The sequence below is a fragment of the Rahnella sp. 1L-D-7-B-C2 genome (assembly GCF_057290995.1).
In genome coordinates this window covers 1-115,343 of record NZ_JBXAVQ010000008.1, presented here as the reverse complement: position 1 = coordinate 115,343, position 115,343 = coordinate 1, and the positions used below count along the sequence as shown (strand labels likewise).

General features: G+C 52.7%; 103 protein-coding genes, 1 tRNA gene and 1 other RNA gene (1 of these 105 running past the window's edge). 58 read left to right on the top strand and 47 right to left on the bottom strand.

The window, feature by feature from the left end; all coding sequences use genetic code 11:
* Nucleotides 1-600: the 5' portion of a transporter substrate-binding domain-containing protein gene (locus tag AC0Z7K_RS14860; RefSeq protein WP_485615024.1), read on the bottom strand. Its footprint begins 219 nt before the window's first position; the window shows 600 of its 819 coding nt (coding positions 1-600); it begins with the start codon at nt 598-600; its stop codon lies off the left edge, out of view.
* Nucleotides 601-753: 153 nt separating this feature from the next.
* Nucleotides 754-1,413 carry a DUF1345 domain-containing protein gene (locus AC0Z7K_RS14855; RefSeq protein ID WP_413527912.1) on the bottom strand — a complete coding sequence of 220 codons (660 nt, stop codon included), beginning with the start codon at nt 1,411-1,413 and terminating at the stop codon, nt 754-756.
* Between the two features lie 159 nt (nt 1,414-1,572).
* Between AC0Z7K_RS14855 and AC0Z7K_RS14850 the strand changes: the two genes are divergently transcribed.
* On the top strand, nt 1,573-2,865 hold the full coding sequence (locus AC0Z7K_RS14850) for a hypothetical protein (RefSeq protein WP_485615023.1): 1,293 nt from the start codon (nt 1,573-1,575) through the stop codon (nt 2,863-2,865).
* Complete coding sequence (locus AC0Z7K_RS14845; RefSeq protein ID WP_413527914.1) at nt 2,862-3,500, top strand: LysE family transporter; 639 nt, start codon at nt 2,862-2,864, stop codon at nt 3,498-3,500. The genes AC0Z7K_RS14850 and AC0Z7K_RS14845 overlap by 4 nt, the downstream gene beginning before the upstream one ends.
* 15 nt (nt 3,501-3,515) lie before the next feature.
* Here AC0Z7K_RS14845 and AC0Z7K_RS14840 read toward each other — a convergent pair whose 3' ends face one another.
* Entirely contained in the window at nt 3,516-4,316 is an 801-nt protein-coding gene (locus AC0Z7K_RS14840; RefSeq protein WP_413527915.1) for a helix-turn-helix transcriptional regulator, read from the bottom strand.
* 618 nt (nt 4,317-4,934) lie between these two features.
* Between AC0Z7K_RS14840 and AC0Z7K_RS14835 the strand changes: the two genes are divergently transcribed.
* Nucleotides 4,935-6,296 carry an APC family permease gene (locus tag AC0Z7K_RS14835; RefSeq protein ID WP_413527916.1) on the top strand — a complete coding sequence of 454 codons (1,362 nt, stop codon included), beginning with the start codon at nt 4,935-4,937 and terminating at the stop codon, nt 6,294-6,296.
* 77 nt (nt 6,297-6,373) lie between these two features.
* Here AC0Z7K_RS14835 and AC0Z7K_RS14830 read toward each other — a convergent pair whose 3' ends face one another.
* On the bottom strand, nt 6,374-6,697 hold the full coding sequence (locus AC0Z7K_RS14830; protein WP_413527917.1) for an AzlD domain-containing protein: 324 nt from the start codon (nt 6,695-6,697) through the stop codon (nt 6,374-6,376).
* On the bottom strand, nt 6,694-7,362 hold the full coding sequence (locus tag AC0Z7K_RS14825; protein WP_485615022.1) for an AzlC family ABC transporter permease: 669 nt from the start codon (nt 7,360-7,362) through the stop codon (nt 6,694-6,696). Before AC0Z7K_RS14825 ends, AC0Z7K_RS14830 begins: the two co-directional genes overlap by 4 nt.
* 98 nt (nt 7,363-7,460) lie before the next feature.
* Here AC0Z7K_RS14825 and AC0Z7K_RS14820 point away from each other — a divergent pair, with 98 nt between their 5' ends.
* Nucleotides 7,461-8,009, top strand: a complete 549-nt coding sequence (locus AC0Z7K_RS14820) for a helix-turn-helix domain-containing protein (RefSeq protein WP_413527919.1) — start codon at nt 7,461-7,463, stop codon at nt 8,007-8,009.
* Here the strand turns inward: AC0Z7K_RS14820 and AC0Z7K_RS14815 are convergent, their stop codons facing one another.
* The 3 genes from AC0Z7K_RS14815 to AC0Z7K_RS14805 are packed head-to-tail and all read right to left on the bottom strand — an operon-like array spanning nt 8,010 to nt 13,146.
* The gene (locus AC0Z7K_RS14815) at nt 8,010-8,984 is read right to left on the bottom strand and encodes an acyltransferase (RefSeq protein WP_485615021.1); all 975 of its coding nucleotides are present in this window, start codon (nt 8,982-8,984) and stop codon (nt 8,010-8,012) included.
* A complete protein-coding gene (locus AC0Z7K_RS14810) occupies nt 8,984-12,046 on the bottom strand; it encodes an efflux RND transporter permease subunit (RefSeq protein WP_485615020.1) in 3,063 nt (1,020 codons plus the stop codon). Before AC0Z7K_RS14810 ends, AC0Z7K_RS14815 begins: the two co-directional genes overlap by 1 nt.
* The gene (locus AC0Z7K_RS14805; RefSeq protein WP_485615019.1) at nt 12,046-13,146 is read right to left on the bottom strand and encodes an efflux RND transporter periplasmic adaptor subunit; all 1,101 of its coding nucleotides are present in this window, start codon (nt 13,144-13,146) and stop codon (nt 12,046-12,048) included. Before AC0Z7K_RS14805 ends, AC0Z7K_RS14810 begins: the two co-directional genes overlap by 1 nt.
* Before the next feature lie 268 nt (nt 13,147-13,414).
* Between AC0Z7K_RS14805 and AC0Z7K_RS14800 the strand changes: the two genes are divergently transcribed.
* Complete coding sequence (locus tag AC0Z7K_RS14800) at nt 13,415-16,129, top strand: cation-transporting P-type ATPase (protein ID WP_485615018.1); 2,715 nt, start codon at nt 13,415-13,417, stop codon at nt 16,127-16,129.
* A 226-nt stretch (nt 16,130-16,355) separates the two neighbouring features.
* Here the strand turns inward: AC0Z7K_RS14800 and AC0Z7K_RS14795 are convergent.
* Nucleotides 16,356-16,431, bottom strand: a tRNA-Phe gene (locus AC0Z7K_RS14795).
* Nucleotides 16,432-17,128: 697 nt separating this feature from the next.
* Between AC0Z7K_RS14795 and speF the strand changes: the two genes are divergently transcribed.
* The 4 genes from speF (at nt 17,129) to AC0Z7K_RS14775 (ending at nt 23,359) form a co-directional block, all read left to right on the top strand.
* Entirely contained in the window at nt 17,129-19,291 is a 2,163-nt protein-coding gene (gene speF / locus AC0Z7K_RS14790) for an ornithine decarboxylase SpeF (RefSeq protein WP_485615017.1), read from the top strand.
* 335 nt (nt 19,292-19,626) lie between these two features.
* Entirely contained in the window at nt 19,627-20,772 is a 1,146-nt protein-coding gene (locus AC0Z7K_RS14785) for a polysaccharide export protein (RefSeq protein ID WP_485615016.1), read from the top strand.
* Nucleotides 20,748-21,206: a low molecular weight protein-tyrosine-phosphatase gene (locus AC0Z7K_RS14780; protein WP_485615015.1), complete on the top strand. Its 459-nt coding sequence runs from the start codon at nt 20,748-20,750 to the stop codon at nt 21,204-21,206. Before AC0Z7K_RS14785 ends, AC0Z7K_RS14780 begins: the two co-directional genes overlap by 25 nt.
* Before the next feature lie 26 nt (nt 21,207-21,232).
* Complete coding sequence (locus AC0Z7K_RS14775; RefSeq protein ID WP_485615014.1) at nt 21,233-23,359, top strand: polysaccharide biosynthesis tyrosine autokinase; 2,127 nt, start codon at nt 21,233-21,235, stop codon at nt 23,357-23,359.
* A 53-nt stretch (nt 23,360-23,412) separates the two neighbouring features.
* On the opposite strand, the gene mltC is transcribed toward AC0Z7K_RS14775, so the two are convergent.
* The 3 genes from mltC to mutY form a co-directional block, all read right to left on the bottom strand.
* Nucleotides 23,413-24,492: a membrane-bound lytic murein transglycosylase MltC gene (gene mltC, locus AC0Z7K_RS14770; protein ID WP_413527928.1), complete on the bottom strand. Its 1,080-nt coding sequence runs from the start codon at nt 24,490-24,492 to the stop codon at nt 23,413-23,415.
* A gap of 78 nt (nt 24,493-24,570) precedes the next feature.
* On the bottom strand, nt 24,571-24,843 hold the full coding sequence (locus AC0Z7K_RS14765) for an oxidative damage protection protein (protein ID WP_056773291.1): 273 nt from the start codon (nt 24,841-24,843) through the stop codon (nt 24,571-24,573).
* A complete protein-coding gene (gene mutY, locus AC0Z7K_RS14760; RefSeq protein ID WP_413527929.1) occupies nt 24,840-25,916 on the bottom strand; it encodes an A/G-specific adenine glycosylase in 1,077 nt (358 codons plus the stop codon). The genes AC0Z7K_RS14765 and mutY overlap by 4 nt, the downstream gene beginning before the upstream one ends.
* 240 nt (nt 25,917-26,156) lie before the next feature.
* On the opposite strand from mutY, the gene trmB reads away from it, so the two are divergent.
* From trmB to AC0Z7K_RS14740, 4 genes are all read left to right on the top strand, one after another.
* Complete coding sequence (gene trmB / locus AC0Z7K_RS14755; protein WP_112164157.1) at nt 26,157-26,876, top strand: tRNA (guanosine(46)-N7)-methyltransferase TrmB; 720 nt, start codon at nt 26,157-26,159, stop codon at nt 26,874-26,876.
* Nucleotides 26,876-27,202, top strand: a complete 327-nt coding sequence (locus AC0Z7K_RS14750; RefSeq protein ID WP_112164158.1) for a YggL family protein — start codon at nt 26,876-26,878, stop codon at nt 27,200-27,202. Before trmB ends, AC0Z7K_RS14750 begins: the two co-directional genes overlap by 1 nt.
* A 75-nt stretch (nt 27,203-27,277) precedes the next feature.
* A complete protein-coding gene (gene glsB, locus AC0Z7K_RS14745; RefSeq protein WP_485615013.1) occupies nt 27,278-28,204 on the top strand; it encodes a glutaminase B in 927 nt (308 codons plus the stop codon).
* A gap of 22 nt (nt 28,205-28,226) precedes the next feature.
* Nucleotides 28,227-28,976: a YggN family protein gene (locus tag AC0Z7K_RS14740; protein ID WP_485615012.1), complete on the top strand. Its 750-nt coding sequence runs from the start codon at nt 28,227-28,229 to the stop codon at nt 28,974-28,976.
* 74 nt (nt 28,977-29,050) lie between these two features.
* On the opposite strand, the gene AC0Z7K_RS14735 is transcribed toward AC0Z7K_RS14740, so the two are convergent.
* The 8 genes from AC0Z7K_RS14735 to AC0Z7K_RS14700 form a co-directional block, all read right to left on the bottom strand.
* Nucleotides 29,051-29,962, bottom strand: coding sequence for a transporter (locus AC0Z7K_RS14735; RefSeq protein ID WP_485615011.1), 912 nt, complete (start codon nt 29,960-29,962; stop codon nt 29,051-29,053).
* 52 nt (nt 29,963-30,014) lie between these two features.
* Complete coding sequence (locus AC0Z7K_RS14730; RefSeq protein ID WP_485615010.1) at nt 30,015-31,970, bottom strand: alkyl/aryl-sulfatase; 1,956 nt, start codon at nt 31,968-31,970, stop codon at nt 30,015-30,017.
* A 491-nt stretch (nt 31,971-32,461) separates the two neighbouring features.
* Entirely contained in the window at nt 32,462-33,598 is a 1,137-nt protein-coding gene (gene hemW / locus AC0Z7K_RS14725; protein ID WP_413527935.1) for a radical SAM family heme chaperone HemW, read from the bottom strand.
* Complete coding sequence (locus AC0Z7K_RS14720; protein WP_485615009.1) at nt 33,591-34,199, bottom strand: XTP/dITP diphosphatase; 609 nt, start codon at nt 34,197-34,199, stop codon at nt 33,591-33,593. Before AC0Z7K_RS14720 ends, hemW begins: the two co-directional genes overlap by 8 nt.
* Nucleotides 34,200-34,221: 22 nt before the next feature.
* Entirely contained in the window at nt 34,222-34,527 is a 306-nt protein-coding gene (gene yggU, locus AC0Z7K_RS14715) for a DUF167 family protein YggU (protein WP_413527937.1), read from the bottom strand.
* Nucleotides 34,512-35,066 (bottom strand): YggT family protein, encoded by a 555-nt coding sequence (locus AC0Z7K_RS14710; protein ID WP_112164164.1) that lies wholly within the window; start codon nt 35,064-35,066, stop codon nt 34,512-34,514. Before AC0Z7K_RS14710 ends, yggU begins: the two co-directional genes overlap by 16 nt.
* Before the next feature lie 41 nt (nt 35,067-35,107).
* Complete coding sequence (gene proC, locus AC0Z7K_RS14705) at nt 35,108-35,929, bottom strand: pyrroline-5-carboxylate reductase (RefSeq protein ID WP_413527938.1); 822 nt, start codon at nt 35,927-35,929, stop codon at nt 35,108-35,110.
* A gap of 72 nt (nt 35,930-36,001) precedes the next feature.
* Nucleotides 36,002-36,721: a YggS family pyridoxal phosphate-dependent enzyme gene (locus AC0Z7K_RS14700; RefSeq protein WP_485615008.1), complete on the bottom strand. Its 720-nt coding sequence runs from the start codon at nt 36,719-36,721 to the stop codon at nt 36,002-36,004.
* A 22-nt stretch (nt 36,722-36,743) separates the two neighbouring features.
* Between AC0Z7K_RS14700 and AC0Z7K_RS14695 the strand changes: the two genes are divergently transcribed.
* Nucleotides 36,744-37,799 carry a type IV pilus twitching motility protein PilT gene (locus AC0Z7K_RS14695; protein ID WP_485615007.1) on the top strand — a complete coding sequence of 352 codons (1,056 nt, stop codon included), beginning with the start codon at nt 36,744-36,746 and terminating at the stop codon, nt 37,797-37,799.
* On the opposite strand, the gene ruvX is transcribed toward AC0Z7K_RS14695, so the two are convergent.
* The 8 genes from ruvX to metK all read right to left on the bottom strand — a co-directional run bounded on the left by ruvX (nt 37,762) and on the right by metK (nt 44,967).
* A complete protein-coding gene (gene ruvX / locus AC0Z7K_RS14690; RefSeq protein ID WP_485615006.1) occupies nt 37,762-38,184 on the bottom strand; it encodes a Holliday junction resolvase RuvX in 423 nt (140 codons plus the stop codon). The two genes, AC0Z7K_RS14695 and ruvX, sit on opposite strands and share 38 nt — an antisense overlap.
* Nucleotides 38,184-38,747 carry a YqgE/AlgH family protein gene (locus AC0Z7K_RS14685; RefSeq protein ID WP_413527942.1) on the bottom strand — a complete coding sequence of 188 codons (564 nt, stop codon included), beginning with the start codon at nt 38,745-38,747 and terminating at the stop codon, nt 38,184-38,186. The genes ruvX and AC0Z7K_RS14685 overlap by 1 nt, the downstream gene beginning before the upstream one ends.
* A gap of 71 nt (nt 38,748-38,818) precedes the next feature.
* The gene (gshB, locus tag AC0Z7K_RS14680) at nt 38,819-39,769 is read right to left on the bottom strand and encodes a glutathione synthase (protein ID WP_413527943.1); all 951 of its coding nucleotides are present in this window, start codon (nt 39,767-39,769) and stop codon (nt 38,819-38,821) included.
* Between the two features lie 11 nt (nt 39,770-39,780).
* Entirely contained in the window at nt 39,781-40,512 is a 732-nt protein-coding gene (gene rsmE, locus AC0Z7K_RS14675) for a 16S rRNA (uracil(1498)-N(3))-methyltransferase (protein WP_413527944.1), read from the bottom strand.
* A gap of 100 nt (nt 40,513-40,612) precedes the next feature.
* On the bottom strand, nt 40,613-41,326 hold the full coding sequence (endA, locus tag AC0Z7K_RS14670) for a deoxyribonuclease I (protein ID WP_485615005.1): 714 nt from the start codon (nt 41,324-41,326) through the stop codon (nt 40,613-40,615).
* A 93-nt stretch (nt 41,327-41,419) separates the two neighbouring features.
* A complete protein-coding gene (locus tag AC0Z7K_RS14665; protein ID WP_485615079.1) occupies nt 41,420-41,941 on the bottom strand; it encodes a SprT family zinc-dependent metalloprotease in 522 nt (173 codons plus the stop codon).
* A 75-nt stretch (nt 41,942-42,016) separates the two neighbouring features.
* Nucleotides 42,017-43,411: a sugar porter family MFS transporter gene (locus AC0Z7K_RS14660; protein ID WP_112164173.1), complete on the bottom strand. Its 1,395-nt coding sequence runs from the start codon at nt 43,409-43,411 to the stop codon at nt 42,017-42,019.
* Nucleotides 43,412-43,815: 404 nt separating this feature from the next.
* Entirely contained in the window at nt 43,816-44,967 is a 1,152-nt protein-coding gene (metK, locus tag AC0Z7K_RS14655; protein WP_485615004.1) for a methionine adenosyltransferase, read from the bottom strand.
* An 885-nt stretch (nt 44,968-45,852) separates the two neighbouring features.
* Here metK and speA point away from each other — a divergent pair.
* The 3 genes from speA to AC0Z7K_RS14640 all read left to right on the top strand — a co-directional run bounded on the left by speA (nt 45,853) and on the right by AC0Z7K_RS14640 (nt 50,694).
* Nucleotides 45,853-47,835, top strand: a complete 1,983-nt coding sequence (gene speA / locus AC0Z7K_RS14650; protein WP_413527948.1) for a biosynthetic arginine decarboxylase — start codon at nt 45,853-45,855, stop codon at nt 47,833-47,835.
* Between the two features lie 202 nt (nt 47,836-48,037).
* On the top strand, nt 48,038-48,961 hold the full coding sequence (speB, locus tag AC0Z7K_RS14645) for an agmatinase (protein WP_485615078.1): 924 nt from the start codon (nt 48,038-48,040) through the stop codon (nt 48,959-48,961).
* Nucleotides 48,962-49,221: 260 nt separating this feature from the next.
* On the top strand, nt 49,222-50,694 hold the full coding sequence (locus AC0Z7K_RS14640; RefSeq protein ID WP_485615077.1) for an efflux transporter outer membrane subunit: 1,473 nt from the start codon (nt 49,222-49,224) through the stop codon (nt 50,692-50,694).
* Between the two features lie 66 nt (nt 50,695-50,760).
* Here the strand turns inward: AC0Z7K_RS14640 and loiP (AC0Z7K_RS14635) are convergent, their stop codons facing one another.
* Nucleotides 50,761-51,516, bottom strand: coding sequence for a metalloprotease LoiP (gene loiP, locus AC0Z7K_RS14635; RefSeq protein ID WP_485615003.1), 756 nt, complete (start codon nt 51,514-51,516; stop codon nt 50,761-50,763).
* A 215-nt stretch (nt 51,517-51,731) separates the two neighbouring features.
* Nucleotides 51,732-52,484 carry a metalloprotease LoiP gene (loiP, locus tag AC0Z7K_RS14630; protein ID WP_413527950.1) on the bottom strand — a complete coding sequence of 251 codons (753 nt, stop codon included), beginning with the start codon at nt 52,482-52,484 and terminating at the stop codon, nt 51,732-51,734.
* Nucleotides 52,485-52,732: 248 nt separating this feature from the next.
* On the opposite strand from loiP (AC0Z7K_RS14630), the gene tkt reads away from it, so the two are divergent.
* The 10 genes from tkt (at nt 52,733) to AC0Z7K_RS14580 (ending at nt 67,165) form a co-directional block, all read left to right on the top strand.
* On the top strand, nt 52,733-54,727 hold the full coding sequence (gene tkt, locus AC0Z7K_RS14625) for a transketolase (protein WP_485615002.1): 1,995 nt from the start codon (nt 52,733-52,735) through the stop codon (nt 54,725-54,727).
* 499 nt (nt 54,728-55,226) lie between these two features.
* Nucleotides 55,227-56,243, top strand: coding sequence for an erythrose-4-phosphate dehydrogenase (epd, locus tag AC0Z7K_RS14620; RefSeq protein ID WP_413527952.1), 1,017 nt, complete (start codon nt 55,227-55,229; stop codon nt 56,241-56,243).
* 74 nt (nt 56,244-56,317) lie between these two features.
* On the top strand, nt 56,318-57,481 hold the full coding sequence (gene pgk / locus AC0Z7K_RS14615) for a phosphoglycerate kinase (RefSeq protein WP_056773202.1): 1,164 nt from the start codon (nt 56,318-56,320) through the stop codon (nt 57,479-57,481).
* A gap of 129 nt (nt 57,482-57,610) precedes the next feature.
* Nucleotides 57,611-58,690 (top strand): class II fructose-bisphosphate aldolase, encoded by a 1,080-nt coding sequence (gene fbaA, locus AC0Z7K_RS14610; protein ID WP_413527953.1) that lies wholly within the window; start codon nt 57,611-57,613, stop codon nt 58,688-58,690.
* 138 nt (nt 58,691-58,828) lie between these two features.
* Nucleotides 58,829-59,911 (top strand): LacI family DNA-binding transcriptional regulator, encoded by a 1,083-nt coding sequence (locus AC0Z7K_RS14605; RefSeq protein ID WP_485615001.1) that lies wholly within the window; start codon nt 58,829-58,831, stop codon nt 59,909-59,911.
* Between the two features lie 137 nt (nt 59,912-60,048).
* Nucleotides 60,049-63,147 carry a beta-galactosidase gene (locus tag AC0Z7K_RS14600; protein ID WP_485615000.1) on the top strand — a complete coding sequence of 1,033 codons (3,099 nt, stop codon included), beginning with the start codon at nt 60,049-60,051 and terminating at the stop codon, nt 63,145-63,147.
* A gap of 60 nt (nt 63,148-63,207) precedes the next feature.
* Entirely contained in the window at nt 63,208-64,476 is a 1,269-nt protein-coding gene (locus AC0Z7K_RS14595; protein ID WP_485614999.1) for an oligosaccharide MFS transporter, read from the top strand.
* A gap of 132 nt (nt 64,477-64,608) precedes the next feature.
* Nucleotides 64,609-65,514 (top strand): small-conductance mechanosensitive channel MscS, encoded by a 906-nt coding sequence (gene mscS / locus AC0Z7K_RS14590; protein WP_485614998.1) that lies wholly within the window; start codon nt 64,609-64,611, stop codon nt 65,512-65,514.
* A 176-nt stretch (nt 65,515-65,690) separates the two neighbouring features.
* Complete coding sequence (gene argO, locus AC0Z7K_RS14585) at nt 65,691-66,308, top strand: arginine exporter ArgO (protein WP_485614997.1); 618 nt, start codon at nt 65,691-65,693, stop codon at nt 66,306-66,308.
* A 116-nt stretch (nt 66,309-66,424) separates the two neighbouring features.
* Complete coding sequence (locus AC0Z7K_RS14580) at nt 66,425-67,165, top strand: oxidative stress defense protein (protein ID WP_485614996.1); 741 nt, start codon at nt 66,425-66,427, stop codon at nt 67,163-67,165.
* A gap of 65 nt (nt 67,166-67,230) precedes the next feature.
* Here the strand turns inward: AC0Z7K_RS14580 and AC0Z7K_RS14575 are convergent, their stop codons facing one another.
* On the bottom strand, nt 67,231-68,133 hold the full coding sequence (locus tag AC0Z7K_RS14575) for a LysR family transcriptional regulator ArgP (protein ID WP_056773177.1): 903 nt from the start codon (nt 68,131-68,133) through the stop codon (nt 67,231-67,233).
* Nucleotides 68,134-68,331: 198 nt separating this feature from the next.
* On the opposite strand from AC0Z7K_RS14575, the gene rpiA reads away from it, so the two are divergent.
* Nucleotides 68,332-68,994 (top strand): ribose-5-phosphate isomerase RpiA, encoded by a 663-nt coding sequence (gene rpiA / locus AC0Z7K_RS14570; RefSeq protein ID WP_413527973.1) that lies wholly within the window; start codon nt 68,332-68,334, stop codon nt 68,992-68,994.
* 338 nt (nt 68,995-69,332) lie between these two features.
* Nucleotides 69,333-70,571, top strand: coding sequence for a phosphoglycerate dehydrogenase (serA, locus tag AC0Z7K_RS14565; RefSeq protein ID WP_485614995.1), 1,239 nt, complete (start codon nt 69,333-69,335; stop codon nt 70,569-70,571).
* Between the two features lie 294 nt (nt 70,572-70,865).
* On the opposite strand, the gene asr is transcribed toward serA, so the two are convergent.
* The 4 genes from asr to zapA all read right to left on the bottom strand — a co-directional run bounded on the left by asr (nt 70,866) and on the right by zapA (nt 72,802).
* The gene (gene asr / locus AC0Z7K_RS14560) at nt 70,866-71,348 is read right to left on the bottom strand and encodes an acid resistance repetitive basic protein Asr (protein WP_485614994.1); all 483 of its coding nucleotides are present in this window, start codon (nt 71,346-71,348) and stop codon (nt 70,866-70,868) included.
* A gap of 245 nt (nt 71,349-71,593) precedes the next feature.
* Nucleotides 71,594-72,202 carry a 5-formyltetrahydrofolate cyclo-ligase gene (locus AC0Z7K_RS14555; protein ID WP_485614993.1) on the bottom strand — a complete coding sequence of 203 codons (609 nt, stop codon included), beginning with the start codon at nt 72,200-72,202 and terminating at the stop codon, nt 71,594-71,596.
* A 39-nt stretch (nt 72,203-72,241) separates the two neighbouring features.
* Nucleotides 72,242-72,425: non-coding RNA, 6S RNA (ssrS, locus tag AC0Z7K_RS14550), on the bottom strand.
* 47 nt (nt 72,426-72,472) lie between these two features.
* Nucleotides 72,473-72,802, bottom strand: coding sequence for a cell division protein ZapA (gene zapA, locus AC0Z7K_RS14545; RefSeq protein WP_013576788.1), 330 nt, complete (start codon nt 72,800-72,802; stop codon nt 72,473-72,475).
* A 252-nt stretch (nt 72,803-73,054) separates the two neighbouring features.
* On the opposite strand from zapA, the gene AC0Z7K_RS14540 reads away from it, so the two are divergent.
* The 21 genes from AC0Z7K_RS14540 to AC0Z7K_RS14440 all read left to right on the top strand — a co-directional run bounded on the left by AC0Z7K_RS14540 (nt 73,055) and on the right by AC0Z7K_RS14440 (nt 97,395).
* Complete coding sequence (locus AC0Z7K_RS14540) at nt 73,055-73,627, top strand: YecA/YgfB family protein (protein ID WP_413527977.1); 573 nt, start codon at nt 73,055-73,057, stop codon at nt 73,625-73,627.
* A 75-nt stretch (nt 73,628-73,702) separates the two neighbouring features.
* The gene (gene pepP, locus AC0Z7K_RS14535; protein ID WP_485614992.1) at nt 73,703-75,019 is read left to right on the top strand and encodes a Xaa-Pro aminopeptidase; all 1,317 of its coding nucleotides are present in this window, start codon (nt 73,703-73,705) and stop codon (nt 75,017-75,019) included.
* Between the two features lie 18 nt (nt 75,020-75,037).
* Nucleotides 75,038-76,216, top strand: a complete 1,179-nt coding sequence (gene ubiH / locus AC0Z7K_RS14530) for a 2-octaprenyl-6-methoxyphenyl hydroxylase (RefSeq protein WP_485614991.1) — start codon at nt 75,038-75,040, stop codon at nt 76,214-76,216.
* A 25-nt stretch (nt 76,217-76,241) separates the two neighbouring features.
* Entirely contained in the window at nt 76,242-77,468 is a 1,227-nt protein-coding gene (ubiI, locus tag AC0Z7K_RS14525) for an FAD-dependent 2-octaprenylphenol hydroxylase (RefSeq protein ID WP_485614990.1), read from the top strand.
* A gap of 323 nt (nt 77,469-77,791) precedes the next feature.
* Nucleotides 77,792-78,889, top strand: coding sequence for a glycine cleavage system aminomethyltransferase GcvT (gcvT, locus tag AC0Z7K_RS14520; protein WP_485614989.1), 1,098 nt, complete (start codon nt 77,792-77,794; stop codon nt 78,887-78,889).
* 54 nt (nt 78,890-78,943) lie between these two features.
* A complete protein-coding gene (gcvH, locus tag AC0Z7K_RS14515) occupies nt 78,944-79,330 on the top strand; it encodes a glycine cleavage system protein GcvH (RefSeq protein WP_112164197.1) in 387 nt (128 codons plus the stop codon).
* Nucleotides 79,331-79,438: 108 nt separating this feature from the next.
* Complete coding sequence (gcvP, locus tag AC0Z7K_RS14510; RefSeq protein ID WP_485614988.1) at nt 79,439-82,312, top strand: aminomethyl-transferring glycine dehydrogenase; 2,874 nt, start codon at nt 79,439-79,441, stop codon at nt 82,310-82,312.
* A gap of 629 nt (nt 82,313-82,941) precedes the next feature.
* The gene (locus tag AC0Z7K_RS14505; protein ID WP_485614987.1) at nt 82,942-83,688 is read left to right on the top strand and encodes an SDR family oxidoreductase; all 747 of its coding nucleotides are present in this window, start codon (nt 82,942-82,944) and stop codon (nt 83,686-83,688) included.
* A 332-nt stretch (nt 83,689-84,020) separates the two neighbouring features.
* The gene (locus tag AC0Z7K_RS14500; protein ID WP_213051292.1) at nt 84,021-84,878 is read left to right on the top strand and encodes a DeoR/GlpR family DNA-binding transcription regulator; all 858 of its coding nucleotides are present in this window, start codon (nt 84,021-84,023) and stop codon (nt 84,876-84,878) included.
* 19 nt (nt 84,879-84,897) lie between these two features.
* The gene (locus AC0Z7K_RS14495; RefSeq protein ID WP_482017817.1) at nt 84,898-85,884 is read left to right on the top strand and encodes a substrate-binding domain-containing protein; all 987 of its coding nucleotides are present in this window, start codon (nt 84,898-84,900) and stop codon (nt 85,882-85,884) included.
* Between the two features lie 2 nt (nt 85,885-85,886).
* Entirely contained in the window at nt 85,887-87,419 is a 1,533-nt protein-coding gene (locus tag AC0Z7K_RS14490) for a sugar ABC transporter ATP-binding protein (RefSeq protein WP_485614986.1), read from the top strand.
* Nucleotides 87,412-88,401: an ABC transporter permease gene (locus AC0Z7K_RS14485; protein WP_413527985.1), complete on the top strand. Its 990-nt coding sequence runs from the start codon at nt 87,412-87,414 to the stop codon at nt 88,399-88,401. The genes AC0Z7K_RS14490 and AC0Z7K_RS14485 overlap by 8 nt, the downstream gene beginning before the upstream one ends.
* 11 nt (nt 88,402-88,412) lie before the next feature.
* Nucleotides 88,413-89,498 carry an ABC transporter permease gene (locus AC0Z7K_RS14480; RefSeq protein ID WP_485614985.1) on the top strand — a complete coding sequence of 362 codons (1,086 nt, stop codon included), beginning with the start codon at nt 88,413-88,415 and terminating at the stop codon, nt 89,496-89,498.
* 41 nt (nt 89,499-89,539) lie between these two features.
* Nucleotides 89,540-90,220: a D-allulose 6-phosphate 3-epimerase gene (alsE, locus tag AC0Z7K_RS14475; protein WP_413527987.1), complete on the top strand. Its 681-nt coding sequence runs from the start codon at nt 89,540-89,542 to the stop codon at nt 90,218-90,220.
* 15 nt (nt 90,221-90,235) lie between these two features.
* On the top strand, nt 90,236-91,180 hold the full coding sequence (alsK, locus tag AC0Z7K_RS14470) for an allose kinase (RefSeq protein WP_485614984.1): 945 nt from the start codon (nt 90,236-90,238) through the stop codon (nt 91,178-91,180).
* A complete protein-coding gene (gene rbsK / locus AC0Z7K_RS14465) occupies nt 91,177-92,124 on the top strand; it encodes a ribokinase (protein ID WP_485614983.1) in 948 nt (315 codons plus the stop codon). The genes alsK and rbsK overlap by 4 nt, the downstream gene beginning before the upstream one ends.
* 246 nt (nt 92,125-92,370) lie before the next feature.
* Nucleotides 92,371-93,243, top strand: a complete 873-nt coding sequence (locus tag AC0Z7K_RS14460; protein ID WP_485614982.1) for a carbohydrate ABC transporter permease — start codon at nt 92,371-92,373, stop codon at nt 93,241-93,243.
* Nucleotides 93,233-94,132 carry a carbohydrate ABC transporter permease gene (locus tag AC0Z7K_RS14455; protein ID WP_485614981.1) on the top strand — a complete coding sequence of 300 codons (900 nt, stop codon included), beginning with the start codon at nt 93,233-93,235 and terminating at the stop codon, nt 94,130-94,132. Before AC0Z7K_RS14460 ends, AC0Z7K_RS14455 begins: the two co-directional genes overlap by 11 nt.
* An 11-nt stretch (nt 94,133-94,143) precedes the next feature.
* The gene (locus tag AC0Z7K_RS14450) at nt 94,144-94,971 is read left to right on the top strand and encodes a phosphodiesterase (RefSeq protein WP_485614980.1); all 828 of its coding nucleotides are present in this window, start codon (nt 94,144-94,146) and stop codon (nt 94,969-94,971) included.
* A complete protein-coding gene (locus AC0Z7K_RS14445; protein WP_485615076.1) occupies nt 94,971-96,095 on the top strand; it encodes an ABC transporter ATP-binding protein in 1,125 nt (374 codons plus the stop codon). The genes AC0Z7K_RS14450 and AC0Z7K_RS14445 overlap by 1 nt, the downstream gene beginning before the upstream one ends.
* Complete coding sequence (locus tag AC0Z7K_RS14440) at nt 96,076-97,395, top strand: ABC transporter substrate-binding protein (RefSeq protein WP_485614979.1); 1,320 nt, start codon at nt 96,076-96,078, stop codon at nt 97,393-97,395. Before AC0Z7K_RS14445 ends, AC0Z7K_RS14440 begins: the two co-directional genes overlap by 20 nt.
* 56 nt (nt 97,396-97,451) lie before the next feature.
* On the opposite strand, the gene AC0Z7K_RS14435 is transcribed toward AC0Z7K_RS14440, so the two are convergent.
* Nucleotides 97,452-98,060: an HD domain-containing protein gene (locus tag AC0Z7K_RS14435; protein ID WP_485614978.1), complete on the bottom strand. Its 609-nt coding sequence runs from the start codon at nt 98,058-98,060 to the stop codon at nt 97,452-97,454.
* A gap of 330 nt (nt 98,061-98,390) precedes the next feature.
* Here AC0Z7K_RS14435 and trhA point away from each other — a divergent pair, with 330 nt between their 5' ends.
* Nucleotides 98,391-99,041, top strand: a complete 651-nt coding sequence (gene trhA, locus AC0Z7K_RS14430; protein ID WP_413527992.1) for a PAQR family membrane homeostasis protein TrhA — start codon at nt 98,391-98,393, stop codon at nt 99,039-99,041.
* A gap of 52 nt (nt 99,042-99,093) precedes the next feature.
* On the opposite strand, the gene AC0Z7K_RS14425 is transcribed toward trhA, so the two are convergent.
* Nucleotides 99,094-100,374 carry a lysine N(6)-hydroxylase/L-ornithine N(5)-oxygenase family protein gene (locus AC0Z7K_RS14425; protein WP_413527993.1) on the bottom strand — a complete coding sequence of 427 codons (1,281 nt, stop codon included), beginning with the start codon at nt 100,372-100,374 and terminating at the stop codon, nt 99,094-99,096.
* A gap of 155 nt (nt 100,375-100,529) precedes the next feature.
* Here AC0Z7K_RS14425 and AC0Z7K_RS14420 point away from each other — a divergent pair, with 155 nt between their 5' ends.
* Nucleotides 100,530-101,411: a PhzF family phenazine biosynthesis protein gene (locus tag AC0Z7K_RS14420; protein ID WP_485614977.1), complete on the top strand. Its 882-nt coding sequence runs from the start codon at nt 100,530-100,532 to the stop codon at nt 101,409-101,411.
* A 26-nt stretch (nt 101,412-101,437) separates the two neighbouring features.
* Here AC0Z7K_RS14420 and AC0Z7K_RS14415 read toward each other — a convergent pair whose 3' ends face one another.
* On the bottom strand, nt 101,438-101,992 hold the full coding sequence (locus tag AC0Z7K_RS14415; RefSeq protein WP_413527995.1) for a helix-turn-helix domain-containing protein: 555 nt from the start codon (nt 101,990-101,992) through the stop codon (nt 101,438-101,440).
* Between the two features lie 86 nt (nt 101,993-102,078).
* Between AC0Z7K_RS14415 and AC0Z7K_RS14410 the strand changes: the two genes are divergently transcribed.
* From AC0Z7K_RS14410 to AC0Z7K_RS14400, 3 genes are all read left to right on the top strand, one after another.
* Nucleotides 102,079-102,600, top strand: coding sequence for a GNAT family N-acetyltransferase (locus tag AC0Z7K_RS14410; RefSeq protein WP_413527996.1), 522 nt, complete (start codon nt 102,079-102,081; stop codon nt 102,598-102,600).
* Nucleotides 102,601-102,697: 97 nt separating this feature from the next.
* Nucleotides 102,698-103,789, top strand: coding sequence for a bifunctional DNA-binding transcriptional regulator/O6-methylguanine-DNA methyltransferase Ada (gene ada, locus AC0Z7K_RS14405; RefSeq protein ID WP_485614976.1), 1,092 nt, complete (start codon nt 102,698-102,700; stop codon nt 103,787-103,789).
* 55 nt (nt 103,790-103,844) lie between these two features.
* Complete coding sequence (locus AC0Z7K_RS14400; RefSeq protein WP_485614975.1) at nt 103,845-104,378, top strand: GNAT family N-acetyltransferase; 534 nt, start codon at nt 103,845-103,847, stop codon at nt 104,376-104,378.
* A gap of 68 nt (nt 104,379-104,446) precedes the next feature.
* On the opposite strand, the gene AC0Z7K_RS14395 is transcribed toward AC0Z7K_RS14400, so the two are convergent.
* From AC0Z7K_RS14395 to gatZ, 7 genes are all read right to left on the bottom strand, one after another.
* A complete protein-coding gene (locus AC0Z7K_RS14395) occupies nt 104,447-105,154 on the bottom strand; it encodes a GNAT family N-acetyltransferase (protein WP_485614974.1) in 708 nt (235 codons plus the stop codon).
* Between the two features lie 137 nt (nt 105,155-105,291).
* Complete coding sequence (locus tag AC0Z7K_RS14390) at nt 105,292-106,146, bottom strand: tagatose bisphosphate family class II aldolase (protein ID WP_485614973.1); 855 nt, start codon at nt 106,144-106,146, stop codon at nt 105,292-105,294.
* A 3-nt stretch (nt 106,147-106,149) separates the two neighbouring features.
* Nucleotides 106,150-107,199, bottom strand: coding sequence for a galactitol-1-phosphate 5-dehydrogenase (gene gatD / locus AC0Z7K_RS14385; RefSeq protein WP_485614972.1), 1,050 nt, complete (start codon nt 107,197-107,199; stop codon nt 106,150-106,152).
* Nucleotides 107,200-107,245: 46 nt separating this feature from the next.
* Nucleotides 107,246-108,610 (bottom strand): galactitol-specific PTS transporter subunit IIC, encoded by a 1,365-nt coding sequence (locus AC0Z7K_RS14380; RefSeq protein WP_413528002.1) that lies wholly within the window; start codon nt 108,608-108,610, stop codon nt 107,246-107,248.
* A gap of 3 nt (nt 108,611-108,613) precedes the next feature.
* On the bottom strand, nt 108,614-108,898 hold the full coding sequence (gene gatB, locus AC0Z7K_RS14375; protein WP_413528003.1) for a PTS galactitol transporter subunit IIB: 285 nt from the start codon (nt 108,896-108,898) through the stop codon (nt 108,614-108,616).
* A 74-nt stretch (nt 108,899-108,972) separates the two neighbouring features.
* Nucleotides 108,973-109,455 (bottom strand): PTS galactitol transporter subunit IIA, encoded by a 483-nt coding sequence (gene gatA / locus AC0Z7K_RS14370; protein WP_413528004.1) that lies wholly within the window; start codon nt 109,453-109,455, stop codon nt 108,973-108,975.
* The gene (gene gatZ / locus AC0Z7K_RS14365) at nt 109,448-110,743 is read right to left on the bottom strand and encodes a tagatose-bisphosphate aldolase subunit GatZ (protein ID WP_485614971.1); all 1,296 of its coding nucleotides are present in this window, start codon (nt 110,741-110,743) and stop codon (nt 109,448-109,450) included. Before gatZ ends, gatA begins: the two co-directional genes overlap by 8 nt.
* A gap of 272 nt (nt 110,744-111,015) precedes the next feature.
* Between gatZ and AC0Z7K_RS14360 the strand changes: the two genes are divergently transcribed.
* The 3 genes from AC0Z7K_RS14360 (at nt 111,016) to AC0Z7K_RS14350 (ending at nt 112,917) form a co-directional block, all read left to right on the top strand.
* A complete protein-coding gene (locus AC0Z7K_RS14360; protein ID WP_485614970.1) occupies nt 111,016-111,798 on the top strand; it encodes a DeoR/GlpR family DNA-binding transcription regulator in 783 nt (260 codons plus the stop codon).
* A 531-nt stretch (nt 111,799-112,329) separates the two neighbouring features.
* Nucleotides 112,330-112,734 carry a hypothetical protein gene (locus AC0Z7K_RS14355; protein WP_485614969.1) on the top strand — a complete coding sequence of 135 codons (405 nt, stop codon included), beginning with the start codon at nt 112,330-112,332 and terminating at the stop codon, nt 112,732-112,734.
* A gap of 6 nt (nt 112,735-112,740) precedes the next feature.
* On the top strand, nt 112,741-112,917 hold the full coding sequence (locus AC0Z7K_RS14350) for an ogr/Delta-like zinc finger family protein (protein ID WP_485614968.1): 177 nt from the start codon (nt 112,741-112,743) through the stop codon (nt 112,915-112,917).
* 297 nt (nt 112,918-113,214) lie between these two features.
* Here the strand turns inward: AC0Z7K_RS14350 and AC0Z7K_RS14345 are convergent, their stop codons facing one another.
* Both AC0Z7K_RS14345 and AC0Z7K_RS14340 read right to left on the bottom strand, forming a co-directional pair.
* Nucleotides 113,215-114,012 carry a hypothetical protein gene (locus AC0Z7K_RS14345; RefSeq protein ID WP_485614967.1) on the bottom strand — a complete coding sequence of 266 codons (798 nt, stop codon included), beginning with the start codon at nt 114,010-114,012 and terminating at the stop codon, nt 113,215-113,217.
* A gap of 96 nt (nt 114,013-114,108) precedes the next feature.
* Nucleotides 114,109-115,185 (bottom strand): DUF3696 domain-containing protein, encoded by a 1,077-nt coding sequence (locus tag AC0Z7K_RS14340; protein ID WP_485614966.1) that lies wholly within the window; start codon nt 115,183-115,185, stop codon nt 114,109-114,111.
* Between the last annotated feature and the right edge of the window lie 158 nt (nt 115,186-115,343).

The following is a 115,343-nucleotide window of genomic DNA, read 5'->3' as shown; positions in this document are numbered from 1 at the left end:
GACTACGCCGTCAAGACGCACGCCCGGCCCGAGCGCCAGATTCTGGAACGCCACTTCTTCATCGCTTGGAATGACCTGCACGTTATCAAACGGGAAGACGATCGGTTTGCTGCCGGGGATCACCAGCATTTTTTGCAGATACGTTTCGTAAGTCGAACCGATACCGACGCCAATCTTTTTGTTGCTCAGGTCAGCGGCGGATTTGATGCGGTCATCTTTCTTATTCACCACCAGCACTGCCGGGGAATTGTAATACGGCGTCGGGAAATCCAGCACTTTGGCGCGTTCGGTGTTTGGCGTCATCGAGCAAATACAGCTATCCCAGCGGCCCTGCCATTTGCCGCCGACGATGGTTTCCCAGCCCGGTGCGATCAGTTCGAGCTTCACGCCCATGCGCTGTGCAACGGCTTTTGCCACGTCGACGTCAAAACCGGCCAGCTGGTTATTGTCATCGATAAAACCAAATGGCGGATAATCGTTGACGATGGCATTGCGCAGGACGCCGGTTTTGGTGACGCGATCCAGCGTGGTGCCTGCAAAGGTGGCGGCAGAAAACAGCGTAGTGGCAAGGAGTGTCAGGGCAACAAACGAAGTGCGCATAAGCAAATCTTTCCTTAAACGTAACCAAAATGGGGAAATATTGTAAAAACCTACACTAAGTTTTAGACGTATAGAAGTCTAAAATCGCTGTTTTATGGCTTATAGTATTCTGTGCGGAAAATTCCACGGATAACAGTGAATTGCTTTGTGCGCTTAGTTTAACAATCCCGCCCCCACGTTAATCGACAACCCCAAAATCGCCAGATTAAAGACGAACGAAATCACCGACTGCAACAGCGCGATCTGGCGCATATCGGTGGTGCCGGTTTCCACGTCGGCGGTCTGCGACGCCACAGCGATGGTGAAGGAAAAATACAGGAAATCCCAGTAGCCAGGTTGCTCTGGCTTTTCAGGGAAAATCATCGGCGTCACGTCTTTGCTGAGGCGCAGATAATAGTGATGGGCGTAATGCATGGCGAAAGACGTCGGCAGTAACGCCCATGAGGCGATAAGCGTCGTGGCGGTCAGCAGAATATGCAGCGCGCGCGGTGTACCGGTCAGATCTTTGAGCGAACCGAGCTCCATCAGGATCGCCAGAATGCTCACCAGACAGGTGATCGTCACCATGCTCAGCACCAGCGTGGCGCTTTCATCCTGCGTTTTGGCGATGTGCGGAATATTTTTTGCCTCGGTGCGCAGCATGCGAAACCACAGGAAAAACAGATACAGCCACGCCAGCACGTTCCAGCCGATCAGCAGGCGCTGTAACAGCCCGAGATGGGCGGGCAGAAGAAAAAAACAGCCCACCCCGGCCAGAACAGATATCAGCAACCGGGAGCGCACCTGCAGATAATGTTTGAGAGAAAAGCTCATGGTGTTAAGCGCTTAGCAAAGAGGAAACGGATGACTCAACTGTAGTCGCTGATCGCATGCTTGGCACTTCTTAGCGGGTGCGCAATTTCTTCCAATACCCGGTGTGGCGGGAGTGATGTAGTGAGTTTACCTCTCTACCCGCACTCAGGATTTGAAATCATGTTTACTACGTCATTCTGGCCGTCTGCGACGGCATACCAGGTTTCGATGATGGATCTGGATGTCCCGGAAAATATCAATCCTAAAGCGGTGCAAACCATTCACTATTGCCTGCGTCTGACCGAGGCCATCAATCAGCTGGAGGCCGCCTGCGAAAGCCGTTTGCTCGATGCGCTGCGCGAGGAAATGGCGATCCAGTGTTTCCGCTTAGCGCCGCTGTTTGACGATCCTGATACCCGTCGCGGCCTGTTCCTGCGCGCCGAAATGCTGGCGGATGATTCGTGCAGTAAAACCGTGCTGCCGCAAATTGCCGGTCTTGATGAGCAGCAGCTTGTGCTGGGCATCGGCAAGACTTCGACGTGGGTGGGAAAATCAAAACAAAGTTATTACTCGTCGTGGTTCGGCGAACCCGCGCCGATGTTGCAGGAAATCTCAGACGTGATGGACAGCCTGTTTCCGCAAAGCCTGTTGTTTCTGCAAAAAGAAATCGCTGCCGATCTGCTGGCGCTGCCGGGCTGTGCGTACAAGATAATCAACCTCTTCGGCATTGCCGGAGAAGCCAACACTTACCCGAAACACTTTGCCTATTTCTTCCCGGAGGACGAGGGGCTGAAGTATTCGCCGGTCAAACGCACCGTGGTATTTGCCAATACCTACCTGCAACTCTTCGAGATGTTTTCTCGTACCGAAGCCGCGAATCTCGGCTGGGCGGAAGACGTTTTACCGGAAAGCCGCGTTTGCCAGCGTTATCTGATCGCCTGGTTCCGCGGGCACGATCTCGGGCATTCGCTGGTGCGTAACGAAAATGTATTTCCGAAGCTCAGCAAGATTGATCGCTGGGGATCGATGATGGTGCAGGAAGCGCTGGCCGATCAGTTCGGATTGCTGATGTGCCTGACGCCGCAGGTCGCCGATGGATTGCAGCTCGACCGTAACGTGCTGGCGCGGATCTACTTCCTCGAGATCCTGCGCTATCTGCGCCGGGGGCCGTCGAGTTACCCCGACGCCGGAGCGGCCTGGATCCAGTTCAATTATTTGCGTGAACACGGCTGCATTGAGCTGTCGGCAGAGACCATCGGTTTTCACCCTGAGCTGTTCTTTACCCAGATGGCCAGCCTGACGCGGCTGATGAGCGAAGAACTGCTGGGTGGAGATACTGAACGTGCGAAAGCTTTTATGCAGCAGCATTGCCCGCACACCAACCCTGAAGACGTTGAGATCCTGATGGCGCGTTTGGGCACCACTAACGACATGATCGAGTACAACCAGCTGATCAAGCGAGTCCCGCTATGATGCCGTTTTCCAATGGATTTTTGCTCAGCCTGTCGTTGTGTCTGGACATCGGCATCGCCAATATTGCGATGATCACGCTGGCGATGCAGCGCGGCTATTTTCACGGTTTCTGGCTGGGGATCGGCACCTGTATCGGTGACCTGATTTACGCGGTGCTGGCGCTGGCAGGGATGACGATTTTGCTGCAATACCAGAGTGTACGCTGGGTGTTGTGGGTCGGCGGTTCCCTGATGCTGATGTGGTTTACCTACAAAATGATCCGGGCAGCGCTGGCACCGGCAGAGAATATGTCCGCCAGCGATAACGGCCAGCCGCGCTCAGTGATGCGTAATTTCGGGCGCGGCGTGGTGCTGGCGATGTCGTCACCGACGGCGATCTTGTGGTTTGCGGCGGTCGGCGGCGCGCTGATTTCCCGCATGGGGCAGGGCGGTACGGCGAATGCTTCATGGTTCCTGACCGGCTTTTTTATTGCTGGCGTATTCTGGACGGTGGTGTTGTGCTGCGTCGGCAGCTGGGGCGGGAAAATGCTGGGCACTAAAATGCTGAAATATTCCTACGTCGCCTCGGCGGCGATCTTCTCGTATTTCGCCATTTACGTGGTTATCTCCGGTTACCGCGAATTTATTTTGGTATAGGCGTCAATGGATCGCTTAACTGCGTACACCGCAGGCATGCAGCGACTGCGAATACAGATGGGGAGTGATCCCCATCATTTTGCGGAAGGTATTAATGAAGTGACTTTGATCGTAAAAACCGAGACTGATAGCCACGTCCAGCGCATTGTTGTTTTTACGCAGCTGATTGCGGGCTTCCAGCAACCGTAACTGCATGTGGTACTGCAAGGGCGGCATACCGATGTGCTGGCGGAACAGCCGCACAAAATGGAATTTACTCAGCCCGCTGACCTGCGCCAGCGTGTCGAGGTGGATCTTGCGGGTCAGGTGATCGCGCATGAAATCCAGCGCCAGCGTGACAGGCCGCAGCGACTGCTCCTGCTCTTTCGCCGGTTCTTCCAGCAACGCGCCCAGCAGCCACAATAAGTTTTGCTCCTGATCGTCGTCGTTCAGGGTGCGTTTGTAATGGCGCAGCGCGGAAAACAGCGCCGGATTACTGAGCACGCCTTCGGTCAGCACCGGCGCGCAGTGATCGGAACGCAGATTGTGATCAACCGAGACCTGTCGCAGCAACGACTGGGGAATATGTACGCTGAGGAATTCGACTTTCTCATCGCCAAACAGTGAGGATTGCACGGTCGAAGGATTATAAATTGTGATTTCCCCGGCGCGAACCAGTTCGGTTTTTCCGTGCAGCCAGATCTCTTCCGTACCGGTCAGATTGGCGCTAATCACATATTCGTCGTGAGTGTGACGCGGGAATGAGGAGTTACTCGCGGTCAGATGCGAGCACTCAATATCGTTAGCCATCGTCCATTCAGAAATTGAAAGAGACACGTAACACCCCAGAATTCATTGCGGCGAAAAAGCAGGCATTTCTTATTTTCGATTTTTTCGATCAAATCCTTTTCATTCTTGCTACATGTCCGGTTTTTGTAAACTCTGAACACGTAAAAGAGCGCACCAACCGGAATTTTAGGATTTTGCCCATACCTCTCCGGAGATGCGCCGGCCGGGTTTTGTGAGGCGTAAATGTTAACCAACAGGCTTAATCGTTATTTTTTAATAGCCATTGTCGCCGCTTTATAAAACGAATAACCCGCCAGCGCCTTTTGTTTTACATCCCAAAAACAATTTATAAACCCGCAGAAAAAGCAATGTGGCAATACGTGCCAGATTTCGCTGCGTATTTTATTTATTGCCTGCGTTTGGCCTTCAACGGCTTGTCATTTCGGCTATTAATAAGGCAAAATATGCGCCCCGCAAAACGGGGATAACCCGTTTTGACGTCATTTAAGAACACATTCTTCTTACAAGAAAACATTCAAAAACCAGAGGCCGGGCTTCGTACCGGATAGATATTTACTTTCAAATACCGACAGTCATGTCGCAAGGAAACATAAATGGTGCATCACTCTCTTTATGTGGCGTTCTCCGTCATGGGAATTAAAAATCATGTCAGATAACGTCATCTCAGGTAGCACTTCCCGCGTGGAGCTGCGTAAAACACTTACGCTGGTTCCGGTTGTGATGATAGGCCTGGCCTATATGCAACCTATGACCCTGTTCGATACGTTCGGTATTGTCTCTGGTTTGACCGACGGCCATGTGCCGACCGCTTACGCCTTCGCCCTGATTGCGGTCCTGTTTACTGCGCTGAGCTACGGCAAGCTGGTGCGCCGCTATCCTTCGGCGGGATCGGCCTACACCTACGCACAAAAATCTATTCATCCGGTGGTCGGATTTATGGTCGGCTGGTCGTCTTTGCTCGATTACTTATTCGCGCCGATGATCAATATTCTGCTGGCAAAAATCTATTTTGAAGCGCTGGTGCCTTCGGTGCCGTCGTGGATATTTGTCGTGGTGCTGGTCGGCTTTATGACCCTGTCGAATCTGCGCAGTATTAAAACCGTTGCCAACATTAATACGCTGGTCGTGGTGTTGCAGATTATCCTGATAACGGTGATCACTGGCATGGTGATTTACGGCGTTGATCACGGCACCGGTTATGGCACGCTGACCAGCACTAAACCGTTCTGGGGTGAGAATACGCATACTGTGCCGCTGATTACCGGCGCGACGATTTTGTGTTTCTCATTCACCGGTTTTGACGGTATCAGCAATCTTTCGGAAGAAACCAAAGATGCCGGGCGCGTTATTCCACGGGCGATTTTCCTGACGGCGCTCATTGGCGGCGCGATTTTCATCACGGCAACCTATTTCCTGCAACTCTATTTCCCGGACATCTCCAGCTTCAAAAACCCGGATGCGTCGCAGCCGGAAATTATGTTGCAGGTCGCGGGCAGGGCGTTCCAGTTCGGCGCGCTGATTTTCTCCAGTATCACCGTTCTGGCCTCCGGCATGGCGGCACACGCGGGCGTTTCCCGTCTGATGTACGTCATGGGCCGCGACGGCGTCTTCCCGAAACGCTTCTTCGGCTATATTCATCCGAAATGGCGCACGCCGTCCTTTAATGTGATTCTGGTCGGCGCGGTTGCGCTGATGGCGATTAACTTCGATCTGGTCACTGCAACGGCGCTGATTAACTTCGGTGCGCTGGTGGCCTTTACCTTCGTTAACCTTTCAGTGATTTCGCAGTTCTGGATCCGTGAGAAGCGCAACAAGACCTTTATGGATCACTTCCAGTATCTGTTCCTGCCGATGTGCGGCGCGCTGACGGTGGGCGCACTGTGGGTGAATCTGGAAGAAAGCTCGATGATCCTGGGGCTTATCTGGGGCGCGGTCGGTTTCGTCTATCTGGCCTGCGTGACCAAAAGCTTCCGCAATCCGGTGCCGCAGTATGAGGATGTAGCGTAAGGCTTTCGGCAGATACAGTGGCTAAAAATAAAGAGCGACTCATTTCACAATGCGTCGCTCTTTTTGTTTTTCCTCTGTCACGCTATTCCTGCCAGCCGGAGGAACGCCGTCACCACTGCCGCCGCGATAATAATCACGATCAGCGGCGCCTTTCGCCATGCTAGAAACAGCGCCACGCCGACGCCGGTCACGCGGGCGAATCCGGCAAACTGCGCGCCTTCAAACAGCGCAGTTGTGGCGGCAACCGCAAGCAATAGCGTCGTTGCTGAGTCTGATAGCATCGTCTGCGTTGCAGGGGATAAATTCAGGCGCGAGCCCAGACGGTAACCGGCTACGCGCATCAGGAAAGTTCCGGCGGCCAGCACGGCAATACCGGCAACCCAGAGCGTTTGCTGCGTCATTTTCTATTTCTCCAGGTCAGTAATCCGAGCAGCGAAAACAGCACCGGCATACCGGCGGGAACGAACGGCACCGCCGCTACCGAAATCAGCGCACCGGTCGACGCGGGGATGAGTGTCCGGCGATTTTTCAGTGCCGGGAATATCAGCGCCAGCAGAATGGCGGGGAAAACCGCATCCAGCCCGATAGCCTTAATATCTGGAATAAATTGCCCGATAAACGCGCCCGCGATAACACTGATCGGCCAGAACAGCGCGATACCTGCGCCGCACAGCCAGTACGCCGTTTTGCGCTTTTCATGCGTCGGCTGGGAAATCCCGAACACCACACTTTCGTCATTCATGATATGGCAGCCGAGCCAGCTAAGGTGCTTATGGCCGACCAGATCTTTGACCGCAATACCAAACGGCAAATGTCGCGCATTCACCAGCAATCCGGCCGCCGCGGCGGCGAACGGGCTGCCGCCTCCACCGACAATGGCGATAAACAAAAACTCCGAGGCACCGGCGAGTACCAGCAAAGAGAGCGTGAGAGGCACCCATAGCGGGAAGCCGCCGGCAACCGCCAGAGAACCATAAGAAATACCGACCAGACCGTCGGCCAGACAGACCAGAAAGATGGCTTTCACCACATCATTTCCGAGCGGAGAAAAGAGTCGCTGACGCATAATTTAATCCCATAACGAACGAATAATCATTATAATGAACGCATCTGAATCGTTCTTCAAGTCGAACGATCGTTCGTTATAGATAAAAAGGGACTGCAATGTCACAACCTATCAGCGTTATTTCAAAAGGTCTGGTGCGTGAACGTCAGCGGACCGGACTGTCACTGGCGGAAGTTGCCCGTCGGGCAGGGATAGCGAAATCCACGCTGTCGCAGCTGGAGGCGGGTAACGGCAACCCGAGTTTAGAAACGCTATGGGCCCTGTGCGTCGCACTGGATATTCCTTTCGCACGCCTGATGGAGCCTGAGCAAAATAAAATGCAGGTGATCCGCCGTGGCGAGGGCCCGACGGTGGTCGCAGAGCTGGCGGATTACAAAGCGGTGCTGCTCGCCACCTGCCCGCCGGGCGCACGTCGGGACATTTATCTGCTGACTACCCAGCCGGGCGCTGACCGCGTCTCCAGCCCTCATCCGCAGGGTTCGGTCGAGCACATCATTATCACGCAGGGCCGCGCGCTGGTCGGTCTGGTGGAATCGCCGGTTGAGCTAAACGCCGGTGACTATATTTCCTATCCGGCAGACGTGGAACATATCTTCCGCGCGCTGGAACCGGACACCATGGCGGTACTGGTGTCGGAGCAGAGCTGATCAAAACGCAATCAGTCTTCTGGTCACTTTGTTTTTTAGCAGCAGCGTGGAAGATGCCACAGAAAGCAAAAACGTTAGCAGGATGACAAAGAGTTTGGCGGTCAGGGAATGGATCGGGATCCACTCGATCAGCAGATTGAAAAAGCTGTAGTGGAGGATATAAACGCCGGTCATGGTTTTACCGAGCGCGCCAACCATTTCGCCAACCGGCCTTTTTATGGCGTCCGCTTTCACACCGTTGGCCGCGATAATGATCAGCACCACCAGCAGGTATACCTGCGAACCGGTCAGAATGAAGCTGTTTTGCTCGACCTTGAAGAGTGAAAAGAAAAAATGCTTTTCGTACATCCAGGTAAAAATATACACAAAGGGAATGGCAATCGCGGCAGCAACCGCCACGCGCGGGCGGCCATACAGCCGTGAAATCTTGTGGTCGAAGAGCAACTGGCCGGTGAGATAGTAAAGGATCCACGTCCAGATGCGGAACTGCGCAGGGATGGAGAAGACCTGATTTTGCGGATGATAGAGCGCCAGCAGGTCGTAGGCGAAGGAGAAAATCAGTAACGCGCCAGTCACGCAGGCCAGTATGCCGGTGCGCTTTGCCAGCCATTCCACCACCGGATGAAAGGTATAGATAACAACCAGCGAGAAGATAAACCACGGCTGGATCAGATACCCTTTCTGATAGGGTTCCCACAGGTAATAGACGGTGAACCAGAAAATAAAGAGGGTTAAAATTGCGCGAATTTTTCTCATCTGCCACTCGGAGGTGTTTTCCTCTGAGCAGGAACCTGCGTCCATATAACCGTTGACGACGAAAAACAGCGGCGTCGCAATGGTCGAGATGAAGGTCAGAAAAGCCAGAATCGTGTCGTAGTTATAGTTGTAATCGTCATACGTGTTGTACACGGTGAAAAAAGTCACGGCAGTCAGGCAGCCGAGGGTTTTAATAATATTGAGTCCCGTGGTGTTCATTATTTGCTGCGTTGTCCTTCACGATGAAAACAGTTGTAAATCACAGGCAGAACCAGAAGCGTCAGCACTGTGGCAAAGCCCAGTCCGAACATGATAACAACGGCCATGCTTTGGAAAAATACATCAAGTAACAACGGCGTGAGACCCAGCACGGTGGTAAAGGCGGTCAGCAGGATAGGGCGCAGACGCGATGTCGCCGCATACACGATGGCTTCTGCCTGACTTTTTACCTTTTTCTGCTGATTGATTTCTTCGACCAGCACGATCCCATTGCGGATCAGCATCCCGCTCAGGCTGAGCAGGCCAATCAGCGCCATAAATCCAAACGGAATACCGGTCAGCAGGAAACCCAGGGTGACGCCGATCAGTGCCAGAGGAACGGTCAGCCAGATGGCGATGGCATTTTTTACCGAGCTGAACATCAGCACGGTGATGATGAACATCATCAGGAAGCCGATCGGCAGCGTGGTGAATAATCCCTGTTGCGCCTCGGCGGAGTTCTCCGCATCACCTCCCCACTCAATGCTGTAGCCGTGCGGCAGTTGCAGTGCTTCCACTTTCGGTTTGATGCGCGCCAGCATATCGCCGGAGGTTTCACCGGTGGCCGCGTCCGGGTCGGTCTGTACGGTGAGCATACGCATACGGTCACGGCGCATGATGAGCGGATCTTCCCATTCGACGCGGAACTCGCTCACCACGTTGCTCAGCGGAATAAATTGCTGACGCGTCTGGCTCCAGACCATAATGTTCGCCATATGATCCACGTCCAGCCGTTCGTCAGCCGGCGGTCGTAAGACTACGGGCATCAGCGTCGAGCCGTCACGGTAAATCCCCACTGTGCTGCCGCTGAAATTCATCTGCAACGCACTGTCGACTTCTCCCCTGTCGACGCCCAGCTCGCGGCCAAGGTAGGGCGAGAACGTCGGACGGACCATTTTGCTGCGCTCCTGCCAGTCGTTGCGCACGCCGTCGGCAGCGCCGTCATCGAGGATAATCTGATCCACCTGACTGGCGATATGGCGCAAAGTATCCGGATCCGGCCCTTTGATCCGCACCTCGATCGCGCTGTCGCCTGAGGGACCAAACATAATGCGTTTGAGCCGCGCATTCACTTCGGGGAAGTTTTGGTGGATATTCTGCTCGGTGCGTTGGACAAGCCCGGCGATTTTGCGCTGATCGTCCATCCGCACCATGATTTGGGCATAGTTGGAATACTGGCGCTGGCCGTTGTAGGTCAGAATAAACCGCATCCCGCCCTGACCGATGGTGGTCACGGTATTTTCGACGCCTTCCTGTTCGTTGATATTTTTTTCGATTTCTCTGGCGACTTTTGCGGTGTAATTAATGTCAGTGCCGTAAGGCAGCCAGAGATCGACGAAGAAAATCGGTGTATTCGAAGAAGGGAAGAAGTTTTGCCGCACGAAGCTGAACCCCCAGACCGAGGCGACCAGCAGCGCTGCCAGCACGGTAAGGGTGAGCGTCTGACGGGTCAACAGCGCATTGAGCATGCAGCGGTAGACGCGAAATATCCAGCCGCCGTAAGGGTCAGCCTGCTCATCCGGTTTCCTCTCCGCCAGCGGCATATTGGCAAACGCCCATTTCACCAGCACCGGCGTCAGTGTCAGCGCCGTCACCCAGCTAAGCATCAGTGAAATCAACAGCACCTGGAACAGTGATTTACAGTATTCGCCGGTCGAATCCTGTGAGAGACCGATGGGCGCAAACGCCAGAATGGCGATGACCGTCGCGCCAAGCAGCGGCAGGGCAGAGCGTTTGATGATATGCGAAATGGCGTTCATCAGCGGATTGCCTTGCTGACGGGAAATCAGCACGCCTTCCACCACCACAATCGCATTATCCACCAGCATACTGAGCGCGATAATCAGTGCGCCCAGCGAAATACGCTGAAGCTCAATGCCGGACAAATACATGATAAGCAACGTACCGAGCACGTTCAGCGCGAGAGAAACCGCAATAATAATACCGCTGCGCAGCCCCATGAAGATAAGCAGAGTACCGACCACAATCGCCAGCGCCATCAGGAAGTTAATGATAAATCCGTCGACGGATTTTTTAACTTCGGCGGCCTGATCGTAGAATACTTTAAGCTCGATCCCGGCGGGTTTATCAGCCTGCAGATCCTGCATTTTGGCTTCGATGGCGTGACCGATATTCATCACATTGACGCCGGGAATATATGAAACGCCGAGGGTTAGCGCGTTACGGCCATTGGCGTGATAAATATTACCCGGATGATCGGTGACACCCTGAGAAATGACGGCAATATCGCGCAGATAAATACTGTGCGTCGAGCCCGCCGGGCTTATCAGCACATTATTCAGCTCATCAATGTTTTGAAATCCGCCGGTGGGATGCAGGCGGATCGACTCACTGCCGACGGTCATGCTGCCTGCATCAGAGACGATATTTTGCCGGTTGAGCACATCCGCCAGCCGCGCCAGCGTGACGCCGTACGCCGCCATTTGTGCGCGGGAAATTTCGATCGTCACCTGCTCAGGAATGATGCCGCCAATCGCGACTTTGCCGACGCCGGGTACCAGCACCAGTTCCCTGCGCAGTTGTTCAGCATATTTACGCAACTCAGGGTTAGTAAAACTGTCGCCATAAATCGAGAAAAAATAGCCGTACACGTCGCCGAAATCATCGTTAACAAACGGCGGGCTGACGCCGGGCGGAAACTGCAACGTGGCGTCGTTGACCCTGCGACGCAGCTCATCCCAGATCTGCGGCAGCTCAGAAGAGTGATAGCGGGAATCGATATTGACGGTGATTTGCGATAAGCCGACGGCGGAAATCGAGGTGATATTATCGACGTAAGGCAGGCGTTGCAGGGCGTTCTCCAGCGGCAGTGTGACTTCTTCTTCCACCTGCTGCGACGACGCGCCGGGATATTGCACCGAAACGACGGCGGTTTTGATAGTAAACGCCGGATCTTCCAGCCGCCCGATGTTGAATAACGCGATCAGCCCGCCCACGCCGAGCAGAAGGATCACCAGCCACACCCGCGTCGGGTTATTGATGAAACTGTCGTTGATCCCCATTACAGACCCCGTTCCCGCGTCCAGATGCGCACCGGCTGTTGTGCGTGTAACTCACCCACGCCGGCCGCCACCACCCGTTCTCCTTTCTCCAGTCCGCTGGTGATTTCAATCCCTCGCGACGTCAGTTCCCCCACAGCCACCTTTCTGTCCTCAACGTGCAGTTTGTCGCCATCTCCGGCGATCACCCAGACATGTGCTTCGTTGCGCTGCTGGCTGTCCGGGTTGAAGACCGCTTCCACCGGGATCACCAGCGTATTATCAGGCGTCGCGGTCGCGAGGTTAGCCGGATTGACCGTCACCGTGCCGCTGAGCCCCGCCACTGCCGGGAAATTTTCAGGACGCGGCATGGTCAGCGTAACCTGCCACGTTAAGGTATTGGCTTCGCTGCTGGCGGTATGTTCTTTATAGCTGGCGGTAAATTCACGTCCGGGCAGGGTATTGATACGAACCAGAGGGCGATACTGCGCGTTACGGATATCCAGACTGGTGAACAGGTTTTCCGGCACGCTGAAGATAACGTCCAGCACATCTGAACGGCTAAGCATGGCAACCGGCTGTCCGGCGGCGATGACCTGATGATTACGCACGTTCAGTCTGGCGACAACGCCGCTGAACGGCGCGATAAGATTCAAATCATTGAGCTCTTCCTGAGCAATTTTTAAGGCGGCGACGGCAGAATCGCGGCTGGCTTTATGCACTTCCAGCTCAGCCTGTGAGACCACGTGTCGCCGGGCAAGGGTTTGGTAACGCTCGAACTGGCGCTGCGCCAGCGTTGAAGCACTGCGGCGATCGTTAAGCCGCTGACGGGCGTCATTGTTGGAAAGTCGGGCGAGGACTTGCCCCTGTTTGACCGCCTGCCCTTCGCGCACGTCTAAGGCATCGAGCTGACCTGCGCGTTTAAAGGCAATTTCCGTATTATCACCCGCCAGGATCCGCGCCGGAAAAACCCGCGTACTGGCAAGGCTTACCGCGTCTGCCGTGGCAACTTTAACCTGACGCGGTAATACCGGCGCTTCAGGGGTTTTCTGGTCGCAGGCGCTTATCAGCAACGCAATGACCAGCGAGAGAGAAAAACGAATTTTCAATATACTTCCCCTCATTGAACAACCCGTGAAAATAATAAATACAAACAGAATGTGCAGGGTTTTTTCTGTCACCCGGCTGACTTATTTCATTCTGTCTGTGTTTCATTAAGGTGTGAGTGAGTTATTGTTTTTGTTTGCTTATTTGATTTTCCGTTCCGCTTATTAACACTATTTAACACGGTATATTATAGTTTATACAGCTTTACGCATCTTGCCAGAAACCTGCACGATAATTCGTTCGTTATTCTCTTTATTCGTGAACCATTTCAGGGGTCAAAGAATTATGGATAATACAACGCCACGTTCTGTGGAACCGACATCATCGGATAAACTTTGGTATCAACTAAGCGTAGAAGAAAGCCTCGCAGGGCTGCAGTCCGGTCTCTCCGGGCTCACCGCAGAGGAAGCCCGGAATAAACTCAGGCAACATGGCCCGAATGTTTTACCGCAAAAAGAAGGTAAGTCTTTATTTATTAAGTTTATCTCTCACTTTAAAGATATTCTCATTTATATATTACTGGCTGCCGCCGTTGTCACCGGGATTATGGGGCACTGGGTGGATACGCTGGTCATATTAGCCGTGGCAGTTATTAATGCACTGATAGGGTTTATTCAGGAAAATAATGCTGAGAAATCATTGAAGAGCATTCAGAATATGCTGTCCAGTGAGGCACTGGTATTACGTAACGGACAACAAGTTACCGTGGGGACGGATGAAATCGTACCGGGGGATATTGTTCTGTTGCGGCCAGGGGACAAAATCCCCGCCGATTTACGCCTGATCGACGTGCATAATCTTCGTGTTGAAGAAGCCATTCTGACCGGTGAATCCACCGTTGTCTCGAAAAAAACTGACCCGCTGGAAGGTGAGAAATCCATTGGCGATCGTAAGAACCTCGCCTACTCAGGCACTACCGTAAGTTCCGGGACGGCCAGCGGCGTGGTGTTCGCCACCGGCGGCCATACGGAACTCGGGCATATTAACGAGATGCTCTCATCGATTGAAGACAACAAAACGCCGCTGCTGGTGCAGATCGACAAACTGGGGAAATCTATCTTCGTCATTATTTTGTTCATGATGGCGGCGCTGCTGATCTTCGGTTATTTGCTGCGGGATATTCCATTCGGCGAGCTTCTGCTTTCGGTCATCAGCCTGGCGGTGGCGGCGGTGCCGGAAGGGTTACCGGCGATTATTTCGATCATTCTGTCGCTGGGTGTTCAGGCGATGGCGCGTTCTAAAGCCATCATCCGTAAGCTTCCGACCGTCGAAACGCTGGGCGCGATGTCGGTCATTTGCTCAGATAAAACCGGCACGCTGACCATGAACGAGATGACCGTCAAAGCGGTCATTCTGGCGGATAATGTCTGGACGGTGGAGGGCAGCAGCTACGAACCGACGGGGAGTTTCACCGTCGCGGGGCAGGTGAGCCCGCAACCGGCGGATTCTTCGCCGCTGCTGACGCAGTTCCTGCGCACGGTGGATATCTGTAATGACAGCACGCTGTCGCAGGATGCGCAGGGGCACTGGAAAATCACCGGCGGGCCGACTGAAGGCGCGCTCAAAGTGCTGGCCGCCAAGGCGCGTCTGCCTGAAGTTTCGCATCAGGTGAGCAGCAAAATCCCGTTTGATTCGCTCTATAAATACATGGCGATTGCCTGCGAGAAAAACGGTCAGTCGCAGGTCTTGCTGACCGGTGCGCCGGACGTGTTGCTTAAACTGTGTCAGTTCCAGCAAACGCCGGAAGGGGCGCAACCGCTGGATCTGGCTTACTGGGAATCGGCGATCACACAGTACGCCAGCGAAGGGCTGCGCATGGTTGCGGCGGCGTGGAAACCGGTCGATCAGCCGGTGGCCTCACTTGATCACCCGGAGTTGCATCAGGGCATGGTGCTGATAGGCATTGCGGGCATGATGGATCCGCCGCGGCCTGAAGCGATTGTCGCGATTGGTGAATGCCAGCAGGCGGGGATCCGCGTCAAGATGATCACCGGCGATCATCAGGAAACCGCGATGGCGATTGGTAAGATGTTGGGGATCGGCAACAGCGAAAACTCCATCACCGGCTACGAGCTCGAGCATATGGATGATGCACAGCTCAGAACGGCCGCCGTGCAGTTCGACATCTTTGCCCGCACCAGCCCTGAACATAAACTCCGGCTGGTCAAAGCATTGCAGGAGACCGGTGAAATTGTCGGCATGACCGGTGACGGCGTGAACGATGCGCCTGCGCTGAAACAGGCCAACGTCGGGATCGCAATGGGGATCAAAGGCACGGAGGTGACGAAAGAATCTGCTGATATGATTCTGGTGGATGATAACTTCGCGACCATCGCCAATGCGGTCAGGGAAGGGCGCCGGGTTTACGATAACCTGAAGAAAACCATCCTGTTTATTATGCCGACCAACCTTGCACAGGGGCTGCTGATAATTATCGCTATCCTGATGGGTAACCTTCTGCCGCTCACGCCCGTGCAAATCTTATGGATGAACATGGCGACCTCCGCAACGCTCTCCTTCGGGCTGGCGTTTGAGAAAGCCGAAAGCCGCGTAATGCGTCGTCCGCCACGTAATGTCAGTGCGCATGTGATGGATAAATACGCCATCTGGCGCGTAGCGTTCGTTGGCTTACTGATTTCTGTCAGCGCCTTTATGCTGGAAGCCTGGCTGCAACCGCGTGGCTATGAACCGGAATTTATCCGCACCGTGCTGTTACAGACGCTGGTGACCGCGCAATGGGTTTACATGATCAACTGTCGCGATTCGGAAAAATTTTCTCTCAGCCGGGGGCTGCTGCAAAACAAAGGCATCTGGATTGTCACCGTCGTGCTGTTCACCCTGCAGGCCATCATCATTTACGTCCCGCTGATGAATACGCTGTTCGGCACGCGTCCGCTGCCGTTCATTTATTGGATAATCGGATTGCTGATAGGCGTGGCGCTGTTCGTGATTGTCGAGATAGAGAAGGTGCTGACCCGAGGATGGCGCAAGGCGGGATGATGTAATTGTGGAGAATCAGTACCCACAGAAAGCAAAAAACCAGCCGTTAGGCTGGTTTCTTTAAATAGGGTGCCCGGACTCGGACTAACGCCGCAGGCGTTTGAACAACGGCTTTGCCGTTGGCCCGCAGGGCGAGCCTGCTAAGGCGAGTCATCGAACGGAGTTCGATGGAGAGTCCGAACCACGGAAAGCAAGAAACCAGCCGTTAGGCTGGTTTCTTTAAATATGGTGCCCGGACTCGGAATCGAACCAAGGACACAGGGATTTTCAATCCCTTGCTCTACCGACTGAGCTATCCGGGCAACGCGGCGCATTAAACCGTATTGGGCATGTATCGTCAACGGGTTTTTATGACAAACGGCGGGTTGGTCACTCGAGTGATGTTTTTTACAACGATTTGCCGGTTTTCCCTTCAACGTATTTACAGAGCCACGAAAGCCTCTGCGGCCTGAGAAAATTCGCGCTCCGGCGGTGTCGCATTCTGTAAGAATTTGGCGCTATGTTCAGGGTTGAACAGGGGGTAAAAAGATGACATTATTGCGCCGATTTATTAAACAACTCCCGTTCCCGTTTTCACGCGACAGCTCAAGAGGGTTGCGGCATGGCTGGTTTATCACATCGCGCTTTACGGTTTTTCTCTAAGCGCAGAAAACATCTGATGATGATCTCCGGGTGCTGTAAACGCCACGATTTCAGTTTTCCTCCTTTTGCAGATCCTTTCATGCGGTAAGGCTACCGTTTGCCCGCTGTAGGCATTATTAAAAACAGAGAATTCACCGACTGCTCTGATTTTACTGTTGTCTATCAGACGTGGCTGAGCCTGAAACGCCAACTGTCACCACCTTGCCGCACCGGCATCGTCACGTCACATTCGACGTCTCACTCAGGCCAACGTCAATTGCCGGGCTGGACTCTGCGCATTGTTTTCTTGTGACGTAAGTACCAGCTCATTGCCGTGCCCTGTGGCACACCCTCTTACTTAACCGTTTGAGAGTCTGAATGAAACTTTTAAAACTTGCAGCAAGCACCTCCGTTTCCCCTTATCTCCAGACAGCGCGTCTGGTGGCTGACCTGCGTCGCGCCGATTTTGCCGACGTCGCCGCCATCATTATCTCCGTCGGGGATTTAAACCACGGCAGGCTGGCAGAAATTGAAAAGCTGGGGTTTGGTATTCCCGCGTTTGTGGCTGTGCAGGGAACCGAGCAGGTTTCGCCTGAGTTTTTACCAGCGCTGAAAGGCGTGATCACCTTATCGGACGCCAATCAGGCATTTTATGCCGCGCAGATTGAATCGGCGGCGCAGGCCTATGAAGAAGCTTTGTTTCCGCCGTTTTTCGACACGCTGAAAAAGTATGTCGAAATGGAGAACTCCACCTTCGCCTGCCCGGGGCATCAGGGCGGTGAGTTTTTCCGTCGCCATCCGGCAGGGCGTCAGTTCTATGATTTCTACGGCCCAAACATTTTCCGCTCTGACATGTGCAATGCCGACGTCAAGCTGGGCGATTTGCTGATCCACGAGGGCTCGGCGAAAGATGCGCAAAAGTATGCCGCCAAAGTCTTTAACGCGGATAAAACCTATTTCGTGCTCAACGGCACGTCGGCGGCGAATAAAGTGGTGACCAATGCGCTGCTGACCCGCGACGATCTGGTGCTGTTCGACCGTAACAACCATAAATCTAACCACCACGGCGCGCTGCTCCAGGCGGGCGCGACGCCGGTATATCTTGAGACGGCGCGCAACCCGTTCGGCTTTATCGGTGGTATCGATGCGGCCTGTTTTGACGAAGACTATTTGCGCCTTCAAATCAAACAGGTTGCGCCGGGTCGCGCCGGTGAGAAGCGTCCGTTCCGCCTGGCGATCATACAGCTCGGCACCTATGACGGCACCGTATACAACGCGCGTCAGGTGGTCGATAAAATCGGGCATCTGTGCGATTACATCCTGTTTGACTCCGCATGGGTCGGTTACGAGCAGTTCATCCCGATGATGAAAGAGTGCTCGCCGCTGCTGCTGGAGCTGGACGAGAACGATCCGGGCATCATTGTCACGCAATCAGTCCACAAGCAGCAGGCCGGGTTCTCACAGACTTCGCAGATCCACAAAAAAGATAACCATATCAAGGGGCAGAAGCGCCATTGCAGCCATAAAAAGCTCAATAATGCTTTCATGATGCATGCTTCCACCAGCCCTTTTTATCCACTGTTTGCCGCGCTGGATGTCAATGCGCGCATCCACGCCGGTGGCAGCGGTAAACATATGTGGATGGAGTGCGTGAAGCTCGGCATCGAAACCCGCAAAATGTTGCTCGAACAGTGCTCGATGATTTTGCCGTTCGTGCCGCCGGTTGTTGACGGTATCGCCTGGCAGAATCATGAAACGGAGCAAATGGCCAACGACGTGCGCTTCTTCGATTTCGTGCCGGGTGAGCGCTGGCATGCCTTCTCCGGCTATGCCGAGAAGCAATATTTTGTCGATCCGTGCAAACTGCTGCTGACCACGCCGGGCATTGATGCAACGACCGGTAAGTACACTGAGTTCGGCATTCCGGCGACCATCCTGGCGAACTATTTGCGTGAAAACGGTATCGTGCCGGAGAAATGCGACCTGAACTCGATCCTGTTCCTGCTGACCCCGGCGGAAACCCCGGCCAAAATGCAGTTGCTGGTCGAGGAAATCGCGCGCTTTGAGCAATACATCGAAGAAGATGCCCCGCTCAGCGAAGTGCTGCCGACGGTGTATCGTAAAAACGAAGACCGTTACCGCAATTACACCATCCGCCAGCTATGCCAGGAGATGCATAATCTGTACGTGAGTTTTGACGTCAAGGAACTGCAAAAAGAGATGTTCCGTCAGAAGAGTTTCCCGCAGGTGGTGATGAACGCACAGGACGCGCATAACGAGTTTATCCGCGACAACATTGAGCTGGTGCCGATTGGGGAAGCTGAAGGCCGTATCGCCGCAGAAGGCGCGCTGCCTTATCCTCCGGGCGTACTTTGCGTGGTGCCGGGTGAACTGTGGGGCGGCGCGGTGCAGCGTTACTTCATGGCGCTGGAAGAGGGCATCAATCTGCTACCGGGCTTCTCCCCAGAGTTGCAGGGGGTTTATATCGAGAAGAAACCGGTCGGCTGGAAACGCGTGATGGGGTACGTGATAACCGTGTAATGTGTTAATTTCATTGTAAATAAGGGGCGAAAGCTCTTTATTTACTTGATTAATAAAGATGACTTATTGCGAGGTATTCGCGGGAAATATATATTAGCATTTAAATTATTATTTATTATGGTTCGTTGATTATCATATAAATAATGTATTAAACATTCATTATCAATTAGTTGACTTATTATTTATTCTTGGTATTTTACACGCGGTCATTTAGCCAACTCACTATTTTCGATATTTTTATTTATTGACTGTTTATACTCAATTTATTTTAAATCCATTAATGAGTTTCCATATTCATTTTTTGTTATCGCTATTTAATTCAAGGGAAAGAATGAATGGTAGTATGTAAAGGGCTGCCTTTAATTATTATGATAACACTCCCTCTATTAAGTGCATGCACGGTTGTTCCCGGGAGTCACTTGCCACTTTTAGGGAAAACGGTCAAACACTCAGAGAGTGCTACTGTTAATATTAATGACCTCGTCGATGTTTACCCGATCACTCCAGATCTCGTTGCGCATATGCAAAGTAAGCCTGTCATCGCACAAACGAATCCTGTCTTAGAAAATGAGTTAAAAGCTTACGAATACCATATTGGTATTGGTGACGTTATTATGGTGACTGTCTGGGATCACCCGGAACTGACAACGCCAGCGGGGCAGTATCGCAGTGCCGGTGATACAGGAAACTGGGTGCATGCCGACGGTAGCATCTTTTATCCTTACATCGGAAAGGTTGAAGTTGTGGGTAAAACAGTAACAGACGTTCGGGAAGATATTACTGAAGAACTTCGCAATTTTATCGAGTCACCTCAGGTCGATGTGAGCATTGCGACTTTCAGGTCTCAGAAAGCGTTTGTTTCAGGTGAAGTGGTTAGAAGCGGGCCACAGGCAATTACCAATATTCCTTTGACCGTCATTGAGGCAATCAATCAGGCGGGAGGGATTACGGAGTTTGCTGACTGGAATAACGTTACGCTGACAAGAAATGGAGAAGAAAAACATATATCATTATTGGCGCTTTTGCAAAATGGTGATTTGACTCAGAATTATCTCTTATATAATGGTGATATTCTCTATATACCGCGTAATGATGCGCTCAAAATTTTTGTTATGGGTGAAGTCAATAAACAAGCGACGTTAAGGATTGACCGAAATGGAATGTCGATCACCGAGGCCTTGGGTAATGCAGGGGGAATTGATCAACTGAGTAGTGATGCCAGTGGCGTTTTTGTTATTCGATCAAATAAGAATAAATCACCAGCAAACAAAAAAATAGCCACGATTTATCAGTTGAATATCCAGGATGCATCATCACTTGTTCTCGGTACTGAATTCTTACTTGAACCCTATGATATTGTCTATGTCACGACAGCGCCTGTTGTGCGCTGGAATCGCGTTGTGAGTCAGTTAGTGCCAACGATCACGGGCATTAACAGTGTAGTTGAAGCGGCGAGGTGGACACACAGTTGGGGAACATAATTTGTAAAAATATTCTGGTTGTCTGCGTGGGTAATATTTGTCGCTCACCCGTCGGTGCGGAAATTTTGCGCCGACGGTTGCCCCGACAAAATATTTATTCAGCCGGACTTTGTGCGCTTGTCGGACATTCTGTTCATCCCGCCGCCTTACAGGTTGCGTCGCAAAATGGAATAGTTATAGAAAATCATTACGCACAACAGGTTACCCGGGCTTTATGCCATCAGGCTGATCTGATCCTTGTTATGGAGACATCGCACATTCCTTTGCTCGTCAATATCGCGATTGAGGCCAGAGGAAAGATAATGCTCTTCGGCGGCTGGCACAAAAATAAAAATATCCCCGACCCTATAGGTTGTGATGAAACCATGTTTAACACTATGTTTCATCATCTTCTTGAGGCCGCCGATGGATGGGTAAGATTTTTCGATAAATAAAGTTTTAGTTTTTATAAGGAAGTAATATGTCAAATAATATACATACCCTTACTCCCGAATCCAAACAAGAGGAAATAGATATCTCTCAAATCCTGGGTGTGTTAGTGGATGGTCGTTATTTTATAATCGTAATCATGCTGATCGCTATTGTTATTACAGTCGCCATTCCTCAATTATCTACACCAGTTTATCGAGCTGATGCATTAATTCAACTCGAGAAAGATAAGAATAATAGTTTTTTCCCGGAATTAATGACGGATTTACCGGGGGCAGCACCGGTATCATTATCTGAAAGCACACTGATTAAATCCCGATCCGTACTCTCGCAAACAGTCGATGAATTTGATCTGGATTTAGACATTTCTGAAGAAAAAAAGAGTATCTGGAATAAATTCTCCTCCTTTTTTTTAAGCGTGACAAAACCGACGCTTAAAATCCGGCAGTTTGATATTCCAGATTATCTGCAGGATAAACCGTTTGAATTGACTGTTCTTGCAGGAGAAAAATATGTATTGCAGAGTGATAATTATCAGGCGACAGGGAGTATCGGAAAAATACTCAATGATAACGAACTGAGTGTTTTCATTGAATCAACGGATGCAGTGCCGGGGACGCATTTCACCATAAATAAGATCGATCAGGTTGAAGCGGTGGAACAACTCCTGAAACGGCTTTCAGTAACGGATATCGGTACGAATAGCGGCATGCTGAAGCTTTCATTAGCAGGAACAAATAAAAAAAAGATTTCCGTTGTATTAGATTCTATTTGCAATAATTACATACGCCAAAACATAGCAAGAAACTCCGAGGTCGCCAGAAAAAGTCTCAATTTTTTACAAACGCAAATTCCGAAGATCAAAAAACAGCTGGAAGAATCTGAGAGTGCACTCAACTCATACCGGGAGATGAATGACAGCGTGGATATCTCTCTGGAGACGAAGGTACTGTTAGACAAAAGTATTGCTAACGCTACTCAGATTAATGAACTGGCGCTGGAAGAAGCCTCTGTCTCTGAGAAATACACGAAGGGACATCCCTTGTACAAAGCATTAAATGAAAAACAGATGATGCTCAATAACAAGAAAAAAGAGATCGATGCAAAAATCAATGCGATGCCTAAAACTCAGCAAAACATCATGCGCCTTACACGTGATGTGCAGACCGGAAATGAGATTTATATGCTCCTGCTGAGTAAGCAGCAAGAATTGAGTATTACTCAGGCAAGTGAGATTGGGAATGCGCGTATTATTGATGGGGCTGCGGTAAATTATCACCCGGTGAAAACTGCCAAATCTCTGTTATTGGTCATTGGTGCTATGTTGGGTTTTGTTATTTCTGCCGCAATCCTTTTTATTCGTGTTTTTCTTCAGCGCCTCGTGACGACACCCGAACAACTGACACAGCTGGGGTTGACGGTATACAGCGAAGTGCCTTATGTCCGCAGGAATAAGGCAAATGCATCAGGACTCATAGTTCTGAAAGAACCCTATCATTTAACAGTTGAGGCCATCCGAAGTTTGAGAACCAGCCTTTATTTTACGATGAAATCCTCCAAAAATAAGATCATCATGATCTCAGGCCCTGACAGCGGTGTCGGGAAGAGTTTCATCAGTGGTAATCTTGCGGCAGTATTTTCTCAGTCAGGACTGCGTGTGTTATTGATTGATGCTGATATGCGGCTTGGGCATATGCATACACAACTGGAAGTTTCAGTGGGTTATGGCGTATCTGATATTTTATCGGGTAAAAAAAGCATTGAAGAGTGCATTGTTCATACACCGCTCGAGAAGCTGGATTTTATTTCTAGAGGATCCGTTCCGAACAATCCTTCCGAGTTATTGCTAGGTTCATCGCTCGCCAGTTTATTGAATTATGCAAATGATAATTATGATTTAGTGCTTGTAGACTCGCCCCCTCTTTTGCGGGTAGCCGATGCCATTATTATTGCAAAACTCACGGGGACAAATCTGATCATTTCCCGTTTCGAACTCACTAAGTTGCATGAGATCAGCGCGACTATTTCTCGTTTTGAGCAGGCAGGATGCCGTATCAATGGCGTGGTATTAAATGCGATTAAAAGGCGCTCATCGCGATCCCTTAGGGGCAAGTATTACGGGTATTATGGTTATGGTGAGGAGAAACGTCAGCCTTAGATAAAAACGGAGACCCTCTCGGATCTCCGCTTTCATTTCTCATGCCATAAACCTCAATCCACGCGGCGGTAACTGCGCTGCGTGTTGTTCACTTTGTACAGATAACGGCGTGATTCGGCAGAGGGGTGTTTCGTCGTCAGCGTGGCATAGACGTCACCGGCGGACATGCTGTTGATGATGTTAAATGCCTGCGTTTTATCGCGGGAGAACACGCGTAATACGCTGCCCGCACCGCCGTTGTAAGCGGTGATCACCGCATAGCGTCGCGCAGTCGGATCGTTGATGTTGCCTAGATAGGTCTTCTGCAAAATCGCCAGATACGCCGTACCGGTGTTGATATTATTCTGCGGATCAAACAGATAACTGCGGCTCGGCTTGCCCCATTTCCCTTCGGATTTAAATACATCAACGCCTGCGGTGTGTTGCACGACCTGCATCAGCCCCAGCGCATCGGCGTTACTCACTGCATACGGGTTAAACGCGGATTCGGTTTGCATAATCGCCAGGATCAGTGACTGATCGACACCGTATTTGGCAGACGCTTCGCGGATCATCGGCAGATATTTGTGCGCACGCTGATTCAGGTGGTTAGGCACCATCTGGATAGTTACGGAATAGATAACGTGCAGACCGGACTGGCGGCGCATCAGCTTGTTCTGTATCAGATAATCAGCAAAGCTGGCGGCGCGGCCTTCCCAGCGAATCGGCTTACCGGTGTTATCGAGTACCTGCCCGTACAGCATCGGTTCGCGGCTGATCTGGATGTCGTTGGCGTCAGAATAGAGGTCGACGTTGCCCGGATCTTCACCCACCAGCAAGGTGCTGATGATTGCCTGACGCAGGCTGGCGGCTGGATCGGTGCCTGAAATGGTTTCGAGGGTGATGGTACCCGCATCAAAGTTGATGTGGCTGCGGGTGTAATATTGATCGCTGTATTTTACGTAGTCTTTCGGACCGGCGATCAGGACTTCATTCATCCCCCAGATGTTTTCGATATTATGGGCAAACTGACCCATCAAAATATCAAACCCATTGGTGTCTTTGACATAAGCTTCGTTGAACTGGTCTTTCTTACTGCCTGAGCAGGAGATCAGCATCGGGGCGATAACCAGCAAAGCTAAAATTTTCTTCATCTTAAAACCATTTCTGGTGAAAGAAGCAGACACCCGAAAGCGACTGCTTTGTTGTTATTGATGATTATTTTTCAACGATCAGTTTGAAGGCGGGGTATAGCCTTCAATATGCACATCCTGACCTTCGAACAGAAAATTCACCATTTCCTGTTCCAGCAGTTTGCGGTCTTCGGGGTTCATCATGCTGAGTTTCTTTTCGTTGATCAGCATCGTTTGCTTGCTCATCCAGCGCGACCAGGCTTCTTTCGAAATCTCGTTATAAATGCGTTTGCCAATCTCGCCAGGGTACAGCTGGAAATCCTGCCCTTCGGCATCCTGCTTCAGGAAAGTGCAAAAAATTGTTCTGCTCATACTGATTCCTTATCGATCGTTTTTGGGGACGGTTCTTTTGCCAGTTGCGTCAGTAAACGCTCCACCGGCGCGGCCAGCCCGACGAATTGTGGTTGCGCTAAGTTATACCAGAGACCCGCACCTTCATCCATGCAACCCGCAGATGTTCGCAGATTTAACCACATCGGGACGATATCCAGATGGAAATGGCTGAACGTGTGGCGAAAAGCGGTCTGCTGTTGAAGCTGATTTGGCGTCGCGCCGTATTTATGCAACCCCAGCGCCAGCTCTTCTTCGGTAGCGTATTGCGGGAAGCAGAACAAGCCGCCCCAAAGGCCGACCGGCGGACGCTGCTCCAGCCACACTTTGTCATCTTGCTGAATCATCAGCATAAACGCGGTGCGTTCCGGCAGGGTTTTCTTGGGTTTCTTGCCGGGGTATTTTGCCCAGCTGTTGTGCGCGTAAGCTTCGCAGCCGGTTTTCACCGGGCAGAGCTCGCATTTCGGTTTGCTGCGCGTGCAGACCATCGCACCGAGATCCATCATCGCCTGATTAAACTGCGCGACGCCTTTTGCTGGCGTTACGTCTTCGCTTATTGCCCACAACCGGTTCTCAGTTTTCTTCTCGCCTGGCCACCCGTCCACGGCGTAACACCGCGCCAGCACGCGCTTCACATTCCCGTCTAAAATGGGATAGTGCTGATTAAGCGCCAGCGAAAGGACGGCGCCCGCCGTCGAGCGTCCAATACCGGGCAGGGCGAGGATTTCGTCGAATGTCGTCGGGAATACGCCGCCGTGCTGGCTGGCGATAGTCTGCGCCGCTTTATGCAGATTGCGCGCACGGGCGTAATAGCCAAGGCCGGTCCACAGGTGCAGCACTTCGTCGAGCGGTGCGGCTGCGAGATCGGACACCGTCGGGAAACGTTGCATAAAGCGTTCAAAATAGGGGATCACTGTCGCAACCTGGGTCTGCTGCAACATCACTTCTGAAAGCCAGACTTTGTAAGGTGTTTTTTCGATTTGCCACGGCAGCGTTTTGCGTCCATAACGCTGATACCAGTCGAGCACCAGCATTGAGAAATTTTTTGCTTCCATGAAACCAGGGGTTTCCATCATGGGTGAATTACAGTCCGGCAGGGTTAAAAGACGGGGGTGATCACATCACAGTTGTTATCGGGCTGTAAACCGGAACTTTCCGGACTGTATTGACGGATTTCGTGCCCGCAATCCTTGCTTATCGGGAGTAAGTTTGGATAATGCGCCATTCTTCATAGTTAATGACCAAAACACCGCAGTGACCGAATACCGCGTCTTGCCAAACGGAGTGGAAACACCATGAAAAACGACGTCATTTCACCGGAGTTCGACGAGAACGGTCGCGCTATGCGCCGTATCCGCAGTTTTGTCCGCCGTCAGGGCCGTCTGACTAAAGGTCAGCAACACGCGCTGGACAACTTCTGGCCGGTGATGGGCGTGGAATATCAGGCAGAACCGCTGGCAATTGATGCACTGTTTGGTCGCGAAGCGCCGGTGGTGCTGGAAATCGGTTTTGGCATGGGCACATCCCTGGTGACCATGGCGCAGAACAATCCGCAGCAAAACTTCATCGGTATTGAAGTGCATTCGCCGGGCGTCGGTGCGTGTCTCGCGACCGCCCACGAAGAGGGTGTCAGCAACCTGCGCGTGATGTGTCACGATGCGGTAGAAGTGCTGGAAAAAATGATCCCCGATGGCTCGCTCGACATGGTGCAGCTATTCTTTCCTGACCCGTGGCACAAAGCGCGTCATAATAAGCGCCGTATTGTTCAGCCAGCGTTCGTTGAACTGCTGCGCAGTAAACTGAAAGTGGGCGGCGTATTCCATATGGCAACCGACTGGGAGCCGTATGCCGAACACATGCTTGAGGTGATGACCAGCTTAGAAAACTGGAAAAACCTCTCGCAGGAAAACAACTATGTCCCGCGCCCGGAATCGCGCCCGGTGACCAAGTTCGAAATGCGTGGCCAGCGTTTAGGCCACGGCGTATGGGATCTGATGTTTGAGAGGAAGCAATAATGGCTAAGAATCGCAGTCGTCGTTTACGTAAGAAGTTACACATTGCCGAGTTCCAGGAACTGGGCTTCTCTGTAAAATGGCGTTTCCCGGAAGGTACTCCGGTTGAAACCATCGACGAATCACTGGATCTGTTTATTGAAGGTGTGATCGAGCCAAACAAACTGGCCTTTGATGGCAGTGGCTATCTGCAGTGGGAAGGCCTGGTTTGCCGTCAGGAAATCGGTCATTGCACCGATGAGCACCGTGAGCAAATCAAAAAGTGGTTGGAAGACCATAAAATGGAAGCGGTTGAAGTATCAGAGCTCTTCGATATCTGGTGGGATTGATCTGCACAGATTGATTAAGAACGCTGAAATTAAAGGTGCCTTTCCGGCACCTTTGTTACATCTGGAGGCAGGACGTTGGGTACCGAACTCGATAACAGTTTGCTGGAAGAGATCCTCCAGCAGGTCAGGCCGCTGATTGGCCGTGGCAAAGTCGCCGACTATATCCCTGCGCTGGCTGAAGTCAGCCCCGATCATTTAGGGATCGCCGTGTGTACCACGAAAGGAGAAATCTTTCGTGCCGGTGATGCTGATACCCAGTTCTCTATCCAGTCAATCTCCAAAGTGCTGAGTCTGACGCTGGCACTGACCCGTTATCAGGAAAGTGAAATCTGGCAGCGCGTCGGCAAAGAACCCTCCGGCCAGCCGTTTAATTCGCTGGTGCAGCTGGAGCTGGAGCAGGGAAAACCGCGTAATCCATTTATCAATCCTGGCGCGCTGGTCGTGTGCGATATGTTGCAAACCCGCCTGACCGCGCCGAAGCAAAGAATGCTGGAAGTGGTACGTCAGCTGGCTGGATCGCCAGATCTCAACTACGATCGGCACGTTGCGCGTTCAGAGTTCGATCACTCCGATCGCAACGCGGCCATTGCGTACCTGATGAAATCTTTCGGGAATTTCGAGAATGACGTCATCACCGTTTTGCATACCTATTTCCACTACTGCGCTCTGCGTATGAGCTGCGAAGAACTGGCGCGTACTTTTGTCTATCTGGCCAATAAAGGCCATCCGTTAGGCAGTGAACAGCCGCTGATCGATGCCCGTCAGGCACGGCAGATTAACGCCATGATGGTGACCAGCGGCATGTACGACGGTGCAGGTGAATTCGCCTACCGCGTAGGGATGCCGGGGAAATCGGGCGTCGGCGGTGGCATTCTGGCCGTGGTACCGGGGGAGATGTGCATTGCAGTATGGTCACCGGAACTTGATGCGGCAGGGAACTCTTTGGCCGGTATTGCTGCCTTAGAACTGCTGGCTCAGCGTATTGGCCGTTCAATTTTTTAGTTTGCTGTCTTAGGGAGAGTACATGTTAGTGAAAACCGGTGTTGTGAAAAGTAGGGTTTTAAAGGCATCAGTGGCCGCGATGCTGGCGCTGACGGCATGGGGTGCGCAGGCAGATTACCAGTGTGCCGTGCAGCCAAAAGAAGACGTCGTCATCAAGCCGCAAACCGTGCAGGTTGTGGGCACCAGCAGCGACTTGCTGATCACGCCAAACGGTAACGTGACGCTCAACGGTAAAGAAATCACCCTGAGCGCGAAACAGCGTCAGGAAGCCATCGACTATCAGGCCTCCCTGCGCCGTGATTTGCCGTGGATAGATCAGGGTGCCACTGCGCATCTTGAAAAAGGCCGTGTGGCCGTTGACCGCGTCATTGTCGAAAAACTGGGCAGCGACAGCAATGTGCGCAACCGTCTGGTTACGCTCGACAAGCAGCTCAAGCAGCAAATGAACCTCATCATCGAACATCGTACCGATGGTCTGACGTTCCACCATAAAGCGGTCGATCAGGTTAAGCAGAATGGTCAAAAGCTGATGGAACAGACCATGGGCGGCGTGATGCAAGACAGCATCAATGAAATGGGTCTGAAACAGGCGGCCAGCGGCGGTAATCCGCTACAGGCGATGATGGGCAATCTTGGCGGTCTGCAACAGGCGGTCCAGGATGAGTGGAACAAGCAGGAAAAAGAGTTCAAAGCCTTTGGTGATGATGTCTGTAAGCGCGTGACCGCACTCGATACGCAGCATAAAACCCTGCTGGCAGATTTGAAACAGTAAGATCGCAATATATATCAGGGGGAGTGATCCCCCTGATATGAGTTCCTGATTAAAATAAGAAAGTGGCCTTATATCTACCAAACATATTGGACTCTGAACATCCAGGTAGAAATATCAGGCGATCCTGATTCCTCCTGTGTTGTATCGGTATAGGCAACGGCCCCGCCAAATTGTGGTGATAACATAAATCCCAACGACGCGCCTAATAATACATTCTGTTGCTTATTATTTTGCAGGCTACCATCAATACGCGTCTCACCGCCTTTACTGAACGTGCTATCCAACGAAATCCACAACGCCTGATTCACCGTCAGGCTTAAATGTCCTTCAGCAGTATAGAGAGGGCGCTGTGCGAGATGATGACTGCCGAGATATTCGTCATTATCCTGATAGAAAGAAACCATGGGATTAACCTCAATCCAGAATGGCCCGATCGGATAACCAAAAGCCAGTTCAGGTTTCATTACCCAACGGTTTGCCCCGATATTAAGCAGCTTGTGTTTATCGTAATCTCCGGTAGGTGCGGTTATCCATAACGCCGTGGTTAAAAACATTTCGGGTGTCCAGAGTCTGAATTCCTGACTGTTTAACGCGGGTGCACCAAAAATATTATAAACGAGCGCGAGTTGGAAATCGCCTATTCCATTATTAGTATGCGTATCTCCATTAAATGTTGATCCATCCAGAGACGCCCGAATATTGGCAACGGGTTGCATTAACTGGATACCCGCGGTATGCCCCTGCAGGTTGAATGAACGGGCATAACGGAGAATATACAAATCAGCATCCACAGAAGCATTATCTACTGGAAGAGAAGAGTCGATAGACGTGTTGCTATTAATATTACTGTAATAACCAAAAAGTATATCAATATCATCGGGCACATTTTGCCAGTCGCGAGCGTTATCAGCATAACCCGCACATGGCAATATTAAATAAAAAAACGCAATCGGTCGTATTTTATTTAACATCCATTTATAAGTCATTTTATTTCATCCTGGTGATGAGATTATTGTTAATAGATGGATTTTCGATAAGTTATGGTGTCACAATCTTGAACATGCCAGGGAATATATCGAGCATCCCTTGTAGTTCTTTTACTTTATCCTGGTTTCCTTCAATTATGGTCTTGGAGCTTTTCAGTACATTATCTAATGGCTCACCTTGCATGAACAGGCGAGAGAACGTGGTTTTATCGGTTTTTAGCAAAACATCTGCCTGAGGGAACGGCCTGTTAAGATTATATAGGATGACGGAGTTTTTTAATACGATGCCATAAACGGTGCCATCCGGCATCTGCCAGTTGATTACAATGTTTTTATTTAATGCTTTTTCCGCATTAAGACGCACTCCCATATAGTCCAGAATAAGCTCAGGATCCATCGCGCGAACCATATCGATGCTGGCGGTATTGATTGGAGCATTATCAGGAACGCCATTACGCAATTCATACGCGCCCATCAGATACTCATTTCGCCATGTTGCATTCTCCGACTGATAACCCAATTGCTCGAAGGCATCAGCCTGCAAATTTCTCGCTATCTGATTTGTCGGGTCAGAAAAGACCACATGTTTTAAGACTTCAGCAGCCCAACGATACTCCCCGGCGGCGATAGATTTTCGCGCTTTTTCTAAGACCTGATTTTCACCGCCCATAAATTCAACATATTTTTTTGCCGCTTCACTGGGTGGTAAAGGATTAAGATCGGCAGGATTACTGTCGTACCAGCCTATATACCGTTGATATACCGCCTTGGCGTTGTGACGGACTGAACCGTAATATCCACGGTTATACCATTCATTTGCAAGGCCTGGTGGAAGAGTCAACGTTTCGGCTATTTCGTTCATGGTCAAACCTTTATTTACTAGATTCAATGTTTGATCATGAATGAATTTAAACATATCTCTCTGATTAGATAAGTAACTTATTATTTTTTGATTTCCCCATGTCGGCCATTGATGCTGGGCAATCACAATCTCAACGTTGTTAAGGTGTTCATTGATGGCAAGATTCAGCACCTTCCACCAGGAGCTCGCGTCGCGAACCTGCGCGCCGCGCAGAGTATAAATATTGTGCAGGGTATGAGTGGCATCTTCGGCAGTATCCAGCATCTTGAACTGTGGGAACCAGATGAGCATCTCTGCTGGTGCCTCAGTATCCAGCGCCATCTGGAATTGCATTTCGACTCCTGCAATAACCCGTTTTTCACCGGTTTTCCTGACAGTATCGGTTGGCGGTATCAGGGTAAATGTCCCGATTGACGTCGTTTTCCCTAAACCCGCATCAACCTGACCGCGAGCACTGCGTGGCAACATCGCGCCGTACTGATAGAGCGTTCTTCTGCTCATGGCTGTCCCTGCAAGCACATTTTCGCTGACCGCTTCTTTCATGAAACCTTCCGGGGCAATAATGGTGACTTTGCCTGAAGCAATATCTTTTTCATCCACGACGCCACGTACGCCGCCATAGTGATCGGCATGGCTGTGTGTATAAATCACCGCGACAACAGGTTTAAAAGGACGATGTTGGTAATAGAGTTTTAACCCTGCGCTGGCTACTTCGGTGGTGACCAGCGGGTCAATAATAATAATACCTTTATCACCCTCTATAATTGTCATGTCGGAAAGATCAAATCCTCTAATCTGATAGACTGAATCTGTTACTTTAAATAAACCATTCAGCATGTTTAGCTTTGCAATTCTCCACAAACTAGGATTTACGGTGTCAGGTGCATCACCCTTAATGAAACCATAACTTTCCATATCCCAGGAGATATTCCCTGCCGAATCTTTAATCATCATTGGAGTCAGCGTTGCGATAAAACCTTTAGCGGCATCCTGAAAATCGTCCTGATTATGGAAGTTTGACTCTTTATATACGGCGTTATTCATCGCCCGTGTATAGGCACTGGCATCTTTTGGTTGTTCGGCTGAAAAAACGATGTGGCTACAGGTTGTCAGTGTCAGAAATAAAGCAATCTTGGAAAGTTTCATTTGATCCCTCAATTAAATTAATTACTGCTTTTATGGCGGCATTCAAACTAACCGAACAGTATTTATATGTTAAGGATCAAAAACAGCTAACAAAGATAGTTTGCTACTAATTTCAATTATAATAGTAACAATTGAAATTAGTAACAAGCACATTTGTTTCATGAATTAATAATCATGCGGTAATTTTAGTTAATTATTGATGTGGCTTTGTTAACTTTTTAAATATGAACTGTATTATTTAGGAAGACGGCCAGAACCGCCGTATAGGCTTGTTTTTAAGCCAACAGTTTTTTTTACTTTTTGAAAGGAGGGAAATGCATTAAGAAAAGAGGGTATTTCTATATGTTTCTTAGTGTTTTAATTTATTAACAATAAACTCTGTTCATTTGTTAATTTATAACTCTATTTATAGCCTTAATGATTAAGAATGATAAAAAAAAGTCGGCTACAGATAGCCGACTCACCTTCATTAATAAATACAAATCATGTATTTACTCCGCTAAAAAAATCTCCAGCAGTGAATTCAGGAACAATTTCCCTTTCCGGGTAATTTGCCAGTGCGTCGGGTTTTCAATCAGATATTCTTTCCCGATAGCCTCGTCCAGCTCTGCACGGATCGCGGATTCTTCCAGTCCGGTATACAGGCTGAATTCTTCGCGCGGAGCCGCTTCCAGCAAGCGAAAACGGTTCATGAAGAACTCAAACGCCAGATCTTCGGTTTCGACCGCATGCTGTTTGTCCATGTAACGCCCCTGCATATAGCCGCGCGGGTGTTTGGTCTTCACGGTCCGCAGGATCCGCCCGTCAGGCTGTGTCAGCTTACCGTGCGCGCCACAGCCGATGCCGAGATAATCCCCGAATCGCCAGTAGTTGAGATTGTGCTGGCACTGATAACCCGGCTTGGCATACGCGGACGTTTCATATTGCTGATAACCAGCTGCCGTCAGCAGTTGATCGCCTTTCTCGAAAATATCCCATAGCGCATCGTCATCCGGCAGCGTTGGCGGGCGCGAGGCATACATCGTATTGGGCTCGATGGTCAGCTGATACCACGACAGGTGCGGCGGATTTAGAGCGATGGCCTGACGCAAATCATCCAGCGCTTCTTCCAGCGTCTGATCCGGCAAGCCGTGCATCAGATCCAGATTGAAGCTGCGCAGGTTAAGGCCTGTGGCCAGATGCGCGGCGCGTTTAGCTTCTTCAGGACCGTGAATGCGCCCCAGACGCTCCAGTTTCTGCGCATCAAAACTTTGTACACCAATCGAAATACGGTTCACACCGGCGCGCTGATAAGCGCTGAAACGGTCAGCTTCGACGGTGCCGGGGTTGGCTTCCATCGTGATTTCAGCACCGGCCTCCAGTGGCAAACGTGCCCGCACGCCGTCGAGCAGGTCCTGCATCGCTTTGCTGCTCAGCAGGCTTGGCGTTCCGCCGCCGATGAAAATCGTCCCTACGCTGCGATCGCCCACCAGATGCAGATCGGCATCCAGATCCGCCAGCAGATGTGCGACATAATCATCATGCGGCACCTCGCCCTTTAACGCGTGCGAGTTGAAATCGCAGTAAGGGCATTTTTGCACGCACCACGGAATATGAATGTAGAGACTCAGCGGCGGCAACTTACGCATTCTTTTGTACTACCTCTTTCATCGCAGCCAGCAACAGTTTCAGCGCCTGACCACGGTGCGACACCGCGCTCTTTTCTTCACGCGTCAGCTCTGCGGCCGTTTTGCCAGACTCAGGCACGAAGAAAATCGGGTCATAGCCAAAACCGCCTGCCCCGGCTTCGGCGAAAGCAATCTCACCCGGCCAGCTGCCGTGGCAAACCAGCGGCGTCGGATCTTCCGCATGGCGCATATATACCAGCACGCAATGGAACTGCGCAGCGCGCTGCCCCTGCGGCACGTCTTTCATTGCAACCAGCAGCTTGTCGAGATTTTGCTGATCGCTGGCATCGACACCTGCGTATCGGGCGGAATAAATCCCCGGTGCGCCTCCAAGGAAATCGACCGCCAGACCGGAGTCATCGGCAATTGCAGGCAAACCGGTTTCGGCTGCGGCGTGGCGCGCTTTCAGGATGGCGTTTTCAATGAACGTCAGACCGGTTTCTTCGGCAGACTCAACGCCGAGTTCGGTCTGTGCGACCACGTCCAGTCCGAAATCTGCCAGCAGATGGGCGAGTTCACGGACTTTACCGGCGTTGCCGGTAGCTAATACGACTTTCTGCATGGGAAGATCCTGATTTAACGAATTATTCAGCGAGCAGTACCGCGACCTCGGCCGGGATATTTTGCGGATGGGTAATGCGGACTTGTTTATGGCGGCCCAGCTCGCCCTTTTCAATGCTGACCTGACTTTTGGCGACTTTAAACTGTTTGGCGAGAAATTTCACCAGATGCGTGTTCGCCTGACCGTCAACCGGTGGGGCGGTGATGGCGACTTTCAGTTCATCGCCATGCAAACCAACCAGGCTGTCACGGCTGGCTTTGGGCTGGATAACCAGCCGCAAAACCAGTTCGTCAGACTGCCAGTAAACCGGACTTAGAGCTGGAACCACAAGGCACCCAGCAGATCCATACCCAGATAATTCAGCATGTAGAGGATCAGAATCACCACCATTGCCGAGAAATCAATGCCGCCCATTGCCGGAAGAATACGCCGAATGGGTGACATCAGCGGTTCTGTCAGCTGTAAAAGCAGGAAATCCATCGGGCCGCGACCCTGGCTCACCCAGCTCATCAGTGAACGGATGATCACCAGCCAGAACACCAGATAACCGGCGGCTTTCACCAGACCGATCAGGCCGATCAGCAAATTGCTCAGCCCGATATAAATGCCGCCGCTTTGGATAAGCAACAACAGCGGGAATTTCAGTGTGCACAGCAGGAAAGCCAGCAGCAGACTTGCGCTGTCGATCGGCCCCAGTGGCGGAATAATACGGCGCAGCGGCCCGATAACGGGCTGTGTAATCTTCACCACAAACTGTGAGAACGGATTATAAAAGTCCGTGCGTGCCCACTGCATCCAGATACGCAGTAGTAAAACCATGACGTAGAGGTCGATAAGTGTTTTGACCAGAAAAGTCAGCGTAAGCATAAAAAACCTTATGTGGTGTCGAAATTATTATGAGTCCTGAATCAGAACAGTTTTTCCATTTCCTGCGCGCGGGTAATGGCGGCCTGCATGGCCTCGGAGACAATCTCCGGTAATTTACGGTCGGTGAAGACTTTTAGTGCTTCAAAGGTGGTACCGCCTTTGGACGTCACATTCTCACGAAGTTGTGACAATGGCGTGTCCGGGCTGGCGGCCACTAGCGCGGTGGCACCGCTGGCGGCTTGTTCAACCAGCATCCGCGCTGCCTCGGCGCTGAACCCCAGACGCTGCGCTTCGGCCTGCATTGCCTCCATAAACAGGAAGAAATACGCCGGTGCGCTGCCTGCGGCGGCAATAATGTGGTTGATGCCTTCTTCGGTATCCACCCAGCAAATTTTGCCGACCGCAGTCATCAGTTCGCCGCTGTAATCGCGATCCGCCTGCGATACCTGTTTCGGCGCATACAGCCCGCTCATGCCTTTTCCCACCAGGGATGGCGTATTCGGCATGATGCGCACGATGTTCAGATTATCACCCAGCAGCTCGCAGAAACGCGCGACGCTGACGCCTGCGGCAATCGACAGTACCAGTTTGCCGCTAAAATCCACGTCTTTTTGCAGTGCTTTACACACATCCGCCATCATTTGCGGTTTGACGGAGAGCACCACCACGTCCGCTTCTTTAGCACAGCCGTTATTATCGCTGCTGCTTATCACGCCGTATTTTTCAGCCAGCGCATCGCGATGGGTGGTGGAAGGTGCACAAACGCTGATAAGCGCCGCCGGATAGCCACTTTCGACCAGACCCGAAACGATCGCGCCTGCCATGTTACCTGCGCCGATAAAACATAATTTGCGATGTTGCATTCATGCTCCTTGCTTTTAATAGGGACTGAATTGAGCCAATCAATAGTAAAGCAGTAAACCGCCTGACACCGGTTACTGTTTTGCGCTGTAATCACGAGCACCAAAAATGGCGGTGCCGATACGTACCATGGTGCTGCCAGCGGCAATCGCAGCGGGCATATCGTCGGTCATGCCCATCGACAGCGTATCCGCCTGCGGGCAAATCGTCTGCAAGGCTTTCAGTGCCTCACGCATCTGGCCGAAGACCTCAAGCTGGCGCGCATAATCGGTTTCTGCGGCCGGGATCGCCATCAGGCCGCGCAGTTGCAGATTCGGCATCGCCATAATCTGCGTAGCCAGCGCTGCGACATCAACGACGGCAATACCGGATTTACTGGCTTCATCGCTGATATTTACCTGAATCAACACGTGTAACGGCGGTAAACCAGCAGGACGCTGTTCGTTGAGGCGCTGGGCGATTTTCAGCCGGTCGATGGTGTGGCACCAGTCAAAATTCTCTGCAACTAAACGGCTTTTGTTCGACTGTAAAGGCCCGATAAAGTGCCAGGTGAGTGCGGGCTGATGTCCGGCAAAGTGGGCTATCTTATCCACCCCTTCCTGCACATAGTTTTCACCGAACGCCAGCTGACCGGCGGCAATTGCTTCTTCGACAGCGCTCGCAGGTTTTGTTTTGCTGACTGCAAGCAACGTAATTTCTTCTGAAGACCTGCCGCAAAGTTGTGCAGCGGCTGCGATTTTCTCGCGGACATTCTGTAAGTTCTGCTCAATAGCGTTTTGCTGACTAAGGCTCATAGGGACTCAGGAGGATTTCAACATGGATATTGATGGATTAGTGGTGCGTAGTGTAAAGCAAAATGCCTCCGATCTGCACCTTTGTACCGGCTATCCGCCGATGTTGCGCATAGATGGCCAATTATGCCGTTGTGAGGATCTGCCGGTACTCAACGCGCCACAGATGCAGGCGCTCTGCAGCCAGTGGCTGGATGACGCGCAGCAGACGGTTTTGCAGCAGGCAGGGCAGGTGGATAAAGCACTGATGCTTGGCGAAGGCGTGCGGATGCGACTCAATGTCTTCAGGCAATGGCACGGATTGTCTGCGGCGCTGCGGCCAATCCCCGCTCGTTGCCCCAAGCTGGCAAGTTTGCTGGCACCGGAGATTTTGCAGCACGTCATCATGCAGGAGGATGGTCTGATTCTGGTCACCGGTGCGACCGGCAGCGGAAAATCTACCACGCTGGCGGCGCTGATTGACCATCTCAACCGTCATTCGGCGCGGCATATTATTACGCTGGAGGACCCGATCGAGCTGATTCACGTCAGCGAGCGATGTCTTATCCAGCAACGCGAGATGGGTTTGCATACGCGATCGTTTGGTGAAGCGGTACGCGGCGCGCTGCGGGAGGATCCTGATGTATTGCTGCTTGGCGAGCTGCGCGATACTGAAAGCATCCGGCTGGCGCTGACGGCAGCGGAAACCGGGCATCTGGTGCTGGCGACGCTGCATACGCGCAATGCGACGCAGGCCATCGACCGGCTGGTCGACGTCTTTCCGGCAGAAGAAAAGGCTTTCGTACGGGCACAGCTGGCGGGGAGTTTACGCGCGGTGGTGGCGCAAAAACTGGCGGTGACGCAAGCGGCAGAAGGCAAAAAGGCGGGCAGGGTGGCGCTGTTTGAAGTGCTGACATCGACGCCCGCCGTGTGCAATCTCATCCGCGAAGGCAAAACGCATCAGCTGGCGGACATTCTGCAAACCGGCGCGCAGGCCGGAATGCAGACGTTTGCGCAAAGCCAGCAGCAACGGCAGAGCGACGGATTACTGACTATGACGCAGGCTAACTCCATTGCTTCTCAAACCAGCTTTCCAGGATAATCACCGCCGAGGCGGCATCCACGCTGCCTTTGTCGAGCGCGCGGAAACCGCCACGGTCGAACAAATCAGCGCGGGCTTCGACGGTACTCAGACGCTCATCATGCAGCTCCACCTGAACGCCAAAACGTCCGTGCAGACGATTGGCGAATTTACGGGCGCGGGCGGTCAGCGGCTGTTCGGTGCCGTCCATGTTCAGGGGCAGGCCAACCACCACGACGTCCGGCAGCCACTCTTTGAGCAGCTTCTCGATCTTTTGCCAGTCCGGCGTGCCGTCCTGCGCTTTAAACGAGGTCAGCGGGCGTGCAGTACCGGTGACTTCCTGACCGATGGCCAGGCCAATGCTTTTGGTGCCGAAGTCGAAAGCAAACACCGTGCGGTTCGCCATTATGCGTGCCCCGCGTGGGTGGCGAGCTGGCTGACATCAATGCCGATCATTTTCGCGGCTTCGCGCCAGCGGTCAGCAATCGGCGTGCGGAACAGAATGTCGCTGCTGGCTTCAATCGTCAGCCACGCGTTATCCAGCAATTCTTTTTCCAGCTGGCCCTGTTCCCAGGCGGCGTAACCGAGGGCCACCAGCACATCTTTCGGCTGGTCGGGCGTCCCAAGAGTTTCCAGCACGTCTTTAGAGGTGGTGATCATGGTGCTGTCGGAAATAAGAATGCTGGAGCCAAAACCTTCGCGCGGGGTATGCAGGATAAAACCGCGATCGTCGGCCAGCGGACCACCGGAGAAGACCGGGCGATCAAGGCGAATACTTGGGTCGCGTGGTTCAGGGTTGATATCCAGCTTGTCGAGGACATTTTCAATGGTGAAATCGTCGACCAGCTTATTAATCACCAGACCCATTGCGCCATCTTCATTGTGCTCACAGATATACACAACAGAACGTTTGAACTGGGGTTCATCCAGCCCGGGCATCGCAATTAGAAAGTGATGTTGTAGATTCATGGTATGCAGGATGTTTAACCTCAGAAAGTAATGATGGCGCAGTCAACTGCGCCATTGTGCAGCAGTTTTGTTTAGCGCGCAGCGAGGCGCTTTTCGATAGCGTCCATCAGCATGCCGGTGACGGAAATCGGGAAGGCTGCTTCAATTTCACGTGCACAGGTCGGGCTGGTGACGTTAATTTCAGTCAGGCGGTCACCAATGATATCCAGACCGACAAAGATCAGGCCCTTCTGCTTGAGGATTGGCGCCACGGTGCGGGCAATCTGCCAGTCACTTTCGCTTAACGGACGCGCTTCGCCACGGCCACCTGCGGCCAGATTACCGCGGGTTTCGCCCTGTGCAGGGATGCGTGCCAGACAGTAAGGCACCGGTTCGCCATCGACCACCAGAACGCGCTTGTCACCGTCTTTGATAGCAGGCAGATAGTTTTGCGCCATGCAGAAACGGGTGCCGTGCTCAGTCAGGGTTTCGATAACCACCGAGACGTTAGCGTCTTCCGGTTTCAGACGAAAGATAGATGCGCCGCCCATGCCGTCCAGCGGCTTGAGGATCACATCGGTGTGCTCTTTATGGAAGGCTTTCAACTGCGCGGAATTGCGTGTCACCAGCGTATCTGGCGTCAGTTCTGGGAACCATGCGGTGAACAGCTTTTCGTTACAGTCGCGCAGGCTCTGCGGTTTGTTAACGATAAGCGTGCCTTTCTCTTCTGCACGTTCGAGGATGTAAGTGGCATAAATGAATTCGGTATCGAACGGCGGATCTTTACGCATCAGGATCACGTCAAGTTCCTGCAGGGCGATATCCTGCTCGGTACCGAATTCATACCAGCCGTCGTAATCTTGTTTTACGCTGAGTTTTTTGGTCGTCGCACGGCCTTCGCCGCCGCGCAGATACAGGGAATTCATTTCCATGTAGTGCAGTTCGTAACCACGACTCTGCGCTTCCAGCAACATAGCGAAACTGGTGTCTTTTTTGATGTTGATGGATGAAATCGGGTCCATCACGATGCCAAGCTTGATCATGTCGTTTCCTCTTATCCCAGATCGCCGAAACGGACCTGTAAGGCCGTTATCGCGGTGAGTGCTGTGGTTTCTGTACGCAGAACACGGGGTCCCAGCAGGATATCAGTAAATCCGTAACCGGAAGTCATTGCAATTTCATCGGCGGACAAACCGCCTTCCGGGCCGATCAGCAGACGGACATGCTTCACCGGCAGCGGCAGGGTATTGATGCTGTGGCTGGCGCGCGGATGCAGGTTCAGCTTCAGGCTGTCATCCTGCTCTGCACACCAGGCTTCCAGTTGCATCGCCGGACGAATTTCCGGGATACGGTTGCGGCCACACTGTTCGCAGGCGGCAATGGCGATTTTCTGCCACTGCTGTAATTTTTTCTCCAGACGCTCGCCGTCCAGTTTGACGCCGCAGCGCTCGGAGAACAGCGGAGTAATGGTGTTTGCACCCAGCTCGATGGATTTCTGAATGGTGAATTCCATCTTATCGCCGCGCGAAATCACCTGGCCGAGATGCAGATTTAGGGGAGACTCGTTGTCAGACAACACGCCTTCGCCGAGGCTGACGCGCACACTTTTCTTATCCACCTGCGTAATGCTGGCCTCGAAGACCTGATTGCTGCCATCAAATAGCTGGATTGCCTGACCGGGCTGCATACGCAGAACGCGTCCGACGTGGTTAGCGGCATCTTCGCACAGTGCAATTTCGCTGTGGGCGGTCAGTGTTTCAGGGTGATAAATGCGGGGTATGCGCATGTGTGGCTGCTGTCCTTAAAGTGTTTAAGCGGGCTATTTTGGCGTGATTAGCCCGCAATGTCGCGAGCTAATGTGCTCTGATGGCGTGTTTAATACTAAGTTAGCTTTTTCTCTGAGCGCAAGCCTGCTGCACGTAAGGATTATGATTCCCCTGTACGTCAGCGATGCGATTATCGCGTTCGCATTCCCACGCGGTGACCGGATACTGGCGATCCCAGGCGCTAAACAGCTGTGTTTGCTGGCGGGAAAGATTGAGTTTGTACTGGTCGCGCATATAGAAATAGGTGCGGGCGATAGCGCCGCGTGCGCGGACAGGCGGCTCGGCGGATTTGGCTTTAAAGTCGACTTTCATCTCGCAGCGCCCGTACTGGCCTTGGCCGCCATTCCACTGGCTGTACATAAAGTTGTTGCGGTCACCGTTCACTTCGCCAATTGCCGGCTGAAGATTATGCAGATCGGTTTCTACCTGACGATAATCGGCATTTTTCGCACAGTTTTTGCGCCCGCCGTCCTGCCAGCACTGCATCTGGTGGCCGAACTGCCACGCAGGCACCACGTGTTCCCATTCAATCCGGCTGGCGCGCTGTTCACTTTTACGTACCGCATAACCGCAGGATTTCAGATCCGGCGTACCTTTTTTGCCCTGCCAGCTAATATCACATCCGCAATAGAAAGAGGGTGCACCCTGATTGATTTTGACGGCCGCGGCTTTGGCCTGGTTGAAATTGTTGATGTTCTTGCCGGACTGGCTGAATACGCTGAGCGGTGCGAGTGCCAGGATAAACAGAAAGGCTGAAAGTGTTTTACGAAACATGTTTCCAAATGACCTGATGTGAAAAGGTCGGAAGGGTAACGGATGCGGCGCGGTGTGACAATGGGACATTGCTGCTATTTAGTGATTGAAAAATCAGCAATTAGTCGTGCCTTTAGCGTTAAACCGTAACAGTTCGCCGCAATGACGGCAGCGGTATTCCGACTCTTTACGCATCACTTTATTGTGACGACGTACGGTCAGCTGGTGATCGCGGCAGGCGCACAGATACGGATACGTTTTACTCTGCACCGAGGCGACTTCGAACTTGTGAGTACGGCTGGCAGAAACGCCGAGGACGTGCTCCATCATCCAGCGCCACTCTTTACCGTGGGGCGCAGGTGCGCGGCCAAATCGGCGGAAGACCAGCAAATGCGCCAGTTCGTGCGGGACCACTTCATCAATAAACGGTTGCTGATTTTCCTGTAAGAGCACTTGATTCAGCCGGATTTGCCAGTGTTGCAGATACGCACTGCCCGCGCTGGTGCCGCGTTGCTGATAGGTGATTTCCGGCTCCGTATAGTCGGTGCCAAAAAACTGATTTGCCATCTGGAGTTTTTCCCGCAGGCAGCGCATAACGGCTTGTTGCAGGGCGATGGGGAGGCGTGAGGTTTTCATCAGGCGAAGGATAAAGGCGGTGGAGAGGAGATGCAATATAGAATTCCTCCCCTTTGCAGGGGAGGAATGTGACGCTTACTTACCGATGTCGCGCAGTGCTTCGCCTTTCATCAGATTGCGTTCAATGTGTTCCAGAGAGACGTTTTTGGTCTCAGGGATTAGCGCAATGGTGATGAAGATGAAGACCACGTTCAGCGCGGCGTACACCCAGAAGGTATTGGCGTTGCCGAGCGTTTCCAGCATGGTCAGGAAGGTGGCACCGACTATCATGTTAGCAATCCAGTTGGTTGCCGTGGAAACGGTGATACCAAAATCGCGACCTTTCAGCGGCTGAATTTCGGAACACAGTACCCAGATCAGCGGGCCGGCACTCATCGCAAAACCTACGATGAACATCAGCAACATGGCGATAGAGAAGTATTTCGCAAAGTCAGATTCCACACCGATGTGCAGCATCGTACCGAGAATACCCATACCGACTGCCATCACCAGGAAGCCCAGTTTGAGCGTTGGTTTACGACCCCAGCGGTCAACCAGACCGATAGCAATGAAGGTCGCCAGCACGTTGACCAGACCGACAATCACCGTGCCCCACATTTGCTGAGAAGTACTGGCGAAACCGGCGATGCCGAAGATTTTAGGTGCGTAATACATGATGACGTTCATACCGGTGAACTGCTGCATCACCTGCAACAAAATCCCAAGATAAACCGCACGACGGAAGTTTTTGTTATTGATGAACAACCCCCAGCCGCTCTGTTTCACTTTCAGGCTTTCACGGATTTCATCCAGTTCGCTTTTCGCCTGCGCGGTGGAATCGCGCAGTTTTTCCAGCACGCGGCGGGCTTTGTCGTCATTGCCACGCGCGGCAAGCCAGCGCGGGCTGTCCGGCAGGAAGAACACGCCGATCAGCAGCAGCAGGGCTGGAATGGTGATCACGCCCAGCATCCAGCGCCATGCGCCGCTGTAGCTGAAAGCGGTATCCGACAGATACGCCGCCAGAATACCGATGGTGATCATCAGCTGGTACATAGAAATCATGCTGCCACGGATTTTCTCCGGTGCGATTTCTGACAGATAAATCGGCGCGGTGTAAGACGCGACACCCACCGCCAGGCCCAGCAGAACGCGGGCGACAATCAGCACTTCGGTGTTTGGCGCGAAGGCGGAACACAGCGAACCGACCACGAACAGAACCGCGCCGATCATCAGGCTGTATTTACGGCCAAGACGGAAGTTCAGCCAGCCACTGCCGACGGCACCAACAGCGGCACCGAACATCATTGAGCTGACCACCCACTCCTGCTGATGGTTGGTTATCTGAAAATCATGGCTAATAAACGGCAGTGCGCCAGCGATGACACCGATGTCCAGACCGAACAGAAGTCCGGCCAGTGCAGCGAGAAAACAGACAAAGAAAGTGACGCTTTTATTCGAGCGTTTTCCTTTGGTCGACGTTGAGTTGTTCATCCGGTCTCCAAAATAGTGCAATCGTATAGTGTTTGTAATAATGCTTAGGCTGTTATGTTATTAACCCTGCCTCCAGCTTAACGTGAACCCGGTCACAGTGTTGTAATCGCTTACACTAATGGCTGTGGTTGGAATCATTGTTCTGGAAGGGATTCAAAGAGATGCAAAGCAGGAAGGGAGAAAGCCGTTAAAGTAATAGTGCATAAATTGATTTATATCAATCAAATTTCTGTTTCAAACTTTTACCTATAGAAATAATGCATTATTTAATAACAAGTTATTAGCTGTAACCGTTTTCATTCTGGGCGGTGTTTATGTCGTTTTAGGAATTTTCCTCAAATTTCAGATAAAAAAAACCCTGCCACAAGGACAGGGTTGATGTGCAGAACTGTCTGAAAAATGACTTACAGGCCAGCAGCGTCGCGCAGTTGTGCGGCACGGTCGGTTTTTTCCCAAGGGAAATGTTCGCGACCAAAGTGACCGTACGCAGCGGTTTCTTTGTAGATTGGGTGCAGCAGATCCATCATCTGGATCAGACCGTATGGACGCAGGTCGAAGAACTCGCGCACCAGCAGGGTCAGTTGCTCGTTAGAAATTTTACCGGTACCGAAGGTTTCCACCATGATGGACGTCGGTTCTGCCACGCCGATAGCGTAAGACACCTGAATTTCACAACGGTCAGCCAGACCGGCAGCCACGATGTTTTTCGCCACGTAACGCGCAGCATATGCCGCTGAACGGTCAACCTTAGACGGATCTTTACCGGAGAATGCACCGCCGCCGTGACGGGCCATGCCGCCGTAGGTATCGACGATGATTTTACGCCCGGTCAGACCGCAGTCACCCATTGGTCCGCCGATAACGAAGCGACCAGTCGGGTTGATGTGGTATTTGGTGCCGGCGTTCAGCCATTCTGCTGGCAATACAGGTTTGATGATTTCTTCCATCACCGCTTCCTGCAAATCTTTCAGGCCAATCTCTTCAGAATGCTGGGTGGAAAGGACGACCGCATCGATACCGACAATTTTGCCTTCGTCATACTGGAAAGTGACCTGGCTTTTCGCATCAGGGCGCAACCACGGGAGGGTGCCCGCTTTGCGAACTTCAGCCTGACGCTGCACCAGACGGTGTGCGTAAGTGATTGGGGCTGGCATCAGCACGTCGGTTTCGTTGGTCGCGTAACCAAACATCAGACCCTGGTCGCCGGCGCCTTGCTCCAGCGGATCCTGGCGGTCAACGCCCTGGTTGATGTCCGGAGACTGCTTACCAATGGCGCTCAGTACGGCACAGGAATTGGCATCGAAGCCCATCTGGGAATTGACATAGCCAATCTCACGGATGGTCTGACGGGTGATTTCTTCTACGTCGACCCAGGCGGTAGTGGTGATTTCACCGCCCACGAGGACCATGCCGGTTTTGACATAAGTTTCACATGCAACACGTGCTTTCGGGTCTTGTTCTAAAATCGCGTCCAGTACGGCATCGGAAATCTGGTCAGCGATTTTATCTGGATGTCCTTCAGAAACTGATTCGGACGTGAAGAGGTGTTTAGCCATTATGTTCTTTACCTTCATACGACGGGTTAGATATCACTGCATAGCACTGGGGAGACTGGCAGATGAGGAGCGGTGCTCGCCATTGTCGCAATGCGTCCTGCATGTCCCCATAAGGCAAAGCCTTGAAGCAGTTTGAGCATTAATCCGCAAGTTTGCTACGGACGGATTAACATCTGGACGGCTATTTTAGGATAGCAGGTGTTACGAAAGCCAGTCATTTTTGTGATGAACATGGCGTTTTCGTGCGCCTTTGCAGTGATATTCACGCATTGAAACCATCAAGGCTGCATTTTCATTTTGCATTTACAGCGTGTTGCCGGTATAAACGCCGCGCGCCCGGCACTTTCTCGACGCCCGCGTATCCCAGTAATTACTGTTTTCTCAGCTCGAATGCCCGCGGGTGATGCGTGGCACGTGTGGAGGTGGTTAGGTTAATGACCCACTTTTTACCGCTTGTTACATTTCAACAGCATCCCCGGCAGACATTGTTTATCGCTGCCGCACGCCTTTCTGAAAAATTTCTGTCATCAATCCGATGTTATAAACAGCCTGTCCGTCGGATGGACGCGTTTATGCAGCCTGACTATAGACAGTTCAGTCTGCGACATCTGAGCGCTACTCAGCCACATCGGGCCGGTTAACAGCCGCTTCCCCCGTTAAAACTGACGTAGCCTGCAACCTTAGGGGCGTTATTCCTATGGTTTCTTCTGACCCGTTCCACGGAGTCTAATGATGAATTCTATAATCACATGAGTGAAAAACAGTTTGCCAACCCTGGCGCACAGGTTTTTATCCTGTCTGAAAGCCATTCGTTCGGGTTGTTCTCACCTGTTGTTACTGCGATAGTGGCTGGCCATGTTGTCAGTGTAGAAAGAGGATTTACCTATGTCTGATGACATCCAGTCCCACCGTCCGTCACATGCGGGCGATACCGTTTCTTTGCGCTCCATGCAGGAGGTTGCCGTGAACGATCGTGATGCCAGCAAAATGCTGCGCACTTACAACGTTGCCTATTGGGGTAACAATTATTATGACGTCAATGAACTGGGCCACATCAGTGTTTGCCCGGATCCCGATGTCCCTTCAGCACGCGTGGATCTGGCGCAACTGGTGAAAGACATGCGTGAGCAGGACGGTCAGCGTCTGCCGGCGCTGTTCTGCTTCCCACAAATTTTGCAGCACCGTCTGCGTTCGATTAACGCCGCGTTCAAACGTGCGCGCGAATCGTTCGGCTACGAGGGTGACTACTTCCTGGTGTACCCGATTAAGGTGAACCAGCATCGCCGCGTGATCGAATCGCTGGTCGAATCCGGCGAACCGCTGGGTCTGGAAGCCGGTTCGAAAGCCGAACTGATGGCGGTTCTGGCCCATGCGGGCATGACCCGTTCGGTGATTGTCTGTAACGGCTATAAAGATCGTGAATACATTCGTCTGGCGCTGATCGGCGAGAAGCTCGGTCACAAGGTGTATCTGGTTATCGAGAAGATGACTGAGATTAAGCTGGTGCTGGAAGAAGCTGAACGTCTGAACGTGATCCCGCGTCTGGGTGTACGTGCGCGCCTGTCTTCGCAGGGCTCCGGCAAATGGCAGTCCAGTGGCGGCGAGAAATCCAAGTTTGGTCTGGCAGCGTCACAGGTTCTGCAACTGGTCGAAATGCTGCGTGAAGCAGGGCGTCTGGAAAGTCTGCAATTGCTGCACTTCCACCTCGGCTCCCAGCTTTCCAATATTCGTGATATCTCCACCGGCGTTCGTGAATCCGCGCGTTTCTACGTTGAGCTGCACAAGCTGGGCGTCAACATTCAGTGCTTCGACGTCGGCGGCGGTCTGGGTGTGGATTATGAAGGGACCCGCTCGCAGTCTGACTGCTCGGTGAACTACGGTCTGAATGAATACGCTAACAACGTGATCTGGGGGATTGGCGATGCCTGTAACGAACATGGCCTGCCGCACCCGACTGTGATCACTGAGTCTGGCCGTGCCGTGACCGCACACCATACCGTGCTGGTGTCTAACATCATCGGCGTTGAGCGTAATGAGTTCCGCGATCCGATCCAGCCAGCCGATGACGCGCCGCGTGCGCTCGGCAGCATGTGGGACACCTGGAACGAAATGCACGATCCGGAAAACCGCCGCTCGCTGCGTGAATGGTTGCATGACAGCCAGATGGATCTGCACGACGTTCATTCGCAGTATGCACACGGTATTTTGGATCTGACGCAGCGCGCCTGGGCGGAAGACATCTACCTGAACATCTGCAACATGATTCAGGGACAGCTCGATCCGAGCAACCGCGCACACCGTCCGATCATCGACGAATTGCAGGAACGCATGGCGGACAAACTGTACGTCAACTTCTCGCTGTTCCAGTCAATGCCCGACGCGTGGGGTATCGATCAGCTGTTCCCGGTTCTGCCGCTGGAAGGCCTGGATAAACCGCCGGTAGGTCGTGCGGTACTGCTGGATATCACCTGCGACTCCGACGGCACTATCGATCACTATATCGATGGTGACGGCGTGGCGACGACCATGCCGATGCCTCCGTATGATCCGGAAAATCCGCCAGTGCTGGGCTTCTTTATGGTCGGCGCGTATCAGGAAATTCTCGGCAACATGCACAACCTGTTCGGTGATACCGCAGCAGTGGACGTGTTCGTTTTCCCTGACGGCAGCATTGAAGTGCAGCAGTCGGATGAAGGCGATACCGTCGCTGATATGCTGGAATACGTGCAGCTGGATCCGAATGTTCTGCTGGCCCGTTTCCGCGATCAGGTGAAAGAAACCGATCTGGATGCCGACCTTCAGGCGCAGTTCGTCGAAGAGTTTGAATCCGGTTTGTACGGTTATACTTATCTGGAAGAAGACGAGTAAAAGCGCACAATAATCCGGCTTGAAGCTGAGCCGGATTAAGGTAAAATTCGCGCCAACAGCAGTACAATATGAATTTGTAGAAATCCCTTTCAGGTCGGGCAAACGACGTGGTGGGGATTTTTTTTCATCTATACTTCACCACTCTGTGTCAGCAGCAGGCTGCACGGCGATGCAAAAAGAGGACATTTTTATGAGTAAATTAGTGAGCACTTTAGGTAATGAGCCTGATAACTCCCTGGTTTCCAACGCATTTGGTTTTCTGCGTTTCCCGCTGAACTTCCAGCCGTACACTGCGGAAGCTGACTGGGTCATCACCGGTATTCCTTTCGACATGGCGACCTCCGGCCGTTCAGGCGCACGTCTCGGTCCTGCCGCTATCCGTCAGGTGTCTGTGAATCTGGCGTGGGAAGGTCAGCGCTGGCCGTGGGATTACGATCTGCGCGATCGTCTGAACGTCATCGACTGTGGCGATCTGGTGTTTAACTTCGGTGATGCACAGGATCTGACGGATAAACTGCAACAGCACGCTGATAAAGTGCTGTCGTCCGGCAAGCGTATGCTGTCTTTCGGCGGTGACCACTTTGTAACCCTGCCACTGTTGCGCGCACACGCTAAACATTTCGGTAAAATGGCGCTGGTGCATTTCGATGCGCACACCGACACTTATTCCAACGGCAGCAAATTCGACCACGGCACCATGTTCTTCCATGCGCCGAACGAAGGCCTGATCGACCCGAATCACTCTGTGCAGATCGGTATCCGCACCGAGTTCGACAAAAATCTCGGATTCACCGTTCTGGATGCCGCGCAGGTTAACGACCGCACCGTGGATGATATTCTGGCGCAGGTTAAGCAAATCGTCGGCGATCTGCCGGTTTACCTGAGCTTTGACATCGACTGTCTGGATCCGGCACATGCACCAGGCACCGGCACACCGGTCATCGGTGGCCTGACGTCAGACCGCGCGCTGAAACTGGTTCGCGGCCTGAAAGACTTGGATCTGGATATCGTGGGTATGGATATCGTGGAAGTGGCTCCGGCTTACGACCAGTCTGAAATCACTGCGCTGGCCGCTGCGACCCTGGCGCTGGAAATGCTGCACGTGCAGGCGTCCAAAAAAGGCTGATAATCAGTCCATTTCGTCATTCTCTTAAGGCACCCATCGGGTGCCTTAATTATTTGTATCGTGAATGTATTTTTATTGATTATATAAAATTAAAATTAGTTTTTAACTCAACACTTAGCGTAAAAATCATTTCCCCGCAAATAACCGTCATCCGCACAGTTTCATAATTAAATTACCCCGCTCATCCTTTATTCTGCACGCCGTTTAAATTCGCACCGGCTTACGATGTATTTGTTGAGTGAATAATAAAATTGAAATCAATTCATAATTTTTATAAAAATAAAATAATCCCTCCGTTTATTTTTCTGCCTCTCTTTATTTCACTCAGCGGCTGCGCGTGGTTGCACGATGAAAAACCGGCAATCGCTGAAACCGATATTGCGCAACTGCGCACGCCGCAGATTCCACAGGCCGCGATGCAAAAATGGCCGGGTTCTAACTGGTGGACGGACTATCACAATCCGCAACTTAACGCGCTGGTGGCGCAGGCGCTGAAGGACTCCCCGTCGATTGCCGTGGTGCAACAGCGCGTGGAAGTGGCGAAGGCGCACATCAAAATGAGCGAAGCGAGCGACGGGCCGCAGGTCGATTTCGGCGCTGATGTCGAGCGGCAGAAAATGTCGGCAGAAGGCGCGATGGGGCCGTTTGCCCTTGACGATCCGGCGGCAGGCACTACCGGCCCGTGGTACACCAACGGGACATTTGGCCTGCAGGGCAGGTATGAGCTGGATCTGTGGGGGAAAAATCGCGCACATATCCAGTCAGCGCTTGGTGTTTATCAGGCAAAGCAGGCTGAACTGGCCGAGGCACGTCTGCTGGTCTCTTCTGCGGTGGTGGAGCTTTACTGGGATATCCAGACTTACATGGCACTTAAGCAAACGCTGATGGATCTCCGGGAACAGGAAACGCTGATCGCCAAAACTGATCGTCAGCTTTACGAACAGGGCGTCACGTCGTCGATTGATGATACCAGCACGTCTATCAGGCTGGCGAAAATCGACGAACAGATCGATGCGTCGAAAGGGCGGCTGCGCCTGTTGCAAACCTCATTGCAGGCGATGCTGGGTATGAATGCGCCGGCGGTGCAGTTAACCCCGGTCACTTTGCCTGAGATGAAAGACAGCCTGCCGTCGGTATTGGGCTATGAACTGCTGGCGCGCCGCCCGGATTTGCAGGTCGCACACTGGTATATCGAGGCGTCACTGAGTGCAGTTGATGCGGCCCATGCGGCGTTTTATCCGAGTATTAATCTCATGGGCTTTCTGCAATACGATGCATTGCACATGAGTGATCTGTTCCGCAGTTCGGCGCAGCAGATGGGCGCGATTGCCGGACTGACGTTGCCGGTGTTTGACAGCGGCAGGCTGAATGCCAACCTGGACATTGTGCGCGCCAACAGCAATCTCAGTATTGCGTCGTATAACAAAGCGGTGGTCGAGGCAGTGAGTGATGTGGCGAAAAGCGCCAGCCAGGTGCAGACGTTATCGGATGAAAATGCGCATCAGCAAACCGTACTGGACGGCAGCCAGCATATTTACTCGCTCGCGCAACAGCATTTCAGCGTGGGAATAATCAGCGGCGCGCAGGTGGCAAAAGCTAAATTGCCGCTTCTGCAGGAGCAGGCTAAAAAGATTCAGTTGCAAGGGGAATGGATCAGCGCCGATATTCGTCTGATCCGTGCACTTGGCGGTGGTTACCGCGCTCAGAATACGGAAACCGTCCATCATGGCTGAACAGTTTGGAAATGAAAAGCGCAGCGTTCTCTGCGAACACTGCGCTTTATCTGGTGGGGCGGGGCGTTATTTATCTTGCGCCATCCGTTCTTTCATATGATCGGCGCGTTCCTGCGATGGCGGGTGTGAACTGAACAAACTCTTCTCGCTGCCACCGCTCAGTTTTGCCAGTTTCTCAAACGCCGTCACCAGACCTTTGGTAGGCAGTTTGCGTTTTTTCAGTAAATCGTAAGAATAATCATCGGCGTCAGATTCCTGTTTCTGTGAGAACTGCGCGTTGATCAGATCTTCGCCCAGATCTGCCAGCTGAGTGCTGGAAAGCTGGCCGACGACGCCACCCGCCGCGCCGGCTGCGGTATGTGCTGCGGCCGCACTATAAGCCACCTGCATGGCTTTTTTGGTATGGCCCAGCGCCACGTGCCCCATTTCGTGGCCCAGTACGCCTTCGATTTCATCGTCGTTCATCATGTCCATCAGACCACTGTAAACGCGGATACAGCCGTTGCCCATTGCCCAGGCATTGACGTCGCTGGTCAGGTAAACTTTATAGTTAGCCGGGGTACCGTTAATGTTATTACCGAGGTTTTTAGCAATCTTATTCAGGCGTTTGGTATATTTACTTTTTGCTGATGCAATGCTGGAACCGGCATCCATTTCTTTGCAGGCGCCGTCAGTCATGTTTTTCACATCCTGATCGGTCAGCGTAGCAGCTTTATAAGCCTGGGAGCCTGAATCCAGTAATGCATTGGTATTCAGACCGTTTTGACAACCGCTTAATAATACCGTTATGCCAACCGCAATGGCCGTTACGCGAAAATCCATAATCCATCTTCCTTTGATAGTGAATGCAGAAAGTTAACTAAAAATATCGCAGGAAGAATAACTAATCATTCTGAGTTAGCGAGAAAAAGAAGGCGGGTGATGTTATTTTCAGATTTTGTGCGAATTAATTTCCATTAAACAGAATTTAAAGAATTAATAGAAAGTGGTAAGTCGTTATAATAAGAGATGCGCCCTGAGACGCATCTCTTTATTTATTATTTCCCTGCGGCGATGCGCTCGCGAATATGTTTGGCACGCGCTTCTGACGACGGGTGATCGTCAAACCAGCCGATGCTGCTACCCTGATCCAGTTTCGCTAATTTATCGAAGCTGGTCGCCAGACCGGTCGGATCGATGCCGCGTTTTTTCAGCAGATCGAAAGAGTAATCGTCGGCTTCGGATTCCTGCTTTTGGGAGAACTGGGCATTAACATATTTCTCGCCCAGATCCGCGAGCTGCGACTGTGACAGCGTGGCGCTGACGCCGCCGAGTGAGGAAATCGCTGAGCGTGCTGCCGTTGCGCTGTACGCCACCTGCATGGCTTTGCGGGTGTGGCCGAGGGCGACGTGGCCCATTTCGTGGCCAAGAACGCCTTCGACTTCATTATCGTTCATCATATCCATCAGACCGCTGTAGACGCGGATACAGCCGTTAGCCATCGCCCAGGCGTTGACGTCTTTGGTCACGTAGACCTTGTAGTTGGCCGGTGTGCCGTTGATGTTGTCGCCCAGCGCGGCGGAGATTTTTTTCAGACGCTGTGCATACTCGCTGCTGTCTGGTGCGATTTGCGCTTTTTTATCCATCTCTTCGCACGACTGAACGCTGAGGGTTTTCACATCAGCGTCGCTCAGGGTATACGCCTGATAAGCCTGCGCGCCGGATTGCATTAAAGTATCGGTATTCACTGTTGCACAACCGCTCACCAGAGTGGTGGCCAGCAGGCTCAACATTACAGGATGAAATTTCATCAATTCAGGTTCCCAGAAAAAGTGAAAAAATCAGTCAATGAAGCCTGAAAAAGGCTCTCATTGTAAGAATAGCGTTAAGGTAGGATTTTCGCAGTGCCCGATCTATAGTGTAAGTCCGAAAAAACGCACTGATTTAAAAGCGTATTCTGTGAACTTCATCACGTGAGTGATTAGAGATTGCCGATTTAATGCCGAGTCTGAGAAAATGACTTCCTTGACTGCTTTATTAATCCGACCTGGAGTAGAACATGTCCTCTCGTAAAGAGCTTGCGAACGCAATCCGCGCACTTAGTATGGATGCCGTGCAGAAAGCGAATTCCGGCCACCCTGGCGCCCCTATGGGCATGGCTGACATTGCCGAAGTCCTGTGGCGTGACTACCTGAACCATAACCCGACTAACCCAAACTGGGCTGACCGCGACCGCTTCGTGCTGTCCAATGGTCATGGTTCCATGCTGATTTACAGCCTGCTGCACCTCACAGGCTATGATCTGCCGATCAGCGAACTGGCAAACTTCCGCCAGCTGCACTCCAAAACCCCAGGCCACCCGGAATACGGTTATACCGCTGGCGTTGAAACCACTACCGGCCCGCTGGGTCAGGGCATCGCCAACGCCGTCGGTTTTGCTATTGCAGAACGCACGCTGGCTGCGCAGTTCAACAAACCAGGCCACGACATCGTTAACCACCAGACCTACGCATTCCTGGGTGATGGTTGCATGATGGAAGGCATTTCTCACGAAGTGTGTTCACTGGCCGGTACGATGAAACTCGGCAAACTGACCGCATTTTATGATGACAACGGTATTTCCATCGATGGCCACGTTGAAGGCTGGTTCACCGATGACACCGCTAAACGTTTCGAAGCGTACGGCTGGCATGTCGTCCGTGGCGTTGACGGTCACAACCCAGACTCGATCAAAGCCGCTATCGAAGAAGCGCACAGCGTCACCGATAAACCTTCCCTGCTGATGTGCAAAACCGTGATCGGTTTCGGTTCGCCGAACAAAGCCGGTACGCACGATGTGCACGGTGCCGCACTGGGCGCAGCTGAAGTTGCCGCGACCCGTGAAGCGCTGGGCTGGAAATATGCTGCGTTTGAAATTCCACAAGATATCTACGCACAGTGGGATGCGAAAGAAGTCGGCAAAGCCAAAGAAGCCGCATGGGACGAGAAATTCGCCGCCTATGCCAAAGCACATCCTGAACTGGCAAAAGAGTTCAAACGTCGTGTGAACGGCGAGCTGCCAGCTAACTGGGAAGCGGACGCACAGAAATTTATCGAAGAGCTGCAGGCAAATCCTGCCAATATCGCCAGCCGTAAAGCATCTCAGAATGCGCTGGAAGCTTTCGGTAAAGTCTTACCAGAATTCCTGGGCGGGTCTGCTGACCTGGCACCAAGCAACCTGACTATGTGGTCTGGTTCCAAGTCTATCGGTGACGATCAGGCGGGTAACTACATCCATTACGGCGTGCGTGAATTCGGTATGACTGCTATCACCAACGGTATCGCGCTGCACGGCGGTTTCCTGCCGTACTCTGCGACCTTCCTGATGTTCGTCGAATATGCGCGTAACGCCGTGCGTATGGCAGCTCTGATGAAGATCCGCAATGTGTTCGTCTACACCCATGACTCCATCGGTCTGGGCGAAGACGGCCCGACGCACCAGCCGGTTGAGCAAATCGCCAGCCTGCGCGTCACGCCAAACATGAGCACATGGCGTCCGGCTGACCAGGTTGAATCTGCGGTTGCGTGGAAATACGCCATCGAACGCAATGACGGCCCGGTTACCCTGATCTTCTCCCGTCAGAACCTGACCCAGCAACCACGTACCGCTGAGCAGCTGGCAAACGTGGCGCGCGGTGGTTACATCCTGAAAGATTGCGACGGCACGCCTGAGGTTATCCTGATCGCGACCGGTTCAGAAGTCGGTATCACCGTAGAAGCCGCAGACAAACTGGCCGCGGCGGGCACCAAAGTGCGCGTTGTATCCATGCCGTCTACCGATGCCTTCGACAAACAGGACGCGGCTTACCGTGAATCCGTCTTGCCGAAAGCGGTTTCCGCGCGCGTTGCGGTGGAAGCGGGTATCGCTGACTACTGGTTCAAATACGTTGGCCTGAACGGCGCTATCGTCGGCATGCACAGCTTCGGCGAGTCAGCTCCGGCAGACCTGCTGTTCAAAGAGTTCGGTTTCACTGTTGATAACGTAGTTGCGCAAGCACAGTCGTTGTTGAAGTAATTCCATTCTTTAGTGAATCTCAAAAGCACCTTCGGGTGCTTTTTTTACATCCTGATACCCTGAGCAGGCTTGCAGTTTCCTTGCTAAATGACACAGGTCAAACCGTTCACAGGTGAACCTCGTTACACTCGCTTAATTCTGAAACTGTTTTAATGTTTCGGTTTTTGAGAGGAATCACTGTCTGAAACGTGATGAAAAAGTAAAATCACTGTGAATGCGCGGATTTGTATGGTGTTTTTTTAAGCGATCGAAGCGATTCGCACGGTGAAATTCCTGGAATTATTCCTTTTAGACATAGTTTCGTTTATTCTCAGCTGAACCGTTTCAGTCAGGCTATTTGAGCTTATCGTCGTCACCACGTAGTTAACGTGGAGGAAAAGGACACTTTTCTGAGGCACGTATTGTGCGAACCGATGATGATGGTTATTCACCGTAAACGCACGCTGCATTACTATAGGTGTTACTGATATTGAGTAACAACCGTGTAACAGGGAGAAGTATGCCAATACGTATTGCAATTAATGGCTTTGGTCGCATTGGCCGTAGCGTATTGCGCGCGTTATACGAATCCGGGCGTCGGGCGGAAATCTCCGTTATCGCTATCAATGAAATTGCCAGCCCTGAAGGCATGGCCCATCTGCTTAAATACGACTCCAGCCACGGGCGCTTCGCCTGGGATGTCCGCCAGGAAGGTGAAAACCTTTACGTCGGCGATGACTCCATCCGATTATTCCATCAACCTGATGCCAGCCAGCTGCCGTGGGGCGAGCTAAGTATAGACGTCGTGCTCGATTGCACCGGCGTTTACGGTAGCCGCGCAGACGGCGAAACTCAGCTTGAGGCCGGAGCCAAAAAAATTCTGTTCGCGCATCCGGGCGGTCACGACCTCGACGCCACCGTGGTGTACGGTGTTAACCACCAGTTGCTCGAACGCCAGCACCGCATTGTGTCCAATGCGTCCTGCACTACCAATTGTATTATCCCTGTGATCAAGCTGCTCGACGATGCCTACGGCATTGAGTCCGGTACCGTAACGACCATCCACTCTTCGATGAATGACCAGCCGGTTATCGACGCCTACCACGCCGATTTACGCCGTACGCGCGCCGCCAGCCAGTCCATTATCCCGGTCGATACCAAGCTTGCCGCGGGGATCACGCGCATCATGCCGAAGTTCTGCGATCGCTTTGAAGCGATCTCCGTGCGTGTGCCGACCATCAATGTCACAGCCATTGATTTGAGCGTATTTGTCGAGGGTTCAGTGACGGTTGACGAGGTGAACCAGCTGCTGCAAAAAGCCGCAATGGGCGCTTTTCGTGGTATAGTTGACTATACCGAACTACCATTAGTCTCGACAGATTTTAACCACGATCCCCACAGCGCCATTGTTGATGGAACGCAGACGCGGGTAAGTGGAAAGCACCTGATAAAAACACTGGTCTGGTGCGATAACGAGTGGGGCTTTGCCAACCGAATGTTGGATACAACATTGGCAATGTCCGCTAGCGGTTTCTAGTACGGTTGTTGCGGCCCTTCCTGGCCGAAACTGCCTTCAAGCAACTTTAAAGAGAATCAACGAGAGGATTCACCATGTCTGTTATTAAGATGAGCGATCTGGATTTAGCAGGTAAGCGCGTATTGATCCGTGCGGATCTCAACGTGCCGGTTAAAGATGGCAAAGTAACGTCAGATGCACGTATCCGCGCTTCTTTACCTACCATCGAAATTGCCCTGAAACAAGGTGCACGCGTGATGGTTACCTCGCATCTGGGTCGTCCGACTGAAGGCGAATATAACGAAGAGTTTTCTCTGCTGCCGGTTGTTAACTACCTGAAAGAACATCTGAAATCTCCAGTTCGCCTGGCGAAAGACTACCTTGATGGCGTTGAAGTTGCAGAAGGCGAGCTGGTTGTTCTGGAAAACGTTCGCTTTAACAAAGGCGAAAAGAAAGACGACGAAGCGCTGTCCAAAAAATATGCTGCCCTGTGTGACATCTATGTGATGGACGCCTTCGGTACAGCGCATCGCGCACAAGCTTCTACCCACGGCGTCGGCAAATTTGCCCCAATCGCGTGTGCGGGTCCTCTGCTGTCAGCTGAGCTGGAAGCACTGGGCAAAGCACTGGGTAATCCGGCGCGCCCAATGGTGGCGATCGTTGGTGGTTCTAAAGTGTCTACCAAACTGACCGTTCTGGATTCCCTGTCCAAAATCGCTGACCAGCTGATCGTTGGCGGTGGTATTGCGAATACCTTTGTTGCTGCACAAGGTAACAACGTTGGTAAATCCCTGTACGAAGCGGATCTGGTTGATACAGCAAGCAAACTGCTGGAAACCTGCGATATTCCTGTTCCTACAGACGTTCGTGTGGCCACTGAGTTCTCTGAAACAGCCGTCGCTACCGTGAAGTCTGTTAAAGACATCAAAGATGACGAACAAATTCTCGACATGGGCGATGAGTCTGCTTACCGTCTGGCTGAGATCATCAAAAACGCCAAAACCATTCTGTGGAATGGCCCGGTAGGCGTGTTCGAGTTCCCTAACTTCCGCAGAGGAACCGAAATTGTGGCGCAGGCCATTGCTGACAGCGAAGGTTTCTCTATCGCAGGCGGCGGCGACACTTTAGCGGCTATCGATCTGTTCGGTATCGCTGACAAAATTTCCTATATCTCCACTGGCGGTGGCGCATTCCTCGAGTTCGTTGAAGGGAAAGCACTGCCAGCGGTTGTGATGCTGGAAGAGCGTGCTAAGAAGTAATGAACCCTGAACAGGAAACATAGGGTTTCCTGTTCTTCTTTGCCGCGCGAGGGGCTGCACAGTGGAACTCGCGCGACATAGCAAACCGATTCAATCCATCTACGGCCGACGAATACAGGACAAAGAACTATGTCTAAAATTTTTGATTTCGTAAAACCAGGCGTTATCACTGGTGATGATGTACAGAAAGTTTTCGCTGTTGCTAAAGAAAACAAATTTGCTCTGCCAGCGGTTAACTGCGTAGGCACCGACTCTATCAACGCCGTTCTTGAAGCTGCTGCGAAAGTTCGTTCCCCGGTTATCGTTCAGTTCTCTAACGGCGGCGCTGCGTTCATCGCAGGCAAAGGCCTGAAAACTGACGTGCCGCAAGGCGCTGCAATCCTGGGTGCAATCTCTGGCGCACACCACGTGCATCAGATGGCAGAACATTATGGCGTGCCGGTTATTCTGCACACCGACCACTGTGCTAAGAAACTGCTGCCATGGATCGACGGTCTGCTGGACGCGGGTGAAGCTCACTTCGCCAAAACCGGTAAGCCACTGTTCTCTTCACACATGATCGACCTGTCTGAAGAATCTCTGGAAGAAAACATCGAAATTTGCAGCAAGTACTTAGCTCGCATGGCAAAACTCGATATGACTCTGGAAATCGAACTGGGTTGTACTGGTGGTGAAGAAGATGGCGTAGACAACAGCCATATGGATGCTTCTGCACTGTACACTCAGCCGCAAGACGTTGATTACGCTTACGAAAAACTGAACGCTATCAGCCCGCGTTTCACTATCGCTGCGTCATTCGGTAACGTACACGGCGTGTACAAACCAGGTAACGTTAAACTGACTCCAACGATTCTGCGCGATTCTCAGGAATACGTTTGCAAGAAACACAACCTGCCACACAACAGCCTGAACTTCGTGTTCCACGGCGGTTCTGGTTCTACTGCAGCAGAAATCAAAGAATCTGTAGGCTACGGTGTTATCAAAATGAACATCGATACCGACACCCAATGGGCAAACTGGGACGGTATCCTGCAGTTCTACAAGAAAAACGAAGCTTACCTGCAAGGTCAGTTGGGTAACCCGGAAGGCGCGGACAAACCTAACAAGAAATTCTATGACCCACGCGTATGGCTGCGTTCTGCACAGTCTTCCATGGTGACTCGCCTGGAACTGGCATTCAAAGAACTGAACGCGATCGACGTACTGTAATTCTTATCCTTCTGGTGCTTGACCACCGGAATGTGAGGATCATAACCAAAGGGGCTTCGGCCCCTTTTTTAATGTCAGCTTTCCGGCCACAATAGCCCGTCCTGCGCGTTCCCGTATGAATCCCCCGAAGAGAGAGCCATGAAGCCAAAATCTGTCACCCTCGATGATGTTGCGCGCCACGCCGGTGTTTCTTATCAGACCGTTTCCCGCGTGCTTAATCAGGCGGCGCACGTCTCGACCAAGACCCGAGACAAAGTCGAGAAGGCGATGGCTGAGCTGAACTACGTGCCGAACCGCGTGGCGCAGCAGCTGGCGGGTAAACAAAGTTACACGCTGGGGCTGGCGACCACCGAACTGGCGCTTCACGCACCGTCGCAAATTGCCTCGGCGGTGAAAACCCGCGCCAATCAGTTAGGCTTTAACGTGGTGATTTCTATGACGGACAACCTGAGCCTGTCTGCCTGCCGCACGGCGGTGAGCGAGCTGATGTCACAACGCGTCGATGGCGTGCTGATCAACGTGCCGCTGTCCAACGATAGTGCGGATGCAATAGCGCAGATGTGCGGCAACTTACCGGCGCTGTTTCTGGATGTCGATCCGCAGGCTGAGGTGTTCAAAATTTTGTTCGATCCGCACTGCGGGGCAGAACAGGGCGTGGAACATCTGCTGACACTCGGGCATCAGCAAATTGCGTTACTGACCGGTCCGCTTGAATCCATTTCTGCACGTCTGCGCTATGAAGGCTGGCTGGAGACACTGGCAAAGCACGATGTGACGCCCTGTGCGGTGCAGCACGGCGACTGGAGCGCGGCATCCGGCTACCAGCAGGCATTGTTATTATTGAACCAGCCTGCGCGACCTGGCGCGATTCTGGTAGCCAACGATCAGATGGCGCTCGGCGTGTTGCGTGCGGTACATGAGTATGGCCTGCGCGTGCCGGAGCAAATCTCGGTCATCGGGTATGATGATACGGAAGACAGCGCATTTTTCTTCCCGCCGCTGACCACCATCAAACAAGATTTCCGCCTGCTCGGGCATGAAAGTGTTAATCGTCTGGTTGATCACCTGCACACCCACGGCGATCGTCGCCGCTCATCGCTGTTACTGCCGACCTCTCTGGTAGAGCGCCACACCACGGCGGCACCCGGTGAAAAGCCTGTTTCACAGGAGGCATTGTCCCAGGAACTGATCCGCATCGCACGACAGCTCAGCGCGCTGTAATTCTCAAAATCAGAACGTACTGACGCGGAATTTGTGATCCGCGTCCCTTTCCTGCTTCCCTTCGCTTTACTTACTGCCTCGTGTTACGCATCTTAATTTATATTGTGAGCGCATAACAATTTTACAGAGGATTAACGATGAGTACATCAGGGGACGAAAAACTGTCATCGCTGGCCGTGGTTTTGGCCCGTCGTGACTGGGAAAAACCAGCATCGACGCAGCTCAACCGCCTTGCGGCGCATCCACCATTTAACAGCTGGCGTAATAGTGCCGAAGGCAGAGAGAATCACGCATCTTCCAGTCTTCGCTCACTGAACGGTGAGTGGGGGTTTAGCTATTTCCCTCGTCCCGAAGCCGTACCGGAACAGTGGCTGCAACAGGATTTGCCTGATGCTGACCGTGTTCAGGTGCCGTCAAACTGGCAACTGGCAGGATATGATGCGCCGATTTATACCAACGTTCAGTATCCGATCCCAGTCAATCCGCCATTTGTGCCAGAAGAAAACCCCACCGGTTGTTACTCGCTCACACTTGATGTGGATAACACCTGGCTGGGCAGCGGCCAGACGCGCATCGTTTTCCACGGTGTCAATTCAGCGTTCTATTTATGGTGCAACGGCCAGTGGATCGGTTATTCGCAGGATAGCCGTTTGCCAGCGGAGTTCGACCTCAGCGGTGTGCTGCGCGGCGGCGAAAACCGTCTGGCGGTGATGGTGCTGCGCTGGAGCGACGGCAGCTATCTGGAAGATCAGGATATGTGGCGCATGAGCGGGATTTTCCGTGACGTCGTTCTGATGCACAAACCGGCGGAGCAGATCACTGATTATCAGGTGCGCACGCATCTGTTCCACAATTTCACGCAGGCCGAACTGGAAGTGCAGATCAGCGCCGCCGTACCGCAGGAAATGGCGGCGGATTATCAGGTCCGCGTCCAGCTGTGGCGCGGCGATGACGCCATCGCAGAACATACGCAGCCGCTCGGCAGTGAAATCATTGACGAACGCGGCAATGCGTTTGATAAAACGACCGTGCGCCTGCCGGTCAGCCAGCCAGCGTTATGGAGTGCGGAGCAGCCAGCGCTGTACCGCGCGGTGATTTCCCTGATGTCGCCGACCGGTGAATTGATCGAAGCTGAGGCCTGCGACGTCGGATTCCGTCAGGTGGAAATCAGCAACGGCCTGCTGAAAGTGAACGGCCATCCGGTGCTGATCCGCGGAACCAACCGCCATGAACATCATCCTGAAAATGGTCAGGTGATGGATGAAGCGACCATGCGCCGTGACATCGTGCTGATGAAACAACACAACTTCAATGCGGTGCGCTGTTCGCATTATCCGAACCATCCGTTGTGGTACCGACTTTGCGATGAGTACGGCCTGTACGTAGTTGATGAAGCCAACATCGAAACCCACGGCATGCAGCCTATGAACCGTCTGTCAGACGATCCCGTCTGGTTCAACGCATTCAGCGAGCGCGTCACCCGTATGGTTCAGCGCGACCGCAACCATCCGTGCATCATCATCTGGTCACTGGGTAACGAATCCGGCCACGGCGCGAACCATGACGCCATGTACCGCTGGATCAAATCCGTCGATCCGACGCGTCCGGTGCAGTATGAAGGCGGCGGCGCAAACAGCGCGGCAACCGACATTATCTGCCCGATGTATTCCCGTGTGGAGCAGGACCAGCCATTCCCGGCGGTGCCGAAATGGTCGATCAAAAAGTGGATCAGTATGCCTGACGAAACGCGTCCGCTGATCCTCTGCGAGTACGCCCACGCGATGGGCAACAGCTTTGGTGGTTTCGATAAATACTGGAAAGCCTTCCGCCAGTTCCCGCGTCTGCAGGGCGGATTTGTCTGGGACTGGGTTGATCAGAGTTTGCTGCGTACCGGCGAAGACGGTGAGCGTCATATGGCTTACGGCGGTGATTTTGGTGATACACCGAACGACCGTCAGTTTTGCATGAACGGTCTGGTATTCGCCGACCGCACGCCGCATCCCTCGCTGTTTGAAGCGCAGCGCGCACAGCAGTTCTTCCAGTTCTCACTGGTCAGTACCGCGCCCCTGATGCTGCAAATTCAAAGCGAATACCTGTTCCGCCACAGCGATAACGAGCAGCTGGTCTGGCGTATTGAGCGCGATGGCGAAGTGATTTCACAGGGTGAGGCCGCGCTGAATATTGCACCGAACGGTACTCAGATCCTGGATCTCGGGCAGATCCCGCAGGCGAAAGGCGATTTATGGCTAAATGTTGCCGTGCATCAGCCGCAGGCGACGGCGTGGTCAGAAGCCGGACATCGCAGCGCGTGGGATCAGTGGCAACTGCCGCAGGCGCTGAGCCTGCCGGTGTCGGAAAATATTACCGCGGCTGCGCCGGTTCTCGATGTGCAGGGTGATCAGATTTTTGTTGTGCACGGCACTCAGCGCTGGCAGTTCAGCCGGCAGACCGGTTTGCTGGAGCAGTGGTTCGATGGTAAAACGCCGCGCCTGCTTTCTGCGCTGCGCGATCAGTTTGTGCGTGCGCCGGTGGATAACGACATCGGCGTCAGCGAAGTGACTCGCATCGATCCGAATGCGTGGGTGGAACGCTGGAAAGCCGCCGGAATGTATCAGCTGGAATCGCGCACGCTGAGCGTGCTCGCCGATCAGTTAGAAGATCGCGTGGTTATTGTTGCCAGGCATGCTTTCCTCGCAGGTGACGAAACCCGTGTGCTGAGCAACAAGGTTTACCGCGTTGATAATCAGGGGGAATTGCTTATCGACGTGGATGTGCGCGTCGCCTCTAACGTGCCGTCACCGGGGCGCATCGGTATGACTTGCCAGCTGGCGGACACCGCAGAGAGTGCGAGCTGGCTGGGGCTAGGGCCGCATGAGAACTACCCTGACCGTCGTCTGGCCGCGCAACACGGCCGCTGGACGTTACCGCTGACAGAGCTCTACACGCCTTACGTCTTCCCGACGGAAAACGGCCTGCGCGGCGACACCCGTGAACTGGATTACGCCGGATGGCAGTTGCGTGGCAATTTCCACTTTGGCCTGAGCCGCTTCAGCCTGCAACAGCTGATGGACACCAGCCATCGTCACCTGTTGCGCGCAGAGCAGGGCACCTGGCTGAATGTCGACGGCTTCCATATGGGCGTCGGCGGCGATGACTCGTGGAGCCCGAGCGTCAGCCCGGACTTCCTGCTGACTGCCGGTCATTATCATTACGCCTTCACCTGGAAACGATCCTGATATCCCGCGCCGTGGCGTTCATCCGCTGCGGCGCAGCATTCCGTCGCAAGGAAACTGCAAATGAATTACATGAAAAATACCAATTTCTGGATGTTCGGGCTGTTCTTCTTTTTCTACTTTTTCATCATGGGGGCCTATTTCCCGTTCTTCCCGATCTGGCTGCACGACATTAATCAGATCAGCAAAAGCGATACCGGGATTATCTTCGCCAGCATTTCGCTGTTCTCATTACTTTTCCAGCCGGTATTTGGTTTGCTCTCGGATAAGCTGGGGCTTAAAAAGCACCTGCTGTGGATCATTACCGGTATGCTGGTGCTGTTTGCGCCGTTCTTTATCTACGTGTTTGGCCCGTTGCTGAAAGTGAACATCTATCTGGGATCGGTGGTCGGCGGGATTTATCTCGGGCTGATTTATAACGCCGGTGCGCCAGCGATTGAAGCCTATATCGAAAAGGTCAGCCGCCGCAGCAGCTTTGAATTTGGCCGTGCGCGGATGTTCGGCTGTGTCGGCTGGGCGCTTTGCGCGTCGGTGGTCGGTATCATGTTTACGATTAACAACGAGTTTGTGTTCTGGCTCGGTTCTGGCTGTGCGGTGATCCTCGCCATTCTGTTGCTGATAGCCAAACCGGAAGTGACCTCCAGTGCGCGGGTGGCAAACGATCTGGGCGCAAATACCAAACCCTTTAGCCTGAAAATTGCCCTTGAGCTGCTGAAAGACCGCAAACTGTGGTTCCTGGCGCTTTACGTGATCGGCGTCTCCTGCACCTATGACGTTTTCGATCAGCAGTTCGCCAACTTCTTCACCTCGTTCTTTGCTTCCTCATCGGAAGGGACACGCGTCTTCGGTTACGTCACCACCATGGGCGAATTGCTAAACGCCTGCATCATGTTTTTCGCACCGCTTATCGTGAACCGTATCGGTGGCAAAAATGCACTGCTGCTGGCAGGGATGATCATGTCCGTGCGCATCATCGGATCTTCGTTTGCCTCTTCGCCTGTCGAAGTGGTGGTGCTGAAAACGCTGCACATGTTTGAAGTTCCGTTTTTGATCGTCGGCTGCTTCAAGTACATCACGTCAGTGTTTGAAGTGCGCTTCTCGGCGACGATTTATCTGGTGACCTTCTGCTTCTTCAAGCAGGTAGCGATCATGTTTATGTCGGTGTTTGCCGGGAATATGTATGACCGTATCGGGTTCCACGGTACTTATCTGATCCTCGGTCTTATCGCGCTGACCTTCACCGTGATTTCAGCCTTTACGCTGAGCGGACGCGGCCCGTTGCAGGCTTTCAAAACGCCAGAGCCGTTGAAGAATCACCCCGCAAATTCCTAATTTCACTGGGATCTTACCCTGAAATTGGCACTTCATCGCATTGTTAGTTAACCTTAACCCAAAGTTGCTGCCCGTATATCGGGCAGCTTTGGTTTCTTATCACCCGTCAGGGTAATTTTTTGGGGTAATTAAATGGATGATTTGAACGTTGTGGGCAGCATTAACAATGCGGGCAACTGGTTAGTGAGAAATCAGGCTTTACTGATCCATTACGCCGTCAATATCGTTGCGGCAATCTTTATTCTCATCATTGGTCTGATCGTCGCTCGCGTGTTATCTGGCGCTGTCAGCCGCGTGATGAAACTGCGCGGTATCGATCTGACCGTCTCTGACTTCCTCGCCGCTCTCGTGCGTTACGCCGTTATCGCCGTCACGCTGATTGCCGTTCTGGGGCGCGTGGGTGTGCAGACCGCATCGGTCATCGCCGTTCTCGGTGCCGCAGGTTTGGCCGTAGCATTGGCCTTGCAGGGATCGCTGGCAAACTTTGCCGCAGGCGTGCTGCTGGTCATCTTCCGTCCGTTCCGTGCTGGTGAATATGTCGATCTCGGCGGCGTGGCCGGTACTGTGACGCAGGTGCAGATTTTCTCCACTACGTTAGTTACCCCAGATGACAAAATGATCGTGGTACCGAACGGTAAAATCATCGCCGGTAACATTATCAATACGTCACGTGAGCCAAACCGTCGTACCGAAATCGTGGTGGGCGTGGGTTATGAATCTGATATTGATCAGGTGAAAAAAGTTTTGGGCGATATCATCGCGGCGGACAAACGTATCCAGCATGAAAAAGGCGTTACCGTGCGTCTGAATGAAATGGGCGCTTCAACGCTGAACTTTGTGGTACGTGTCTGGAGTTCCAACGGCGACGCTCAGGAAGTTTACTGGGATCTGCTGGAAGCCTTCAAACGTGCGCTTGACGAGAACAAAATCAACATCGCTTACCCGCAGATGGACGTGCATTTGCATCATGTTGCAGATGCCGCTGCCAGCCAGCAGGAAGAACAGGGTTCAATCGAAAGAAAGGGCATCGCGGAATAACGCGCGATTTGCCGGTAAAACTCAGGCGCCTGCGGGCGCCTTTTTCATATCCCAATCGATGGATTCCCCTGATAAGCTAACCTAATGGGGGATTAGAATTATCCATTTCCTCTAATGCCATCAATACCCTTACACTGCGCGCATTCTCTCTGACTGACTGTTTAAAGGATGACGACGTGCTGTCTATTTTCCTGCAAGGACTGGCGATGAGCGCCGCAATGATTTTACCGATTGGCCCGCAGAATGCGTTTGTGATGAACCAGGGCATTCGCCGCCAGTATCACTTGATGATTGCCGGATTATGCGCGCTGAGCGACATCGCGCTCATCTGTGGCGGCATCTTTGGCGGTAGCGCGCTGTTGAGCAAATCACCGCTTTTACTGCTGCTGGTGAGCTGGGGCGGCGTGGCATTTTTACTGTGGTACGGCTGGGGCGCGTACCGTACGGCGTTCAGCAAAAATCCTGAACTGGCGCAGGCCGAAGTGGCAAAGCAAAGCCGCTGGAAAATTGTGGTCAGCATGCTGGCCGTGACCTGGCTGAATCCGCACGTATACCTCGATACCTTCGTGGTTCTCGGCAGTCTCGGCGGCAGCCTGAATGCCGATGAACGCTCATGGTTCGCGCTCGGCGCGGTCAGTGCGTCGGTCATCTGGTTCTTCGGGCTGGCTATCCTCGCCGCCATGCTGGCGCCGTGGCTGAACACCGGCAAAGTGCAGCGGGTGATCAACTTTATCGTCGGCACCATTATGTGGGGCATTGCCATTCAGCTGGCGCGGCAGACCGGTGTACTTTAAGTTCGCCGGATAAACAGGTTTTTGTCACTAATCTTAGTTTCTGTTGTAACGGATTATGCTACGGTTTCGCAGTTAATACGTTTATTGCCATATCTTTGATGATTAATGGAGGCACTGTGAAACTGAAAGCATTGACTGTAGCAGCGATGTTGGGATTAGGGACATTACCACTGACGTTGAAGGCGGCAGAATTACCTGCCGGACCGCACGTTGTGACCTCAGGAACGGCGAGCGTTGACGCTACGCCAGATATTGCCACGCTGGCGATCGAAGTGAACGTCTCTGCGAAAGATGCCGCAAGCGCCAAGCAACAGGCCGATGCGCGTGTAGCGGAATACTTTGCTTTCCTGCAGAAAAATGGCATTGAGAAGAAAGACATCAATGCAGCGAATTTACGCACTCAGCCGGAATACGACTACCTGAAAGATGGAAAGTCACAGCTTAAAGGCTACCGTGCGGTGCGTCAGGTGCAGGTGACATTGCGTCAGCTGGATAAACTGAACGAACTGCTGGATGGTGCGCTGAAATCGGGTCTGAATGAAGTCCGTGCCGTCGAACTGGGCGTTGCGAATCCGGATCGTTTCCGTGACGAAGCGCGACAGAAAGCGATTGATAACGCCACGCAGCAGGCGAAATCATTGGCCGAAGGTTTCCATACCAAACTGGGGCCGGTTTACAGCATTCGCTATCACGTCGCTAACTACCAGCCGATGCCGGTCGCGCGGATGTACAAAACCGCCGAAGCCGCAGGCCAGAGCGATGTGGCACAGACTTACGAACAGCAAAGCATTCACTTTGACGATCAGGTTGATGTGGTGTTTGAATTGCAGCCGCAAGCTCCTGCTCCTGCTCAGTAAACATAAAGCTGTAAAAATGAAAAAACCCGCTCCGGCGGGTTTTTTGTTTCTGGCTGGATCGTCAGTCAGTCCTGACGCAACACCTGATGGCCGTGCGCCAGCAGGGCGTCGGTGACTTTGCGCATCATGCGGCTTTCCGGGGCGAAACGATGCCAGTACAGCATCCTGCGTTGGAACAGGCCCGGCGTCAGGTCGATCAGCTCGCCACTCTCCAGCTCTTTCTCGATTTGCAGATGCGGGATCATGCAGCAGGTGGTGCCCTGACGCGCCAGTTGCACGAAGGCTTCCGACGAGTTCACGATATGACAAGGCACGCTGCCCGGCGACAAATCAAAGTTCTGCTGTAAAAAAGCCTGATGCATATCGTCAAGATGGTCAAACGCCACCGCCGGCGCTTTCAGCAGCGCGGAGCGGGTGACGCCATTGGGGAAGTAGCGGTCGGCGAACGGTTTCGAACCAACGAACAGGTAATCGAGCGCGCCCAGCTGATCAACCAGACAGCTCGGCAACGGTTGCGGCTGGATACTCACCGCACCGACCACTTCACCACGGCGCAGACGCTCCTGCGTCCGGGTTTCATCTTCAACTTGTAAATTCAGGCGAATAGGGGAATCGACCAGCACCGATTTCAGCGCCGGTAACAGCCAGGTAGCGAGACTGTCGGCGTTGACCGCCAGCGAGAGCAGCAGCGGCGTATCATTGCTGTCGCTATTACTGTCACTGCCCAGCCACTCTTCTTCCAGCAGCTCGACCTGATGCAACAACGCCAGCAATTTTTGCCCCTGTTCGGTCGGGCGCGGTGGCACGGTGCGCACCAGCAAAGGCTGGCCGAACAGATTTTCCAGTTGTTTAATGCGCTGTGAGACCGCCGATTGAGTGATGCAAAGCTTCTGTGCCGCGCGCTCAAAACCGCGCTCACGGATCACCGCGTCCAGTGCCTGCAACGTTCTATAATCTGGGCGTTTCATCGGAGTTCTGTCCCTTGGATTTTATTTTATCCAAACACTATGCCACAGATTGTCAGGTTTTGTGGTGAGGAAAATCTTTGCGTTTGCAGCGCGATTGCACTGAATAAGTGTGATCTCGCTACGGCGTTGTTTATCCCAATCACCCTGACTTGCTTTATAATCACCGGCACTTTCGGGTTATCAGACAGAGAAGCCATTATGACGCAGGAAGAATTGAAGAAAGCAGTCGGCTGGGCCGCACTGGATTACGTTACGCCGGGCACCATCGTCGGTGTAGGTACCGGATCCACCGCCGCCCATTTCATTGATGCACTCGGCTCAATCAAAGGGCAAATTGAAGGCGCAGTTTCCAGTTCCGACGCGTCTACCGAGAAACTGAAAAGCTTAGGTATTCACGTTTTCGACTGCAACGAAGTGGATTCGCTGGATATCTACGTTGACGGTGCCGACGAAATCAACGGCTTCATGCAGATGATTAAAGGCGGCGGCGCTGCGCTGACCCGTGAAAAAATCATTGCTGCGATTGCGAAAAAATTCATCTGTATCGTCGATGCGTCCAAGCAGGTCGATGTGCTGGGTAAATTCCCGCTGCCGGTAGAAGTCATACCGATGGCGCGATCTTACGTGGCGCGTGAGCTGGTAAAACTTGGCGGCCTGCCGGAATATCGTCAGAACGTGCTGACCGACAACGGCAACGTGATCCTCGACGTGCACAATCTGAACATTCTTGATGCCGTCGCGATGGAAAATAAGATCAACAATATTGCCGGAGTCGTGACCGTCGGTCTGTTTGCTAACCGTGGCGCGGATGTTGCGCTGGTCGGCACTTCGGAAGGCGTTAAAACTGTTACGCTGAAATAACTCAGCGATAAGCAGAAGATCTGGCTGCTGTGTTAAAGGCAGCCAGACACACGTCTGTCATAACGCAATGTTATGAAGATGATAATTTTCTGACTGAATCATCTTTTCTTCAAAAGCCTGAATTCGGTGACTTATGTCACATTTCCGATAATCTCCTCCTGAACGTTTGGCGCAGTAAAATCTAACCAGCATGAAATGCTAAAAACCCTCTGTCACGGTGAGCCTTCTGCTACCGGTCAGGCAATCGTTTGTATTGATGATGGCGGATTTTTTGTTATGTTGGCTGTGAGTAATCACCTCGCAGTTCGAATTCAGCCAGAAAATTATAGGGTCGGGAAATGGCAAAAGTATCACTTGAGAAAGACAAGATTAAATTTTTGTTAGTGGAAGGCGTCCACCAAAGTGCGGTTGATACCCTCCGTGCAGCGGGCTACACCAATATTGAATTTCACAAAGGTGCTTTGGATACGGAATCGCTGAAAGAGTCGATCCGTGATGCGCACTTTGTTGGGCTCCGATCGCGTACTCAGCTGACCGAAGAAGTTTTCCAGGCAGCAGAAAAACTGGTGGCTGTGGGGTGTTTCTGTATCGGCACCAATCAGGTTGATCTGAAAGCAGCCACGCGTCGCGGTATTCCGGTCTTTAACGCACCGTTCTCTAACACCCGTTCGGTTGCCGAAATGGTGCTGGGCGAAATGTTGCTGATGATGCGCGGCATTCCTGAAGCGAACGCAAAGGCCCACCGCGGCATCTGGAACAAACTGGCTGTCGGTTCGTTCGAAGCGCGCGGGAAACGTCTGGGGATCATCGGTTACGGCCATATCGGCACACAGCTGGGTATTCTGGCGGAAAGCCTGGGGATGCGTGTCTTCTATTACGACATCGAAAGCAAATTGCCGTTAGGGAATGCGCAGCCGATTGCTTCTCTGGAAGAACTGCTCAACACCAGCGACGTTGTGACGCTGCACGTGCCCGAAACCCGCAACACCAAAGACATGATTTCTGAAGTGCAGCTGTCGCAGATGAAGCCGGGCGCACTGCTGATCAATGCGTCACGCGGCACCGTGATCGACATTCCTGCGTTATGCAACGCACTGCGCAGCAAACATCTGTCTGGTGCGGCGATCGATGTCTTCCCGGAAGAACCGGCGACCAACAGCGATCCGTTCAATTCACCGCTGTGTGAGTTCGACAACGTGCTGCTGACACCGCATATCGGTGGCTCCACCATGGAAGCGCAGGAAGGTATCGGTCTGGAAGTGGCAGGTAAACTGTCTAAATACTCTGATAATGGTTCTACATTGTCAGCGGTTAACTTTCCGGAAGCGTCTTTGCCGGCACACACCGAGAAAGCCAGCCGTTTGCTGCATATCCACGAAAACCGTCCGGGCGTGCTGACCAGCATCAACCAGATTTTCGCCGAGCAGGGGATCAACATTGCAGCACAGTACCTGCAAACCAGCCCTGAAATTGGGTATGTGGTGATTGATGCAGAAACGGATATCGCGACGCTGACTACCGCGCTGCAACTGATGAAGGCCATTCCGGGAACGATTCGTGCCCGTCTGCTTTACTGATCGCATCAGCTGAAACAACCAGGCCGCCGAAAGGCGGTTTTTTTTGTCTGGTATCAGGGAGTTTTGGGTTTCGTGGGCCCTCTAACGACAATTCAAAATCTCATCAGAAGAAGCAGGGCGATCAGGCCGCAGAGGATCAGAGAGGAAAAGGTGATTTCGAACTGGTAGCGTCGCAGCATCTTGCGGTACCTCAGGGCAGAAAATGGATAAAAAAACACCCGGCGGACCGGGTGTCAGATTATCAGTCTGGATACCGGGTCAGTGAAGGCACTCACCCGGAAATCTTAGTCAGACTTATGCAGCTGGTGTTGCTTTTGCAGCAGGAGCCGCTTTCTTAGCGTGTTTTACGTGTTTTTTAGCAGCCTGGGCTTTCTGAGCAACCGGTGCTGCTTTCTTAGCGTGTTTCACGTGTTTTTTAGCAGCCTGAGCTTTCTGAGCAACCGGCGCTGCTTTCTTAACGTGTTTTACAGGTTTTTTAGCAGCCTGGGCTTTCTGAGCAACCGGCGCTGCTTTCTTAGCGTGTTTTACAGGTTTTTTAGCAGCCTGGGCTTTCTGAGCAACCGGTGCGGCTTTCTTAGCGTGTTTTACGTGTTTCTTAGTCGCTTGCGCTTTCTGAGCAACTTTCTTGTGAGTCTTGTGTTTAGTTACGTGCTTGGCGGCAGGTGCGGCCGTTGTTGCGGTGGCAGCAGGCGCCGGAGTTGCTGTTGTTTCAGCAGCGAAAGCGACAGAAGACAGGCCCATTGCAGCGGCTACAACCAGAGCTAATACTTTTTTCATCGTTAATTCCTCAAGGATTTTTAGTTTATGTGTCTACCCCACTGCGGGGCCGATGAAAGGATAATAGGCGCGTCGAACTCGATTGTCCGTGAGTGATTGGTTTCGGCGTGTAACGGTATGTATAAACTCTAAAAACATTACTTTTCAGTTATTTGAAATGGATCTTGAACGCATTTAGGCACTTTATACAATGTTAGTTACAACATACTTTGGTTTTTAGAGAGATAAACAGAAGGAAGTGAGCATTACCACGTCCAGACGTTGCCCGGCGTAATCACTTCCGGCAATGGCACATCCCAGTGCTCAACCGGTAACTCCTCTACTTTCTGGCAATCATGGGCTAAACCAATCGGATAAGGCCCGCCGTTCTGCCAGTGCTCCAGCGTACGGTCATAAAAACCGCCGCCCATGCCCAGGCGCTGGCCGTGGTTATCGAACGCCACCAGCGGTGTCAGGATAATATCCAGCTGCGCGAGGGGAAGAACCTGTGTGACGTCCAGCCGTGGTTCGAGAATTTTAAGACGATTACGTACAAGCGGTGTTTGCGGCGTATAGCGCAGAAACAGCAGATGATGAGATGAAAACGGATGCAACACCGGCAGGCACAGCTGTTTGCCCTCTTGCCATAAACGCTGAATCAGCGGTGCGGTGTCCAGTTCTCCGTCAAAAGACAGAAATACGGAAACAGTCGTCGCAGAGCGGATGTTAGGATGTGACGCAACGCGTTCTGCGGCCTGAAGGGCAAAATGAGTTTGCTGTTCAGGAGTCAGATTTTTTCTGCGTTGGCGTATTTCGGTGCGAAGTTGTTGTCTGGCTGAAGCGAACTGAGGTGTGTGCAACGGTGTGTGCAACATAGATACATGAACCAGAAAGGAATGTACCGAAAAGAAAGGGGAATCTCCGAGATGCCGTCGCAGGCTGTAACCCTTGAACCCATGGTTCAAGGTGAACGTGCTGTCGCAATCTTTAGGCTTCTCGGACGGACCGAGCATGCGCACCGATTGCGGATCATCACATTCTGTTGGTACTAATTATCGGCTCAGGGGACGGGCCCGCTGGCGAACATCTCAGAGAAATTTTTTACCGTTTCTGACTGCCTGTGACCAGCAAATCAGCAACGTGTGTTATTCGAAAGGCGCCCCTTCACGTTCAGAGATCCGGCCTTGTTCGAGCAGTGCCTGCTCGATGGTTTGTTGCAGCATCCGGATACGTTGTTCCATATTGGATGCGTAATCGCGAGTTTTCAACCTTTCCTGAGCAAGTTCGTGACATACGTTCAATGCCGCGATGAAAACCAGTTGCTCTGTATTGGTGACTCTAGTGCGAACTTTCAGATCTTGCAACCGCTGATTAAGATCTTCAGCTGCCAGATTCAGTGCTTCCTGTTGTTCTGGCGGACAATTCACCCGTAAAGAGCGACCAAAAATTTGAATATCTACTGGTTGTGCAGACATGCCACCTTCCTGCTAATTTATTCGTCCGCCCCAACGTGACCACTACGACCTGGCGCAGGATGTTGGAAGCGGGCGCCACTATAACTATCTCAATACCAGGTTACAACCCCGTGGCTGACTGACTGCTGCCCGATTGTTCAGAGTGAGTTATTCAACCCTCAGTGTGCCTGAGACAGGCTGCTAATCTGGTACTACGACAGACCTTGGTGGTAGCATAACACGAACTTATCCAGCCAACGATGGCGAATGCGCATGTCTATTGAGAATACTTACCCAACTTACGATTCGTTGGATCAAAACCTGAAACAACAATCGGTTGCTTTGACCGCAGCAGAAATGCACGGGTTGATCAGTGGTTTACTGTGCGGTGGCAACCGCGACGGTAGCTGGTTAACGCTGGTGCATGATCTGACTAATGAAGGCATGGCCTTCCCGCACACGCTGGCCGATTTGCTACAGCAACTGCGTAAAGTGACATCAGATACTCTGGAAGATGACAGTTTCGAATTCAAAATCATGATGCCTGATGATGATAAAAGCATCTTCGAGCGCGCCGACGCGCTGGCGGGCTGGGTCAACCATTTCCTGCTGGGTCTCGGCATGATGCAGCCCAAACTCGCTAAAGTGAAAGGCGAAGTCGGCGAAGCCATCGACGATTTGCGTAGCATCGCGCAATTAGGCTACGACGAAGATGAAGATCAGGAACAATTGGCGCAGTCTTTAGAAGAAGTGGTGGAGTACGTCCGCGTGGCAGCCATCCTGTGCTTTGGTGAATTTGGCCATAGCCTGCCAACCGCCCCGGAAAATCCGCGTACATTGCATTAAGTTTTTCATGAATTGTTCTTAGCAAGTATTGTTCTTAACACAATAAATTAAAACGATTTCAGGAGAGCAGGTGAGATGACTCAGCAAGAATTTGAGAATCGTCGTCAGGCACTTTTAGCCAAGATGGCACCAGGCAGCGCCGCCGTGATTTTTGCAGCACCCGAAGTGCCGCGCAGCGCTGACAGTGAATACCCGTATCGTCAGAACAGCGATTTCTGGTATTTCACCGGTTTCAACGAACCGGAAGCCGTGCTGATTCTGGTGAAAAGTGACGAGAACCACAACCACAGCGTGCTGTTCAACCGCGTGCGCGATCTCACTGCTGAAATCTGGTTTGGCCGTCGTCTCGGCCAGGATGCGGCACCGGCGAAGCTCGGCGTTACCAAAGCGCTGCCGTTCAGCGACATCAACCAGCAACTGCATCTGCTGCTTAACGGCCTGGACGTGGTGTACCACGCTCAGGGCGAATACGCCTACGCCGATGAAATCGTTAATCGTGCGATGGACAAACTGCGCAAAGGTTTTCGCCAGAACTTCTCCGCTCCGGCCACGGTGACTGACTGGCGTCCGTGGGTTCACGATCTGCGCCTGTTCAAATCCGCCGAAGAAATCAGCATTATGCGTCGCGCCGGACAAATCACCGCGCTGGCCCATACCCGTGCGATGGAAAAATGCCGTCCTGGGATGTTCGAATATCACCTTGAAGGTGAAATTCATCACGAATTTACCCGTCACGGTGCACGTTATCCTTCCTACAACACTATTGTCGGCGGTGGTGAAAATGCCTGTATTTTGCATTACACCGAAAACGAGTGTGAGCTGCGCGACGGTGATTTGGTGTTGATCGACGCCGGTTGTGAATACAAAGGCTACGCCGGTGACATTACCCGTACCTTCCCGGTGAACGGCAAATTCAGTAAAGCACAGCGCGAAATCTATGACATCGTGCTGGCGTCAGAATATAAAGCACTGGAAGTGCTTAAACCGGGCAGCAGCATTCAGGCCGCCACCGAAGCGGCTGTCCGCGTGATGATCGAAGGTCTGGTTAAATTGGGCGTGATGAAAGGCGACGTTGAGACACTCTATGCCGAGCAGGCGCACCGCCAGTTCTTCATGCACGGCCTGTCCCACTGGCTGGGGCTGGATGTGCATGACGTCGGCCATTATGGTTCGGTTGACCGTAGCCGTACGCTGGAACCTGGGATGGTACTGACCGTCGAACCCGGTTTGTACATTGCGCCGGATGCTGATGTACCCGAGGCCTATCGCGGCATCGGTATTCGTATCGAAGACGACATCCTGATCACCGCAACCGGTATTGAAATTCTGACCGGCGACGTAGTGAAAGAAGCTGACGATATTGAAGCCTTGATGGCGGCGGCACGTAAATAATATGAGCAACGTTTGTCTATGAGCATAGTGATTGTTGGCGGCGGAATGACCGGTGCCACACTGGCGCTGGCGATTTCCGCGCTGACGCAAGGGCGTCTGGCAGTGCATCTGGTGGAAGCCACTGCGCCGGAAAATCACGGGCATCCGGGGTTTGATGCCCGTTCGATAGCGCTGGCGCAGGGGACTTGTCAGCAGCTTGCTCGCGTAGGCATCTGGCCGGCACTGGCAAAAATCGCCACGCCGATCCGTGATATCCACGTCAGCGATCGTGGCCATGCGGCCTTTGTGCATCTCAATGCCGCGCATTACGGCGTTGAAGCATTAGGGCAGGTGGTTGAGCTGCATGAAGTCGGCAAACGTCTGTTTGCACTCCTGAAGGCGGCTCCGGGTGTCACGTTGCATTGCCCGGCTAAAGTCGTTGATATCGCAAGGACTGCAGATTCTGCCAGCGTCTCGCTGGATAGCGGTGAATCACTGACCGCACAGCTGCTGGTCGCCGCCGACGGTTCCCACTCTTCGCTGGCGAAGGCCTGTAATATTGGCTGGCAGCGTGAAGACTACGGTCAGATTGCGGTCATCACCAATGTCGCAACGTCTGAACCGCATCGTGGCCGCGCATTCGAACGCTTTACACAACACGGTCCGCTGGCCTTATTACCGATGTCCGACGGGCGCAGCTCGCTGGTGTGGTGCCATCCACGTGAGGCCAAAGCTGAAATCGATGGCTGGAGCGAAGCGCAATTTCTCAGTGAACTGCAAAAAGCCTTTGGCTGGCGTCTGGGCACGATGAAACAGGCTGGCAAGCGCTTTAGCTATCCGCTGCAATTACAGAAAGCCAACAGTCATATCAGCCACCGTCTGGCGCTGGTTGGCAATGCCGCCCAGACGCTGCATCCGATCGCCGGACAGGGCTTTAATCTTGGTTTGCGTGACGTGATGACGCTGGCGGAAACGCTGGCAAATGCTTGCGCGCACGGAACCGACGTCGGCAGTTATCGCGTGCTGAGTGAATACCAGCAGCGCCGTCAGCCCGATCAGCAGGCTACCGTCGGCGTGACCGATGGTCTGATCCACTTATTCGCTAATCGCTGGCTGCCATTAATGGTCGGACGTAATCTGGGTTTAATGGCGATGGAAGGTATTACGCCGCTGCGCGATGCTTTTACACGCAGGACTTTAGGCTGGGTTGACCGTTGAGCCTTTGATCCTTACAGGAAAAATTATGCAATCTTTTGATGTGGTTATCGCCGGGGGCGGGATGGTTGGTCTGGCGCTGGCGTGCGGATTACAGGGCAGCGGATTGCGCGTTGCGGTGCTTGAAAGCCAACAGCCGGATCTCGATTCTCCTTTGCCGGAACAACCGGGACTGCGTGTTTCAGCCATCAATGCCGCCAGTGAGCGTTTACTGAAATATATCGGTGTCTGGGACAATATCACCGCGCAGCGCGCCAATGCCTATCAGGGGATGGAAGTCTGGGATCGCGATAGCTTCGGCAAAATCGCGTTCCGTGGTGAAGAATACGGATTCAGCCATCTCGGTCACATCATTGAGAATCAGGTGATCCACCGCGCGTTATGGCAACAGGCGGAGAAATCCTCTGATATCACCCTGCTGGCACCCGCTACGCTGAAAAACGTCGCGTGGGGCGAAAACGACGCCTTTATCACGCTTAGTGACGAACGCCAGATGAGCGCGCGCTTAGTCGTTGGCGCAGACGGCGCACAGTCGTGGCTTCGTCAGCACGCCGATATCCCGTTGACATTCTGGGATTACCGCCATCATGCACTGGTGGCGACCATTCGCACCGAAGAGCCGCACCAGTCTGTTGCACGACAGGTCTTTCACGGCGATGGCATTCTGGCCTTTCTGCCGCTGGCCGATGCGCATTTATCTTCGATCGTCTGGTCCGTTTCGCCGGATGAAGCACAGCGACTGCACGGACTGGCACCGGAAGAATTCAACAAAATTCTCGCCAGCACTTTCGATCTGCGTCTGGGCATCTGTAGCGTGGAAAGCGAACGTCAGACCTTCCCGCTGACTGGTCGTTATGCCCGCAGCTTTGCCGGACAGCGTCTGGCGCTGGTGGGGGATGCGGCGCACACCGTGCATCCGCTGGCCGGGCAGGGCGTCAACTTAGGCTTTATGGATGCGGCCGAGCTGGCATCTGAGATCAGACGCCTGCAAAAAGAGGGCAAAGATTTCGGACAGCACATGTATCTGCGCCGCTACGAGCGCCGACGCAAGCATAGTGCAGCACTGATGCTAGCCGGAATGCAGGGATTTCGCGAACTGTTTGCCGGTGACAATCCGGCAAAGAAACTCCTGCGCGACATCGGCCTGACGCTGGCTGATTCTCTGCCGGGCGTAAAACCTAAATTAGTGCGTCAGGCTATGGGGCTGAACGATTTACCCGAATGGTTGCATGACGATCCGCTTCGATTGAAATAATCTAATTTCAGCTCAGTTTTTCCATTACATTTTCTAATCCGTGGCCGGATTTCTCATTCTGCAAATGGTGAGAAATCCGGCCTTGTCGTTATATAACGTCGATATTTTTGCTGTTTATTTGTAGATTTTGCGCCACAAACCCCATTTTCCCAGTCAAAAACTCTGCACAATGCCCCTGCTAATTAACTGACATTCCCTTTGCTCTGCATATTTTATCTTATGGTTAGCAGGGGGATTCGGTGGTAAGTTCAGGTAAAGGGTATCGTTTGCGCTCCCTGCGAATTTCGACTTTTTCAGGCAGCCTTTTCGTCATGAGGAATAAGATGGTTAAGCAGACTCAGCTTTTTGAACAACACGTCGCGTGCGGTGCGCGTATGGTCGATTTCCACGGCTGGATGATGCCTTTGCATTATGGCTCCCAGCTGGATGAACACCACGTTGTGCGCCAGGATGCCGGCATGTTCGACGTCTCCCACATGACCATTGTTGATCTCCGCGGTGCCCGTACCCGTGAATTCCTCCGTTACCTGCTGGCGAACGATGTCGCCAAACTCACCGTTCCTGGCAAAGCGCTGTACACCGGCATGCTTAACGCGTCGGGTGGCGTGATTGATGACCTGATTGTTTATTTCCTTACCGAAGATTATTTCCGCCTGGTGGTGAACTCCGCGACCCGCGAGAAAGATCTGGCATGGATTTCGCAGCATGCAGAACCGTACGGCGTCGAACTGACCGTGCGTGATGATTTAGCGCTGGTGGCCGTTCAGGGGCCGCAGGCGAAAGAAAAAGCCGAAACCTTATTCACCGCTGAACAAAAACAAGCTGTCGCGGGCATGAAGCCGTTCTTCGGCGTACAGGCGGGCGATCTGTTTATCGCGACCACCGGCTATACCGGTGAAGCGGGCTATGAAATCGCACTGCCGCAAGAACAGGTCGCAGATTTCTGGCAGAAATTGCTGGCGGCGGGCGTGAAGCCTGCGGGGCTTGGCGCGCGTGACACGCTGCGTCTGGAAGCGGGTATGAACCTTTACGGCCAGGAAATGGATGAAGGCGTTTCACCGCTGGCGGCCAACATGGGCTGGACCATCGCCTGGGCACCGGAAGACCGCAATTTTATTGGCCGTGAAGCGCTGGAAAGGCAGCGCGAGCAGGGCACTGAACAGCTGGTCGGTCTGGTAATGACCGAAAAGGGCGTATTGCGTAACGAACTGCCGGTGCATTTCACCGACGCCGCAGGCAACACCCAACAAGGCGTGATCACCAGCGGTTCATTCTCCCCGACGCTGGGCTATAGCATCGCGCTGGCGCGCGTTCCGGCAGGCATCGGCGAGCAGGCGATTGTGCAAATTCGTAACCGTGAGATGCCGGTAAAAGTCACCAAACCGGGCTTTGTCCGCAACGGTAAACCGCTGGCGCAGTAACCCATCCGATTGAATTGAACACAAAAATTTAAAAACATTTTCAGGAGATTATTAATGAGCAATGTTCCCGCAGAGTTGAAATATGCCTCTTCCCACGAATGGGTGCGTTCAGAAGGCAACGGCGTTTACACCGTGGGCATCACCGAACACGCACAGGAATTACTGGGCGACATGGTGTTTGTTGATCTGCCAGAAGTCGGCCGTGAAGTGGCCGCTGGCGAAGACTGCGCCGTGGCAGAATCCGTGAAAGCGGCTTCCGATATTTACTCCCCGATCAGTGGCGAAATCATCGCGGTGAACGGCGAGCTGGAAGGCTCCCCTGAGCTGGTGAACAGCGAGCCATACGGTGCCGGTTTCCTGTTCCAGATTAAAGCGTCAGACGAAGCCGAACTGGCTAACCTGCTTGATGCAGCAGCCTATGGTTCCTCGATCGACGAATAAGTAAGACTGCACGATCGCCTCGCAACCCGTTTGCGGGGCGCATTCAACACCCGTAGCTTTTGTCAGTATCCCAAGACACCTCCAGCAGATTTCAGGAATGCGTAGCAAATGACTCAGACTCTCAGCCAACTCGAACACAGCGAAGCGTTTATCGGCCGCCACATTGGTCCGTCTTCTCAGCAGCAGCAAGACATGCTGGAGACGGTCGGTGCCGGTTCGTTAAATGCCCTGGTCCAGCAGATCGTTCCGGTCGATATTCAGTTGCCGGGGCCACCGGCCGTCGGCGATGCCGTAACCGAACATCAGGCGCTGGCTGAGCTTAAAGCCATTGCCAGCCAGAATCAGCGCTACAAATCCTACATCGGTATGGGTTATAGCGCGGTGCTGACGCCGCCGGTTATCCTGCGCAATATGCTGGAAAATCCGGGCTGGTACACCGCGTACACGCCGTATCAACCCGAGGTGTCGCAGGGGCGTCTGGAATCACTGCTGAACTTCCAGCAGCTGACGCTGGATCTGACCGGTCTTGATCTGGCTTCGGCTTCATTGCTTGATGAAGCGACCGCCGCGGCTGAAGCGATGGCGCTGGCAAAACGCGCCAGCAAACTGAAAAACGCCAACCGTTTCTTTGTGGCTGACGATGTACACCCGCAAACTCTGGACGTAGTTCGCACCCGTGCTGAAACCTTTGGCTTCGACATCATTGTCGATAAAGCTGAGAAGGTACTGGATCTTGAAGGCGTGTTCGGCGTGCTGTTACAGCAGGTCGGTACCACAGGTGAAGTTCATAATTACAGCGCGCTGCTGGCTGAACTAAAATCCCGTAAAATTATCACCAGCGTTGCCGCTGACATTATGGCACTGGTGACGCTGACCGCGCCGGGCAAGCAGGGCGCGGATGTAGTCTTTGGTTCGGCACAGCGTTTTGGCGTGCCAATGGGTTACGGCGGCCCGCACGCGGCCTTCTTCGCCTGTATTGATGATTTCAAACGCTCGATGCCGGGCCGCATTATCGGCGTTTCCCGCGATGCTGCAGGTAAAACCGCACTGCGCATGGCGATGCAGACCCGCGAGCAACATATCCGCCGCGAAAAAGCCAACTCCAACATCTGTACCTCGCAGGTTTTACTGGCCAACATCGCCAGCCTGTATGCGGTATTCCACGGCCCAGAAGGCCTGAAACGCATTGCCTCACGCATTCACCGCCTGACCGACATTCTGGCCACTGGCCTGAAACAGGGCGGTCTGACCCTGCGTCACAATACCTGGTTCGATACCCTGACCGTGGAAGTGAAAGACAAGGCCGCCGTGCTGGAACGCGCGCTGAGCTTCGGTCTGAACCTGCGTACCGATATTCACGGTGCGGTCGGAGTGACGCTTGATGAAGCCACATCGCGCGAAGACGTGCAGATCCTGTTTGCTGCCCTGCTGGGTGACGACAACGGTCTGGATATCGATAAACTCGATAAAGCCGTCTCAACCGACAGTAACTCAATTCCTGCCGCGATGCTGCGCGTGGATCCGATCCTGACACATCCGGTATTCAATCAGTACCACAGCGAAACCGAGATGATGCGTTATATGCACCGTCTGGAGAAAAAGGATCTGGCGCTGAATCAGGCGATGATCCCGCTGGGCTCCTGTACCATGAAACTGAATGCCGCCGCCGAGATGATCCCAATCACCTGGCCGGAATTCGCTGAACTGCACCCGTTCTGCCCGACTGAACAGGCCGCCGGTTATCAGCAAATGATTGGTCAGCTGTCACAGTGGCTGGTGCAACTGACCGGTTACGATGCCGTCTGTATGCAGCCGAACTCTGGTGCGCAGGGCGAATACGCCGGTCTGCTGGCAATCCGCCGTTACCACGAAAGCCGTAACGAAAGCAGCCGTCACATTTGCCTGATCCCAAGTTCCGCGCACGGTACCAACCCGGCGTCAGCACAGATGGCGAGTATGACGGTGGTGGTGGTTGCCTGCGACAAACAGGGCAATATCGATCTGAGCGATCTGCGTGAGAAAGCGGCGCAGGCGGGCGATGCGCTGTCTTGTATCATGGTGACGTACCCGTCTACGCACGGCGTTTACGAAGAAACCATCCGCGAAGTTTGCCAGATTGTTCATCAGTACGGCGGTCAGGTTTACCTCGACGGCGCTAACATGAACGCACAGGTCGGCATCACCACGCCAGGTTATATCGGCGCGGACGTTTCGCACCTTAACTTGCATAAAACCTTCTGTATCCCACACGGCGGCGGTGGTCCGGGCATGGGCCCTATCGGCGTGAAAGCGCATCTGGCGCCGTTTGTACCGGGTCACAGCGTAGTACAGATTGACGGCGTCCTGACGCAAAACGGCGCGGTTTCCGCCGCACCGTTCGGCAGCGCCTCCATCCTGCCAATCAGCTGGATGTACATCCGCATGATGGGCGCGGAAGGCCTGAAACAGGCCAGCCAGGTTGCGATCCTGAACGCTAACTACATTGCCATCCGTCTGAAAGATGCTTATCCGGTGCTCTACACCGGCCGCGATGGTCGCGTGGCGCACGAATGTATTCTGGACATCCGACCGCTGAAAGAAGCCACCGGCATCAGTGAAATGGACATAGCCAAGCGTCTGATCGACTACGGCTTCCACGCTCCGACCATGTCCTTCCCGGTTGCCGGTACGCTGATGGTTGAGCCAACCGAATCAGAAAGCAAAGTCGAGCTGGATCGCTTTATCGACGCGCTGCTGGCCATCCGTGGTGAAATCGACAGCGTCGCCAAAGGCGAATGGCCGCTGGCTGATAACCCGCTGGTGAATGCTCCGCACGTGCAGGACGAGCTGGTCAGTGAGTGGACTCATCCGTATACACGCGAACTGGCAGTCTTCCCGGCAGGCAGTGAGAATAAATACTGGCCAGCGGTGAAGCGTCTGGATGACGTGTACGGAGACAGAAACTTGTTCTGCTCATGTGTGCCGATGAGTGATTACGAGTAATTAAACCCTTTGGGTTGCGACCCAAACCGGCCTTAAGGTCAGTTTGGGCTCGCCACCCGAACCGGGTTTAAGGTCAAGACCTTGGGTTGCCACCCAAACCGGCCTTAAGAGGCGCCTGTCGCCGCGCCTCTTAAGAATCTCCGGCTCTTTAAAACACGCGCTATCGCCAGGCCGATGGACGTGTTCTTGTACTTCCGCGTGTGGCGCAAAACCCTGCCGCTGTGCGGTGCCTTCTCTCGGTCTTCGAGCCTATGGTCTCGAAGCCGCTCCGTTCAGCAGGATTTTTTGATTGCGCCATCTCGCCATTTTTAATAGAAATCTGGATTGAGCAATTATCTGTTTTTTTGAAATGATCAGAGTGGGTGAAGTTGTAACCCGACCGTAGGGAACCGCGTAGCGGCGGGATTTTGCAGCAATAGCGAAAGCCGCTGAAACATAGCCGGTTTGCATGGCACATGTTTTAAAGAGCCTGGGATTCTTAAGTGGGGGCGGTGATAAGCCCCCCTTAAGGCCAGTTTGAGCGGCGAGCCCAAGGTATTGACCTTGAAATTAAAGCCAAAGTCAAAGCCAAAGTTGTCATTGAAACCATCCCCTCTATGATTTGCTTACCTTCCCCTATGGAGTTACCCATGAAAAGCGTAGCGTTAGTTACCGGTGCCAGCCGCGGCATCGGCCGTGCCACGGCGATATTACTCGCCGAACAAGGTTACGCCGTCGGCGTCAATTACATCAATAATGAAGCTGCCGCGCAGGATGTCGTCAACCAGATCACCGCCAACGGCGGAAGGGCAATGGCTCTGCAAGCCGATATCGCTGAAGAGACGCAGGTTGTGGCCATGTTCCAGCGGTTAACCAATGAACTCGGCCCGGTTACCGCACTGGTCAATAACGCCGGGATTCTGTTCCAGCAATCGACCATCGAAAATCTCACCGCTGAGCGGATCAACCATGTGCTGTCTACCAACGTGACCGGCTATTTCCTGTGCTGTCGCGAGGCAGTGAAAATTATGTCGCATCGTCATGGTGGAAAGGGCGGGGCGATTGTGAATGTTTCCTCAGCGGCCTCCCGGCTGGGCGCACCGGGTGAATATGTGGATTACGCGGCATCGAAAGGCGCGGTTGATACCCTGACCACCGGTCTGGCACTGGAAGTGGCGGCCTGCGGTATACGTGTTAATTGCGTGCGCCCCGGTTTGATCTACACCGACATTCACGCCAGCGGCGGTGAGCCGGGGCGGGTGGATCGCGTGAAAACCAGTTTGCCGATGCAGCGCGGAGGTCAGCCGGAAGAAGTCGCGCAGGCGATTTGCTGGTTGTTGTCGGATTCAGCCTCCTACGTGACCGGCAGTTTTCTGGAGCTGGCAGGCGGAAAATAATCCCCCCTGAGAAACGTCAAAAGCACCTGCGGGTGCTTTTTTTATTCCCAAACGGTCAAAACAACACAAACGGTCACATGCGGTCACTGGAGCGCACGAGGAATTGTGACCGTTTGCAAAACTGTTGCTGTCTTGTTGCAGCCTGAATGACGATTTAATGCCGTTCCCGCCACAGATCCAAACTTTAACATTTCATCTCTTCTCATCTTTTCGTGACAACTATCACATGACGACAGCGGCGAAAAATGCACGCGGTCGCTTTTGAGGCACTGCGCATTCCGTAAGCATCTGGCTGCGTATCCTAATTGACATCGGGAAAGAGGAATCACCACATGCTGCCTGTAGAACGCCATCGTTTTATCACTGAAATCCTCAGCCAGCGCGGACGCATTCTGGTACAGGAAGTGGCGCAGTTATGCCGCATCTCTCTGGAGACTGCGCGGCGCGATCTGGCACTGCTGGAAAGGCGCGGGATTTTGCAACGCAGTCATGGCGGCGCGGTATTTGCCCAACATGCGGCGTCCGGGACAGCCTCGGTGCCGTCGCAGATTGAGCAGGGAGAATCGTTTCGCGATCGCAGTAACCAGTCCCCCGACAGCAAAACCCGCATCGCCAAGCGCGCGTTGCAGCTGATTAATCCCGGCGATTGTTTGCTGCTCGACAGCAGCTCAAGCAGCTGGTTTCTGGCCCGGCAGTTGCCAGACATCCAGCTGGTGGTGTTGACCAACTCGGTGCACATCATCCAGACGCTGGCGGTGAAAGCCAATGTGCGGGTTATCGGGCTGGGCGGCGAGTATTCGGCGAAGTATGAGGATTTTGTCGGCGTACTCGCCGAACAAATGCTGAAAGAGTTCGTGATCAACAAACTGTTTTTCTCCTGTCACGGCATCAGCCACGAAGGCGGTATCCGTGAAAGTAACGAGCATCACGCACGGCTGAAACAGCAAATGCTGCTTTCCTCCGAGCACAAAATTTTGCTGGCCGATGCCAGCAAATTCGGCCGGCGCTCTTTTGCGCGGATCTGCCACTACCGGGAAATAGACACACTGATAACAGACCATCTCGAGGATGAAGAATTCCGACAGGAACTGGCCTGGAGCAACGTCAACGTAATTGAGGTTTCTCCTTCACCCCTACAGAAAAAAACTAAAAACAGCCGCAACGGCCCTCTCGCTGCGGCAAATAACTGAACCTCTTTGGAGAGAAAACATGATCAAGAAATCCGTTCTTGCCTGCCTGTTTGCCACAGCCATGTTGTCCCTGTCAGCCCACGCCGCCGACAAAATCCGCATGGGCGTGGTGGTGAAAGTCGGCGGTAACGCCTGGTTCAACGCGATGGAGGCCGGGATCAAAAGTGAAGCGGCCAAACGCGGGATCGACGCCTGGCAGGTCGGGCCGACCAGCGCCGATCCGGCATTGCAGGTGCGCGCCATTGAAGATCTGATTGCGCAAAAAGTGGATGTGATTGGCGTGGTGCCTAACGATGCCCGCGTGCTCGAACCGGTGCTGAAACGCGCCCACGACGCAGGGATCAAAGTCATCGTCCATGAATCCCCGGATCAGAAATACGCCGACTGGGATTTTGAAATGGTCGATGCCACCCAGCACGGCATTACGCACATGGTCGCCCTCGCACAGTGCATGAAAGAGAAGGGCGATTACGCGGTGTACGTCGGCAGCTTAACGGTGCCGCTGCATCAGAAATGGGCCGATGCCGCCATCAATTATCAGAAAGAGCACTACCCGAATATGCACCTGGTCGGTGACAAGTTTGGCGTCGGTGAATCCCTCGACGACAGCATCCGTACCACCAATGATCTGATGTCCAAAGACGCCAACCTGAAAGGCATTCTGGCGATCGGTTCACAAGGCCCGATCGGTGCAGGGCGTGCGGTGCTTAACCGCGGCAAAACGGACGATATCTGCGTATTCGGACCGTTCAGTCCGGGACAGGGCGCCAGTCTGGTCAAAGCCGGTGCCATCAAAGGCGGCTTTATCTGGAATCCGATGGTCGCCGGTGAAGTCTTCGTACGCATCGCCGAAAAGTTGGAAAAAGGTGAAAAAATCACTGACGGCATGACCATTGAAGGCATGGGCAAAGTCAAAGTAGATGACGCCACGCACACCATTCTGGGTAACAAAACCGAAAGTCTGGACAAAGCCAACCTGCCGAAACTGGTCAAAATGGGGCTGTAATCATGGCAATCTCCGAGATCATTCAAACAGACAACGAACCGCTGATTGATGTACAGAATCTGTCGGTGACCTTTGGCGGACAGCGTGCGCTCAACGATATCTCCCTGCGGCTGATGCCGGGCGAAGTTCACTGCCTGGCGGGCACCAACGGCTGCGGAAAAAGTACGTTGATCAAAGTGATCTCGGGGGTTTATCAGCCGGATAACGGCTGCCAGATCACGCTCAGCTCCCCTTCGCAGGGCAGCCAGCGTTTTAGCAAGCTGTCTCCGGATCAGGCGCGGCAGTTTGGCGTTCAGGTGATTTATCAGGATCTTTCGTTGTTCCCTAACCTGAGCGTCGCCGAAAACATCGCATTCGACCACAACCTGCACGGGCTGATGGGGTGGTATCGCCCGTCACGCTTGCGGGAGACCGCACAGCGCATTCTCACCGAACTGAATTACAGCTTAAATCTCGACAGTAAAGTCTCGACGCTGCCGATTGCCCAGCGGCAACAGGTGGCGATTTGCCGCGCGCTGGTTGCCGATGCGCGGCTGGTTATTATGGATGAACCCACCGCCTCGCTGACCCGAACCGAAGTCAACCAGCTGCTGCGCACCGTGCATTATCTGAAAAACAAAGGTATCAGCGTGGTCTTCGTCAGCCATCGCCTTGACGAAGTGCTGGAGATTTCCGACAGCGTGACGGTTATCCGCGACGGCAAAAAAGTCGGCACTTTCCCGGCTTCTGAGGTGAGCAGCGAACGTCTGACCGAGCTGATGACCGGCCTCAAACTCGATTACCGCCTGAAAGCCGCCAACATGAATGATGAACGCATCATGCTGGAAGCCGACAAGCTCACCCGCGAAGGCCAGTACCACGATGTCAGTTTCAAACTGCACGCCGGTGAAGTGCTCGGCCTGTGCGGCCTGCTCGGATCCGGGCGTACCGAACTGGCGCTCAGCCTGTTTGGGATGACCAAACCGGACAGCGGCAAACTGTATCTCGACAGCAAACCGGTACGTTTTCGCGGCCATGAAGACGCCATTAAATCCGGCATCGGCTACGTCTCGGAAGACCGGCTGACGCTCGGCCTGATCCAGCAACAGTCGGTCGGTGACAATACGGTGCTGGCGATCATGGATCAGCTACGCAGCCGTTTTCATCTGATCGACGAATACCGCAAAAACAAGATCATTCAGCAGTGGATCGAAAAACTCGGCGTCAAAGTCGCCAATCCGGATCAGGCGATCTCTACGCTGTCCGGCGGTAATCAGCAAAAAATCGTGCTGGCGAAGTGGGTGCTGACTCAGCCGAAAATTCTGATCCTCGATTCGCCGACCGTCGGCGTGGATGTCGGTGCCAAAGCCAGCATCTATCAGCTGATCCACCAGCTGGCGGAAGAGGGGATTTCGATCCTGTTGATTTCTGACGAAGTCCCGGAAGTCTATTTCAACTGTGACCGCGTGCTGCATTTCAGCGAAGGGACGGTGGTAGGTGAATACCTGCCGCGCGGCATTACTCAGCAACAGCTTGCGGAGGCAGTCAATGCTTAAGCTCAGCCGGTTACGCCCGTCCAGCAACGAAGGCTATCTGGCCTGGGTATTGCTGGTGGTTATCGTCACTTTTTCCCTGCTCACCAACCAGTTTCTAACCTTACAGAACCTGCTGGATCTCACTGAAAGCTACGCCGTCAGCGGCATTTTCGCGCTCGGTCTGTTTGTGGTGCTGGTCACCGGCGGTATCGACATTTCCTTTGCAGCGGTGGCGTCGGTGGTGCAGTACATCATCGCTACGCTGGCGATCCACTTTGGCCTGAGCAGCCCGGCGGGCAGCATTTTACTGGCTGTCGCCATCGGCACCGTGCTTGGGATGATCAACGCGATTCTGATCTACTGCCTGCGCATTGTGTCGATCATCGTCACCATCAGTATGCAGTCACTGCTGTTCGGGATGCTGATGTGGCTGACCAACGGCACCAGCCTGTACGACCTGCCTGACTGGCTGACTACGCCAATCCGGGTACTGCCGTTCAGCGTCGGCGAGCAGCATTATCAGATTGGCCTGCCGGTGGTGGTAATGCTGGGCGTCGCCGGGCTGAGCTGGATCCTGCTGAACAAAACGCACCTCGGGCGGCAGCTGTTTGCGGTCGGTGGCGATCAGGAATCAGCGCGCCGCATCGGGATCCGTGTCGGTCTGCTTCATCTTTTCGCTTACGGATATCTTGGCGCAATGGCGGCTATCGGCGGGCTGGTGCAGGTGTATCGCGTCGGTGAAGTGGTGCCGAATGCGCTGGTCGGTGGTGAACTGGACGTCCTCGCCGCCGCGGTACTCGGCGGCGCCAGCCTCAATGGCGGCAAAGGCAGCGTGGTCGGCACACTGATGGGGGTGTTCCTGATTGGCGTGCTGAAGAACGGTCTCAACCTGATAGGTGTTTCCAGCTACTTCATGAACATCGTCATAGGTGTGGTGATCGTCGCGGCCATCACCGTCACTCATTATAAAAAACGCAAAGAAACCGAAGTCGGCTTCGCCTGAGGAAAATCGCTATGTTCGCAAAAAGCAAAAATGTGAGTCTTAAGGCGAAGCCCGATGCGCGGCCTCGCCTGAAAATCGCTTCCCTGAAAATAGATAGCACGACACTCGGATTATCGCTGTTGCTGCTGGTGGTGATCATCGGCTTCAGTCTGGCCATGCCGGGGCGATTCTTCAGTGACGCCACCTTCATGAGCGTCGCCTTCCAGCTGCCGGAGCTCGGTTTGCTGACGCTGGCGATGTTTATCCCGATCCTCAGCGGCGGCCTGAACCTGTGCATTATCGCCACCGCTAACCTGACCAGCTTACTGATGGCCTGGGTGTTTCTGACCTGGCTGCCGCCGGATGCCAGCATGGCGATGCAGGCGGTGTGGCTGACGCTGGCGTTGGTCGGCGCAATGATTCTGGCGTTGGTGATTGGCATGCTGACCGGTGCGCTGGTGGCTTATGTCGGTGCGCATCCGATTCTGGTGACGCTGGCGACCATGACGATGGTGAACGGCGTCGGTATCTACCTTTCACGCGGCGCGGCGATCAGCGGCATGCCGGACATCGTGCGCTTCATCGGCGCAGAGACGCTGCTCGGCATCCCTGCGCCGCTGATTATTTTCCTGCTGACGGCGGTACTGGTGGCGGTGTTCTTAGAGCGCACACGCCTTGGAAAATACATTTACATGAGCGGCAGCAACATCAATGCCACCCATTTCAGCGGCGTGAACACCCACCGCGTGCTGATCGCCATCTACGTGATTTCCAGCATGTTATGCGTGATTGCCGGGCTGATCATGATGGCGCGTTTCAATTCGGCGCGCATGGGCTACGGCGATTCTTACCTGCTGCTGACGGTTCTCGCCATCATTCTCGGCGGCACCGACCCCAACGGCGGATTCGGCAAAGTGGCGGGCGTGGTGCTCTCGCTGATTGTTTTGCAGGTGATTTCCACCGGCCTGAATCTGATGAACGTCAGCCCGCATTTCAGCCTGGCGATGTGGGGCGCGGTGCTGATTGTGGTACTGGCGCTGAAATTCTTCCGCGCGCGCTTCTTGCAGAAACGGGCGGGGCGCATGAGCGCCGCCAAAGCGCGCGCGGCGCAACCTTAATGTTTTCATTTATTTATTGCTTCTGACCCAAGGACAACATCATGGAATACAAAATTTCTCCGTCGCTGATGTGCATGAGCCTGATCGACATCAAACAGCAACTGGCCGTGCTGAACCGCCGTGCCGATATGCTGCACATCGACATCATGGACGGTCATTACGTCAAAAATATCACTTTGTCGCCGTTCTTTATCGAGCAGATCCGCCCGCATACGCCGCTGATCCTCGACGTGCATATGATGGTGGAAAACCCGTCGGACTTTATCGAGCCGATTGCCCTCGCCGGTGCCGATTTTATCTGTCCGCACGCCGAAACCATCAACCGCGATGCGTTCCGCATCATTAACCAGATCCGCTCACTGGGGAAAAAAGTCGGCGTGGTGCTGAACCCGGCAACGCCGGTGGAGTACATCCAGCATTACATTCATCTGGTGGATAAAATCACCGTAATGACCGTCGATCCGGGCTACGCCGGGCAGCCGTTTATCCCGGAGATGCTGGGGAAAATAGCCCAGCTGCGCGATCTCAAACAGCAAAAAGGCTATCGCTATTTGATCGAGATCGACGGTTCCTGCAACCTGCGCACCTATCAGGATCTGCTGGCAGCGGGTGCGGAAGTGCTGATCGTTGGCAGCTCCGGCCTGTTCACGCTGGACGATGATCTGGATATCGCCTGGGACAAAATGCTCGATCAGATGCGTCAGGCGCGTCACGCAGCCTGAGGGCAGGAGAGCCGTATGCCGCACTTTCTCGGAGTCGACGTCGGGGGCACCAACACCCGTTTAATGCTGATGGACAGCCAGCAACAGTTTCACGGCTACCGCAAATGGCCGACCCAAAGCTGGGCAGGGCAGAGCTGCCCGTTAAGCGGTCTGGAAGGGCTGATCGCGGAATATCTGCTTACGCAGGATCCGCACTGTCAGGTGTCACAGGTGATGCTCGGCCTGCCGGGCGTTCTCTCCCGCGACCGCAATACCGTGCTGTCGCTGCCGTTCATTTCCGCGCTGGATAACCAGCCAGTGGCGGCGCTGTTGTCGGAGCGTCTGCATCTGCCGGTGACAATGGACAAAGACGTTAACCATCTGATGTGGTGGGATTTACAGCAGCACGGCGCGCTGCCGGACGTTGCGGTCGGGCTGTATCTCGGCACCGGCCTTGGCAACAGTTTGTGGATCAATGGGGATTTTTATCACGGCGCGCACGGTGGTGCCGGTGAGCTTGGTCATATCCCACTGGCAGGCAATCTGTTGCTCTGTCCGTGCGGTAAAACCGGCTGCGTCGAGACCCTGACTTCCGGCAACTGGCTGACCGGCTGGGCGCGACAACATGCGCCGCAAACGCCTTTCGCCGAGCTGTTTACGCGGCACGCCGGGCATGACGATTTAATCGAATTTGTTGCCCGTCTGGCACGTACCGTCGCCAGCGAAATGAACATTCTGGATCCAGAGTTTCTGGTGCTGGGCGGCGGCGTGCTGGCGATGGAGAACTTCCCGCTCGCTTTGCTCGAACAGCAGTTACGCAGTCATCTGCGCAGCCCGTATCCGGCGAACGGACTGAGTATTCACTTTAGCGCGATTACCGACGAGACCGGCTGCCGGGGTGCATGTCTGGCCGCACAGCGCGTTTTTCAGTCGCAGCCTGCCGTTGCAGCGCGACCGTTTTCCTTCAGGAGAGAGGCATGAACAAAGGCAAGGTATGCGTATTCGGTTCTTTCAACCTCGACATCGTCGCAGGCATGGCGCGCTTTCCGCAACCGGGGGAATCCCTGATTGCCCGCAACAGTATGATGGGCGCGGGCGGTAAAGGCGCAAATCAGGCCGTCGCCGCGCTGCGAGCCGGAGCCCGGGTGCATTACATCGGCAAAGTGGGGCGCGATGACTTCGGCATGTTCGCCCGTCGCCATCTCGACAGCGCCGGTTTCGACGCCGTCACGCTGTTTTCCACCGGCGAATGCCCGACCGGCAACGCGCTGATTTATGTTGCCGGTGCCGATGCGGAAAATATGATCGCAGTCGACCCAGGTGCCAACCTGACGGTCACCGACGAAGAGGTCGAACAGTGCCGTCCTGCTATCGCGGCGGCGGATATCCTGCTGACGCAGCTGGAAAATAATTTACCGGCGATCGAAAAGCTGATAGGCATAGCCAGAGAAAACGGCACCTACATTATCCTCAATCCTGCACCGTTCCAGCCGGTCTCCGACCATCTGCTGGCGCAGGTGGATCTGATCACGCCGAACGCCACGGAATGTACCCTGCTGACCGGCATTGAGGTACGCGATATTCCGTCGGCACAACGCGCCGCCCTCGCGCTGCACGCCATAGGAATAAAGGCGCTGATCATCACGCTCGGTACACAGGGCGCGCTGCTGTCGGTCAATGGTGAAACCCAGCTGATCGCCGCGTGCCCGGCAACGCCGGTCGATACCACCGGCGCGGGTGACGCCTTTAACGGCGCGCTGGCCGCACAGCTTGCCGCCGGAGCGACGCTGCAAGACGCCGCTTTGTTTGCTTCCGCCTACGCTTCAGTTTGTGTGGAAAGGGCCGGTGCGGCGGCGTCGATGCCGACGTTTGAGGAGGCGAAGGAGCGGATGAAGGTGGCGGTGGTTTGTGGAAATGCCGGATGAGGGGGTTATTTTTTGCTCCCCCTTTGCGAAAGGGAAGGCCGGGTGGGGGGATAACAGGCGACTTCAGAGTTGCCGTTGATACCGCCCCCCAACCCTCCCCTTCGCAGGGGAGGGAGTAAGACCGACGCAAATTTCGTTCAGTAACATTGCTGATATTTCATTCAAATAACCATCACGCAACCGCCATGTGACTGACACAAACGCAGGACAGGATAGGCACCTTATTTCGCTGCCCGGTAACCTGTAATGCGCCGTTTGTTGTTTCCTTATCTGATCTTGCTGCCGACGCTGATTTTCCTGTTTTTATTCACCTACTACCCTTTGTTTCAGTCGGCGATGGACAGCCTGTTTGACAGCCGTCTGTCGTCGGACGCCCCGCCGTTTGTTGGCCTGCAAAACTATCTGCGTCTGGTACAGGATTCCGTTTTCTGGCGCGCACTGCTCAATAATCTGGCTTACATCCTGATGACCGTCGTGCCCGGCATTGTGCTGGCGTTGTTGCTGGCGGTCGCGCTTTGGGAAAACAACTCGCTGAACCGCTGGCTGCGTACCGCGTTTTTCTTTCCGATGATTATCCCTCTGGTCAGCGCCGCAACCCTGTGGCTGTTCATTTTCATGCCCGGTATGGGGCTGCTGGATTACTACCTGGCGAAAATATTCGGGCCGATGAATAACAACTATCTCGGCATGAGCAACAGCGCACTGGTGGCGCTAAGCGTGATCGGCGTGTGGAAATTCGCAGGCTATTACATGCTTTTTTTCCTCGCCGGATTGCAGTCGATCCCTGTCTCGGCGCGTGAAGCCGCGTTGATGGAAGGGGCGTCACGTCCGCAAGTTTTCTTCTTTGTCACCCTGCCGCTGCTGCGCCCGACCATCAGTTTTGTGGTCACCATCGCACTGATTTATTCGATTACTCAGATAGATCACGTCGCTGTGATGACGCAGGGCGGTCCAAATAACGCCACCACTGTGCTGCTCTATTACATCCAGAGTCTGGCCAATGACACCCACGATTTAGGCAAAGCCTCGGCGGCGACCTTTCTGACGCTGGTGCTGTTGTTTGGTTTTTCGATGCTGAACCTGCGGGTGCTGGAAAGAGGAGCTCACTATGAGCGTTGAAACATCCGAAGGGCCGGTGATGGCCAGCAAAAAATCGCTGGCGGGGGCGCGCCCACCGTCGATGTTATTGCGCGGAGCCCGCCGTTCGACGCTGCCGGTTTTACTGCTGTGCACCGCCTTTTTGTGGATCGCACCGTTCCTGTGGATGCTGTCATCGGCGTTCAGTGAAAGCAGCTTTGGCTCGGATATGGCCTCGCTGTTGCCGCGTCTGCCGCTGACGTTGCAAAACTTCCGTGATGCGTGGGAAAGCGCCGACTGGCTGCGGCTCTACGCCAATACGATTTTCTTCTCGTTTGGCACGTTTCTGGTTCAGCTGGTGACGATCACTACCGCCGGATACGTCTTTGCATACCACGAGTTTCGCGGCAAACAGACGCTGTTCTATCTGCTACTTATCCAGCTGATGATCATGCCGGTCATCATGATGGTGCCGAACATGATGATCCTCAAACAGTTCGGGCTGCTCAACACATTGACTGGCGTGATGATGCCGTACTTCGCCTCGGCGTTTGGCGTGTTCCTGATGCGTCAGGCGTTCCTCAGTATTCCCCGTGAAATCGAAGAAGCTGCGTTGATGGAAGGCTGCCGCTGGTGGCAGGTGGTGTTCCGCGTGCTGATCCCGATGTCGTGGCCCGCCATTCTCGCTTTCGCCACCGTAAGTATCACCTATCACTGGAATGAATATCTGTGGCCGCTGATGGTGCTTAACGATCCGGATAAACAGGTACTGACCGTCGGGCTGGTCTCTTTTGCGATGGGCGCGGAATCGGGCGGGCAGTGGGGCTTAATTACTGCCGGAACGCTGATGGTGTGCCTGCCGCTAATGCTGGCGTTCATTATTTTTCAGAAACAGTTCCTGAAAAGCTTCGGCTTCTCGGGGATCAAATAAAGGAGTCATCCATGTTTTTAGCTCAGATTTCCGACATGCACTTTCGCAGCCAAGGCCGCAAACTGTATGACTTTATCGACGTGAACGGCTGCAACGCCGAAGTGGTCAGCCAGCTGAATGCGCTGGAAGAACAACCGGATGCAGTGGTGATCACCGGCGATATCGTCAACTGCGGCCTGCCGCAGGAGTATGAAGTCGCGCGCCGCACGCTGGGCAATCTGCGTTATCCACTGTTCATCATTCCCGGTAACCACGATGACAAAGCGCAGTTTCTGGAAGCGCTGCATCCGCTGTGTCCGCAGCTCGGCACCGATCCGCAGAATATGCGTTACGCCATTGATGATTTCCCGATGCGTCTGCTGTTTGTCGATTCCAGCCTGGCCGGTGAATCGAAAGGATTTCTGACGCTGGAAACGCTGGCGTGGCTGGAAGGTCAGCTGGAGCAGGGCGGCGATAAACCGACGGCAGTATTTATGCACCATCCACCCGTTAAGGTCGGTTCAGCGCAGATGGACGCGATTTCCTGCGAAAACGGCGATCAACTGCTGGCGCTGATAGACCGCTTCCCGTCGCTGGTTCGCGTATTCTGCGGGCACACGCACCGCCTGATTTTCACCCAGTATAAACAGGCGATCATCACCACCATTCCCGGCACGGTGCATCAGGTGCCGTACTACCACCATAACCCCGCGCCGTTTTATAACCTCGAACCGGCGGCCTGCGTCATGCACCGTCTGGTGGATAACACCGGGCTGGTCAGCTATCTGCATCCGCTGTCGCAGTATCCGGGGCCGTATCTTTACGACGCGCAAATAAGTTGCCCGATGGATGAGCAATGATGTCGGGTATTCGTCTGGAAAATATTTCCAAGCAATTTGAAGGCAGTATGGCGGTAAATCAGCTGTCGCTGGAAATCGCCGACGGCGAATTTCTGGTGCTGGTCGGGCCGTCGGGCTGTGGCAAAAGTACCTTGCTGCGGCTGCTGGCCGGTCTGGAAGAGGTCACCGACGGACGCATTTTACTCGATGGCAGTGACATCACCGCGTTGCCGCCGCGTGAACGTAACTTCTCGATGATTTTTCAGAACTACGCGCTGTTCCCGCATATGACCGTTGAGCAGAACATTACGTTCGGGATGCGGATGCGCAATGAACCGAAAGATCAGCATAAGGCGCGTGTGGATCGCGTAGCCGGATTATTGCAGCTGGAGCCGTTGCTTAAACGTAAACCGGGCAAGCTCTCCGGCGGGCAGCGTCAGCGGGTGGCGATGGCGCGCGCCATCGTGCGTGACCCCAAACTGTTCCTGATGGATGAACCGCTGTCGAATCTCGATGCCCGGCTGCGCACCGAAGTCCGCGATGGCATTATGCAATTACATCAGCAGCTGAAAACCAGCACCGTTTACGTCACTCACGATCAGATGGAAGCCATGACCATGGCTGACCGGATCGCCGTGCTGGATAAAGGCCATCTGCAACAAATTGGCACACCGGAAACGCTTTACGCGCATCCGGCCAACCTGTTTGTCGCAGGATTTATCGGCACACCCTCGATGAATCTGGTTCTTCTGCCATGCATCTCAGGCGTGCTGACCGTCGAAAACCAGCCGGTACGTCTGCCGCAGACTGACCATGCGCAGAGGCTCGATGAGGTGTATCTGGGCATCAGACCCGAACACATCAGCGACCAGCCGGTAGAAGGCGAAAGCCTGCAATTACAGGCGACGATGACCTATCGCGAACTGCTCGGCGCGGAGTATTTGTGTCACGCAGACACGGCGCTGGGGAAAATTCGCTACGTGCGTAAAAACCAGCTGCGGGAAAACGTCGGGGAGATCCCACAACCCGGCGACCGCATCACTTTGTATTTTTCTTTGTACGACCTTCATCTTTTTTCAGGCCAAAACCAGCTGAATTTACAACACAGTCACCGGGAGAATCACCATGCGTTGCAACAGGCTTAAATTAAACACGCTGACGCTATCCCTCGGCTTAATCGCCGCAGGCTCTGCGTTCGCCAAAGAAAATATCGATTTCATGTTCCCTGCGCCGGTTGACGGCAAGCTGACCACGGAAATGAACCGCGTTATCAAAGAATTTAACCAGTCACAAAACGACGTTGAAGTGCGCGGAATTTTTACCGGCAACTACGACACCACCAAAGTGAAAGCGGAAGCGGCGGCCAAATCCGGTCAGCCACCGGCGTTGGTGATTATGTCCGCTAACTTCACGGCGGATCTGGCGATCAAAAATGAAATCCTGCCGATGGATGAATTGTTCAAGTTTGGCGATCAGAAAGCCTCGCTTTTTCTGGCGCAAAACTTCTGGCCTGCGATGCGTCAGAACGCCCAGCTGAACGGCGTGACGTACGCCATTCCGTTCCATAACTCGACGCCAATTCTCTATTACAACAAAGACATGTTTGCTAAAGCAGGTATCACCGCGCCGCCGAAAGACTGGGATGAAGTGCAGGAAGACTCGAAAAAGCTGACGGATGCGGCTAAAGGCCAGTGGGGCATCATGTTGCCATCGACCAACGATGACTATGGTGCCTGGATTTTGTCGGCGCTGACCCGCGCCAACGGCGGTCAATACTACAACGCCGATTATCCGGGCGAAGTGTATTACGACAAACCCTCCACTACCGGCGCACTGCGCTTCTGGCAGGATCTGGTGTATCGCGACAAAGTCATGCCTTCCGGCGTGCTGAACTCCAAGCAAATCAGCGCGGCGTTCTTCTCCGGCAAACTCGGTATGACCATGCTGAGCACTGGCGCGCTAGGGTTTATGCGTGAAAACACCAAAGATTTTGAGCTGGGTGTCGCGATGATGCCAGCCAAAGTGCGTAATGGCGTCAGCATCGGCGGCGCGAGTCTGGTGAGTTTTAAAGGGATTTCCGATGACCAGAAGAAAGCTGCTTACACCTTCCTGCAATATCTGGTCAGCCCGAAAGTGAACGGCGCATGGAGCCGCTTCACCGGATATTTTTCACCGCGCATGGCGTCTTATGACACGCCGGAAATGAAAGAGTATCTGGCGAAAGACCCGCGAGCGGCCATTGCGCTTGAGCAGCTGAAATATGCCTATCCGTGGTATTCCACCTATGAAACCGTCGCTGTGCGTCAGGCCATGGAGAACCAGTTGGCCGCACTGGTCAATGACGAGAAAGTCACACCGCAAGCCGCGGCTGCGCAGGCGCAGAAAGACGCCGATACCATCATGAAACCTTATGTGGATTCCACGGCGCTGAAGGTAGTGAAGTAAGTTTTTTACGCCCCATCCCTTGCGAAGGGGAGGGGCAAAAATCACTTATCACTTAATCACTTCAGCCAGCCCTGCTGGTGGGCGTTATCCAGATGGCCGCGAAGGTGCTGCCACAGTTCCGGGTGGATATCAGCGATGAAAGCATTGCGCGCCAGAACCTGTTCCAGACGGATATTGTTTTCCACCCAGCTCTGCCCCTGATTGTTCAGGTTCATGATCATCGGCATGATGCGGTCGATCACCAGCGCGAATTTTGCTTCCGGGCTTTCACCTGTTTCGTATTCATTCCACAAATCGAGGAACTGGCCGTCGAGCGGCGCGGGCAAAAGGCCGAACAGGCGATTCGCTGCAATGATTTCCTGATCGTGTACCGCCGCGCGGGCAGCCAGATCGTAAACCAGCACATCTCCGGCATCGATTTCGACGATATCGTGAATCAGCGCCATACGGATGACTTTATTGATATCAACCCCCTCTGGCGCGAAAGGGGCCAGAGACATGGCCGCTACGGCGAAATGCCAGCTGTGTTCTGCTGAATTCTCCTGACGATCGGTGCCTAACACTTTGGTGCGGCGTTGCACGCTTTTCAGTTTGTCGATTTCCATCAGGAATTGAAAAACTTCGGTCATTGCGCCGAAATTCAGCGGGGGAGTTGCTACTGACATAATCAAACCTTAGTCAAATTGACGACATGATGAACAGCGTTATCAGAGATTTCCGCTATACGATAATCGCTTGGTGATAAAAAATCATGTTTTTGGGTGCGGAAACTCCCCGCGTCGTAAAAATGTCACATGGATAAATTATAAACAAAGTGAATGAATTGAACGGCTTTGCAATCTGATGCGTAGAAAATGATGATCCGGCTAAGAGACTGTTACAGGAGGAAATACTCAATTTAAGCGTACAGGCGTACACTGGAATCGTTCTCAGCTACTCTGCTGGTCAGGGTAATTTATAACCTGTCATTTTATTGTTCTGAGGATCCTCATCGTATGGGTAAGTCGTCTCCATCACCACAGGGATATCCGTGGGCTGAAGAAATTGCCAACAGCCTGAGTCACGGCGTTGGTCTGGTATTTGGGATTGTCGGGCTGGTGTTATTACTGGTTCAGGCGTTGGGCGAAAACGCCAGCGTGATGGCCATCACCAGTTACAGCATTTACGGTGGCAGCATGATTTTGCTGTTTCTGGCGTCGACGCTTTATCACGCCATTCCGCATGAGAAAGCGAAATACTGGTTGAAGAAGCTTGATCACTGCGCCATTTACATATTGATCGCGGGCACTTACACGCCGTTCCTGCTGGTCGGGCTGAATTCCCCGCTGGCAAAAGGCCTGATGGCGGTGATCTGGGGACTGGCGCTGTTCGGTGTGATTTTTAAACTGGCATTTGCGCACCGTTTCGAAGTGCTCTCCCTCATCACTTATCTGACAATGGGCTGGCTGTCGCTGGTGGTGATTTATCAGCTGGCGATGAAACTGCTGCCCGGCGGCGTATGGCTGCTGGCGATCGGCGGTGTGGTGTACACGCTTGGGGTCATATTCTACGCCTCGAAGCGCTTTCGCTTTGGTCACGCCATCTGGCACGGATTTGTGCTCGGTGGCAGCGCCTGTCACTTTCTGGCGATTTATTTCTACGTCTAGCCTTTCTTATGAAATGTAAAAGCGGAGCCTGCGCTCCGCTTTTTTGTGCCTGTTATTTCCCCGCCCACCACTGCACCAGCGAAGGTACCGGGCTCAGATCGTAATGCGATTCCCCCAGCAGATGATTGAGGATTTTCGCCGAGCGCCACGCCGTCAGGGTCAGTTGCCCTTCGGCGCTGCCGTGACTGTGGATCCCGGCATTCACCGCATAAATCCGGTTCTGATCAGGGCCATCCCAGCGCAGATTGAAATTCGGCTGCAACGGTAAATGCTGCTCACGGTCATAGGGGATCCGCTCAAGCATGGGCGCGAGATACTCCGGGAGGCCGGGGCGATAACCGGTCGCCAGAATCACGATATCGGCGCTGAAATGTTCCTCGCAGTTTTCCAGCCCGTGTCGGGCTTGCAGGCTGAAATCTCCGGCGGCGTTGCGCGAGATATGATCGAGTGCGCGGTGCGGTAATAAACGCACGTTGCGCGGCTGATGCAGCACGTCGAAACGGTGATACAGCTGCTTATAGATATCTTCCAGCGTGTGATAACTGATGCCGTCAGACGGTAATTTTTGTGTGGCGATCTCCCGCTCACGCACGTCTTCCGGCAGGGTATAGAAGTAATTTACATATTCCGGCGTGAAATATTCGTTGGTGAAAATCGATTCATCCAGCGGCTGGAAGTTCGGTCGCCGTGAGAGCCAGCTCAGTTCAGCGAATTCTCCCCAGTGGCCGCTTAGCGCATTGAGAATAATGTCTGCGCCGCTCTGGCCGCCGCCGACCACGGCAACGCGTTTGCCAGTGAAATCCGGCTCGCGCAGTTCAATTTCGGCGGCATGAAAACAATTCTCCCCCAGCGCCGCCCTTGCCGGTTTCGGTATCCACGGTGCGTGGCCGGTGCCGAGACAAATATTTCGGGCGCGGTGCTCCCCTTTTTCGCTCTGCACCACGAATTCCTGACGCTTATCGTCGAAATCAATACTCTCCACCGGCGCGGAAAAATGTAAATCCGGGATGCGGTCGCAGGCCCAGCGCAGATAATCGGAGAACTCATCACGGCTGATGATCAACTGCTCGGTGGCCAGAAAGCGGTAAATTTTCTTCTGTTCAACCAGATAGTTGATGAAGGAGAATTCACTGCGTGGCGCAACGGTCGTTACCAAATCCTGCAGGACATAAGTCTGCATGGTGGCGGTCGGCAACAACATGCCGGGGTGCCAGCTGAATTCCGGGTTTGCATCGAAAAAGGCGGCGTCGAGTTTTCCCGTATCCTTTGCCATCGCGGCCAGGCTTAAGTTGAAGGGGCCTATGCCAATACCTATCAAATCCTTCGCGGGCATCTTTCTGTTCCTTGTGTTTTCATTGAAATGATATGGAAAGTGCCTTAAGCATAGGTCAGCCATTGGCGCCTGACATTTTTCTCGATAACTTATCGAATTATTCTTAAACTCAGTCACTTCGCCCTTTCTTTCTCACTGATTAAAAAGGATTTGCTATGACCCGCCTGCGTCGTTTCAAACAAGTTGATGTGTTTACTGCTGTGCCACTGAAAGGCAATGCGCTGGCTGTGATCCTTGATGCCGAAGGGCTGACGGATGACGAAATGTACGCCATGGCGCGCTGGACTAATCTGGCGGAAACGGCGTTTGTACTTAAACCGGTGTCGCCGGAGGCCGATTACCGCGTGCGTATTTTCACCACCGATAAAGAGCTGCCTTTCGCCGGGCATCCGACGCTGGGTACAGCGTACGCGTTGTTAGAAAACGGTCTGACGCCAAAAAATCCGGGCTATCTGGTGCAGGAATGCGGCGTTGGGCTGGTTCAGGTGAACCAGCTGGCAGAAGGCGGGCAGGCATTTTCCGCGCCTCCTGCGGTGCTGAAACCACTGGCGGCCGAGTATCATGATTTGCTGGCCAGCGCGTTGCGCGGCGGGAAAATACAGGCCGACGTCACACCAGTTCAGGCAGACATGGGCATTATCTGGCTGGTGGTGCGGATGGAGAGCGCGCAGGACTGCCTGAACATAAAAGCCGATGCGGCAGCCATCAGCCAGCTACAAACGCAGCTCGGTATCAACGGCGTGGCGGTCTATGGTTTGCATGATGAAAATGGCCCGGCGAATTACGAAGTGCGGGCGTTGATTGATGAAGACGGCGTACTGAAAGAGGACCCGGTTACCGGCAGCGCCAACGCCTGTCTGGCGCGGGTGCTGAAAGAAGCCGGTTTTCCGGACGGCAAAAATACCGACCAAAAATACCTCGTGCGTCAGGGCACCAAACTCCAGCGCGATGGCCGCGTGACGGTGACGTTTATTGACGGTGAACCCTGGGTCGGCGGCGATTCTTGCACCCTGATCGACGGCACGTTAGACCTGTAAACTCAGCGGTTATCGGGTTTCAGCCGCTATTTGTCGCTCATTACCAGCAAATAGCGGCAAGGGTGTTCGCCGGGGTTGCTGAACGTAATCGGCAGATCGACGCCAAACGTCAGCGCATCTCCGGCGGACAACCCATAGTTCTGTGCGCCGTAATCTATATTCAGTGAGCCCTCCACCATCCATAAACGCTGCCGGTAAGCCTGATGGCTCCAGCCGGGATAGCTGACGCGTGCGCCAGCGGGGAGGGTGATTTCCACCAGATCCGGGCCGCCGTGTTCTTCATGCGCTGTCACCTGTCGACGTAAATATCCAATGTCCGGATCTTGCCAGACTTCCTGCTGCGCAAGCGGCCGTAACGGCGCAGACTGGGCATTATCCTCCGCAAGTAGCTGCGCCAGTGATACGCCCAGACTGGCCGCCAGACGTCCCAAGAGGCTGGCACTTGGGCTGCTGTCTTGTCGCTCAATTTTCGAAATCATGGCTTTACTGACGTCCGAACGGCTGGCGAGCTGTTCAAGGCTCAGCCCCTGCGCTTTACGTAATGATTGCAACCGGGTAGCAATCAACTGGTCGATTGACATAGGGTAAGTTCCGTTGTTTACTTTTGTGGAAATAATTCCACTATAGTGGAATTAAGCGCATAACGGAAGCCAACGGGGAACGACTTATGAAACTGATTGCCTGCACTGAGCGCCAGCATGCTGTCGCGATTCTGGATATTTTTAACGACGCTATCCTCACCTCCACCGCGTTGTATGATTATAAACCACGCCACATCGACACTATGACCTCATGGTTTGCCTCTAAACTGACCAATAATTTCCCGGTGATCGGGCTGGAAGACGAACAGGGCGTACTGCTCGGATTCGCGAGTTATGGCACGTTTCGCGCCTGGCCAGCGTATAAATACTCAGTCGAGCATTCGATTTATATTCATAAAGACCATCGCGGAAAAGGGCTGGGAAAAGTGCTGCTGATGGCATTGATTGATGCCGCCCGTGAGCGGGATGTGCATACGCTGATTGGTGCCATCGACGCCACTAACGGCGGCAGCATTGCGCTACATAAGAAAAACGGCTTTAGTCATACCGGTACGATAAAACAAGCCGCGTATAAATTTGACCGCTGGCTGGATTTGGCCTTTTATCAGCTGATCCTTAGTACGCCATCTGAGCCGGTGGGGGGCTGATAATGGCTGACTGAATAAGAAAGCAAGAGCCGGAGGGCGCGCCGAAGGCCAGCAGCTTAAGCTGAGATTCAATCAGTCGGGAAACGTGAGGCGCACTATGTCAGGCAAAACGAAAACTCTTCATCAGGCAACCATGAACATACATAAAACTGCACAAGATCCGCGCTGGCTTGCGCTAATTAACTGCGATGCCAGTGCCGACGGCCGGTTTGTTTACGCTGTAAAAACCACCGGTATTTACTGTGCGCCTTCCTGCCCGTCGCGTCAGCCGAACCCGGAAAATGTTATGTTTTTCGAAAGCGCCGAAGTTGCTGAGCAGGCCGGTTTCCGGCCGTGTAAGCGTTGCCGTCAGGGGCTGATCTCACTGGCACAATTTCATGCCCAGCGGGTGGAAAAAGCCTGCCGGTTGCTGGAAGAGTCTGCTGAAGTAGTGACGCTGAACCAACTGGCGGAGGCGGTTGGCATCAGCGTCTATCATTTTCATCGCCTTTTCAAAGCGCAAACCGGTGTCACGCCAAAAGACTATCAGCAGGCGCAGCGCGCCCGGCGCGTTCGCGAAAAATTGGCCGACAGCACCACGGTGACTGAGGCGATCTACGCCGCGGGCTATCCTTCCGATGGCCGGTTTTATGAAACTTCTGCTGCAACGTTGGGCATGACGCCGCAGGGTTTCCGCTCCGGCGGACGGGATGTGCGCGTCTGGTTTGCAATAGCCGACTCTGCGCTGGGCGCGATTTTGGTTGCTGAAAGTCAGCGGGGAATTTGCGCGATATTACTCGGTGATGATCCGCAGGCGCTGATCATCGAGTTGCAAAATAGTTTCCCGCAGGCTGAGCTGCTCGGGGGCGATCCGGACTTCGAACAGCGTATTGCGTCGATTGTCGGCTTCGTCGAGGCGCCGAATATGGGTCTCGACTTACCCCTGGATATTCGCGGTACGGCTTTCCAGCAGCGTGTCTGGCAGGCGCTGCGCGCTATTCCTGTGGGCACCACCGCCAGTTATGCAGAAATCGCCCGTCAAATCGGCTCACCGAAGTCTGTTCGCGCGGTGGCTGGAGCCTGCGCCGCAAATGTGCTGGCGGTCGCGATCCCCTGTCATCGCGTAGTAAAAACCGACGGTAATATTTCCGGCTACCGCTGGGGCGTCGAGCGCAAACGCAGTTTGCTGGCGCGTGAAGAAAAAAACTGATTATACTGGCCTGACTGACTTTTTTTGATAATTATCAACATTGACGAGGGATCCCGTGCCTAAATTATCACTGCGTTTTGCTAAGCCTGCGGATATTGATGCACTGGCTGCCTTACACGTCGCTATCTGGCGAGATACCTATCGCGAGCTCGCGCCCGCAGAGGCTTTTTCCGCTCTGGACGTTCCGCGTCGGAAAATTTTCTGGCTAGAAAAATTTGAAAATCCGGCCGCCGGGCAGTGCATTTTACTGGCCGAGGTTGACGGGCAACTGGCGGGTTTCACTCTGGCATCGTCTTCGACAAACCCGGAATATGGGGAAATGGCTGAAATCAAATTCCTGTACGTGTCTGGCGATTTTAAACGTCAGGGGATCGGCAAGCGCTTAATCACCGAGGCTGCAAGACATCTTGCTGAGGCGGGTTATTGCGGTGCCGGGCTGGGCGTGGTTGAAGGCAACGAACCGGCCATCCGTTTTTATCGCGCGCTGGGCGGTAAGGAAGCCGGACGTTATACCGATGCCGGGCCGCTATGGCGCTCTCGCAATATTATTTATGCCTGGCCAGACATTACGCTGCTGACAGCATTGTAATAGCGTTGCATTTTTTACAGTTCCCGCGCCAATGAATTGCGGGAACTGTTGATCTTTTTCCTTCGTTATCAGCTCTTTCTGAGATCTTCCAGCCGTTGTTTCTGTTGACCTTCAGCCGTGAAATTCGCCGGACTTAACCAGCGATCGAAGGTACTTTTTGACGCTGGCCATTCGTGATCGAGCAATGAGAACCAGAGCGTATCGCGATTACGGCCTTTATTAACAATAGCCTGGCGGAACGTCCCTTCGTATTGAAAGCCGAAACGCTCAGCCGCCAGTTTTGACGGTTCGTTCAGGCTGTGGCATTTCCATTCGCAGCGGCGATATTTCAGGGTATCGAACAGATAGCGTTGCAGCAGATAAATAGCTTCAGTGCCAAAGCGCGTGCGCTTCATCAGTGGCGACCAGTTCACCCAGCCAATTTCCGCAACGCCGTTGACGGCATCGATGCGCATCAGAGACACACTACCCACGGCTCGCTGGGTCGCCAAATCCACCACGGCGAAAAACACCGGGTCTTCACTTTTTTCCTGCTGACCGATAAACGCATCACACTCAGTCTGCGTTGCAGGACGATCGACCGAGAGATACGTCCAGTCACGATTGTCATCAATACTGTGCCAGGCGTTGAATAAATCCTGACTGTGGCGCTCGCGGTTTAGTGGCTCGAGACGGCACCAGATACCGTCCAGCTGAACGTGCGTCGGACGTTCGCGTGGTTGCCAGTCGGGCAGGGCATCACCGACGGGTTGACCAAAGTGGTTAAGGGTTGTCATAGCAGTTTCCATTCACTGTCGTAGAGCATCCATAAAATCAGAACAGATGGATGGCTGCAACCGGACCGGCGATAAAAGCCAGTTAAGCGGGGAAAATCCCCGCCTGATTTCATTGATATTCAGCAGTAAGTAAAATGCTATAACCGCCCGGCGCTGCCACAAATTCTGATCTTCTCCTCGACTATCTTTTGCATGGCGATTTTGCCTGGCACGATGTATTTTCGCGGATCGTTCGCTTGCGGATGTTCGGAGAAATACTGTTTTATACCCTCCGCAAAGGCGATCTTCAGTTCAGTAGCAACGTTAACTTTGCAGATCCCCAATTCGATCGCCTGATGAATCATCTTCTCCGGGATCCCCGATGCGCCATGCAGAACCAGTGGGATATCGACCAGTTGTCGGATCTGTCCTAGTCGGGTGAAATCTAGTTTAGGTTCGCCGTGATACAAGCCATGAGCGGAACCGATCGCCACGGCCAGTGAGTCGATGTTGGTGGCATCGACGAAATGTCTCGCCACGACCGGATCGGTAAAGAAGCTGTCGCCTTCGTCCACTACCAGATCGTCCTCCTGCCCGCCAAGGCGACCGAGTTCAGCTTCAACACTGGCGTCGAATGCGTGGCACAAACGTACTGCTTGCCTGACTTTTTCGATATTCTTTGGCAGGGGAAAATGCGAGGCGTCGATCATTACTGAACGAACACCCGCGCGAACTTTTGTTTCGATATCGCTTTGTTCTTCATGATGATCCAGATGCAGCGCCAGCGGAAGGCGGTATTTCCGCGCCGCTTCCTGACAGATTGAAATCAGGTAATCCGTTCCCGCATAGCTAAATGTGCCCGGCGTACCGGCCAGAATCACGGGTGAACTCATGGCGGCTGCCGTTTCGGCTACGACCTGAACGGTTTCCAGATTGTGGACATTAAATGCCGGCACGGCATATCCTTCGCGCTGCGCCGCCAACAGCATTTCCCTGTTTGAAATCAGATACATTTTTCAGCTCCCTGTCATATCCAGCAAAATTTTGCCGGTCATTGGCTTGCCCCCAAGCGAAATCACATCTGTAACGAACTCCTCCGGCGTGCTGAGGCTTGCAATAAGCGGCTCCAGGTTCATCTTATTTTCGGCAAATAGTTGCGTCGCCTGCTGCCACTCGCTGCCCGGCCACGGCGCGGAGTAATTCATCCAACTGCCTAATATCGTCAGTTCTTTGCGCAGGATTTGGCTGAAGGTGGCCACGTTTAGCGTCAGATCTTTGTGTAAGGTTCCGACCAGTGCCACCTGCGCTTTTGGACCTGCGATATCCAGAGCCAGCGCCACGGTTTGCGGCGTGCCCGCAGTTTCGAGGATTAACTGATTAAAGCGGCGTTCATGAGTGTGCTGACGGATTTCCTCCGTACTCATGATTGCACTGTCACAGGCATGGGTGGCGCCGGTGCTTAACGCCAGATCCAGTCGCTGGGGGTTGAGATCGATGGCGGTGACGGATTTTGCACCCAATGCGCCAGCGGCCTGAATGATGAGCTGGCCGATAGTGCCTGCGCCAATCACGATCACTTCTTTGCCCTCGCATCCCCCCGCCAGTTTCAAGGCATGTAAGCCAACAGTTATGGGTTCAAAAAACGCCCCCTGCATCAGCGAAGAGCCTTCCGGCAGCCTGAACAGGTTTTTACGTGAAACCACGACAAACTCGGCGTGCCCGCCATCGCGGCGGGAGCCAATAAACTGATAGTGTTTACACTGTGAGTACGCTGCTTTTGAGCATTCTTCGCATTGAAAACAAGGTAATAACGGTACGCAAACCACTGCATCACCTTCCTTAAAATCACCGCAATCTTTGCCAGTGCTGACCACGTGGCCGCTGAATTCGTGGCCGAGCGTGATCGGATAAAAATGTGCACCTTTGGAAAAAATACGCGGAATGTCAGAGCCGCACAGGCCGGAATACGCAACACGCACCAATACGTCATCAGGAGCGTTAAGTTCAGGCATCGGGCTCTCTACAACGGTCATCTCCCCGCCGGTATGTACAACGACAGATTTCATAGTCAGTTTCCTTTTAGCGGGGGTATTCCCCCGCCGGAATGAAGATTTAAGCGTTGGCCAGTTCAGCGGCCAGCTTTTCGGTTTTGATGAAGTTGCGGGCGCGACGCCATGTGAGGAAGACACCGATGGCGTAAATCACGCCAATGATGCTTAACCCCGCGATATTTTTAAGCGTACAAAGTTGAATCAACAGATAAGTGATCGGTGAACCTCCCTGATCCATTGAGGCAACCCTGCCACCTGCGCTCAAAGCACCGGCATTTGCTGCCAGCTGGGTATGCAAATCGATGGTCTGCGTGGCAATCCACAGGGTGATACCCATGATGATGCATCCGGAGATTAACGTGCGGAACAGGTTGCCCTGATGCACTGCAACCGCGATGGCAACAAAGAAACCGATGGTGGCGAGATCGCCGAATGGCAATACCTGATTTCCCGGAACCAGCACCGCTATCAGAATCGTCAGCGGAATAAAAATCAGGCTGGCGGAGACAACGGCGGTATGACCGAGCAACAGCGCCGGATCCAGGCCAATCAGGAATTCCTGCCCTCCGAAGCGGGCTTGCAAACGGGTGCGGGCATGGCGTGCAATTGGCGTTAAGCCATCCATAATTGGTTTGATCACTCGCGGCATCAGCAGCATTACCGCAGCGGTTTTGACCGCCAGTTGCAATACGCCTTTGATGTCATAACCCGCGAGATAGCCGATGATCAGCCCCATCACAAAGCCGACGGTGACCGGTTCACCAAACGGGCCGAAACGTTTTTGTACGTCATCAGCACTGAAGTGAATTTTGTTCAGGCCGGGGATTCTTTCAATAATGGTATCGACCAGCACGGCAATAGGCCCGAGGTAAGCCGATGAACCGTGAGGAATAGCGATACCTTCGAGATTGAAGAAGTCCCGCGTGTCTTTGGCAAACCAGTCACCCAGCTTATAAATAAACGCCGCATGCACCACCACGCCCATGATTCCCAGCCAGTAGGAACCTGTCGCGAGATGCAACATGGCGCCGGTAAATGTCATGTGCCAGATGTTCCAGATATCCACATTAACGACGCGCGTCATGCGGGTCAGTAACATGATGATGTTCACACCGATAGCAATGGGAATAGCCACCAGTGCAATTTGCGATGCCCAGGTCATTGGCGATGAACCCGGCCAGCCGATATCGACAACCTGCAGATTGATTTCAAAATGTTCAGCCATCGCTTTCGCGGCGGGTCCGATGGAATCCAGCATCAGACCAATGACCAGCCCGATACCTACAAAACCAATCCCAATGTGAATCGCAGATTTAAAAGAATCACCCAGTTTCATCCCTAATATCAGGGAGAAAATGATGATCACTCCGGGCAGCATGACTGTTGGCCCGAGATCGAGGATGTAGCGCATAATTTCGGTAAACATGGCTTACTCCTGTAACAGGGTCAGTATTTGTTGGCGCAAAATATCCATGCCGACGCCGGAGATAAATGGCATCCCGTGTACGACGGGAATGCTGTCGAACGTGCGGTCGACTTTGCAGGTGGTGCAGATCAAGTGCGCACCGCTCATGAAGGTTTCGATTTCATTGATACGGCACTGAACAAGCTCCATTTCTATGCCGTGTGCTTCACACAACTCCTTGATTTCTTCTGCTGCCAGCGTTGATGTGGCAACGGCTCCGCCACAGGCGACAATGATTTTTCGTTTCACGGTAAGACTCCTTGATGATCTGTTTTTGGTGTTATTTTTTGTAGGACTTTGGGTACAAATTGGTCATGGCAATTTCAGGTAATTGCAGTGACCGCGTTCTCGGGGGAAGAGACAAAAACGTGTTGTTTAAACAGGGCTGCCAGCTGATCTTCGGGCACCCTAAGCAGACTTTCGAAAAACGCTGGCTCCTGTAACTGGCTGAATAATTTGCGCAATAACATCAGCTGCTCAGACGGATGGGTGACGATGAGCGCAACAATCAGTGAAACGGCAACGGTACCCTCATCGTCGGCCTGAAAAAATTCGACAGGCGCATCAGGTCGTATCAGATAAATGGCCGGAGTGCGGGCATGTGTTGCGTCACAATGCGGTATGGCAACCGCATGTTGTTCAAGCTGAATGCCGGTGGGGAATTCAGCCTCCCGGCTCAATAACGCCTGCGGATAAGTAGTTTCAACTATGCCTGCCTGCACCATAGATTCACCGATATGCACCAGCGCCTCGTGGTAGTCCTCAAAGGCGATGCCGGTTTTAACGAACACTTCGCAGTTATGCATGGCTGCACTCTCCGCAAGTTGCGGGTTGTGCAGTACAGCCGAAGTGATAGGCGCGTAATACATCCTGAATTTTGTCGATGATCATTTCATGAGGATCGCTGGCAAGTTCACCCGCCATCACACGTTCGAACTGTGCTGGCAGATACTGGCTGAGCAAGCCAAGTGGAATATCAATCGACTGCAAATTGGCGATCAGCACATCCATCGCTTTATTGATGCGGGCATGAGGCCAGTAGTAGCGAATGCGATCAGAAAGACTGAAGTGGAGGTCAATCAGGGACTGGCTGAAGGTCGGGTTGTAATATTTTTTCCAGTAACCCGGTTCATCAAGCATGACGCCGTCGATTACCATCAGAAGCTGGCTGCGGGATTCTGGCGCAATGAGCACTTGTTCGATATTTGCCAGTGCGAAAACAGCTTCGCGCAGCGCAAAGGTCAGCGCCGGGCCGACTTTGAGGATCGCGTAATGATCTTTTACCAGATTGCGGTAGGCATCGCGGGTTTGATAATCGGTGGAATGCGCCTCATACACCAGCGGAGTGGTATTTATATAGGCTGATAAATCCCTCGCGAGATCGGGCTGATAGTGGATCACCCGACTGTGATCGAACTCTACGCCTGGCTGAACGACGACAGCAATAATCCTATCGATGGCAGCCTCAAGTCCGGTCGCCAGAAATGCCTTATGGTGCATATCCAGCGTTGCCTTGGCATCTTTCGCGTGGGTGACATGCACATGCTCGATAGCGCATGCTTCGCCGCCGGGCACCGGAACTTCCGTCCCAATGACATAAGTCAGGGACAGCTTTTGCTCTGGCGTTGCGATCTTTTCCGCGACCTGACACAAGCGGGCAGCACGCTGAGCCACGACGTAAGGATCTAATGGAACAGGATCGTCTGCGCAGGACATCGAGGCATCCAGATGAATTTTGCTGAACCCGGCTTCAACGTAGCGCGCAATCAAGACTTCGGCTTTGCTCATCGCGCTGGCAGCATTTTCGCTCTGCCAGCAATTTGGACCGAGATGATCTCCCCCTAAAATCAGACGATTAACTGGAAATCCTATTTTCTCCGCTATCGCAAGGACGAAGTCGCGGAAATCAATCGGCAGCATGCCGGTGTAACCACCGAACTGGTTAACCTGATTAGATGTGGCTTCGATCAGCACTTTACGACAGGTGTGCAGATCTTCCCGAAGTGCTGCCTCGATCACTAAAGGGTGAGCTGAACAGACTGAGCAAATACCGATGCTTTCGCCTTTCTTATGTTGTGCAATTATTGTTTTCATTTATCCTCCGTTTGTTTTCGAAGAGATTCGTATCTTTCCGAAAATCATACAATAGCGTTTTTTGCGTTTCGTGATGATGATCGTAATATTTCGTAAGTTATTTCATTCGTTTTCTTTCATTTCTGACGTGTATCGAGCGATTTCAATCAACGAGCAAATGGATAAGGTCTTGAATCGAGAGTGCGTTGTCTCACATTCAGATTAATTGCTGCTCCTCATTGCGAATTCTTTTGTTTACACTAGGGGGAATATGACGTTTTGGACTAAACAGAATGAATACTTACGATCGTCGCAATAAAATTACCGAGTTAGTCAATGAACAAGACAGTGTTGAGGTCACTTATCTTTCGAATCATTTCGGTGTTTCCGAAGTGACCATTCGTTCCGACCTGAGTTTTTTAGAACAAAAAGGTGAACTGGAACGTTTTCATGGCGGAGCTGCGAAACGAAAAGAAATACGCAATGACGGGCTTAACAAGCAGCAGGACGAAATGGTACTGGAAGAACGTTATCTGCAGGCAACCGACCCCAAAAAACGTATCGCACTCGCTGCGGCAGAGATGGTCAAGCCGGGCGATACAGTCATTCTTGACAGCGGGAGTACGACGATGCTGCTGGCTGAAGAGCTGGTGAAATCGGGCGGTATCACGGTAATTACGAATAATTTGCCCGCTGCTTTTGTGTTGTCTGAAAATCCCGATATCACACTGGTGGTTTGTGGTGGAACGGTAAGACATAAAACGCGATCGCTGCATGGCAACATTACGGAATACGCCTTGCAGGGCATCGTCGCCAATCTGATGTTTGTCGGCGCCGACGGTCTTGATGCTGCCACCGGGATCACGACCTTTAACGAGGGTTACAGCATCAGCGGTATTATGGCCGATGCCGCTCAGCGGGTTGTAGTCGTCACTGACTCCACTAAGTTTGGTCGTCGCGGATATAACCTGGTGCTGCCGATGGAAAAAATCGACGCCATCATCACCGATACGGACATCAGCGAAGAAGCACAGCAGGCACTAAAACAGACATCGACCGATCTCATTCTTGTGTAACTCCTTATTGAAGCAGGTATTTTCAACGCATGCTGACTATAAGCTGTCAGGAAATTAAGGGAAACAGGCAGTTTGAAGGGGTGAGTGGCATCACGAAAACAATGTGAAAGCGTTGCAGTAGCAGACAGAGTATTTTGGGAGATGAATTCAAAGCAGAGGCCGCTGGGGATGATCCCTGTGGCCCTAAAGAGGTGCCATTTTGCCTGCGTCAGCTACCACTGAACGTCTGTACGCAGGTTAACCGCTGTGCCTTCCAGCTTTTTTAGAAGAGCGTCAGTTTGCGCGAGCATCACTTCGATGCGGTCTGCGCAAAATATTTGTTGCGGCCAAAGTAGCGATGATCAAAAAGCTTATATTCTTCAAAAGTGCCCTCCTGCTAGTACCCATTACAAAAGCCCCTGGCGTGATACTGACAGAATAAAATTATTGAAATCTTGAATACCAAAATTGGGTCGGTAAGGGGCTCAGCAAGGACTAGTTAAAGAGTTCGATGACCTGATTGAAGAATTGAATGTCGAGAAACAGTCGGCGATGTTGCATTGTGCTAATGCTGGGGGAGCGTTAATTAGCGCACACCGCAGCGCACTGAATGCCTATGCTGATACACAGTGGCGCATGGCCATCAACAATCTCAGTCCGGCGCTTGTGCGTGCTGTAAAACTGAAACTTCTGGCGTTATCCACCGTAAGTTATCAGGAAACACAATCTGGTCATTATGTAGAGCCCGCCAAAATTATCAGCGCTGAAATTGGCAACGCGTTAGTCGGTGCGGCTCACTTCGGTCAGTTCAACATGGATGCAGAACCTATGTTGGAGAAAATTGGCATGCATTCTCCTGCGCTGCTTGGTGTCGATATGGGGCTGCTGCAAAGTCCGATAAAAAGACAATTACTAGCTCAAAAACTCTCACAGCGTATCGATACAAACAAGGAGTAACAGCAAATGATGCGCTGCCCGCTTTGCAGCTCTGTTTCTCACATTCGCACAAGCCGTTATATTTCCGAACAGACAAAGGAGTCTTATTATCAGTGCACCAGGCTGGAGTGCTCATGCGCATTTAAAACGAATGAAAGTGTCAGTAAAATCGTTAAAAGAGAAAATCTGAAACATAAAATATAAATTTCGACTCGCTTTCGATTCCCGAAAAATAATCTTAAGTGCCGCTTTGTGACAAGGCGGCATTTTTCATGAATTCGGTGCAAAAACTATCCCTCCTGACAGCCTTTTCTCTGGCTAGCCTGTCCTTGTGAGCTCTGCATGCATAGGGTGCATGGTTTCGCATGCATTCGGGAGTGCTCAAAATGGCTCTAACCCCTTGCTGCACGGGATTTCAGGGGCTTTTCTTCATGCATTAAAACCAATGAGCTAAGTCAGCAGCGGGCAGGCGGGAAGAATTGCGCGCAGCAGCATTTGAAGCTAAGTCGGTAGATGTTCGCAAACAATCCCAACTATTACTTTATTTTGCGTTATAGCTGATACTTCCGCAGGTAAATTGTTACCTATGTGAAAATGAATTCTCCCTTTATCCCAACTCACTTTTGTATGTAATTCAAATTTAATATCTACATTTTCAATTTTTTTATACCTTTCTCTATCAGATTTTTTATTCCCACGTGTATTGCTACTTTCGCCGGATAATAATACTCCGTGAGCGCTTGCTACCTGGCTGAAACTATCTCTATCTTGGATATAATGATCTTGCGCAAAATCATTAAGATAAGACAAGTGATTGATAATTAATGATAAATACTCCTCATGATATACACCCAACTTAGATAAATCCTTTGCTTCATCCAAGAAATATAAGGAAGGATAAAGCTCATCTAAATACCCCTGAAGTTCTTGGAAAGAAATTAGCTCACAGATAGCCTGAATTCGATAGTATTTTGCAATTTCATCATTTTGATGAACTAAATACATTGAATGCTCATTCCACCAAGGAGTTAAAACATCTTCGTTATAAATTAATGCCCCGGAACCCCTAGAACATAATATTTTCAATGCATCTGAATCGAAGTCATTTTCTGATGAGTCAACAGCTATAGAATCTGATTGACCTAGTAGTGTATTGATACGTAAGATAGAATCTCTAAAGGATGGATTCCTTGAAAGATCCCCAAATATCATTTCGCAAAAGGTGCTGGTGCCACATTCTTTTTCATATATTTCCTTTGTATATAAAATAGTTGAGTTATTTTTTTTTGTTAATCTCATCTATTAATTCTGATAATTCATCGATTTTCTCAAAAGAGGTCTCGATAGTATTTATTGCATTAATCAACCAACGCTCATCAATAATAAAATTAGCATTCATTTGAGCTCTCTTTTAGCTAGTTTTGATAAGTTTATTGATGTTTGATCAAAAAAACCTACTGGCCAAGAACTTAGTTTACCATCTTTACTAATGCTAATTTCTTCACTGGTAGACTCCAAGTCTTTTTCTCTAGAAAAGAAAAGTATTGAACAGTCTTTAGGCGAAAGCTCATCGAATTGCTTAACGGCCAATCTAACCCCATCAACAAAATGATCGCTATGAGTTTCAACTATTATTTGAACTCCACATGCGCTGGCAAGTGTAATAAGCTTCCCTAATGCTGTTTGTCCTCTAGGATGTAAATGCGCTTCAGGATTCTCTACTATCAATAATTTATTTTTGCAACTGTGCCACTTTTTTAAGTTGGAATGTTTAAAATCATCCAGAGGTGGTTGTGATGACATAGTTAAAGCTGCAAGTACTATAGGTAAAACATAGCTAATTCCAAAGCCAGTATTTGTTGCCCTGAACCCATTAACCTCAAGATGAGTGATATCATGTTTTTTGTTGATATCGAAGTCAAGTTCTATCCCGGGTGAAATTTCTCTCATCCAATAGACGACTTGATGCTTTAATAAATTACCGACTGATTGTTCATGCCTCGTTAATTCAGGTATGATTACATTTTCAAATTTCAGGTAGTAATCAATAAAATATTCACCTTTAGCTCCGACAGAAACATTGCTAACATTAGCATCCATGGTTGGTAGAATAACATTTGGCCCATGTCTATCTGCACTTACGTAGTCATATGCTAATGGAGGCATATTTGATGTACACTTAACTTCATCTTCACCGAGGTTAATAGATAAGATATCAGCACTATTTTTTATTGTTAAATTTATTTCTATATTATTATTGATGGCGGATAGCTTGGACTTTAAATCAGAAAAGTCACCATGTCCTGATATGTATGGGGAGGAATTATCATTACAAAGCAAACACATTCTGATGGCTTGAATTATTGAGCTTTTCCCAGAGTTATTCAGGCCTGTTAATATAGTCAGGTTATTTAATTTTATCGTTGAATCTATGAAAGATTTAAATGATTTTATAGTGATTGACTCAAGCATTTTTCATTTCTCTTATCAGTGTAAGTACTTGTTCTCTGCGGTATTTTGCACCTTGAACACTAGGGAAGGTGCGAATAAGCGGGGAAATTCTTCTCGGCTGACTCAGTCATTTCATTTCTTCATGTTTGAGCCGATTTTTTCTCCCGTAAATGCCTTGA

What these genes read in the sequence shown, in the direction of transcription:
- AC0Z7K_RS14595 (WP_485614999.1), top strand. Translation starts at nt 63,208, where the DNA reads ATGAATTACATGAAAAATACCAATTTCTGGATGTTCGGGCTGTTCTTC.
- AC0Z7K_RS14710 (WP_112164164.1), bottom strand. Translation starts at nt 35,066, where the DNA reads ATGCTTACGCTGACTTTTCTGGTCAAAACACTTATCGACCTCTACGTC.
- AC0Z7K_RS14750 (WP_112164158.1), top strand. Translation starts at nt 26,876, where the DNA reads ATGGCTAAGAATCGCAGTCGTCGTTTACGTAAGAAGTTACACATTGCC.
- AC0Z7K_RS14355 (WP_485614969.1), top strand. Translation starts at nt 112,330, where the DNA reads ATGTTGCATTGTGCTAATGCTGGGGGAGCGTTAATTAGCGCACACCGC.
- alsK (WP_485614984.1), top strand. Translation starts at nt 90,236, where the DNA reads ATGCCGCACTTTCTCGGAGTCGACGTCGGGGGCACCAACACCCGTTTA.
- trmB (WP_112164157.1), top strand. Translation starts at nt 26,157, where the DNA reads ATGAAAAACGACGTCATTTCACCGGAGTTCGACGAGAACGGTCGCGCT.
- asr (WP_485614994.1), bottom strand. Translation starts at nt 71,348, where the DNA reads ATGAAAAAAGTATTAGCTCTGGTTGTAGCCGCTGCAATGGGCCTGTCT.
- proC (WP_413527938.1), bottom strand. Translation starts at nt 35,929, where the DNA reads ATGCAACATCGCAAATTATGTTTTATCGGCGCAGGTAACATGGCAGGC.
- gatA (WP_413528004.1), bottom strand. Translation starts at nt 109,455, where the DNA reads ATGCATAACTGCGAAGTGTTCGTTAAAACCGGCATCGCCTTTGAGGAC.
- ruvX (WP_485615006.1), bottom strand. Translation starts at nt 38,184, where the DNA reads ATGGCGAACCGCACGGTGTTTGCTTTCGACTTCGGCACCAAAAGCATT.
- AC0Z7K_RS14600 (WP_485615000.1), top strand. Translation starts at nt 60,049, where the DNA reads ATGAGTACATCAGGGGACGAAAAACTGTCATCGCTGGCCGTGGTTTTG.
- AC0Z7K_RS14505 (WP_485614987.1), top strand. Translation starts at nt 82,942, where the DNA reads ATGAAAAGCGTAGCGTTAGTTACCGGTGCCAGCCGCGGCATCGGCCGT.
- AC0Z7K_RS14540 (WP_413527977.1), top strand. Translation starts at nt 73,055, where the DNA reads ATGTCTATTGAGAATACTTACCCAACTTACGATTCGTTGGATCAAAAC.
- AC0Z7K_RS14350 (WP_485614968.1), top strand. Translation starts at nt 112,741, where the DNA reads ATGATGCGCTGCCCGCTTTGCAGCTCTGTTTCTCACATTCGCACAAGC.
- AC0Z7K_RS14340 (WP_485614966.1), bottom strand. Translation starts at nt 115,185, where the DNA reads ATGCTTGAGTCAATCACTATAAAATCATTTAAATCTTTCATAGATTCA.
- AC0Z7K_RS14435 (WP_485614978.1), bottom strand. Translation starts at nt 98,060, where the DNA reads ATGTCAGTAGCAACTCCCCCGCTGAATTTCGGCGCAATGACCGAAGTT.
- AC0Z7K_RS14500 (WP_213051292.1), top strand. Translation starts at nt 84,021, where the DNA reads ATGCTGCCTGTAGAACGCCATCGTTTTATCACTGAAATCCTCAGCCAG.
- AC0Z7K_RS14410 (WP_413527996.1), top strand. Translation starts at nt 102,079, where the DNA reads ATGAAACTGATTGCCTGCACTGAGCGCCAGCATGCTGTCGCGATTCTG.
- gcvP (WP_485614988.1), top strand. Translation starts at nt 79,439, where the DNA reads ATGACTCAGACTCTCAGCCAACTCGAACACAGCGAAGCGTTTATCGGC.
- AC0Z7K_RS14810 (WP_485615020.1), bottom strand. Translation starts at nt 12,046, where the DNA reads ATGGGGATCAACGACAGTTTCATCAATAACCCGACGCGGGTGTGGCTG.
- gatD (WP_485614972.1), bottom strand. Translation starts at nt 107,199, where the DNA reads ATGAAATCTGTCGTTGTACATACCGGCGGGGAGATGACCGTTGTAGAG.
- AC0Z7K_RS14830 (WP_413527917.1), bottom strand. Translation starts at nt 6,697, where the DNA reads ATGACGCAGCAAACGCTCTGGGTTGCCGGTATTGCCGTGCTGGCCGCC.
- AC0Z7K_RS14845 (WP_413527914.1), top strand. Translation starts at nt 2,862, where the DNA reads ATGATGCCGTTTTCCAATGGATTTTTGCTCAGCCTGTCGTTGTGTCTG.
- AC0Z7K_RS14445 (WP_485615076.1), top strand. Translation starts at nt 94,971, where the DNA reads ATGTCGGGTATTCGTCTGGAAAATATTTCCAAGCAATTTGAAGGCAGT.
- AC0Z7K_RS14735 (WP_485615011.1), bottom strand. Translation starts at nt 29,962, where the DNA reads ATGACTTATAAATGGATGTTAAATAAAATACGACCGATTGCGTTTTTT.
- hemW (WP_413527935.1), bottom strand. Translation starts at nt 33,598, where the DNA reads ATGCGTAAGTTGCCGCCGCTGAGTCTCTACATTCATATTCCGTGGTGC.
- fbaA (WP_413527953.1), top strand. Translation starts at nt 57,611, where the DNA reads ATGTCTAAAATTTTTGATTTCGTAAAACCAGGCGTTATCACTGGTGAT.
- mscS (WP_485614998.1), top strand. Translation starts at nt 64,609, where the DNA reads ATGGATGATTTGAACGTTGTGGGCAGCATTAACAATGCGGGCAACTGG.
- ubiH (WP_485614991.1), top strand. Translation starts at nt 75,038, where the DNA reads ATGAGCATAGTGATTGTTGGCGGCGGAATGACCGGTGCCACACTGGCG.
- AC0Z7K_RS14395 (WP_485614974.1), bottom strand. Translation starts at nt 105,154, where the DNA reads ATGACAACCCTTAACCACTTTGGTCAACCCGTCGGTGATGCCCTGCCC.
- AC0Z7K_RS14785 (WP_485615016.1), top strand. Translation starts at nt 19,627, where the DNA reads ATGGTAGTATGTAAAGGGCTGCCTTTAATTATTATGATAACACTCCCT.
- AC0Z7K_RS14855 (WP_413527912.1), bottom strand. Translation starts at nt 1,413, where the DNA reads ATGAGCTTTTCTCTCAAACATTATCTGCAGGTGCGCTCCCGGTTGCTG.
- AC0Z7K_RS14485 (WP_413527985.1), top strand. Translation starts at nt 87,412, where the DNA reads ATGCTTAAGCTCAGCCGGTTACGCCCGTCCAGCAACGAAGGCTATCTG.
- AC0Z7K_RS14605 (WP_485615001.1), top strand. Translation starts at nt 58,829, where the DNA reads ATGAAGCCAAAATCTGTCACCCTCGATGATGTTGCGCGCCACGCCGGT.
- tkt (WP_485615002.1), top strand. Translation starts at nt 52,733, where the DNA reads ATGTCCTCTCGTAAAGAGCTTGCGAACGCAATCCGCGCACTTAGTATG.
- AC0Z7K_RS14455 (WP_485614981.1), top strand. Translation starts at nt 93,233, where the DNA reads ATGAGCGTTGAAACATCCGAAGGGCCGGTGATGGCCAGCAAAAAATCG.
- AC0Z7K_RS14815 (WP_485615021.1), bottom strand. Translation starts at nt 8,984, where the DNA reads ATGAACACCACGGGACTCAATATTATTAAAACCCTCGGCTGCCTGACT.
- AC0Z7K_RS14820 (WP_413527919.1), top strand. Translation starts at nt 7,461, where the DNA reads ATGTCACAACCTATCAGCGTTATTTCAAAAGGTCTGGTGCGTGAACGT.
- alsE (WP_413527987.1), top strand. Translation starts at nt 89,540, where the DNA reads ATGGAATACAAAATTTCTCCGTCGCTGATGTGCATGAGCCTGATCGAC.
- AC0Z7K_RS14360 (WP_485614970.1), top strand. Translation starts at nt 111,016, where the DNA reads ATGAATACTTACGATCGTCGCAATAAAATTACCGAGTTAGTCAATGAA.
- AC0Z7K_RS14800 (WP_485615018.1), top strand. Translation starts at nt 13,415, where the DNA reads ATGGATAATACAACGCCACGTTCTGTGGAACCGACATCATCGGATAAA.
- AC0Z7K_RS14825 (WP_485615022.1), bottom strand. Translation starts at nt 7,362, where the DNA reads ATGCGTCAGCGACTCTTTTCTCCGCTCGGAAATGATGTGGTGAAAGCC.
- rbsK (WP_485614983.1), top strand. Translation starts at nt 91,177, where the DNA reads ATGAACAAAGGCAAGGTATGCGTATTCGGTTCTTTCAACCTCGACATC.
- rsmE (WP_413527944.1), bottom strand. Translation starts at nt 40,512, where the DNA reads ATGCGCATACCCCGCATTTATCACCCTGAAACACTGACCGCCCACAGC.
- AC0Z7K_RS14390 (WP_485614973.1), bottom strand. Translation starts at nt 106,146, where the DNA reads ATGTATCTGATTTCAAACAGGGAAATGCTGTTGGCGGCGCAGCGCGAA.
- gatZ (WP_485614971.1), bottom strand. Translation starts at nt 110,743, where the DNA reads ATGAAAACAATAATTGCACAACATAAGAAAGGCGAAAGCATCGGTATT.
- ada (WP_485614976.1), top strand. Translation starts at nt 102,698, where the DNA reads ATGTCAGGCAAAACGAAAACTCTTCATCAGGCAACCATGAACATACAT.
- mltC (WP_413527928.1), bottom strand. Translation starts at nt 24,492, where the DNA reads ATGAAGAAAATTTTAGCTTTGCTGGTTATCGCCCCGATGCTGATCTCC.
- AC0Z7K_RS14420 (WP_485614977.1), top strand. Translation starts at nt 100,530, where the DNA reads ATGACCCGCCTGCGTCGTTTCAAACAAGTTGATGTGTTTACTGCTGTG.
- AC0Z7K_RS14555 (WP_485614993.1), bottom strand. Translation starts at nt 72,202, where the DNA reads ATGTTGCACACACCGTTGCACACACCTCAGTTCGCTTCAGCCAGACAA.
- AC0Z7K_RS14380 (WP_413528002.1), bottom strand. Translation starts at nt 108,610, where the DNA reads ATGTTTACCGAAATTATGCGCTACATCCTCGATCTCGGGCCAACAGTC.
- endA (WP_485615005.1), bottom strand. Translation starts at nt 41,326, where the DNA reads ATGTTTCGTAAAACACTTTCAGCCTTTCTGTTTATCCTGGCACTCGCA.
- AC0Z7K_RS14660 (WP_112164173.1), bottom strand. Translation starts at nt 43,411, where the DNA reads ATGAACAACTCAACGTCGACCAAAGGAAAACGCTCGAATAAAAGCGTC.
- AC0Z7K_RS14495 (WP_482017817.1), top strand. Translation starts at nt 84,898, where the DNA reads ATGATCAAGAAATCCGTTCTTGCCTGCCTGTTTGCCACAGCCATGTTG.
- AC0Z7K_RS14700 (WP_485615008.1), bottom strand. Translation starts at nt 36,721, where the DNA reads ATGAGCCTTAGTCAGCAAAACGCTATTGAGCAGAACTTACAGAATGTC.
- AC0Z7K_RS14490 (WP_485614986.1), top strand. Translation starts at nt 85,887, where the DNA reads ATGGCAATCTCCGAGATCATTCAAACAGACAACGAACCGCTGATTGAT.
- mutY (WP_413527929.1), bottom strand. Translation starts at nt 25,916, where the DNA reads ATGGAAGCAAAAAATTTCTCAATGCTGGTGCTCGACTGGTATCAGCGT.
- loiP (WP_413527950.1), bottom strand. Translation starts at nt 52,484, where the DNA reads ATGAAATTTCATCCTGTAATGTTGAGCCTGCTGGCCACCACTCTGGTG.
- metK (WP_485615004.1), bottom strand. Translation starts at nt 44,967, where the DNA reads ATGGCTAAACACCTCTTCACGTCCGAATCAGTTTCTGAAGGACATCCA.
- AC0Z7K_RS14720 (WP_485615009.1), bottom strand. Translation starts at nt 34,199, where the DNA reads ATGCAGAAAGTCGTATTAGCTACCGGCAACGCCGGTAAAGTCCGTGAA.
- pepP (WP_485614992.1), top strand. Translation starts at nt 73,703, where the DNA reads ATGACTCAGCAAGAATTTGAGAATCGTCGTCAGGCACTTTTAGCCAAG.
- AC0Z7K_RS14575 (WP_056773177.1), bottom strand. Translation starts at nt 68,133, where the DNA reads ATGAAACGCCCAGATTATAGAACGTTGCAGGCACTGGACGCGGTGATC.
- epd (WP_413527952.1), top strand. Translation starts at nt 55,227, where the DNA reads ATGCCAATACGTATTGCAATTAATGGCTTTGGTCGCATTGGCCGTAGC.
- gcvT (WP_485614989.1), top strand. Translation starts at nt 77,792, where the DNA reads ATGGTTAAGCAGACTCAGCTTTTTGAACAACACGTCGCGTGCGGTGCG.
- AC0Z7K_RS14450 (WP_485614980.1), top strand. Translation starts at nt 94,144, where the DNA reads ATGTTTTTAGCTCAGATTTCCGACATGCACTTTCGCAGCCAAGGCCGC.
- AC0Z7K_RS14685 (WP_413527942.1), bottom strand. Translation starts at nt 38,747, where the DNA reads ATGAATCTACAACATCACTTTCTAATTGCGATGCCCGGGCTGGATGAA.
- pgk (WP_056773202.1), top strand. Translation starts at nt 56,318, where the DNA reads ATGTCTGTTATTAAGATGAGCGATCTGGATTTAGCAGGTAAGCGCGTA.
- speF (WP_485615017.1), top strand. Translation starts at nt 17,129, where the DNA reads ATGAAACTTTTAAAACTTGCAGCAAGCACCTCCGTTTCCCCTTATCTC.
- loiP (WP_485615003.1), bottom strand. Translation starts at nt 51,516, where the DNA reads ATGGATTTTCGCGTAACGGCCATTGCGGTTGGCATAACGGTATTATTA.
- AC0Z7K_RS14665 (WP_485615079.1), bottom strand. Translation starts at nt 41,941, where the DNA reads ATGAAAACCTCACGCCTCCCCATCGCCCTGCAACAAGCCGTTATGCGC.
- AC0Z7K_RS14480 (WP_485614985.1), top strand. Translation starts at nt 88,413, where the DNA reads ATGTTCGCAAAAAGCAAAAATGTGAGTCTTAAGGCGAAGCCCGATGCG.
- zapA (WP_013576788.1), bottom strand. Translation starts at nt 72,802, where the DNA reads ATGTCTGCACAACCAGTAGATATTCAAATTTTTGGTCGCTCTTTACGG.
- AC0Z7K_RS14730 (WP_485615010.1), bottom strand. Translation starts at nt 31,970, where the DNA reads ATGAAACTTTCCAAGATTGCTTTATTTCTGACACTGACAACCTGTAGC.
- speA (WP_413527948.1), top strand. Translation starts at nt 45,853, where the DNA reads ATGTCTGATGACATCCAGTCCCACCGTCCGTCACATGCGGGCGATACC.
- AC0Z7K_RS14740 (WP_485615012.1), top strand. Translation starts at nt 28,227, where the DNA reads ATGTTAGTGAAAACCGGTGTTGTGAAAAGTAGGGTTTTAAAGGCATCA.
- serA (WP_485614995.1), top strand. Translation starts at nt 69,333, where the DNA reads ATGGCAAAAGTATCACTTGAGAAAGACAAGATTAAATTTTTGTTAGTG.
- AC0Z7K_RS14460 (WP_485614982.1), top strand. Translation starts at nt 92,371, where the DNA reads ATGCGCCGTTTGTTGTTTCCTTATCTGATCTTGCTGCCGACGCTGATT.
- trhA (WP_413527992.1), top strand. Translation starts at nt 98,391, where the DNA reads ATGGGTAAGTCGTCTCCATCACCACAGGGATATCCGTGGGCTGAAGAA.
- gcvH (WP_112164197.1), top strand. Translation starts at nt 78,944, where the DNA reads ATGAGCAATGTTCCCGCAGAGTTGAAATATGCCTCTTCCCACGAATGG.
- AC0Z7K_RS14850 (WP_485615023.1), top strand. Translation starts at nt 1,573, where the DNA reads ATGTTTACTACGTCATTCTGGCCGTCTGCGACGGCATACCAGGTTTCG.
- AC0Z7K_RS14775 (WP_485615014.1), top strand. Translation starts at nt 21,233, where the DNA reads ATGTCAAATAATATACATACCCTTACTCCCGAATCCAAACAAGAGGAA.
- AC0Z7K_RS14805 (WP_485615019.1), bottom strand. Translation starts at nt 13,146, where the DNA reads ATGAGGGGAAGTATATTGAAAATTCGTTTTTCTCTCTCGCTGGTCATT.
- gshB (WP_413527943.1), bottom strand. Translation starts at nt 39,769, where the DNA reads ATGATCAAGCTTGGCATCGTGATGGACCCGATTTCATCCATCAACATC.
- AC0Z7K_RS14835 (WP_413527916.1), top strand. Translation starts at nt 4,935, where the DNA reads ATGTCAGATAACGTCATCTCAGGTAGCACTTCCCGCGTGGAGCTGCGT.
- AC0Z7K_RS14415 (WP_413527995.1), bottom strand. Translation starts at nt 101,992, where the DNA reads ATGTCAATCGACCAGTTGATTGCTACCCGGTTGCAATCATTACGTAAA.
- AC0Z7K_RS14345 (WP_485614967.1), bottom strand. Translation starts at nt 114,012, where the DNA reads ATGAGATTAACAAAAAAAAATAACTCAACTATTTTATATACAAAGGAA.
- AC0Z7K_RS14425 (WP_413527993.1), bottom strand. Translation starts at nt 100,374, where the DNA reads ATGCCCGCGAAGGATTTGATAGGTATTGGCATAGGCCCCTTCAACTTA.
- ubiI (WP_485614990.1), top strand. Translation starts at nt 76,242, where the DNA reads ATGCAATCTTTTGATGTGGTTATCGCCGGGGGCGGGATGGTTGGTCTG.
- AC0Z7K_RS14695 (WP_485615007.1), top strand. Translation starts at nt 36,744, where the DNA reads ATGGATATTGATGGATTAGTGGTGCGTAGTGTAAAGCAAAATGCCTCC.
- rpiA (WP_413527973.1), top strand. Translation starts at nt 68,332, where the DNA reads ATGACGCAGGAAGAATTGAAGAAAGCAGTCGGCTGGGCCGCACTGGAT.
- AC0Z7K_RS14440 (WP_485614979.1), top strand. Translation starts at nt 96,076, where the DNA reads ATGCGTTGCAACAGGCTTAAATTAAACACGCTGACGCTATCCCTCGGC.
- AC0Z7K_RS14765 (WP_056773291.1), bottom strand. Translation starts at nt 24,843, where the DNA reads ATGAGCAGAACAATTTTTTGCACTTTCCTGAAGCAGGATGCCGAAGGG.